Origin of the sequence: Dokdonella immobilis, assembly GCF_900115085.1 — a bacterium.
GTDB classification, from domain to species: domain Bacteria; phylum Pseudomonadota; class Gammaproteobacteria; order Xanthomonadales; family Rhodanobacteraceae; genus Dokdonella; species Dokdonella immobilis.
On record NZ_FOVF01000005.1, the window covers coordinates 1 to 114115 of the forward strand.

The 114115-nt window shown below is 65.2% G+C and carries 111 protein-coding genes and 1 tRNA gene (1 of these 112 cut by a window edge); 62 read left to right on the plus strand and 50 right to left on the minus strand.

The features are described from left to right. Positions 1-105 precede the first annotated feature (105 nt). The 3 genes from BM125_RS05165 to ftsY form a co-directional block, all read right to left on the minus strand. Complete coding sequence (locus BM125_RS05165; protein ID WP_092405612.1) at positions 106-378, minus strand: oxidative damage protection protein; 273 nt, start codon at positions 376-378, stop codon at positions 106-108. Beyond that, positions 357-1430 carry an A/G-specific adenine glycosylase gene (gene mutY, locus BM125_RS05170; RefSeq protein ID WP_092405614.1) on the minus strand — a complete coding sequence of 358 codons (1074 nt, stop codon included), beginning with the start codon at positions 1428-1430 and terminating at the stop codon, positions 357-359. Before mutY ends, BM125_RS05165 begins: the two co-directional genes overlap by 22 nt. Before the next feature lie 400 nt (positions 1431-1830). Continuing rightward, the gene (gene ftsY / locus BM125_RS05175) at positions 1831-3024 is read right to left on the minus strand and encodes a signal recognition particle-docking protein FtsY (RefSeq protein ID WP_092405616.1); all 1194 of its coding nucleotides are present in this window, start codon (positions 3022-3024) and stop codon (positions 1831-1833) included. Between the two features lie 151 nt (positions 3025-3175). Between ftsY and rsmD the strand changes: the two genes are divergently transcribed. From rsmD to BM125_RS05220, 9 genes are all read left to right on the plus strand, one after another. Next, entirely contained in the window at positions 3176-3745 is a 570-nt protein-coding gene (gene rsmD / locus BM125_RS05180) for a 16S rRNA (guanine(966)-N(2))-methyltransferase RsmD (protein ID WP_092405618.1), read from the plus strand. Positions 3746-4143: 398 nt separating this feature from the next. Beyond that, positions 4144-4641 (plus strand): pantetheine-phosphate adenylyltransferase, encoded by a 498-nt coding sequence (coaD, locus tag BM125_RS05185; protein WP_092405620.1) that lies wholly within the window; start codon positions 4144-4146, stop codon positions 4639-4641. Positions 4642-4747: 106 nt separating this feature from the next. Then, positions 4748-5257, plus strand: a complete 510-nt coding sequence (locus BM125_RS05190; RefSeq protein ID WP_245778801.1) for a lipoprotein — start codon at positions 4748-4750, stop codon at positions 5255-5257. A gap of 56 nt (positions 5258-5313) precedes the next feature. Further along, on the plus strand, positions 5314-5571 hold the full coding sequence (locus BM125_RS05195) for a YfhL family 4Fe-4S dicluster ferredoxin (RefSeq protein ID WP_092405622.1): 258 nt from the start codon (positions 5314-5316) through the stop codon (positions 5569-5571). Further along, on the plus strand, positions 5568-7286 hold the full coding sequence (gene ggt / locus BM125_RS05200; protein WP_092405624.1) for a gamma-glutamyltransferase: 1719 nt from the start codon (positions 5568-5570) through the stop codon (positions 7284-7286). The genes BM125_RS05195 and ggt overlap by 4 nt, the downstream gene beginning before the upstream one ends. A gap of 4 nt (positions 7287-7290) precedes the next feature. Beyond that, on the plus strand, positions 7291-8160 hold the full coding sequence (locus BM125_RS05205; protein WP_092405626.1) for an MBL fold metallo-hydrolase: 870 nt from the start codon (positions 7291-7293) through the stop codon (positions 8158-8160). A 31-nt stretch (positions 8161-8191) separates the two neighbouring features. Further along, on the plus strand, positions 8192-8680 hold the full coding sequence (locus tag BM125_RS05210; protein WP_092405628.1) for a DUF4920 domain-containing protein: 489 nt from the start codon (positions 8192-8194) through the stop codon (positions 8678-8680). Positions 8681-8721: 41 nt separating this feature from the next. Further along, the gene (locus tag BM125_RS05215; protein WP_092405630.1) at positions 8722-9426 is read left to right on the plus strand and encodes a TMEM43 family protein; all 705 of its coding nucleotides are present in this window, start codon (positions 8722-8724) and stop codon (positions 9424-9426) included. A 9-nt stretch (positions 9427-9435) separates the two neighbouring features. After that, positions 9436-9831 carry an MAPEG family protein gene (locus tag BM125_RS05220; RefSeq protein ID WP_092405632.1) on the plus strand — a complete coding sequence of 132 codons (396 nt, stop codon included), beginning with the start codon at positions 9436-9438 and terminating at the stop codon, positions 9829-9831. 425 nt (positions 9832-10256) lie between these two features. Here the strand turns inward: BM125_RS05220 and BM125_RS05225 are convergent, their stop codons facing one another. After that, entirely contained in the window at positions 10257-10820 is a 564-nt protein-coding gene (locus BM125_RS05225; protein ID WP_092406000.1) for an NUDIX hydrolase, read from the minus strand. A gap of 81 nt (positions 10821-10901) precedes the next feature. Between BM125_RS05225 and BM125_RS05230 the strand changes: the two genes are divergently transcribed. Continuing rightward, a complete protein-coding gene (locus BM125_RS05230; protein ID WP_139224867.1) occupies positions 10902-12401 on the plus strand; it encodes an NHL repeat-containing protein in 1500 nt (499 codons plus the stop codon). 56 nt (positions 12402-12457) lie between these two features. On the opposite strand, the gene BM125_RS05235 is transcribed toward BM125_RS05230, so the two are convergent. Continuing rightward, positions 12458-13120, minus strand: coding sequence for a DsbA family oxidoreductase (locus tag BM125_RS05235; protein ID WP_092405636.1), 663 nt, complete (start codon positions 13118-13120; stop codon positions 12458-12460). Between the two features lie 209 nt (positions 13121-13329). Beyond that, complete coding sequence (locus BM125_RS05240) at positions 13330-14316, minus strand: MBL fold metallo-hydrolase (RefSeq protein WP_175497922.1); 987 nt, start codon at positions 14314-14316, stop codon at positions 13330-13332. Between the two features lie 299 nt (positions 14317-14615). Between BM125_RS05240 and BM125_RS05245 the strand changes: the two genes are divergently transcribed. Next, complete coding sequence (locus BM125_RS05245; protein WP_092405640.1) at positions 14616-16127, plus strand: outer membrane protein assembly factor BamB family protein; 1512 nt, start codon at positions 14616-14618, stop codon at positions 16125-16127. Positions 16128-16212: 85 nt separating this feature from the next. Then, positions 16213-16962 (plus strand): SOS response-associated peptidase, encoded by a 750-nt coding sequence (locus tag BM125_RS05250; RefSeq protein ID WP_175497923.1) that lies wholly within the window; start codon positions 16213-16215, stop codon positions 16960-16962. Positions 16963-17005: 43 nt separating this feature from the next. Here BM125_RS05250 and BM125_RS05255 read toward each other — a convergent pair whose 3' ends face one another. From BM125_RS05255 to BM125_RS05275, 5 genes are all read right to left on the minus strand, one after another. Further along, positions 17006-17335: an antibiotic biosynthesis monooxygenase family protein gene (locus tag BM125_RS05255; RefSeq protein ID WP_175497924.1), complete on the minus strand. Its 330-nt coding sequence runs from the start codon at positions 17333-17335 to the stop codon at positions 17006-17008. 93 nt (positions 17336-17428) lie between these two features. Beyond that, complete coding sequence (locus tag BM125_RS05260; RefSeq protein ID WP_139224868.1) at positions 17429-18724, minus strand: peptidoglycan DD-metalloendopeptidase family protein; 1296 nt, start codon at positions 18722-18724, stop codon at positions 17429-17431. A gap of 195 nt (positions 18725-18919) precedes the next feature. Further along, positions 18920-21190 (minus strand): hypothetical protein, encoded by a 2271-nt coding sequence (locus tag BM125_RS05265; RefSeq protein ID WP_092405648.1) that lies wholly within the window; start codon positions 21188-21190, stop codon positions 18920-18922. Between the two features lie 141 nt (positions 21191-21331). Further along, positions 21332-22009 (minus strand): signal peptidase I, encoded by a 678-nt coding sequence (gene lepB, locus BM125_RS05270; protein ID WP_092405650.1) that lies wholly within the window; start codon positions 22007-22009, stop codon positions 21332-21334. Between the two features lie 75 nt (positions 22010-22084). Next, positions 22085-22435 (minus strand): winged helix-turn-helix transcriptional regulator, encoded by a 351-nt coding sequence (locus BM125_RS05275; protein ID WP_092405652.1) that lies wholly within the window; start codon positions 22433-22435, stop codon positions 22085-22087. A 129-nt stretch (positions 22436-22564) separates the two neighbouring features. Between BM125_RS05275 and BM125_RS05280 the strand changes: the two genes are divergently transcribed. Both BM125_RS05280 and gstA read left to right on the plus strand, forming a co-directional pair. Next, entirely contained in the window at positions 22565-23626 is a 1062-nt protein-coding gene (locus tag BM125_RS05280; RefSeq protein WP_092405654.1) for an NAD(P)H-dependent flavin oxidoreductase, read from the plus strand. Positions 23627-23688: 62 nt separating this feature from the next. Continuing rightward, the gene (gene gstA / locus BM125_RS05285; protein ID WP_092405656.1) at positions 23689-24297 is read left to right on the plus strand and encodes a glutathione transferase GstA; all 609 of its coding nucleotides are present in this window, start codon (positions 23689-23691) and stop codon (positions 24295-24297) included. 84 nt (positions 24298-24381) lie between these two features. Here gstA and BM125_RS05290 read toward each other — a convergent pair whose 3' ends face one another. The 13 genes from BM125_RS05290 to typA all read right to left on the minus strand — a co-directional run bounded on the left by BM125_RS05290 (position 24382) and on the right by typA (position 37155). Beyond that, a complete protein-coding gene (locus BM125_RS05290) occupies positions 24382-25011 on the minus strand; it encodes a glutathione S-transferase family protein (protein WP_092405658.1) in 630 nt (209 codons plus the stop codon). A 129-nt stretch (positions 25012-25140) separates the two neighbouring features. Beyond that, positions 25141-26235: an SAM-dependent methyltransferase gene (locus BM125_RS05295; protein ID WP_092405660.1), complete on the minus strand. Its 1095-nt coding sequence runs from the start codon at positions 26233-26235 to the stop codon at positions 25141-25143. Between the two features lie 136 nt (positions 26236-26371). Next, positions 26372-27169, minus strand: coding sequence for a DUF1295 domain-containing protein (locus BM125_RS05300; RefSeq protein ID WP_092405662.1), 798 nt, complete (start codon positions 27167-27169; stop codon positions 26372-26374). Further along, positions 27166-27720: a DUF2878 domain-containing protein gene (locus tag BM125_RS05305; protein ID WP_092405664.1), complete on the minus strand. Its 555-nt coding sequence runs from the start codon at positions 27718-27720 to the stop codon at positions 27166-27168. Before BM125_RS05305 ends, BM125_RS05300 begins: the two co-directional genes overlap by 4 nt. Before the next feature lie 210 nt (positions 27721-27930). After that, positions 27931-29244: an SAM-dependent methyltransferase gene (locus BM125_RS05310; protein WP_092405666.1), complete on the minus strand. Its 1314-nt coding sequence runs from the start codon at positions 29242-29244 to the stop codon at positions 27931-27933. Continuing rightward, on the minus strand, positions 29241-30119 hold the full coding sequence (locus BM125_RS05315) for a DUF1365 domain-containing protein (protein ID WP_092406002.1): 879 nt from the start codon (positions 30117-30119) through the stop codon (positions 29241-29243). Before BM125_RS05315 ends, BM125_RS05310 begins: the two co-directional genes overlap by 4 nt. Beyond that, positions 30116-31360, minus strand: coding sequence for an NAD(P)/FAD-dependent oxidoreductase (locus BM125_RS05320; protein WP_092405668.1), 1245 nt, complete (start codon positions 31358-31360; stop codon positions 30116-30118). The genes BM125_RS05315 and BM125_RS05320 overlap by 4 nt, the downstream gene beginning before the upstream one ends. After that, positions 31360-32325 carry an acyl-CoA desaturase gene (locus BM125_RS05325; protein WP_175497925.1) on the minus strand — a complete coding sequence of 322 codons (966 nt, stop codon included), beginning with the start codon at positions 32323-32325 and terminating at the stop codon, positions 31360-31362. The genes BM125_RS05320 and BM125_RS05325 overlap by 1 nt, the downstream gene beginning before the upstream one ends. A gap of 111 nt (positions 32326-32436) precedes the next feature. After that, positions 32437-33159, minus strand: a complete 723-nt coding sequence (locus tag BM125_RS05330) for an anti-sigma factor (protein WP_092405672.1) — start codon at positions 33157-33159, stop codon at positions 32437-32439. Then, positions 33156-33719 (minus strand): sigma-70 family RNA polymerase sigma factor, encoded by a 564-nt coding sequence (locus BM125_RS05335; RefSeq protein WP_092405674.1) that lies wholly within the window; start codon positions 33717-33719, stop codon positions 33156-33158. Before BM125_RS05335 ends, BM125_RS05330 begins: the two co-directional genes overlap by 4 nt. Positions 33720-33790: 71 nt before the next feature. Beyond that, positions 33791-34168: a DUF4345 domain-containing protein gene (locus BM125_RS05340; RefSeq protein ID WP_092405676.1), complete on the minus strand. Its 378-nt coding sequence runs from the start codon at positions 34166-34168 to the stop codon at positions 33791-33793. 474 nt (positions 34169-34642) lie between these two features. Next, a complete protein-coding gene (locus tag BM125_RS05345; protein WP_281243926.1) occupies positions 34643-35323 on the minus strand; it encodes a Dph6-related ATP pyrophosphatase in 681 nt (226 codons plus the stop codon). Positions 35324-35325: 2 nt separating this feature from the next. After that, positions 35326-37155: a translational GTPase TypA gene (gene typA, locus BM125_RS05350; RefSeq protein WP_092405678.1), complete on the minus strand. Its 1830-nt coding sequence runs from the start codon at positions 37153-37155 to the stop codon at positions 35326-35328. A gap of 322 nt (positions 37156-37477) precedes the next feature. Here typA and BM125_RS05355 point away from each other — a divergent pair, with 322 nt between their 5' ends. Beyond that, positions 37478-37996, plus strand: coding sequence for a peptidylprolyl isomerase (locus BM125_RS05355; protein ID WP_092405680.1), 519 nt, complete (start codon positions 37478-37480; stop codon positions 37994-37996). 153 nt (positions 37997-38149) lie between these two features. Here the strand turns inward: BM125_RS05355 and BM125_RS05360 are convergent, their stop codons facing one another. Beyond that, complete coding sequence (locus BM125_RS05360) at positions 38150-38419, minus strand: GlsB/YeaQ/YmgE family stress response membrane protein (RefSeq protein WP_092405682.1); 270 nt, start codon at positions 38417-38419, stop codon at positions 38150-38152. A gap of 209 nt (positions 38420-38628) precedes the next feature. Between BM125_RS05360 and BM125_RS05365 the strand changes: the two genes are divergently transcribed. From BM125_RS05365 to prpC, 8 genes are all read left to right on the plus strand, one after another. Next, positions 38629-39825 carry a pyridoxal phosphate-dependent aminotransferase gene (locus tag BM125_RS05365; protein ID WP_092405684.1) on the plus strand — a complete coding sequence of 399 codons (1197 nt, stop codon included), beginning with the start codon at positions 38629-38631 and terminating at the stop codon, positions 39823-39825. Beyond that, positions 39822-40184 (plus strand): glutaredoxin family protein, encoded by a 363-nt coding sequence (locus tag BM125_RS05370; protein ID WP_092405686.1) that lies wholly within the window; start codon positions 39822-39824, stop codon positions 40182-40184. The genes BM125_RS05365 and BM125_RS05370 overlap by 4 nt, the downstream gene beginning before the upstream one ends. Positions 40185-40222: 38 nt before the next feature. After that, a complete protein-coding gene (locus BM125_RS05375; protein WP_092405688.1) occupies positions 40223-41209 on the plus strand; it encodes a malate dehydrogenase in 987 nt (328 codons plus the stop codon). A gap of 187 nt (positions 41210-41396) precedes the next feature. Beyond that, positions 41397-42560 carry a Na+/H+ antiporter NhaA gene (nhaA, locus tag BM125_RS05380; RefSeq protein WP_281243929.1) on the plus strand — a complete coding sequence of 388 codons (1164 nt, stop codon included), beginning with the start codon at positions 41397-41399 and terminating at the stop codon, positions 42558-42560. Between the two features lie 62 nt (positions 42561-42622). Then, the gene (locus BM125_RS05385) at positions 42623-44317 is read left to right on the plus strand and encodes a hypothetical protein (RefSeq protein WP_092405692.1); all 1695 of its coding nucleotides are present in this window, start codon (positions 42623-42625) and stop codon (positions 44315-44317) included. A 346-nt stretch (positions 44318-44663) separates the two neighbouring features. After that, positions 44664-45551 (plus strand): methylisocitrate lyase, encoded by an 888-nt coding sequence (prpB, locus tag BM125_RS05390; protein WP_092405694.1) that lies wholly within the window; start codon positions 44664-44666, stop codon positions 45549-45551. 45 nt (positions 45552-45596) lie between these two features. Next, entirely contained in the window at positions 45597-46223 is a 627-nt protein-coding gene (locus tag BM125_RS05395; protein ID WP_092405696.1) for a DUF1003 domain-containing protein, read from the plus strand. Positions 46224-46418: 195 nt separating this feature from the next. Continuing rightward, a complete protein-coding gene (gene prpC / locus BM125_RS05400; RefSeq protein ID WP_092405698.1) occupies positions 46419-47567 on the plus strand; it encodes a bifunctional 2-methylcitrate synthase/citrate synthase in 1149 nt (382 codons plus the stop codon). Between the two features lie 112 nt (positions 47568-47679). Here the strand turns inward: prpC and BM125_RS05405 are convergent, their stop codons facing one another. The 3 genes from BM125_RS05405 to BM125_RS05415 all read right to left on the minus strand — a co-directional run bounded on the left by BM125_RS05405 (position 47680) and on the right by BM125_RS05415 (position 54150). After that, complete coding sequence (locus tag BM125_RS05405; RefSeq protein ID WP_092405700.1) at positions 47680-50607, minus strand: WD40/YVTN/BNR-like repeat-containing protein; 2928 nt, start codon at positions 50605-50607, stop codon at positions 47680-47682. A gap of 128 nt (positions 50608-50735) precedes the next feature. Beyond that, entirely contained in the window at positions 50736-52754 is a 2019-nt protein-coding gene (locus BM125_RS05410; RefSeq protein ID WP_092405702.1) for an NADPH-dependent 2,4-dienoyl-CoA reductase, read from the minus strand. 103 nt (positions 52755-52857) lie between these two features. Continuing rightward, positions 52858-54150: a PP2C family protein-serine/threonine phosphatase gene (locus BM125_RS05415; protein ID WP_092405704.1), complete on the minus strand. Its 1293-nt coding sequence runs from the start codon at positions 54148-54150 to the stop codon at positions 52858-52860. Between the two features lie 468 nt (positions 54151-54618). Here BM125_RS05415 and BM125_RS05420 point away from each other — a divergent pair, with 468 nt between their 5' ends. Both BM125_RS05420 and BM125_RS05425 read left to right on the plus strand, forming a co-directional pair. Further along, the gene (locus BM125_RS05420; RefSeq protein WP_092405706.1) at positions 54619-56070 is read left to right on the plus strand and encodes a bifunctional 2-methylcitrate dehydratase/aconitate hydratase; all 1452 of its coding nucleotides are present in this window, start codon (positions 54619-54621) and stop codon (positions 56068-56070) included. 222 nt (positions 56071-56292) lie between these two features. Beyond that, positions 56293-57366, plus strand: a complete 1074-nt coding sequence (locus BM125_RS05425) for an OmpA family protein (RefSeq protein WP_245778803.1) — start codon at positions 56293-56295, stop codon at positions 57364-57366. Positions 57367-57588: 222 nt separating this feature from the next. Here BM125_RS05425 and BM125_RS05430 read toward each other — a convergent pair whose 3' ends face one another. Then, a complete protein-coding gene (locus tag BM125_RS05430) occupies positions 57589-58389 on the minus strand; it encodes an inositol monophosphatase family protein (protein WP_092405708.1) in 801 nt (266 codons plus the stop codon). A gap of 226 nt (positions 58390-58615) precedes the next feature. On the opposite strand from BM125_RS05430, the gene BM125_RS05435 reads away from it, so the two are divergent. The 3 genes from BM125_RS05435 (at position 58616) to BM125_RS05445 (ending at position 61313) form a co-directional block, all read left to right on the plus strand. Next, positions 58616-59389, plus strand: coding sequence for an RNA methyltransferase (locus BM125_RS05435; RefSeq protein WP_092405710.1), 774 nt, complete (start codon positions 58616-58618; stop codon positions 59387-59389). A gap of 139 nt (positions 59390-59528) precedes the next feature. Then, positions 59529-60158 carry a DUF47 domain-containing protein gene (locus tag BM125_RS05440; RefSeq protein ID WP_092405712.1) on the plus strand — a complete coding sequence of 210 codons (630 nt, stop codon included), beginning with the start codon at positions 59529-59531 and terminating at the stop codon, positions 60156-60158. A gap of 21 nt (positions 60159-60179) precedes the next feature. Further along, positions 60180-61313, plus strand: coding sequence for an inorganic phosphate transporter (locus BM125_RS05445; protein ID WP_092405714.1), 1134 nt, complete (start codon positions 60180-60182; stop codon positions 61311-61313). A gap of 19 nt (positions 61314-61332) precedes the next feature. Here BM125_RS05445 and BM125_RS05450 read toward each other — a convergent pair whose 3' ends face one another. Beyond that, positions 61333-61737, minus strand: coding sequence for a hypothetical protein (locus BM125_RS05450; RefSeq protein ID WP_092406008.1), 405 nt, complete (start codon positions 61735-61737; stop codon positions 61333-61335). A 62-nt stretch (positions 61738-61799) separates the two neighbouring features. Between BM125_RS05450 and BM125_RS05455 the strand changes: the two genes are divergently transcribed. The 9 genes from BM125_RS05455 (at position 61800) to BM125_RS05495 (ending at position 70912) form a co-directional block, all read left to right on the plus strand. Beyond that, the gene (locus BM125_RS05455; RefSeq protein ID WP_092406010.1) at positions 61800-62171 is read left to right on the plus strand and encodes an MGMT family protein; all 372 of its coding nucleotides are present in this window, start codon (positions 61800-61802) and stop codon (positions 62169-62171) included. 78 nt (positions 62172-62249) lie between these two features. Then, entirely contained in the window at positions 62250-62891 is a 642-nt protein-coding gene (locus tag BM125_RS05460; RefSeq protein ID WP_092405716.1) for a rhomboid family intramembrane serine protease, read from the plus strand. 37 nt (positions 62892-62928) lie between these two features. Continuing rightward, on the plus strand, positions 62929-64197 hold the full coding sequence (gene folC / locus BM125_RS05465; RefSeq protein WP_281243927.1) for a bifunctional tetrahydrofolate synthase/dihydrofolate synthase: 1269 nt from the start codon (positions 62929-62931) through the stop codon (positions 64195-64197). 202 nt (positions 64198-64399) lie between these two features. Further along, a complete protein-coding gene (locus BM125_RS05470; RefSeq protein ID WP_175497926.1) occupies positions 64400-65308 on the plus strand; it encodes an SPOR domain-containing protein in 909 nt (302 codons plus the stop codon). Positions 65309-65318: 10 nt separating this feature from the next. After that, the gene (locus tag BM125_RS05475) at positions 65319-65894 is read left to right on the plus strand and encodes a CvpA family protein (RefSeq protein ID WP_092405720.1); all 576 of its coding nucleotides are present in this window, start codon (positions 65319-65321) and stop codon (positions 65892-65894) included. Between the two features lie 8 nt (positions 65895-65902). After that, positions 65903-67381: an amidophosphoribosyltransferase gene (purF, locus tag BM125_RS05480; RefSeq protein WP_092405722.1), complete on the plus strand. Its 1479-nt coding sequence runs from the start codon at positions 65903-65905 to the stop codon at positions 67379-67381. 110 nt (positions 67382-67491) lie between these two features. Then, a complete protein-coding gene (locus BM125_RS05485; RefSeq protein WP_092406015.1) occupies positions 67492-68295 on the plus strand; it encodes a ferritin-like domain-containing protein in 804 nt (267 codons plus the stop codon). Continuing rightward, a complete protein-coding gene (locus tag BM125_RS05490; protein WP_092405724.1) occupies positions 68292-69476 on the plus strand; it encodes a hypothetical protein in 1185 nt (394 codons plus the stop codon). Before BM125_RS05485 ends, BM125_RS05490 begins: the two co-directional genes overlap by 4 nt. Continuing rightward, positions 69473-70912 carry a hypothetical protein gene (locus BM125_RS05495; protein ID WP_092405726.1) on the plus strand — a complete coding sequence of 480 codons (1440 nt, stop codon included), beginning with the start codon at positions 69473-69475 and terminating at the stop codon, positions 70910-70912. Before BM125_RS05490 ends, BM125_RS05495 begins: the two co-directional genes overlap by 4 nt. Here the strand turns inward: BM125_RS05495 and BM125_RS05500 are convergent. From BM125_RS05500 to BM125_RS05510, 3 genes are read right to left on the minus strand one after another with little or no spacing between them, the layout of a single operon-like run. Further along, complete coding sequence (locus BM125_RS05500) at positions 70824-71996, minus strand: glycosyltransferase (RefSeq protein WP_092405728.1); 1173 nt, start codon at positions 71994-71996, stop codon at positions 70824-70826. The two genes, BM125_RS05495 and BM125_RS05500, sit on opposite strands and share 89 nt — an antisense overlap. 6 nt (positions 71997-72002) lie before the next feature. Then, positions 72003-72410, minus strand: coding sequence for a DUF2304 domain-containing protein (locus tag BM125_RS05505; RefSeq protein ID WP_092405730.1), 408 nt, complete (start codon positions 72408-72410; stop codon positions 72003-72005). After that, positions 72410-73105: a glycosyltransferase family 2 protein gene (locus BM125_RS05510; RefSeq protein WP_245778804.1), complete on the minus strand. Its 696-nt coding sequence runs from the start codon at positions 73103-73105 to the stop codon at positions 72410-72412. Before BM125_RS05510 ends, BM125_RS05505 begins: the two co-directional genes overlap by 1 nt. A 490-nt stretch (positions 73106-73595) precedes the next feature. Here BM125_RS05510 and BM125_RS05515 point away from each other — a divergent pair, with 490 nt between their 5' ends. The 3 genes from BM125_RS05515 (at position 73596) to BM125_RS05525 (ending at position 76467) form a co-directional block, all read left to right on the plus strand. Continuing rightward, entirely contained in the window at positions 73596-74348 is a 753-nt protein-coding gene (locus tag BM125_RS05515) for a hypothetical protein (RefSeq protein ID WP_139224869.1), read from the plus strand. A 39-nt stretch (positions 74349-74387) separates the two neighbouring features. Further along, entirely contained in the window at positions 74388-74885 is a 498-nt protein-coding gene (locus BM125_RS05520; RefSeq protein ID WP_139224870.1) for a hypothetical protein, read from the plus strand. 151 nt (positions 74886-75036) lie between these two features. Further along, positions 75037-76467 carry a hypothetical protein gene (locus BM125_RS05525; protein ID WP_175497927.1) on the plus strand — a complete coding sequence of 477 codons (1431 nt, stop codon included), beginning with the start codon at positions 75037-75039 and terminating at the stop codon, positions 76465-76467. 399 nt (positions 76468-76866) lie between these two features. On the opposite strand, the gene BM125_RS05530 is transcribed toward BM125_RS05525, so the two are convergent. The 7 genes from BM125_RS05530 to BM125_RS05560 all read right to left on the minus strand — a co-directional run bounded on the left by BM125_RS05530 (position 76867) and on the right by BM125_RS05560 (position 85938). Then, entirely contained in the window at positions 76867-77568 is a 702-nt protein-coding gene (locus BM125_RS05530) for a UDP-2,3-diacylglucosamine diphosphatase (protein ID WP_092405738.1), read from the minus strand. Positions 77569-77963: 395 nt separating this feature from the next. Then, positions 77964-78617 (minus strand): peptidylprolyl isomerase, encoded by a 654-nt coding sequence (locus tag BM125_RS05535; protein WP_092405740.1) that lies wholly within the window; start codon positions 78615-78617, stop codon positions 77964-77966. Between the two features lie 119 nt (positions 78618-78736). Continuing rightward, positions 78737-80278, minus strand: a complete 1542-nt coding sequence (gene ppx / locus BM125_RS05540) for an exopolyphosphatase (RefSeq protein ID WP_092405742.1) — start codon at positions 80276-80278, stop codon at positions 78737-78739. Then, a complete protein-coding gene (gene ppk1, locus BM125_RS05545) occupies positions 80275-82431 on the minus strand; it encodes a polyphosphate kinase 1 (RefSeq protein WP_092405744.1) in 2157 nt (718 codons plus the stop codon). Before ppk1 ends, ppx begins: the two co-directional genes overlap by 4 nt. Position 82432: 1 nt before the next feature. Continuing rightward, positions 82433-83497: a phosphate regulon sensor histidine kinase PhoR gene (gene phoR / locus BM125_RS05550; protein ID WP_175497928.1), complete on the minus strand. Its 1065-nt coding sequence runs from the start codon at positions 83495-83497 to the stop codon at positions 82433-82435. Beyond that, a complete protein-coding gene (gene phoB / locus BM125_RS05555) occupies positions 83494-84183 on the minus strand; it encodes a phosphate regulon transcriptional regulator PhoB (RefSeq protein WP_092406019.1) in 690 nt (229 codons plus the stop codon). Before phoB ends, phoR begins: the two co-directional genes overlap by 4 nt. Before the next feature lie 45 nt (positions 84184-84228). Beyond that, complete coding sequence (locus tag BM125_RS05560) at positions 84229-85938, minus strand: M48 family metalloprotease (protein ID WP_092405748.1); 1710 nt, start codon at positions 85936-85938, stop codon at positions 84229-84231. 225 nt (positions 85939-86163) lie between these two features. Here BM125_RS05560 and grxC point away from each other — a divergent pair, with 225 nt between their 5' ends. After that, on the plus strand, positions 86164-86430 hold the full coding sequence (gene grxC, locus BM125_RS05565) for a glutaredoxin 3 (RefSeq protein ID WP_092406021.1): 267 nt from the start codon (positions 86164-86166) through the stop codon (positions 86428-86430). Positions 86431-86432: 2 nt separating this feature from the next. Here the strand turns inward: grxC and BM125_RS05570 are convergent, their stop codons facing one another. Beyond that, complete coding sequence (locus BM125_RS05570) at positions 86433-87578, minus strand: hypothetical protein (protein ID WP_139224872.1); 1146 nt, start codon at positions 87576-87578, stop codon at positions 86433-86435. Between the two features lie 67 nt (positions 87579-87645). Between BM125_RS05570 and BM125_RS05575 the strand changes: the two genes are divergently transcribed. Further along, positions 87646-88659 (plus strand): isocitrate dehydrogenase, encoded by a 1014-nt coding sequence (locus BM125_RS05575; protein ID WP_092405752.1) that lies wholly within the window; start codon positions 87646-87648, stop codon positions 88657-88659. Here BM125_RS05575 and thiD read toward each other — a convergent pair. Continuing rightward, the gene (gene thiD / locus BM125_RS05580) at positions 88646-89473 is read right to left on the minus strand and encodes a bifunctional hydroxymethylpyrimidine kinase/phosphomethylpyrimidine kinase (RefSeq protein WP_092405754.1); all 828 of its coding nucleotides are present in this window, start codon (positions 89471-89473) and stop codon (positions 88646-88648) included. The genes BM125_RS05575 and thiD overlap by 14 nt on opposite strands. Before the next feature lie 258 nt (positions 89474-89731). Between thiD and BM125_RS05585 the strand changes: the two genes are divergently transcribed. Continuing rightward, positions 89732-90871, plus strand: a complete 1140-nt coding sequence (locus tag BM125_RS05585) for an outer membrane protein transport protein (protein WP_217647809.1) — start codon at positions 89732-89734, stop codon at positions 90869-90871. Positions 90872-91071: 200 nt separating this feature from the next. On the opposite strand, the gene BM125_RS05590 is transcribed toward BM125_RS05585, so the two are convergent. From BM125_RS05590 to BM125_RS05600, 3 genes are all read right to left on the minus strand, one after another. Then, positions 91072-92466 (minus strand): PhoH family protein, encoded by a 1395-nt coding sequence (locus BM125_RS05590; protein WP_092405758.1) that lies wholly within the window; start codon positions 92464-92466, stop codon positions 91072-91074. 82 nt (positions 92467-92548) lie between these two features. Beyond that, positions 92549-93025 (minus strand): peroxiredoxin, encoded by a 477-nt coding sequence (locus BM125_RS05595; protein ID WP_092405760.1) that lies wholly within the window; start codon positions 93023-93025, stop codon positions 92549-92551. A 20-nt stretch (positions 93026-93045) separates the two neighbouring features. Continuing rightward, positions 93046-93642 carry a glycine cleavage system transcriptional repressor gene (locus BM125_RS05600; protein ID WP_425429598.1) on the minus strand — a complete coding sequence of 199 codons (597 nt, stop codon included), beginning with the start codon at positions 93640-93642 and terminating at the stop codon, positions 93046-93048. A gap of 297 nt (positions 93643-93939) precedes the next feature. On the opposite strand from BM125_RS05600, the gene dapA reads away from it, so the two are divergent. Beyond that, positions 93940-94842: a 4-hydroxy-tetrahydrodipicolinate synthase gene (gene dapA, locus BM125_RS05605; protein WP_092406023.1), complete on the plus strand. Its 903-nt coding sequence runs from the start codon at positions 93940-93942 to the stop codon at positions 94840-94842. Between the two features lie 29 nt (positions 94843-94871). Then, positions 94872-95507: a hypothetical protein gene (locus tag BM125_RS05610; RefSeq protein WP_092405764.1), complete on the plus strand. Its 636-nt coding sequence runs from the start codon at positions 94872-94874 to the stop codon at positions 95505-95507. A 110-nt stretch (positions 95508-95617) separates the two neighbouring features. Here BM125_RS05610 and fdxA read toward each other — a convergent pair whose 3' ends face one another. Both fdxA and BM125_RS05620 read right to left on the minus strand, forming a co-directional pair. Further along, positions 95618-95941 (minus strand): ferredoxin FdxA, encoded by a 324-nt coding sequence (gene fdxA, locus BM125_RS05615; protein WP_092405766.1) that lies wholly within the window; start codon positions 95939-95941, stop codon positions 95618-95620. An 81-nt stretch (positions 95942-96022) separates the two neighbouring features. Further along, positions 96023-96098: transfer RNA gene (locus BM125_RS05620), tRNA-Glu, on the minus strand. A gap of 97 nt (positions 96099-96195) precedes the next feature. Here BM125_RS05620 and pcnB point away from each other — a divergent pair. The 4 genes from pcnB (at position 96196) to panC (ending at position 99907) form a co-directional block, all read left to right on the plus strand. Beyond that, positions 96196-97587, plus strand: coding sequence for a polynucleotide adenylyltransferase PcnB (pcnB, locus tag BM125_RS05625; RefSeq protein ID WP_092405768.1), 1392 nt, complete (start codon positions 96196-96198; stop codon positions 97585-97587). Next, positions 97584-98072: a 2-amino-4-hydroxy-6-hydroxymethyldihydropteridine diphosphokinase gene (gene folK, locus BM125_RS05630; protein ID WP_092405770.1), complete on the plus strand. Its 489-nt coding sequence runs from the start codon at positions 97584-97586 to the stop codon at positions 98070-98072. The genes pcnB and folK overlap by 4 nt, the downstream gene beginning before the upstream one ends. A 151-nt stretch (positions 98073-98223) precedes the next feature. Further along, the gene (panB, locus tag BM125_RS05635; protein ID WP_092405772.1) at positions 98224-99048 is read left to right on the plus strand and encodes a 3-methyl-2-oxobutanoate hydroxymethyltransferase; all 825 of its coding nucleotides are present in this window, start codon (positions 98224-98226) and stop codon (positions 99046-99048) included. A gap of 7 nt (positions 99049-99055) precedes the next feature. Further along, on the plus strand, positions 99056-99907 hold the full coding sequence (gene panC, locus BM125_RS05640) for a pantoate--beta-alanine ligase (protein ID WP_092405774.1): 852 nt from the start codon (positions 99056-99058) through the stop codon (positions 99905-99907). A 521-nt stretch (positions 99908-100428) separates the two neighbouring features. On the opposite strand, the gene queG is transcribed toward panC, so the two are convergent. Beyond that, positions 100429-101511 (minus strand): tRNA epoxyqueuosine(34) reductase QueG, encoded by a 1083-nt coding sequence (gene queG / locus BM125_RS05645; protein WP_092405776.1) that lies wholly within the window; start codon positions 101509-101511, stop codon positions 100429-100431. Positions 101512-101583: 72 nt separating this feature from the next. On the opposite strand from queG, the gene BM125_RS05650 reads away from it, so the two are divergent. The 5 genes from BM125_RS05650 (at position 101584) to BM125_RS05670 (ending at position 107788) form a co-directional block, all read left to right on the plus strand. After that, positions 101584-103074 (plus strand): NAD(P)H-hydrate dehydratase, encoded by a 1491-nt coding sequence (locus BM125_RS05650; RefSeq protein ID WP_092405778.1) that lies wholly within the window; start codon positions 101584-101586, stop codon positions 103072-103074. After that, positions 103071-103562: a tRNA (adenosine(37)-N6)-threonylcarbamoyltransferase complex ATPase subunit type 1 TsaE gene (tsaE, locus tag BM125_RS05655; RefSeq protein ID WP_245778808.1), complete on the plus strand. Its 492-nt coding sequence runs from the start codon at positions 103071-103073 to the stop codon at positions 103560-103562. Before BM125_RS05650 ends, tsaE begins: the two co-directional genes overlap by 4 nt. 100 nt (positions 103563-103662) lie before the next feature. Then, entirely contained in the window at positions 103663-104976 is a 1314-nt protein-coding gene (locus BM125_RS05660) for an N-acetylmuramoyl-L-alanine amidase (protein WP_245778809.1), read from the plus strand. Between the two features lie 74 nt (positions 104977-105050). Next, complete coding sequence (mutL, locus tag BM125_RS05665) at positions 105051-106856, plus strand: DNA mismatch repair endonuclease MutL (protein WP_092406029.1); 1806 nt, start codon at positions 105051-105053, stop codon at positions 106854-106856. Positions 106857-106891: 35 nt separating this feature from the next. Continuing rightward, the gene (locus BM125_RS05670) at positions 106892-107788 is read left to right on the plus strand and encodes a DUF1684 domain-containing protein (protein WP_092405780.1); all 897 of its coding nucleotides are present in this window, start codon (positions 106892-106894) and stop codon (positions 107786-107788) included. Positions 107789-107848: 60 nt separating this feature from the next. Here the strand turns inward: BM125_RS05670 and BM125_RS05675 are convergent, their stop codons facing one another. Then, positions 107849-108631 (minus strand): enoyl-CoA hydratase/isomerase family protein, encoded by a 783-nt coding sequence (locus BM125_RS05675; RefSeq protein ID WP_092405782.1) that lies wholly within the window; start codon positions 108629-108631, stop codon positions 107849-107851. A gap of 226 nt (positions 108632-108857) precedes the next feature. On the opposite strand from BM125_RS05675, the gene bamJ reads away from it, so the two are divergent. After that, complete coding sequence (bamJ, locus tag BM125_RS05680) at positions 108858-109538, plus strand: BamJ family beta-barrel-assembly machinery protein (RefSeq protein WP_092405784.1); 681 nt, start codon at positions 108858-108860, stop codon at positions 109536-109538. A gap of 72 nt (positions 109539-109610) precedes the next feature. Here the strand turns inward: bamJ and BM125_RS05685 are convergent, their stop codons facing one another. Continuing rightward, complete coding sequence (locus BM125_RS05685) at positions 109611-109973, minus strand: hypothetical protein (RefSeq protein ID WP_092405786.1); 363 nt, start codon at positions 109971-109973, stop codon at positions 109611-109613. A gap of 83 nt (positions 109974-110056) precedes the next feature. On the opposite strand from BM125_RS05685, the gene BM125_RS20575 reads away from it, so the two are divergent. The 7 genes from BM125_RS20575 to rng all read left to right on the plus strand — a co-directional run. Further along, positions 110057-110245 carry a DUF1289 domain-containing protein gene (locus BM125_RS20575; protein WP_245778810.1) on the plus strand — a complete coding sequence of 63 codons (189 nt, stop codon included), beginning with the start codon at positions 110057-110059 and terminating at the stop codon, positions 110243-110245. Continuing rightward, complete coding sequence (locus tag BM125_RS05690; RefSeq protein ID WP_245778811.1) at positions 110242-110859, plus strand: CoA pyrophosphatase; 618 nt, start codon at positions 110242-110244, stop codon at positions 110857-110859. Before BM125_RS20575 ends, BM125_RS05690 begins: the two co-directional genes overlap by 4 nt. Then, positions 110856-111737, plus strand: a complete 882-nt coding sequence (locus BM125_RS05695) for a sulfurtransferase (RefSeq protein WP_092405788.1) — start codon at positions 110856-110858, stop codon at positions 111735-111737. The genes BM125_RS05690 and BM125_RS05695 overlap by 4 nt, the downstream gene beginning before the upstream one ends. A gap of 389 nt (positions 111738-112126) precedes the next feature. Then, complete coding sequence (gene rsfS / locus BM125_RS05700) at positions 112127-112465, plus strand: ribosome silencing factor (RefSeq protein ID WP_245778814.1); 339 nt, start codon at positions 112127-112129, stop codon at positions 112463-112465. Between the two features lie 13 nt (positions 112466-112478). Next, positions 112479-112949 carry a 23S rRNA (pseudouridine(1915)-N(3))-methyltransferase RlmH gene (gene rlmH / locus BM125_RS05705; RefSeq protein WP_092405790.1) on the plus strand — a complete coding sequence of 157 codons (471 nt, stop codon included), beginning with the start codon at positions 112479-112481 and terminating at the stop codon, positions 112947-112949. A 122-nt stretch (positions 112950-113071) separates the two neighbouring features. Further along, positions 113072-113668: a Maf family protein gene (locus BM125_RS05710; RefSeq protein WP_092406033.1), complete on the plus strand. Its 597-nt coding sequence runs from the start codon at positions 113072-113074 to the stop codon at positions 113666-113668. Positions 113669-113754: 86 nt separating this feature from the next. Next, positions 113755-114115 carry the 5' end (the start) of a ribonuclease G gene (gene rng, locus BM125_RS05715; protein ID WP_092405792.1) on the plus strand. The gene runs 1118 nt beyond the window's last position, so 361 of the gene's 1479 nt are visible here — the first part of the coding sequence; its start codon is at positions 113755-113757; its stop codon lies beyond the right edge, outside the window.

The following is a 114115-nucleotide window of genomic DNA, read 5'->3' on the forward strand; positions in this document are numbered from 1 at the left end:
ATCGCAGGCTTTTCGTAGGAAGAGCCTTCAGGCTCGACGCTTTGTGCTTCGCCGTGCGCGAAGCATCGCGGCTGAAGCCGCTCCTACGGGGAAGGCGGAGCGGCTTTAGTGGGAAGGGGGTTTGACGAAGCCGGCGGGGGCTTCGGAGCCTTCGCCGAAGAAGTATTTTTCCATCTCGGCGGCGAGGAAGGTTCTCGTGCTTGCGTCGAGGGGATTGAGGCGGTTTTCGTTGATCAGCATGGTCTGGTGGGCCATCCAGTCGGCCCAGGCCTGCTTCGATACGTTTTCGTAGATGCGCTTGCCGAGTTCGCCGGGCCAGGGGGCGAAGTTGAGGCCTTCGGCTTCGAAGCCGAGTTTTACGCAGTGGACGGTTCGCATGGTTCGGTTTCCGGGGGAAGGGATGCGAGCAGTTTACGCACCGGCGCGGGCAGACCCAATTCGGCGAGTTCGTGGGAGGCGAACCAGTCGCGGTCGGGGTTGTCGGCGATCTTCGGTTCCGGCGTTTCGATCTGCAGCAGCATCGGCGTGACCTTGAGCTTGTAGTGGCTGAAGGCGTGGGCGAATTCGGGCAGGACCGAGAGGCGGCCGTTGGCGAACGCGTGCGCGGCGCTAAGCGATTGGCTGGCGCTCTCGAGGCTGTCGCCTTGCGGCAGGCTCCACAGGCGTGCCCAGACGCCGGTCGGCGGTCGGCGTTCGAGCAGGATGCGGCCCTCGTGGTCGCGCACGATCAGCATGGTCAGTTCGCGGGTCGGGATTTTCTTTTGCGGCTTGGGCTGCGGCAATTGCGCGGTCAGGCCTTCGCGGCGGGCGACGCAGTCGCCACTCAGCGGGCATTCGCTGCAGCGCGGCTTGCTGCGGGTGCAGACCAGGGCGCCGAGGTCCATGATCGCCTGGGTGTAGTCGGCCACGCGTCGGGAGGGCGTATGCGATTCGGCGAGGCGCCAGAGTTCGGCCTGCACGGCACTCTGCCCGGGCCAGCCGTGCAGGCCGTGGAAGCGTGCGAGCACGCGGCGCACGTTGCCGTCGAGGATCGCGTGCGACTGGTCGTGGGCCTGGGCGAGGATGGCGGCCGCGGTCGAGCGGCCGATACCGGGCAGGGCGGCTAGTGCCTCCATTGCATCGGGCAGTTCGCCATTGTGTTGTTCGACGCACATTTGGGCGCAGCGGTGCAGGTTGCGCGCGCGGCTGTAGTAGCCGAGGCCGGACCAGAGGCCGAGAACGCGATCCTGCGGCGTGTTGGCGAGATCGATGAGCGTCGGCAGGGCCAGCACGAAGCGTTCGAAATACGGGATTACCGTGCGCACCTGGGTCTGCTGCAGCATCACCTCGCTGAGCCAGACCCGATACGGCGTGCGCGGGTGCTGCCAGGGCAGGTTGCTGCGGCCGTGCACATCGAACCAGGCGAGCAGGTATTTGGCGAAGCTATCCATGGTGATCGCGGGTTCGAACGGAAAACAAAGGCAAAAGCCCACCCTCATCCCCCTGCGGGACCTGAACTCGCGCCATCCCTGGCGCTCGCCCTGCGGGCAGCATTCGCTGCTCAAAACGGCAATCCTGCCGTTTTGTCTCCCGCCAGCGGGAGAAGGAAAATAGTGGCGGTCTGTTGCGTGGGGCAGAAGGGATTCGCGGCGGTGCTGTGGTGTGAAGTGCCTCTCCCGCTGGCGGGAGAGGCTGCCGACAGGCTGGTGAGGGTGGTCGGGCGGAACGTGATGTTGAAATCAAGAGCGCACCCTCATCCCCCTTCGGGACCTTCTCCCGCTCGCGGGAGAAGGAAACATTTGCGTCTGCGGTGGAGTGGCCTCTCCCGTAAGTGGGAGAAGGGAAACGCGGTCAGTTGCTGGTGGTGATTTTCGCGAGCGATGCTGGCAATAGACCGTCGACGAAGGCCTGCGCGTTGAATGCGCGGAGGTCTTCGGCGCCTTCGCCGAGGCCGATGTAACGGATCGGCAAGCCGAATTCGCGGGCCAGGGCGAACACCACGCCGCCCTTGGCAGTGCCGTCGAGCTTGGTCACGACGAGGCCGGTGACGCCGATTGCCTCGCGGAAGTGGCGGACCTGGGCGATGGCGTTCTGGCCGGTGGTGCCGTCGATGACCATCAGCACCTCGTGCGGGGCATTGCCGTCGATCTTGCCAAGCACGCGGCGGATCTTGCCCAGTTCATCCATCAGGCCTGACTGGGTGTGCAGCCGGCCGGCGGTGTCGGCGATCAGCAGGTCGACCTTGCGCGCGCGGGCGGCCTGGTAGGCATCGAAGATGACGCTGGCCGAATCGGCGCCGGAGGCTTGAGAGATCACGTGAACGCCGTTGCGCTGGCCCCAGGTTTGCAGCTGTTCGACGGCGGCGGCGCGGAAGGTGTCGCCGGCGGCCAGCATGAGGCTGCGTTCCTGGTGCAGGAATCGGCGCGCGATCTTGCCGATGGTGGTGGTCTTGCCGACGCCGTTGACGCCGACCATGAGCAGCACGAACGGGGTGTGGGCGCTGATGTCGAGCGGCTTTTCAACCGGCTTGAGCAGGTCGACCAGGCGCGTGCGCAGCGCGCCGAGCAGGGCGTCGGCGTCGGCGAATTCGCGCTTGGCTACGCGCTTGCGCAGTTCCTCGACGATGTCGGTGGAGGCGGTGATGCCGACGTCGGCCGTGATCAGGCAGGTTTCGAGGGCGTCGAGCAGGTCTTCATCGAGCTTGGGGTTGCGTGCAAACAGGCCGCCGAGGCCCTTGGCCAGGCCGCTGCCGGAAAGGCGGTCGCGCCAGCTCTTCTTCATCGGGAGTTCGGCGGTTTCAGGGGCCGGTTCGAGCAGGCGCGGATCGACTTCGCGTTCCTCGGTGATGGCGAGGTCGATCGGCATGTCCGGACCTTGCGCCGGCATTATCGGCAGTTCCGCCGTGACGGCGAGATCGATCGGCGCTTGCGAAGCATCTGGTGCCTCGGTCGGGACTTCCTGGGTGATGTCCTCGGCGCCACCGTCGACGGACTTCTCCGCGGCTTTCGTTTCGTCGACGGGCTTCTTTTTCCAGAACTTGAGCATTGCGGGGATGGTTGAACAGGGGAATGCGCGGCATGCTATCACTGTGTGGGTGAATGCTTGGGCTTGCGGGCCGCTGTGCGGCCATCGAGCGGGTGGGTGGCGGCGATTGACTGCGACGCTGCGCCGGTCGGCGGGGCATGGAGGAGTTCGGATGGCGCGGGATTTGCGGGGCGCGGGCAAGCTTCGGATTGTCGCAGGCAGCTTGCGCGGCAGTCGTATCGACGTGGTCGACCAGGAGGGCTTGCGGCCGACCAGCGATCGGGTGCGCGAGACCCTGTTCAACTGGCTCGCGCCGATGATCGAGGGTGCCCGTTGCCTGGATCTGTTTGCGGGGACCGGGGCGTTGGGCATCGAGGCGCTTTCGCGCGGGGCCGGGGAGTGCGTGTTCGTCGAGCGCGATCGCGGCCTGGCCGGGCGGCTTGAGGCTACGCTGGCGCGTTTGAAGGTGCCGGGTGCGCGCGTGGTCTGCGCGGATGCGCTGGTCTGGCTGGCCCAGCCTGCGGGGCGCTTCGACCTGGTGTTTCTCGATCCTCCCTTTGGGGCGGACCTGTGGGCCGAGGCGGCGCGCCGGCTCGAGGCGAATGGCTGGCTGGCCGAGTCGGCGTGGATTTATGTCGAGGCTCCGATGGGAACCCGGTTGGAACTGCCGCCGACCTGGAATCTGTATCGAGAGGGGAAGGCTGGAGCGGTGTCTTTCGCTCTGTATCGCCGGGCCGGATAGGCCGGTCTTCATGATCCGGCGGGATGAGCCCCGGGTACGATGTTCTTCTGCAAGGTTCGGCAGAGAGCATCGCGGCTGAAGCCGCTCCTACGACGGAGCGGCAACGCGTCACCAGCCATCGACGCCCGCGCCGCCCATCGCGCTTTTCGTAGGAGCGCCTTCAGGCGCGATGCTTCTGGTGGGATGGATAGGAGCGCATCGCGGCTGAAGCCGCTCCTACGACGGAGCGGCAACGCGTCACCAGCCATCGAAGCCCGCGCCTCCCATCGCCCTTTTCGTAGGAAGGGCCTTCAGGCCCGATGCTCCTGGCGCGACGGATGGGGGAGCGCGGCGTGATGGCCAAGGCGGCGGACTCTTCGGCTATGCTAGGGCGATCCAGGCAGTCGTTCAGGTGACTGATGTCGGTTCCCCATTCGCGGACCCGTGTCGCGGTCTATCCGGGCACGTTCGATCCGATCACCAACGGTCATATCGACCTGGTGACGCGGGCTGCGCCGTTGTTCGACCGGCTCGTGGTGGCGATTGCGGATAGCCAGAGCAAGGGCCCCTGTTTCGCCCTCGACGAGCGGCTGGACATGGCCAGTGCAGCGCTGGATGGGATTGCGAATGTCGAGGTGCGCGGGTTTTCGACCCTGCTGGCGAGTTTCGTCAATGAGATCGAGGCCGGGGTAATCCTGCGCGGCCTGCGCGCGGTGTCGGATTTCGAATACGAGTTCCAGCTCGCCAGCATGAACCGGCACCTGATTCCGCTGGCCGAGACGATGTTCCTGACCCCGGCCGAGCAATACAGCTTCATTTCTTCGTCGCTCGTGCGCGAAATCGCGCGACTCGGCGGCGATGTGTCCGGATTCGTCCATCCGGTGGTGCAGCAGGCGCTGTCGCGCCGCTGGGCCTGATCGACCGCTTTCATCCACCCGCGTTCCTTGCCTCGGAACGTCCCGAATTCGGCCCGCCGGCCGGGTTCGCGGTATCCTTAGGCGTATCCCGATAGGAGTTGCAAACATGTTGAGAAAGAATCTGTTCATCCTCGTTGCCGCCGTTGCGATGGCGCTGGGCCTGTCGGCCTGCGGCAACAAGGAAGCCGAGCAGGCGCCCGTCGAGCAGGCCGCCGAGGTGGTGACCGTTCCGGCGCCGGGATCCGACGCCGCGGCCTGGAAGAAGTACCTCGCCCAGGTGGTCATGCAGAACATGCAGGGCGTCAAGACCAACCGCCCGTACATGTACTTCGTGCCGGCCGGAGATGACGGCAAGACCGAGATCGATCGCAGCAACCAGCTCGAGAACGTGCGTAACACGGTCGCGCGCGGCGTGCTGCCGGGCAACATGATGGCCTTTGGCGGGCCCGATTCGGCGACCACGGCCAACCTCGTCGTCGATGCCTTTGCCGATTCGGGCGCCGGCACCTTCCATGACGTGACCGTGCTGTTCGTCGGCGCGCAGGCCGATTCCGACCGGGTCAAGGAAGCGCTGACCACCTCCGGCGCGACCTTCCGCTTCGCCGAAATGAAGTAAGGAACCATTCGGCGCGCCCTTGCCGGTTCGGCCAGGGCGCGCCAGCTAGGCATCCCATGGCGCTCAAGATCACCGATCAATGCATCAATTGCGATGTATGCGAACCGGTTTGTCCGAATACGGCGATCAGCCCGGGTGCCGAGATCTACGAAATCGCGCCGTCCCAGTGCACCGAGTGCGTGGGGCACTTCGATGTTCCGCAATGCGTCGAGGTCTGTCCGGTCGAGTGCATCATCCTCGATCCGCAGCATCCCGAATCGCCTGAACAACTGCTGGCCAAGTACGCGGTGCTGACCGGCGCGGAGAGCACATGAACCGACTCTGGATCCTCCTTGCCGGTCTGGCCCTGCTGGCCGGCTGCAATGTCACCGACGCGCAGGACGCGTCGACCACGCCATCGGCAGCGCCGTCTCTGCCGGCCAGCGGTCCAGGCAAGGCCGCCGTGGCCAGCTCGCACCGGATCGCCACCGATGCCGGCCTCGAAGTGCTGGCCAAGGGCGGCAATGCCTTCGACGCGGCCATTGCGGTCGGCGCCACGCTGGCCGTGATCGAACCCTCGAGTTCGGGCATCGGCGGCGGCGGTTTTTTCCTGCTGCACCGGGCCAGCGACGGCAAGGACACCTTCCTCGATGCGCGCGAGACGGCGCCCGCGGCGAGCAAGGGCGAACTCTGGGCTGACGCCGAGGGCAAGCTCGATCGCGACAAGTCGATCAACGGACCGCTGTCAGCCGGCATTCCGGGCGAGCCGGCGGCCTACGTCTGGCTGGCCGGGAAATACGGCAAGCTGCCCCTCTCGGAATCGCTGGCCCCGGCGATCCGCATCGCCCGCGAGGGCTTTCCGGTCTACGCGCGTTTCCGCGCCTCGATCGAGCGGCGCAAGGAAGTGCTGCAGCGCTGGCCGGCGTCGGTGGCGCTGTACATGGTCGATGGTGAGGCGCCGGCCGAAGGCGCGACCTGGAAAAATCCGGATCTCGCCGACACCCTCGAGCGCATCGCGAGCCAGGGCAACGACGGCTTCTACAAGGGCGAGTTCGCGGCGAAGCTGGTCGATGCGGTACGCGCCGCTGGCGGCATCTGGACCCTCGACGACCTGGCCGCCTACACGGTCAGGGAACGCGAGCCGATCGCGCTCGACTATCGCGGCTGGCGCATCGTCACCTCGCCGCCGCCGTCCTCGGGCGGCATCGCGCTCGGTGAGATGTTCAACATCCTGTCCGGTTACAACCTGGCCAAGCGCGACCGCGTGCATCGCATCCACCTGAACATCGAGGCGATGCGCCGGGCCTATCGCGACCGCGCCGAATACCTCGGCGATCCGGATTACGTGGAGATGCCGGTGGCCGAATTGCTGAGCCCGCTCTACGCGGCCGGACTGCGGGCTTCGATCCATCCGGAAAAGGCGACGCCGAGCGACTTGCTGCCGGGCTACATTCCGCCGAACGAGTCCGAGCACACCACGCACTATTCGATTATCGACGCCGACGGCAACATGGCGGCAGTGACCAAGACCGTGAACCTCACCCTCGGCTCGGGCTTCGTCGTCGCCGGCACCGGTTTCGTACTGAACAACGAAATGGACGATTTCGCCTTGCTGCCGGGCCAGCCGAATGCGTTCGGCCTGGTCGGCGGCGACGCCAATGCGCCGAAGCCCGGGCATCGGCCGCTGTCGTCGATGACGCCGAGCTTCGTTATCGGCAACGACCGCGTCGGCGTGATCGGCACGCCTGGCGGCAGCCGCATCATCACGATGGTGTTCGAGGGCATCCTCGCCTTCATCGACGGCGAGTTGCCGGAGAAGGTCGTGGCCAATCCGCGCTATCACCACCAGTACCTGCCCGATGTCGTCTCGGCCGAACCGAACGCGTTCACGCGCGAGGAGACCCGGGCCTTGCAGGCCATGGGCCATATCGTCAACGACGCCGAACGAACCTGGGGCCTGATGAACATGGTCAGCTGGGACCGCAAGACCAATACGCTCCACGCCGGATCCGATCCGCGCGAGGAAATGAGCAGCGGCAAGGTACAGTGAGCCCATGAAACTCTGGTCGATCATCGGCAATTCGCAGCGCCTCGATGGCGGCGCCATGTTCGGCAATGCGCCGAAGGCGGTCTGGCAGAAATGGATCGCGCCGGATGCGAGCAATGCGATTCCGTTGGCCTGTCGCGCCTTGCTCGCCGAAGGCCTGGCCGGCAAGACCGTGCTGTTCGAGACCGGTATCGGCGCGTTTTTCGAGCCGAAGCTGCGCGAACGCTATGGCGTGGTCGAAGCGAACCATGTGCTGCTCGATTCACTCGCCGCGGCCGGGTTCGCGCATACCGACATCGATGTGGTCGTGCTCTCGCACCTGCACTTCGACCATGCCGGCGGCCTGCTCGCGGCCTGGCAGGAAGGCCAGCCGCCGTCGCTGCTGTTCCCGAATGCGACCTTCGTGGTCGGTGCCGAACACTGGCAGCGCGCGTTGCATCCGCATCCGCGCGATCGCGCCTCGTTCATCGCGGAGTTACCGCAACTGCTGCTCGACAGCGGCCGCCTCGAGATCGTCGACGGTCCATATTCGAAAGTGCTGGGCGAGGCCGTGCGCTTCGAGATTTCCAATGGTCATACGCCGGGCCTGATGCTGGCCGAGATCGTCGCCGAGGACGGTGGCGTGGTGTTCTGCGCCGACCTCATTCCGGGTCGGCCCTGGGTACACCTGCCGATCACGATGGGCTACGACCGCTATCCCGAACTGCTGATCGACGAGAAGCAGGCCTTCCTCGAGGACAAGCGCAAACGCAACGTGCGCCTGTTCTTCACCCACGACAGCGAGTGCGCGATGGCGGCGGTGGAGCGCGACGAGAAGGGACGTTATGGCACCCGCGACGAGATGCCTTCCCTGGTAGCCTGGCCGCTGGCCGCCTGAGCGACCGACGAACCAACGAGAGGAGTTTTCCATGCGTGCAGCGATCCTGATGTTCCTGCTGGTCAGCAGCGGTGCCATCGCCCACGAAGAGGCCGGACACAAGGAAAAGGCGTTCGCCACGGCGCCGGTCGAGCAAACTGCGGCCGGCGCCGTCTACGGTGAACCGCTGCCGACGCCGGTGCCGGCGGCCGTGAGCATCGATGCCGCCGCAGCCAATCTGGCCGAACATGCCGGCAAGCCGACCGCGTTCAGCGGGCGCATCACCGAGGTCTGCCAGAAGCAGGGTTGCTGGGTGGTGCTGAGCGGCGAGAACGACAGTTTCGCGCGCGTAACGATGCACGATCATGCGTTCGGCGTGCCCAAGGACTCGAATGGACCGGCGGTGGTCTATGGCACGCTCACGGTAAAGATGCTTGGTGACAAGGAACTCGAGCACCTGAAGAAGGACGGCGCCAGCGAGGTCCGTTCGACCGAATTGCAGATCGATGCGGTTTCGGTGCTGATCCCGAAATCGGCCTGACAACGGGCGCCGAACCCGATCCGACATCCGAGGCCGCCTGCTTGAAACGAATTCGCCAGAACGCCATCGTCGCCTGCGCCGTGCTGCTACTGCTGCTGGCCGTTTTCGCCATCGACCGTTTTGGAGGCTGGCGCGGTTTCCTGCAGCCGCAGGCGGTTCCCGAAGTGGCCATTTCGGTGGCGGCGGCCTCGATCGATCCGCTCAACGAGGGGCGCCTGGTCAGCGTGCAGGGCAGGCTGGAGGCGGCGCAGGTGCCGAAGGACGCGCAACTCGGTGTCGTAGCGGACGCTGCGGTGGTGCTGATCCGCAACGTCGAGATGTTCCAGTGGCGGGAAGCGTGCGTCGACACCTCGTGCGTGCAGTCGACGGCATGGTCGAACACGCTGATCGATTCGTCGGCCTTCCATGCGCAGGAAGGTCACGAAAATCCGCCGGCGTTTCCGTTTGAATCGACCCGCTTCGATGCCGAAGGCATCCATCTGGGCGCCTTCCGGCCCGATCTCGGATTGGTCCTGGCCCAGGTCGAACCCGTGGCGCGTCCGCTGCGCCTCGAGGAGTTGCCCGCCAACCTTGCCGCCAGCGCCAGCCAGATCGATGGCCGCATTTACATCGGCAACGATCCGCTCAATCCCGCAGTCGGTGACCTGCGCATCGGCTATTCGATCATTCCGTCGGCGACGACGACCCTGAGCGGCATTCAACGCGCCGACCGGCTGGTCGCCGTGGAGCCGAAGAATCCAACCTAGGAACCGATCATGCACATCACGGGAATCTATGCGGCGCTGGCCGCGATCCTCGTCATCATTCTCTCGGCCCGCGTGATCGCGCGGCGTAGGAGCGCGCGCATCGGTATCGGCGACGGCGACGACAAGGTCCTGGCCCGCTGCGTGCGTGCCCACGGCAATGCGATCGAATACCTGTCGATCGGCTTGATCCTGCTGCTCCTCGTCGAGATGAACCAGACCCAGCCGCTGGTCGTGCACATCTTCGGCATAGCATTGCTGTTCGGTCGCCTGATGCATGCGGTCGGTCTGTCACGCAGTTCGGGGCCGAGCTTCGGCCGGGTGGGCGGCATGATCCTGACCCTGGCCGCGATGGGCGGCATGGCGGCCCTGCTGATCTGGCAGTTCGTGCTGCGCCTGACGATCTGACCGCCGGCATCAACAACGAAGCGGCAACGCGCCGCCCGCCATCGAAACCCGCACCACCCATCCGCCAGGTTCTTTCATGCGCAACGCTTTTCGTAGGAAGCGCCTTCAGGCGCGATGCTCTACGCCACATTGCGGGAAAGGCATCGCGGCTGAAGCCGCTTCCTACAGCGAAGCGGGAACGCGCTGCCCGCCAGCGAAGTCCGCGCCGCTTGTTCGCTGCTTTTCGTAGGAGCGCCTTCAGGCGCGATGCTCTCGCGCAGATCCCTCGAAAGGCACCGCGGCTGAAGCCGCTTCCTACAGCGAAGCAGAAACGCGCTGCCCGCCAGCGAGGTCCGCGCCGCTTGTTCGCTGCTTTTCGTAGGAGCGCCTTCAGGCGCGATGCTCTCGCGCGGACCCCTCGAAAGGCATCGCGGCTGAAGCCGCTCCTACGATCCAACGGATTCGCCGTGGCCGTCGCCGCGCATGATGTCCTCGTGTTCAAGGAAATACATGCCGGCGAACATCTTCGGATCGACCGAAAAGCCATCGGCCATCTTCTGCACGAGCCAGCGTGCCGCCTCAGTTCTCGGCACTTCGTGCAGGGTGATGTCCTCGGTTTCGTCACCGCCGCCGGCGTGCACGCGAGTCAGGTTGCGGGCCCGGACGAAGGCGAGGATCTCGTTGCTCATGCCAGCCGAGGTCGGACCGGCCATGATGAACTCGACGTTGGCCGCCTCATAGCCGGTTTCCTCGATCAACTCGCGGCGGGCGGCCTCGACCGCGCCTTCGCTGGCCGATTCGGGGTTGTCGCCGACCAGGCCCGCCGGCATTTCGATCGTCATGCAGTCCAGCGCGGGCCGAAACTGCTCGACAAACAAGACCTTGTCCTCGGCGGTCACGGCGATGATCATGACTCCGCCGCCCGGGTTGGTGCGTTCGGCATATTCCCAACGCCCGCGCCGTTTCAGGCGTAGCCAGGTTCCGTTGCAAAGCGTGACGGTTTCGGTCATCGTTGTCGGCTCCATGAAACTTTCGCGGGCGCGGCGTGGTCTGCACCGCCTCATATCCCGCTAGCATCCAAGGTTGTATCGATGAATATCAAGCGATTGCTGTGTTGCCTCGCATTATTGCTGGCTGCACCGATGGTTCTGGCCGACAAGCCGGCGGCGGACATGCAGGGCAAGCGGGATGCCACCACGTTCACCGAGGCGGAGGTCAGTGCAATCACCTCGCCGGCGGTCCTGCATCGCATGGTGGCCGGTTACGAGCGCCTCGGCGACCAGCAGCGCCTGGCTTGGACCCTGGCCCGCCTCAGCGAACTGAACCCCGATTCGGGTGACCTGCGCATGGCCCTGGCCCTGACCTACGCCAACCTCGGCGACAAGTCCAAGACCTACGATCTTCTGCTGAAGATGAAGGAGCAGGGTTACGGCGTCGATCTGAGCGACGATCCGCGCTTCGAAAAGGTTCGCGGCACCGAAGCCTGGACCTATGTGGTCGACAACCTCAAGGCCAACCTGAAGCCGTTCGGCGAGGGCAAGGTCGCCTTCGAGCTGCCGAAGGGCGACACCCTGTTCGAGTCGATCGCCTGGGATCCCAAGCGCGGCAAGTTCCTCGTGGGCAGCGTGCGCGAAGGCAAGATCTACCTCGCCGACAAGGATGGCAAGCTCAAGGAATTCATCACGCCGGCGGATGGCAGCGGCCTCTGGAGCGTGTATTCGATGGCCGTTGATGCCGAGCGCGACCTGCTCTACGTGAACTCGACCTCGGCGCTCTACTTCAAGGGTTTCCGCCAGGAGGACTTCAACAAGACCGGCATCTTCCAGTTCAAGCTGTCGACCGGGAAGCTGCTGCACAAATACCTGTTGCCGACCGACCAGGGCACGCGCAGCCTGTCCAGCATCACGGTCGGCAAGAACGGCAAGGTGTATGCCGCCGACGGCGTACGCAAGGAGATCTACACGATCGACAACGGCCAGCTCAAGCTGGTCGTGGCGAACCCGAAGCTGACCAGCATTCGCGGCCTTGCGGTCAGCGATGACGGCAACATCCTGTACTTCGCCGACTATGGCCTCGGCATTTTCGGTGCCGACCTCAAGGAAGGCACCGGCTTCACCCTGAAGCATGATCCGGCCCACCTGGTGCTTGGCGGCATCGAGGGTCTGTACAGCTACGACGGCACCCTGGTCGCGATCGAGAACGGCATCTCGCCGAAGCGCGTGATCCGCCTGTCGCTGTCCAAGGACGGCAAGAGCGTGACCCGCATGATGCCGCTGGACGTGGCCAATCCGGCGTTCTTCCTGCCTACCTACGGCACGGTGGCCGGCAACGACCTGTATTTCATCGCCAACAGCCAGAAGGGCATGTACGGGCAGTACGGCGATCTCAAGGACGAAAAGAACCTGCAGCCGGTGCGCATCTTCCGCAGCAACCTGCGCTTCGCGTGGGATGAGAGCGGCATTCCGGCCGGTCAGATCCAGCCGGCGCGCCGGGCGACGCCGGAAGAGGCCGCTGCTGCGCGCGGCACGCCAAAGCTGCTCGAGCGGCCGCCGGAAACCAAGCCTGCAAAATCGGAAGACAAGGGCGGCTGATCCCGACCTTGCCGAAAAAAGCCCGGCCCCGAGCCGGGCTTTTTGATGCGCCGGGATCAGCCCTGCGCCGCGATCCGGCGCAGGGCGTCCTCGAAGATTTCAGGCGGCTGGCCACCCGAGATCAGGTGGCGATCGTTGATGATGACGGCAGGGACGGCATGGATGCCGCTGTCGAGGTAGCGCTGTTCCTGCTTGCGCACCTCGTCGCCGTATTCGCCGCTTTCGAGAATGGCCTGCGCGCGATCGCCGTCGAGTCCGGCCTCGACCGCGATACGGACCAGGTTGGCCTGCGCCGAGACGTCCACGCCATCAGTGAAGTAGGCGCGCAGCAGCGCGTGCTTGAGGGCGAGTTCACGGTCGCGACCTTCGAGCGCCGCCCAGTGCAGCAGGCGATGCGCATCGAAAGTGTTGTAGATGCGGTCGCGCTGGTTGAAGGTGAAGCCGAGGGCGGCACCGCGTGCGCGGATCGCTTCGCGGTTGGCAGCCAGCTGTTCCGGCGTCGAGCCGTATTTCTGCCGCAGGTGCTCGGCGACGTCCTGGCCTTGCGCGGGCATCTGCGGATTGAGCTCGAACGGCTGGAAATGCAGCTCGACCTCGACGCTGTCGCCGACCCGCGCGATCGCCTGCTCAAGCGATTTGAGCCCGATCGCGCACCACGGACACGAGACATCGGAGACGAAATCGATCTTCAGCGCGGTCGGCGCGTTTGAGATGGCCATGGCAGATACTCCAGATCTGGTTCCGTGGAAGATTGGGCACCAGCGGCGACAATCAAGCGGGATGCCGCAGCGACGCCCTCGTGCACGACATGGACGACAGGCGTACCGCATCCGCAGCGCGTCTGGCTCTTGTCCGGTTCCATCATGGAGCGCCGCCGCGATCTTCACTGACGGTTTCGAGGCCAACCGGAAGGCTGGTGCCGGCGGATTCAGTCCGCCTTCGGGCACCAGCGCTTGCGACCCGCTGCGTCGGGCTTGATGAAGCCATCGATGTAATAGGCGAGCAGGGTACGTCCGTAGGATTCGTCAGCCTTCGACACCAGCGGTTTCGCATCGGCGAACCAGCCGTCGATGCAGGTCTTGCTGTCGGCAGAAGCGGCGGAGCATTCGAGCAGGCGGTCAAAGGCCTTGCGATAGGTCGCGAAGGCCGCGGGCGTCATCGGCGCACCGTGGCCCGGCACCAGTCGTTTGAAGCGGACCTCGGACAATTCCCCGAGCGCGCGCTTCCAGCCTTCCGGACAGGCCGAATCGAACATCGGAACGGGCAGGGTGACGAGGTCGCCGGCGACCAGGGTTCGCGTCGATGGATCGAACATCCAGAGATCGCCCTCGGTGACCGAGTGCGCGCTGGCATGCACTTCGAGGATGCGACCGCCGAGGTCCAGGGTCGTCGATTCGCGAACCGGGTCGGTCTCGGCCAACTGGCGGTCGAGCTTGAGCAGATCGAGTTCGGCCTGGTAGCGCTTGCGCTCGGTCGAGCCGGCCTCGAGGGTCGGTACGTAGGATTCGAGCTGCTTGCGGTAGTCGGCGTGGAATCCATCCAGCGCGTTGTCGAGCGATGGATGCGCATAGACGTGGAGACCGGGCCAGCGCGCGCGGAACTGCGCATTGCCGCCGATGTGGTCGAGGTGCCAGTGGCTGTTGACCACGCCGACCAGCGGCACCCCGAGTCCGGCGACGAGGTCGATCAGTTCCTGGGTGTGGGCGTTGCCGCGACCCGTGTCGACAACGACGGCGCCGTCATTCCCGCGAATGATCAGGCTGTTGCCATCGGGGCTGTGGTTTGCCTGCAACTGGCCTGGCAGCAGGGTGATGCCTTCTGCCACTTCGACCGTGACGTCCGCCGCTTCGACAGTTGCGCAGCAAGCGGCCAACAACATCGGTAGCAGGATGCGGGGAAGCATGGAGGTACGCACGGTTTCTTGTCTCCTCGTCGCCGGTTCCTGGAGCGTGCAGGCAGCCGGCAAGGTCGAGTGCTCCCATCGCATCCGCGCTGCGATCATGCCGCCGCCACCTGGTCGCATTAGGCGATTCGCGCAGGCCGCTTGCGCGTGCTGAACGTCATGCCGGCAGGCGCCGCCGGGACGATCGCGTGCGCCGCGCATAGGCCGTCCGACATTCCGACTTCCAGCACGCGCGTCCGCTGCTACGTGGGCACAGTATCGGCACGGTGGAGCACGCAAACGCTGCGGGCCCCGGCGAAGGGGAGACCAACATGTCGAATTGGAGCGTTGCGGAACGACGGATTTTCAGTGCCTGTTCGAGACTGCATGGCCGCATTCTTGTCGGGCCACTGCTTGCCATGTGCCTGTGCATGGTGATGGGTGCAGAGGCTGCGAGTGCGGCGCCGGACCCTCTGCTGGGCAAGTGGTGGGGCACGACCGGTACCGACCGGGAACGTATCGAAGTCGGCTTCGAATTCGTTCGTGACGCGGAAGGCAGGCTGCGCATGCGCTTCACCCAACCGATCACCAACGTATTTGACTATGCGGACAGTTCCGAGATCGTGCGCGAGGGCGAGCGCGTCAGCATCGAATCCTTCGCCCTGTCGCTGACCCTCAAGGGCGATACCCTGACAGGCACGTTTCCGGGGCCGAAGAGCAGGGCGCTGCTCAGGCGCGTCGATGCGATTCCGGCCGAGGCGCCGATTCCCGAGGTGCCGACCGGGCCCGGACCGCTCTGGCAGGCACGTCTCGGCGGACAGGTGTTCGCCACACCGACGGTTCTCGATGGCGTCGCCTATATCGGCGGGACCGGCGGCGTCGTCAATGCCGTGGACCTGTCCAGCGGTGAGCTCAAGTGGGCATTCGCGGCAGGCGGCCCGATTTTCGGCGCCGCCGCGGCGGTGGCCGATGCCGTGTATTTCGCCTGTGACAACGGCTTCCTCTACAAGCTCGATCGCGCGACTGGCAAGCAGGTCTGGCGATACGAACTCGGCGATGCCGATGTGCCGCGAGTTCTCCCGCACCCGTCGGTCTTCGACTGGGATTGGCAGGGTGCGGCTCCGCTGGTCGCCGACGGCATCGTCTACGTCGGTTCGGGTGAGGGCAGCATGCATGCGGTCGATGCCGGCAGAGGCGAACGGCGCTGGCGCTTCGCCACCAGCGGCAAGATCCGCAACGCAGCGGCGCTCGATGGCGAGCGCGTCGTTTTCGGCAGCGCCGATCATTTCGTCTACGCGCTGGACCGCAAGACCGGTGCCGAGCGCTGGCGCCACGATACCCGCGCCGACGTCGACGGGACGCCATTGATCCACGACGGGCGCGTCTATATCGGCAATCGCGGCGCCGGCCTTTATGCGCTCGACGCGGCCACCGGCGCCGAGATCTGGCGGCTCTATTTCTGGGGATCCTGGGTCGAGTCGACGCCGGTGATCGCGGACGGTGTGCTCTATATCGGCTCTTCGGACCTGCGCCGGGTCAGTGCGATCGATCCGGCCGATGGCCATGTGCAATGGCGCAGCGACGTGCGCGGCTGGACCTGGGGCACGCCGCTGATCGTCGGCGACAGGATCTATGCGGCAGCGGCTGGCGGCACGCCCTATTTCGTCAGGCACCTGGCCAGTCTCAGCACGCTCGACCGCAAGACCGGCCGTCTGCTCACACGTTGGCCATTCCCCGATACCGGCGGTCACCAATGGGGCGTCGCCGGATCGCCGGTGCGCGATGGCGACCGCGTCATCGTCGCCACGATCGAGGGTTCGCTGTTCGCCTTTCCACTGCAGTAGTTGTGCCGCCAATCGCGCATCGCGTGGCGGTGGCACTTGACGCGCGCGCGCCGATGGCGTGCCATGGATCCCCGATCATGGAGGCGTGCCGCCAACAGGCATCGCGTCGACGACACGGCCCAAGGAGACCGATGTGTGCGGTCGCTATTCGAGCTACTACACCTGGCGCGAGATCTGGGAGTTTTCCGGTGGTCTGCAGCTGACCGTTCCGGCCGAGGATCCGCAACCCGCCTACAACCTGGCGCCGACCCAGCCCGGCTGGGTCCTGGTCGGCGAAGGCGAGGGCAAGGCACGGGCCACGCAGATGCGCTGGGGTCTCATTCCGGCCTGGGCACGCGATGCAAAGATCGCCTACAGCACGATCAACGCGCGCGTTGAAACGGCGAGCAGCAAACCGGCCTTCCGTTCGGCGTGGAAATCGCGGCGCTGCCTGGTCCCGGCGTCGGGCTACTACGAGTGGCCCGGCGAGGGCAGGCAGAAGCAGCCCTACTACATCCATGCCACCGACTCACCGGTAATCCTGTTTGCAGGACTCTGGGAGCGCTGGAGCCCGAAGGATGGCGAGCCGATCGAAACCTACTCCATCGTGACCATGGACGCGGCCGGCGACCTCGCCCGCCTGCACGATCGCATGCCCCTGATGCTGCCGCCTGACCTGCACCGCGACTGGATCGAGGGCGATGGCGAACAGGCGACTGCGATCGCGCAGGCCGCACCGATTCCCGCCCTGACCTGGCACGCGGTCGGCAAGGCGGTCGGCAACGTGCGCAACCAGGGACCGCAACTGATCGAGCCGGTCGATGCGTTGCTGCCGGAGCTGCTGCCCGAGGAGTGAGCTTCGCGAGGCCGCCTACGGCCGTCGATGGGCATGTCTTCGATCAGCCGCTGGCCGCACATTCGCGAAACGAACCGAGACTGGCCTCGCGCCGCGTGAACGACTCGCAGGCGAGATCCATGGCCTCGTACTCGGCGCGATGATCGGCCATGAACGCCTCGAGGTCCGCACGGCTGCGCCAGCGATCGATGGTCAGGTAGCGCACGGGGTTTGCCTCGTCGCGGAGCAGCAGCGTTTCGAGATAGCCTTGTGCCTGGCGAAACAGGCGCGCCCATTCGCCATCCGGGCCGTAGTAGCGCAGGAAGGCCGCGACGGATTCGGGTTCGACCTCGAACTCCCAGACATACGCGTGGTGTGCGGCGGTTCCGCTCATGGATCGGTCTCCAATCCAGGATTCGGCGCCTGACGGTGCACAGTTCTGGCGCATCCTTGTCTTGCGTTCGAGCCTGGCATGCCGGTCGAGCGATCAGTCGAAGCTGCTGGCGAAGATGACGTCGCCGACGAAGAAATCGTGGTTGTAGGTGGTGCCTTCATAGGTCGCGCGGAAATGCCAGGTGCCGGCCGGCGCGTTCCCTGGCAGGGTCCACGACCAGTACCAGTAGGACGCGCTGTAGTAAGGGTCTGAGGTCGCATCCGACATGCGGAAGTTCCATGACTGGAACGCGCTGTTGTCGGGACGCAGGATCTGGAAGGCGGTCAGTTGCGCGGCGCGCTGGTCGCGGTAGTAGGCGACGAAATACGGCGTGCTGCCGGCCAGGAAGTTGTCCGCAAGGTTCGGCGTTTCATCGATCGGGTTCGGGCAATTGGTGCCGTGATATTCGGGCGGCGCGGAATGGGTCGAGATCTTGTTGATCGCCGAATCGTAGTGGGGCGACTGTTGCGCCCAGAGCGAAGCCGATACCTGACAGGCACCCTGGTAGGGTTCGAGGATGGTATATCCGGTCAGCGCCGAGTGGTTCTCGAAGTGCAGGTGCGGGCCGCTGGAAAAGCCCGAGCTGCCGACCTTGCCGAGAAACTCGCCGGCGGCAACGGTGGCGCCGACCGGTTTGGCCGTCTGCGAGAGCTTTTTCATGTGGCCATACCAGGCGACCGTGCCATCCGCATGCTGGATGTACACGGCGTTCCAGTCGTCGGAATAGTTGTTCGGACAACTGCGATCGTCGAAACCGTCCTGCTTGCCGATGATCGTGCCCGGCGCCGCGGCGACGATGTCGACCTGCTGCTGGTCCATCATGTTCCACGGGAACGGCCAGAGGAAAAAATCGATGCCGGCGTGGTTGTAGCCGTCGGCAAGGTCGTAACTGCGGGCGCCGCAGTTCCAGTCCAGCAGCTGGTTCGGAAACGCAGGGTTGAGGTCGACGAAATTGGAGATGCCGTGGTAACCGGGATCGCCGTAGCCGGAAACGCTGCGCAACGGCCATTGCAGGCCGCCCTGCAGCGGGGCCAGCAGGGCCGGTGTCCTGATGATCTTGCCCTGGCGTTCTAGCTCGGCGACGTTGGCAGCGAGTTCGGCGTCGATGCGGGCGCGCTGTTCGGCGCTGATCTCGTCGGAGGGGAAGAGCGGAGCGCGCCCGCCACCATCGGGGGTCCTCGCCTCGACGGAATGGATGGCAAGACCGAGAACGAGCACACCGATGCCGGCGATTTGCCGCAGCCGGGAACTCCTTGCTTCAGCTTGGCCAGAGCAATGGATGATCGCCCGGTCCACCGTTCCCCTCGCGACGCTCCAAGCGCTGCGTCCGGGCTCGCGTCTTTTCGACATGCCGAGTTCTCCGCTGTTGTCCGCCCCCAAGCGGGCATTCCCATGCTTCCAACCTTGAGGGAAACAGCCAGCGAGTTCAACCTCGGTTGCCCGCTGCCTGAGTGCAGCGGTCTCGAGAGAGTGGTGGCGGGGGCGGGCGAGAATGCAACCGGCAGGACACCGCCTGCCCCGTCAGTCCGGGACTCGCCCACCCCCTCAGTTCTGGATGCGTATCTGGATCGGGTAGTAGGCTCCCGAGAGGTCCGCCGCATCCCACAGGTAGGTTTCGTTGCCATAGCTCGGGTGGCTTTTCAGACCCGAGGGCGTGCTTGCCTGGACGAAGATCTCGTAGTCGCCGTTGGCGAATTCGCGCGTATCGAACGGGCGCGTGTAGCGACCCTGCGGAGCGGGTACGTCACGCGCCGTGTCGATGGCCATGACCGCATTGCCGGGCGGCGTGCCGATACCGGCGGGGCGCAGGAAGACCTCGACCGTGCTGATGCCGGTCGTGCCACCCGTGCTCCAGACCTCGGTGCTGGCGACCGGAAAGACCATCAGCTCCGGCGCCCAGTTCGCGTAGCTGTGGTTGCCGACGACCATGGTCAGCGGCACGACGCCGCTGATGGTGATGCGCGTCGGCGGAACATCATGGATCAGGTGCTCCTCGTCGATCTGGGTACTGCCGATCTGCTCGAAGCGCGCCGGCGGCCCGAGCCTCGGCAGCTCGCTGTGCAAGGGGAACGGATGGATCGCGGCCGGCGGCGTGTAGGCCGGCGCGCTGCCCGGCGGATAGAACACTTCCAGATGTACGTCGATGATGCCGGTGTTGTCGGCGAAGAACCGGAAGCGGTTGTCACCGATCGCCAGCGGCGAACTGCCACCCTGGACGAGGTCGCCAAGCTTGATCCGTACCGTGCTCGGAACCGCCCAGTCGAGCAGCTCGGGGACGTTCGGGACGCTGTTGTTCCCGCGTGGCGGCAACGGGTAGCTGGCGCCGTCGTTGAGCGTGACGTGATCGCCGGGGACGAGGTTGAACGAGGAGTAGTCGCCCATCTGGTAGGTCCACACCAACCAGGCTTCGGCCGTCGCCCCGGCCTGGGTCGGGCGCAGATCGTCGGGGACCTTGATCGTGAAGGTCGGGAATTCGGAATTCCAGCGGCTCGATTTCTGGTAGTCGGTGCCGGCGATGCGGGTCACGTAGTTGTGCACGCTGCGCGGCTCGACCACCGGCCCGTCGAATCCGAAGTTGTCCCAGTGCACGAGGTAGTAGGGATTGGCGTCCTTCGGCGTGTTGTAACCGAAGGCGATCCAGAGTGGCTCGTAGTCACCGGCGGCGAGCGTCCACGGCGCGAACGGCGCATCGATGACGCTGCGTCCGTCGATGCGCACCTCGATGCCGTCGGTGCCGACGCGCACGTCGAAGGCGCGGCGCACGTTGGAGACGGCCTGGCGTCCGGCCGCTTCCATGTCGACCGAGGCAATCTGGTGCGAAGCGCCGTCCATGCCGATCAGGTTGACGCTGAAGGTCTGGAACTGCGCACGCAGGCGCAGCATGCCGGCCGGCAGGCCGGTCGCTCCCTCCATGTCGAAGAAATCGGCATGTCCGGTGACGTCGGTACGGACCGGATTGAGATCGAGATACCAGACCGAACGCGGACTCAGCGGACTGTCCATGTCGAAGACGATGCGACGACGCACGCCGTTCTCGATGCGCAACGGCTTGCGAAAGCGTTGCGAGGTCTGCGACTTGTCGCCGGTATTGTCGACGCGCGTACCGTTCAGCGAATGGGCATGGAACTGGTCGTTGATGAAGAACAGGTTGAAGCGAGGATCGGTCGAGGTGACCGTGGCATTGTTCCACAGGGTTTCGTCGGCCGGTCCGAGCGGCAGGTTGAAATCGTCGAAATAGGTCATCGCGGTGCGCAAGGCATTGACGCGCGTGGCGTCGCCGCCATTGAACAGTTGCTCGTTCGCGTAGCTGGTGATTTCGCCGAGCGAGTTGATGCGTTGCACGCGCACCCGGTACGGCGCGTCATTGAGCAGCGGCTGGACCTGGACGCGACGGTTGCCGGTGACCAGCCAGCGCGTGGCGGAGAGGGTGGCGCTGTCATGGCCATGCTCACTGAGGCAGCCGATCGAGCCGTCCTTTCGTATTGCAGCGGGCAGGGCGCCCGGCGGCGGCCCAGCCTGGCCCTCGGGCCACCAGCTGACCAGGAAGCCGGCGGCATCGTTGCCGTTGCCGTCCATCGTCCACCACTGGCCCCAGGCATTTTCGCCGTCGTAGTCCATCTCGAGCGTGGCGACGCGATCGTCGCGCAGGATATTCACGATCGGGGCGGGTTCGAGCGGCTCGAAACCGGAGCGGAAGACCGACTCGGCCATCGCCATGGGTGCGGCCAGGACCAGCCAGGCGCCGAGCGCAAGGACGGCCGCGCGAGACGGGCGGGCGCGGGCGAAGAAATCGGAACAGCCACGATGCAGGGTCATCGGCGGTATCCGGCAGTTTGGGCGCGCTGAGTCTAGGCCCGCGCTGCCAGCCGAAACGAGCGTCTTGTCACACCTGCGCCGGCCCGGCCCGGAAAGGCTCCGGATCTGCCAGCCGTGGGCCTTCTGCGGATTCCCGGAAGTTCAGCGCACCGGGTCGAGGCGGCTGATGGTGCGATCGAAGCGTGGCTTCCAGTTGGCCTTGATGTCGGCGGAGACGAGGATGCGCCCGGCGCGGCCGATCAGCAGCTTGCGCGGAACGAATCCGATGAAGCGCGAATCCTCGCTGTTGTCACGGTTGTCGCCCATCATAAAGTACTGCCCGGGCGGCACCTCGACCGGGCCGAAGTTGCTGGCCGGGTTGCGCGTCGGCAGGAACTGCACGGCATGCGGATGACCACCCAGGTCTTCGGTCGCACGCGTGGCCTCGACATAGCGGCCGTAGCCGATCGGTTCGCTGACCTGGGTCAGGTCGCTGTAGTCGACCGCGTCGTCGTTGATGAAGAGCCGGTTGTCACGAAGCTCGACGACATCGCCCGGAACCGCAACCAGGCGCTTGATCAGGCGCGTGCCGTCCTTCGGCGAGGAGAACGTGACGATGTCGCCGCGCTGCGGCTCACCGAGACGGAACAGCGACACATCGGTCAGCGGGATCTTCAGGTCGTAAGCGAGCCGGTTGACCAGAACAACGTCGCCTTCGAGGATGGTCGGTCGCATCGAGCCGGTCGGCACCGGGTTCCAGTCGGCGATGGCCGTGCGGAACAGACCGAGGCAGAGAACGAAGACGAGAATGCCGCGATTGTTCCTGATCCAGTTTTTCATCGGAGTTTTCCGCTGGGTTGAATGTCACAGACCGCCGCAATCCGCAGAAAGTTTCGGGGCCGCTCCATAGCCTGCTCAACAAGACACGGCGCGGAGTTTCAGCTTCGTGCCGACCGCAGCGAGCGACTTGATGGCCGGGATCAGCTCGCGTCCGAGCTCGGTCAGATCGTACTCCGCCGATGGCGGCGACGAATCCACCAGGCGACGCACGACGATGCCGCGCGATTCGAGTTCGCGCAAGCGCGCACTGAGGACGCGCGCGGAAATCCGCGGAATGTCGTGGCGCAGTTCGCCGAAGCGGCGCGGGCCGCCGCTCAGATACCAGATTACGTTCGGCGCCCAGGCGCCGCGCAACATCGCCATGCACTCGGTGAGTGGGCAGTTCGGCGGAAATTCGACGCTGGATTTGCGCACCGGCAGCGCCATGGTCGTGATCGGAAAGTTGAGTGGTAACCAACTGGATACCACATTTTTAGGGTTACTGCCAGTTATGTAGTATCCAGTGGATACCGAACCCGGGTACCATCACCCATCGCGGATCATCTGGAGTCGCCCATGAATAACCACCCCGTTTCCGAGGCCGCGGCGCGCCTCGGCATCGAGCACCCGATCGTGCAGGGTCCGTTCGGCGGTGGTCTTTCGACCGTCGAGCTGGCGGCTGCGGTGTCGCGTCTCGGTGGCCTCGGCTCCTACGGAGCGCACGGCCTCGCACCCGAACGCATCGGCGAGGTCACGGCCGCCATCCGCCACCGTACCGATGCGCCATTTGCCATGAACCTGTGGATTTCCGATCACGATCCGGGCGGCCTGGCGCTGAGCCCAGAGGCGTTCGATCGCGTCTACGCCCTGTTCGAGCCGTGGTTCCGCGAGCTCGGTGTCGACAAGCCGGAAATGCCCGAGCGTTACCACGCCGAGTACGCTGCCCAGATCGACGCCTTGCTCGAAGCGCGACCACCGGTCTTCAGTTTCGTCTTCGGCATTCCCGACCGGCGCGTGCTCGAGGAATGCCGTCGTCTCGGCATCGTCACGGTCGGCGCCGCGACCTCGATCGCCGAGGCCGAAGCGCTCGATGCAGCACGGGTCGACCTGATCGTCGCCACCGGTGCCGAGGCCGGCGGGCATCGTCCGTCTTTCCTGCAGCGCGCCGAGGACTCGCTGATCGGCACCTTCGTCCTGGTCCAGCTCGTTGCCGACCGGGTCAGTGTGCCGGTCATCGCCGCCGGCGGTATCGCCGATGCACGTGGCCTGCGCGCGGCGCGCGCGCTCGGCGCCGGCGCGGCGCAGATCGGGACGGCGTTCCTGGCCTGCGAGGAGTCGGGCACGCACGAGGCCCATCGGCAGCGCCTGTTCGGGCCCGACGCGCGACAGACCACGCTCACGCGCAGCTTCACCGGCCGGCTGGCGCGCGGCTTGCGCAACCGCTGGACCGAGCAGATGGGCCAGCAGCCTGAGACGCTGCCACCGTTTCCGGTGCAAGGCTGGTTCGTTTCGAAATTGCGCGCCGCCGCAATCGCCGCCGGGCGCGATGATCTGGTCTCGCTGTGGAGCGGACAGATCGCCCCGAACCTGCGCCATCGCCGTGCCGCCGACCTGATGCAGGCACTGATCACCGACTGAATTCCCGGCCGGGCCTGGTCGGCAGATCGAGCCCGGCATTCCCACCCCAGCAAGGAGTTTCCATGAAGCTGTATTACGCACCGGGCGCATGCTCGCTTTCGCCACATATCGTCGCCAATGAAATCGGCATCACGCTCGAGCTCGAGAAGGTCGACACCAAGACCAAGCAGACCGAGCACGGCAATGACTACCTGGCGATCAATCCAAAGGGCTACGTACCCGCCCTGCGCCTCGACGACGGCGCGCTGCTGACCGAAGGTCCGGCCATCGTCCAGTACCTGGCCGACCAGAAGCCGGACTCCGGCATCGCCCCGGCCAATGGCACGCTGGCGCGCTATCGCCTGCAGGAAATGCTCGGCTACATCAATTCCGAGCTGCACAAGACCTACAGTCCGCTGTTCAATTCGAACACCACCGATGCCGTGCGCGCGGATCGCGAGGCCTACCTGCGCAAGCGCTATGCCCTGGTCGAACAGACGCTTTCTAACCAGCCGTTCCTGCTCGGCGACCAGTTCAGTGCGGCCGACGCCTACCTGTTCACGGTGACCAATTGGGCCAGGGTGCTCAAGCTCGACCTCTCGGAGTTTCCGAACCTGATGGCCTTCCAGAAGCGGGTCGCCGAGCGGCCGGCTGTGCAGAGCGCCATGCGCGAAGAAGGACTGATCAAGTAATCGGATCCCTCCCCGCACCTCGCCGGAACGGTGCGGTGCGGTATTTGCCCTTGCAGCGGCGAACGCTCGATCAAATGCAGACGGTCAGCCGCCGCCATTCTCGGCGGGCCATGGATCGGCCCATGCCGGCAGGCGCTCGAGCGTGTCGAGCCAACGTACGATGTTCGGGAAAGGCACGAGCGGCATGGCCAATTCGCGCCAGTAGCGGGCCATCGAGGCGAGCTGGAAATCGGCGATGGTCAGGCGTCCGCAGCAGACATGTTCGCGATCCTCGAGGTGCGCATCGAGCACCCTTGCGCAGCGACGCAGTCCGGCGACCTTGTCTTCAAGCGCTGCGAGGTCGGGCGGCCCGAGTGCGAACGTCGTCTTGACGATGTATTCGAAATAGAACGGCGCGACGGCCGGTTCCCAGTGGCCGAGATCCCAGCTGATCCAGCGCAGGACTTCGACCTGCTCGTCCGGATTCTGCGCCGGCCACATGTCCGAGCCCTCGCGGATGCACAGGTAGGCCATGATCGCGCTCGATTCCCACAACACCCGGTCGCCATCGACCAGCGTCGGTGCCTTCATGTTCGGGTTCAGGCGTGCATAGTCGGAGAAGCGCAGCTCTCCGGCCTTGGCGTCGAGGTGGATGAATTCGGCATCGATGCCGAGATGCCTGGCCAATGCGAGTACGCGTCGCGGGGCCTGGGCCCTGATCCAGTAGATTTGCACGAAACGGCCTCCTGTAGCGTGGGATTCATCGGTATCGACGAACGGAAAGACGCCGGATCGACATCGCTCGCGAAGCGCTCAGGCAGGATCATCTTCGCGGGACGCGGTCCCATCGCCCGCGGCGATCGATCATCGAGCGCGCACGAAGCGGTAGTGCGCAACCTGCCACTCGCTGCCGCCGGCATAGCCGAACAGTTCGGCACAGGCCATCCAGAACATGCGCCAGCGCTGGTTCCAGAGCCGGGCCTGGTGCGGGCCGTAGGCTTCCTCGAGGACCTGCATCACCGCATCGCGATTGCGGTCCTGGTTGGCGAGCCAGGCGTTGGCGGTCTTCTCATAGTGCGTGCCGGAGAGCAGCCAGCGTTCCTCGATCACAACCTCGCGCTGGAAGTGCAACAGGGTATCGGCGGCCGGCATCAGCCCGCCGGTGAAGAAGTGGCGACCCATCCAGTTGTCCTCGCCCTGCGTCTCGAACGGATAGGCCAGGGTCTTGTGGCAGAAGATGTGGACGAACAGCTTGCCACCGGGCTTGAGCCACGCACCGACGCGCTGCAGCAGGTGTTCGTAGTTGCGCATGTGCTCGAACATCTCGATCGAAACGACGCGATCGAAGCGGCCGCTGTCCAGGCTCAGGACGTTGATGTCGGCGGTGATGACCTCGACATTGGCCAGGCCGCGTTCGCGGCAGCGCGCCTCGATGAATTCGCGCTGCGGCAGCGAATTGGAGACTGCGGTGATGCGCGCATTCGGGAAGCGCGCGGCCATCCATAGGGTCAGCGAGCCCCAGCCACAGCCGAGCTCGAGGATCTGCTGGCCATCGGCGAGTTCGGCGCGCTCGCCATAGAGGCCGAGCATGCGCGCCTCGGCGGCGTCGAGATCGGGCGTCGAATCGTCCCAGTAGCAGGCGCTGTACTTGAGGTGGCGGCCGAGACAGAGTCTGAAGAACGCGGGTGGCAGTTCGTAATGCTGGGTGTTGGCGGCATCGGTCTCGATCGCGATCGGGCTGGCGCGCAGTTCATCGACGCGCGCGCGCTGGCGTTCGGCAGTGGCTTCGACGCCGCCGGCCGACTCTTCTTGCAGGCGCACCGCGCACATGCGCCGGATGCCGAGACGCAGGAGCGCATCAGGAAGCCGGCCGCGCTCGGCCCAGCGGGTCGCCAGGCTCTCGTGTGCCTGCGCGCTTTCGTCGCGACGGTCAGGGTTGGAAAGGGTCTGTGTTGTCATCGGCTTTTCCTGTATCGGTGCATGGCGCGGTCCGGGGCGGACTTGGACCCATCCGAACGGTTCGCGGTGTCCGCCTCGCGTGTCGTGCCCCCGGTCGGGCCAGCGCCGTGGGGGTTCGCTCGGGTTTGGCAGTCAGCTACGGGTTGTTTTGAGGCTCACGCGGAAACCATGGGATCAGCGGGCTGGTCGTGCGCTGGTATTCGCGGTAGTCGTCGCCACGCGAGCGCAGGGCCTGGGCTTCGGTGTAGGGAATGCCGGTCACCCAGTACAGGGTGCAGAGCATCAGGGTCGGGCCGACCAGGCTGGCAAGGACCCAGCCCGCGCCGCTGCCGACGGCCAGGGCGACATAGGCGAACCAGTGCAGCCACTCGAAGAAATAGTTCGGGTGGCGCGAGTAGCGCCACAAACCGCGCCGGCAGGTCTTGCCCCTGTTGGAAGGGTCGGCACGGAATGCAGCGAGCTGGCGGTCGGCGACCGATTCGCCGACCAGGGCGATGGCCCAGATCAGCACGGCGACGATGCTCCAGGGCGTCCATTCCCCGACCGGGTTGTGCGCGGCGATCCAGAACGGCAGCGAGAACAGCGCAGTCAGCAGGCCCTGGGCAAGGAAGAAGACGAGGAACTTGGTCTGGTTGTCGTTCCAGCGCTGGCGCAGGGCGACATAGCGTCCGTCCTCGCTTTCATTCAGGACACGGTGCCAGATGTAGGCGGCCAGACGCGCGCCCCAGAGCGCACCCATGACGCCGACCAGCAGGCGCGGCAGTGCGGCACCCGAACCGGTCCAGGCGTAGAACACGGCACTTGCCGCCATGCCGGTCGACCACAGGGCATCGACGATGCCGGCATTGCGCGTGCGGCGCTGGTACAGCCAGCCGCCGACCATCATCACGCTGGCCGCGGCCCAGACAATCAGGATCGACGCTGCTCCGCTCATGGCGCCCTCATCAGTGGCAGCGGCAAGGAATCATCGGGCCCGCGACCGAAGTGTCGCGCGGCCAGGCTCAGGACCAGCATCGCCACGAACCAGCACAGGCCGAGCACGCCGAGGGCGATCTCGACCGGTGCGATGATGGTAACGGCTCCCCAGGCCCGGGCCGCGACGTAGTACGTGGTCGGTCCGACAATCGCCGCCAGCGGCACGACCAGCAGCGGTCGTTCGGTCAGCCAGCGCATCGAGTGGTTGAGGGTCAGGGCGAAGCCGGCCCACAGCGACAGGATCCAGAGTGGCGCGACCGGCGCTGCCGGAATCGCGGCGGCGTATTGCGAAAGCCCCGCGGCGGCCATCAGCGTGTCGGTGGCAAAACCGAGGGCCAGGGCCAGCCACATCAGGCTGAAGTCACCGCGCAGGCGCACGTCAGGGCGTCGGTGATAGGCCGCAAAGGCCAGGAATGCTGCCGGTCCGGCCCACCAGATGCCATAGGCGGCGCCGCCGACCGCGGCGAACCAGACCAGCTGGAATGCGATGAAGTTGATCCAGGTTTTCATGCTTGCCTGCCGATGGAGCGAAGGTCAATCGGGCGGTCGCCGTTCCGGATGTCCGTGCCGGAGGTCGACCCGACGAACCGCGCGACCGGCAATCCTCCAGCGCTCGAGGATACGCTGGATCCCCGCGTTCGCCGGATCAACGCAAATCGACGGACAGGGTACCTCGCCTGGGGCCGCGGAGATTCGTTGTCGAGGGGGTGACGGTCCATTTCAATCGGCCGCGCTGGCCAGACGAGGCGCGAACTGCGGCGGCCGCGCACCGGGCTTGCACAGCAGCATCTGCACATCGCCGATCGAGCGCTCGAGGAAGCCGCCCTCGCAGTAGCTCAGGTAGAACAACCACATGCGGATGAAGCGATCGGGATAGCCGAGCTGGCGCACCGCGTCGATGCGGGCCACGAAGCGTTGCCGCCAGGCGCGCAGCGTCAGCGCGTAGCTCGGGCCGATATCCTCGAGGTTGAACAGTTTCATGTCGCCGGTGCGGGCGAGCGCGCCGGCCATGACGCCGACCGATGGTATGAAGCTGCCCGGAAAGATGTGGCGCTTGATGAAGTCGACCGCCTTGAGCGCCTTGCGGTAGCGATGGTCCTCGATCGTGATCGCCTGGATCAGGGCCATGCCGTCTTTCTCGAGCAGGCGGTTGACGGTTCGGAAGTAGGTATCGAGGTACTGGTGGCCAATCGCCTCGATCATCTCGATCGAGACGAGGCGATCGAAGCGGCCCTCAAGATCGCGATAGTCCTCGAGCAGCAGGGTGATGCGATCGCCGAGGCCGGCGGCGTCGATGCGCTGGCGGGCCAGGTCGTGCTGCTCGCGCGAGATGGTCGTGGTCGTCACCCGGCAGCCATAGTGGCGGGCCGCGTGCAGGGCGAAGCCGCCCCAGCCGGTACCGATTTCGAGCACGTGGTGTTCGGGGCCGAGCCCGAGTTTGCGGCAGATCCGGTCGAGCTTGCGCGTCGACGCGGATTCCAGCGTGTCGTCCGCGGCCTCGAACAGGGCCGAGGAATACATCATGTTTTCGTCAAGGAACAGCCGGAACAGATCGTTGCCGAGATCGTAATGCGCTGCGATGTTGCGGCGACTGCCGCGCCGCGTGTTGCGCATCAACGCGCTCCAGCCGCGCATGGCCCAGCCACCGAAGCGGGCGAGTCCGGTTTCCATGGCGTCGAGGTGGTCGCGGTTGCGCACGAGGATGCGGGTCAGGGCGACCAGGTCGTCGCAGTCCCAGAGGCCGTCCATGTAGGCCTCGCCGGCGCCGACGCTGCCATTCAGCCCGAGCTGGCGATAGAACGCCGGATCGTGGATGCGCACCTGGACCTGCAGGGTGTCGGCCGGATCGTCGGCAGGCGTTCCGAGCACGGTCTTTTGCCCGGCTTCCTCGATCGAGATGCGGCAGTCGCGCAGAGTTGCCAACGTATCGAGCAGGCGCCGGCGCAGGAGACGGTCGAGCCAGGACGCCGTGCCCTGATCGAAATCCGACGTTTCGATGGAGGCTTCGGTTCGGGTGATTTCCGGGTTGCTCATGGATGCGCAGCCTTCTTGTCGGGGTGGTCGTGGACGGGATTGCCGAGCAGCCAGAGACGCAGCGCCTGCCAGTGGATGGCGGCGACGATGCGCGTGGTCATCAGTGGATAGCGCCAAAGCATGCGGGCCAGGCCGAGCGCGTCGAGCGGTTTGCGGCGCAGGGTCAGGGTGGCATCGAAGGCGCGACTCGAATCGACCCCACGATGCATCACGTCCATGTGGATGAACAATGTTTCCGCCGGTGGCAGCAGGCGCCAGGCGTAGTCGTGCTGCATGGCCATGAACGGCGAGACATGGAAGCGCTTTTCGAAGCGCCAGCTCAGTGCTGCCGCGTGACGCTCGGCCTCGGCGACCGGCAGTACGTAGGCATGGCGTTCCTTCCATGGGGTGTTGGTGATTTCGGCGACGACCACATCGAGGGTGCAACCGTCGGCTTCGTAGCAGTAGTAGAAGCTGACCGGATTGAAGCTGTGGCCGAAGTAGCGCAGATGCGTGAGCAGGCGGATCGGCCCCGCCGGAATCCGCCCGATGGCCTCGGCCACGCGTGCGCGCACGGCGTCCTCGAGCGGCATGGTCGGATCGCCGAGGAAGTCGCTGCGCCGGAATTCGGCCAGGTTGCGACGGCCGATCGACCAGAACCAGCGACCGTTGAAGATGCGATCGAGTTCGCTGAGATCGAGAAACAGCATGGCCATGCGGTAGCGGAAGGCATGCGGGTGCGGCGAATGGCGACGGTGCAGGACCGTGCCTTCGTAAATCGCGCTGTGCAGGGCAGCTGGCGCTGCAACGGCATGCTGCGCCTGCGCCTGGCTCTCGCGCTGCGGGCGTTGGTCGCTGGCAAACGAACGTGCCAATGCGTCATGCGGCCTTTTCATCGCCATTCGGCTCCCAGGGCATTCGCGACTTCGACCGCACTGCGCATGCCGTCCTCGTGGAAGCCGAATCCCCAGTAGGCGCCGGCGAACCAGGTGCCGGACCTGCCCTGGATTTCGGCCTTGCGTTGCCGGGCCGCCGCCGATGCCGGCGTCTGCACGGGATGCCGGTAGTGGCGTCGGCACAGCACCCTGATCGGGTCGATCTCGGTGCTGCGGTTGAGGCTGACGATCAGCGCTTCGCTCGACTCGATCGATTGCAGCGCGTTCATCCAGTAGCTGACCGTGCACGGTGCATCGCGGTCGGCCGGAATGTGCGCATTCCATGCCGCCCAGGCGCGCCGATTGCGCGGCAGCAGGGTCGCATCGGTATGCAGGACGACATCGTTGTCCTGGTAGCCGAGATCGCCGAGGATCGCGCGCTCGTTTTCGCCGGGATCGGCGAGCAGGGCGAGTGCCTCGTCGGCATGACAGGCCAGCACGACCTGGTCGAACGACTCGACCCCGGCCGAGCTGTGCACGCTGACCCGGGGGCCATGCCGGCGCACGCTGCGTACCGGGCAACCGAGGCGTTCATCGACCTGCCAGCCGCGGTGCATCGCCTCGACGTAGCGAGCAGAGCCGCCGCTGACGACTCGCCATGACGGTCTGCCACTGACCTGCAGCATGTGATGGTTGGCCATGAAGCGGACGAGTTCGACGGCAGGGAAGTCGAGGATACGTCGTGCCGGCGACGACCACAGGGCCGATGCCATCGGCACCAGATGGTCGTCACGGAATGCCGGCGAATAGTGGTTTTGCTGCAAGTATTCGCCGAGCGTCGGCCCCGGCGTGTCCTGCGCGAGCAGGGCCGGCGCGTCGCGATAGAAGCGGCGCAGATCGGCCAGCATGCGCCAGAAGCGCGGGCGGAACAGATTTGCCGGCTGGCAGAACAGTCCGCGCAGCGAACCGGCGTTGTATTCGAGGCCGGTCGCTGCGTCCTGCGCCGAGAAGCTCATGGTGGTCGGCTGGGTGGCGACCCCGAGTTCGGCGAACAGGCGTGTCAGCAGCGGGTAGTGCTCGCGGTTGAAAACGATGAAACCGGTGTCGACCATGTGCCGTCGTGCGCCGACTTCGACCTCGTGGGTGTCGGTATGGCCGCCGAGCCGGTCGTTCTTCTCGTACAGCACGACCTCGTGCGCACGCGACAGCAGCCAGGCACTGGCGAGTCCGGCGATGCCCGATCCGACCACGGCAATGCGCATCAGGCCGACCTCGCTGCGTGCGCGGCAAGGATGGCGGCGGGCACCGGCTTGAGGTCGCGCACGAGGCCAACGGCAGCCATGCCGCGCAGCAGGTACCAGGTCAGGTCGAATTCCCACCAACGAAAGCCCTGGCGGGCGGCTCCCGGGAAATGGTGGTGGTTGTTGTGCCAGCCTTCACCGAACGTGAGCAGGGCGAGGATCCAGTTGTTGCGGCTGTCGTCGCGCGTATCGAAGCGCCGCGAACCGAACTGGTGGGCCAGCGAATTGATCGTCACGGTGGCATGGAACAGCACGATCGTCGAAACGAAGAAGCCCCAGACCAGCATCTGCGCGCCGCTGGTGCCGAGTTCCGGGCGGGTCTCGCCGAGCCAGCTGCCGAACCCGTACAGGGAGGCGGCGAGCAGGACCGGCATGAGCAGGTCGAAGCGGTCGATCAGGCGCAGTTCGGGGAAGCGGCGGAAATCCGGAATGGCCTCCCAGTTCGTGCGGAATCCGCGCGGGGTCAGGAACCAGCCCATGTGCGCCCAGAGAAAACCGTGTTGCCGCGGCGAATGCATGTCCTCGGGCGTGTCGGTATGGCGATGATGGTGGCGATGGTGCGCGGCCCACCACAGCGGCCCGCGCTGCACGCACATCGCGCCGATCGCGGCAAAGACGAACTGCACCGCGCGCGAGGTGCGGAAGGCGCGATGCGAGAAGTAGCGGTGGTAGAACCCGGTCAGGGCGAACATGCGCATGGCGTAAAGGAGCGCTGCGACCAGCAGCGCAATCCTTGACACGCCAACCCATATGACGCCGATGCAGGCGATGTGCATGGCGATGAACGGGATCGCCCGCAGCCAGTCGATGCGATCGGCGTCCTCGTCCGGCGACACCGGTTCGGCCGAGTCGATCCAGCGGCGCAAGCTCGAGGCGATCCGCGCGTTGCGGAAGGATCGGGCGGTGCGCCCGCTTCTTGGTGGCATCTGGAAAACGTCCGGTTCCGTGCTTGGTGCCGATATACGCAGGAACGCGCGCCACGGATGCAGGCAGCGTCCACGCCGTCTGCCTGCCGACGCATGGGCGCGTACACCCGATCAGAGCAAGGCGATTCCACCCTTGGCAATGACAGGACCGGATGGCACGGCATGCGGCGCGCCCTCATGCGGTTCGAGCGTGATCGCGAACACCGCGCTGGTGCCGACATCGGCCAGCATCCGGTCGGGAATCCTGATGACCTGGGCACGTTCCGGCTCGACCAGGCCCAGCGAGAGCGGGGCTTGCCCCTGCGGGATCAGCCAGAGTTCCTGTGCGCGACCGTCGGCGGGCGCGCCGACCAGCGGCGTGATGGTCAGGCTGGCCTTGTCGGCCGATACCACGGCGACGAAGCCGGGCGCGCCATTGTCGTCGGCCAGGGTCGAAACGAGGGCATGGGCGGTCGGCGGTGCGATCAGGCGCGGCGTGCTGAACAGCACAAAGGCACAGGCCGCGGCCGCGGCCAGCGCGCCGCCGGCGAGCCAGCGCCAGAACGTGAGGCTTTGCCACAGGCCTGGCCGGGAGACCGCCTTGGGCCGGCTTGCCGGGATCTCGAGGGCGGCGCAGATCCGCTGCCAGACGTAATCCGGGACCGGGACCGCCGCGACCTGGGCCAGCAGGGGCATGAAGCGGGATTCCCAGGCGGCGACCTCGCGAGCGAATCCGGCATCGCCGGCGATGCGCGATTCCGCCTCGCGCCGTTCGCCCGCATCGAGAACGCCAAGCACGTACTCGGCGGCCATGTTGCTTGGGGGCGGTGCGCCCTGGCTGTCGGTCGTATTCATCGTTCGAGACAGGCCTTGAGCTTGAGCAGGCTGCGACGGATCCAGCTCTTCACCGTGCCGAGCGGATTTCCGCTGCGCTCGGCGAGTTCCTCGTAGGTTGCGCCCTCGAAGAAGGCGATGCGCACGAGCTTCCTCCGCGGCGCTTCGAGTTCATCGAGACAGACTTCGATGCGTTCCCGGTCCTGTGCCGATTCGGCGCTGTCGACGGCCGACGCGTCGCTCTCCAGTTCGTCGAGTTCGATGGCCGCCTGCTGGCCGCCGCCGGCGTTCGCACGCAGCCGGTCGATCGCCTTGTTGCGGGTCATCATCGACAACCAGGTCATCGCGCTGGCGCGACTGGCGTCGAACATCTCCGCCTTGCGCCAGATCGCCATGAAGACTTCCTGCAGCACTTCCTCGGCCTCGGCGCGTTGCGGCAGCACCCGCAGGCAGATGCCGAACAATTTCGACGAGGTCGTTCGATAGAGCCTTTCGAAGGCGGCGTTGTCGCCACCGGCAATTGCAAGCAGCAAATGATCCAGGCTGTCGCCATCGCCAGGACGCGGGTTTGCCTCGGCCATTCCAATCCCCGGATACTTTTCGATCTCCCGGGTGGATCGTACAGGGTTCAAAAAACTTTCACCGCATCCGTTCAGTCCAGCGCATCGAGCCGCAGCCAGAGTGCGATGGCGGCCGCCGTCAACAGGACTTCGAGCGCGCCGGTGGCCAGGGTGGTCGCCGAGACCGGCCAGAATCGCAGCACGCTGACGATGCGGAAAAGCAGGATCGGCACATAGATGGCCAGGGAGAAGATCAGCCCAAAGCGGTGGTTGCCGCTCAGGGCCGCCCACGCGAACAGGAAGGCGAAGCCGAACTGCATGCCGCCATAGATCACGGCGTACTCGGAGCGGCCCGAACTCGACAGTTCGATGAATCCGATCGCCTGCGAGGTTCGCGTCGGCAGTACGGTGCACCAGAGCGCCAGCAGGGCATACAGCACGGCATTGATCCAGAGATACACGGCGGCCATGGGCGGTTTCCTTGGGCGAGGGTTGGCGTGCAGTAGACATGATCGGCGGCAGCAGATCAAAACACGCAGGTGCGGCGATGGCGTTCTGCACGGAGGTCCACGGGGTGACCAAGACTGTACAGCGTGTTGCAGGCGCCCGGCGCGGGTCGGCTGAGCGAGCAGGCGAGTCTGCCGCTGCGACCGCAAGGCCCGGGTATCCGGCAATTGCCGGCCAAGTCGCTGTGGCACGCCGGGCGCAAGTGGCGGGGCGCGAACGGGCGCCACGTCTGCCGTTGGGCGTGGCGTCGCCAGTCTGCCCGATTGGAAAATGTCATGGCTTCGCTGAAACAGTGGCGTTCACGGACTCCTATACGAGCAATGCGACGGGCCGGATGCAAGATCCGTCGGAGCCAATCCCGGGGCATCGGGTTCGTCACGTGGAGGCGGGGCATTCGCGCCCGGGATGCTGGCGGCCGTCGAGCCGCGGTCCTGCGTTCAGCCCAACTCGAGGTCGAGGCAGCGGAAGCGCTGCATGCGCGTGGTCATTTGCCCGCGGACCAGGGCCAGCGCAGTAGCGAACAGGGGACCCGCATGACACAGGGTATGGAATTCGCCGTTCTCCCCGCAGGCATCGGCGCCTTGCGGCAGTTCGGCCAGCAGCGATGCGTCGAATTCGCGGCCGCAGAACGCCTCGGGTAGCCGTTCGAGATCGACCGTGGTGACGATGGCGCGGTGTCCGGCATCCACGAACGCCGAAGCCAGCGCGCGCGTCGGTTCATTCCAGAGTGGGAATTCGGCCTTCCAGCCGATGCGTTCGAGGGCGGCCTCGCGCCAGCGCCGCAGGTCGTCCAGGAACAGATCGCCGAAGGCGATGTGGACCAGGCCCGGAGTCGTCCGTTGCGCGCTCGCGAGCGCGGCAGCGAAGGCGGCCAGGTAGACATCGTTCGGGGCCGGCCAGTCGATCGGCATTTCGATCAGGGGCAGTCGCAGGGCCGTCGCCTGGGCGCGCAGCACGCTACCCCGAACATCGTGCATCGCGACCCTGTCGGTGGATCGGTCCAGGGTCGTGAGCAGGCCGACGACATCCCAGCGCGGATCGGCGAGCAGCCGATCCAACGCCATCAGGCAATCCTTGCCGCCGCTCCAGGCCAGCAGGATGGGCTGCCCATCCGCCACGATCAGGCGGCGCGCGAGGCCCGCTTGCGATCGTTTTCGGTCAGGTGCTTCTTGCGCAGGCGGATCTGCTTCGGGGTGACCTCGACCAGTTCGTCGTCCTCGATGAACTCGAGCGCCTGTTCGAGCGACATCTTGACCGGCGGCGTCAGCTGCACGGTCTCGTCCTTGCCGGCGGCGCGGATGTTTGTCATCTGCTTGGCACGCAGGGCGTTGACGGTGAGGTCGTTGTCCTTGGCATGGATGCCGACCAGCTGGCCTTCATAGATCTCGTCGCCTTCACTGATCAGCAGGCGACCGCGTTCCTGCAGGCTGACCAGCGAGTAGGCCGGGGAGGGACCCTGGCCGTTCGAGATCATGACGCCGTTCGGACGCTTGGCGATCGCGCCTTCGGAGCGCGGGCCGTAGTGGTCGAAAACGTGGAAGAGCAGGCCGGTGCCGGCGGTGACGGTGCGGAATTCGGTCTGGAAGCCGATCAGGCCGCGCGCCGGGATCATGTACTCGAGGCGCGCACGACCGCGCCCGTCGAGTTCCATGTTGACCAGCTTGCCGCGGCGCGAGCCAAGGCGTTCCATGACGCCACCCTGGAACTGTTCCTCCATGTCGACGACCAGCTGCTCATAGGGTTCCTGCAGGACGCCGTCGATTTCCTTGACGATCACTTCGGGGCGCGAGACGGCCAGTTCGTAGCCTTCGCGGCGCATCGTCTCGATCAGCACCGAGAGGTGCAACTCGCCGCGGCCGGAGACCTTGAACTTGTCCGGATCCTCGGTTTCCTCGACCTTCATGGCGACGTTGTGCAGGGTTTCGCGCATCAGGCGCTCGCGGATCTGGCGGCTGGTCAGGAACTTGCCGCCACTGTGTTCCTTGACCCCGGCGAACGGCGAGTTGTTGACCTGGAAGGTCATGCTGATGGTCGGTTCGTCGACGTGCAGGACAGGAAGCTGCTCGGGGGCTTCCGGTGCACAGATCGTGTCGGAGATGCTCAGGCCCTCGATGCCGTTGATGGCGATGATGTCGCCGGCCTCGGCTTCGGCGACTTCGCGGCGCTCCAGGCCCATGAAGCCCAGCACCTGGAGGACCTTGGCGTTGCGCTTCTTGCCGTCCTTGTCGACCACGGCGACCTGCATGTTGGTCTTGACCTTGCCGCGCTGGATGCGGCCGATGCCGATCAGGCCGACGTAATTGCTGTAGTCGAGCTGGCTGATGCGCATCTGGAACGGACCGTCCGGATCGACCTGTGGCGGCGAGACGTGCTTCATGATCGCTTCGTAGAGCGGGGTCATGTCGCCCGAGCGCACGTCGGAATCGAGGCCGGCATAGCCGTGCAGGGCCGAGGCGTAGACGACCGGAAAGTCGAGTTGCTCATCGGTGGCGCCGAGGCGATCGAACAGGTCGAAGGTGGCGTTCAGGACCCAGTCCGGGCGCGCGCCGGGGCGGTCGACCTTGTTGATCACGACGATCGGCTTGAAGCCCATTTCGAAGGCTTTCTGGGTGACGAAGCGCGTCTGCGGCATCGGCCCGTCCATCGCGTCGACCAGGATCAGCACGGTATCGACCATCGACAGCACGCGCTCGACCTCACCGCCAAAGTCGGCGTGGCCCGGGGTGTCGACGATGTTGATGCGGTTGTCGCGCCAGGTGATCGCGGTGTTCTTGGACAGGATCGTGATGCCACGCTCCTTTTCCTGGTCATTCGAGTCCATGACCCGTTCGGCGAGCACGGTGCGCTCGCTGAAGGTGCCGGATTGCTTGAGCAGGCAGTCGACGAGGGTTGTCTTGCCATGGTCGACGTGGGCGACGATCGCAATGTTGCGGAGATTTTCGATGGACATACGAAGTACCGAACGACCTCGTGTGGGCCGTCGCAGGGAAGAAGGGGGTGCCGTCAAGGACTTGGCAGCCGCCTATTATGCCCGGATTTCATGTCTGGCGCTTGAATTGCCGAATTTTCGCGGAAGACACCGTTGCGTGCTCCCGGGCACGACGTCGCGGCCGAAATGGCCATGCAATCAATCTGTTGCCGGCGCAAGCGAGGTCAAGGGGCGGCCGCCCGCTGGCATTGCCGAGGCAGGACGGTGCCGCCCTCGCCACGTCTTCGGTTCAGCAAATCCGACAAATGGATTACCCTAGTCCGTTCGCAACGCGGAGCCCGCCATGAATTCCCCCACCCGTCTGACCGCCCTGATCACCACTTCGCGCGGTCCGATCCATATCAACCTGTTCGCCGACAAGACGCCGATCACGGTGGCCAATTTCGTCAATCTGGCCAAGCGCGGCTACTACGACGGCCTGACGTTCCACCGCGTCATTCCCGATTTCATGATCCAGGGCGGCTGCCCGAACGGCAGCGGCACGGGTGGCCCCGGCTATCGTTTCGAGGACGAGATCGTGCCGACCCTCAAGCACAATTCGGGCGGTGTGCTGTCGATGGCGAATGCCGGCCCCGGTACCAACGGCAGCCAGTTCTTCATCACCCACGTGGCCACCCCGTGGCTGGACGGCAAGCACACCGTGTTCGGCATGGTCGACGGCCCCGATGACCAGAAGGTCGTCGATGCGATCCGAGGCGGCGACACGATCGAATCGATCAAGATCGACGGCGACACCAGCGCTCTCTTCGAGACGGCCAAGGCGCATCTCGACAAATGGAACGCGGTGCTCGACGCGGCCTGAGCAACAACGAAGCGGCAACGCGGGTCGGGTCATCGAAGCCCGCGCCGCCCTTTGCGGCTCTCGCTACGGGAAGCAAACAACATAGGCAGCACTGACCCTGTCGAGCCCTACGACGTGGCTCGACAGGTCGTGAAAAGAATCGTGGACCCTGGCTCAGCGCTTGCGCGTCGCCAGCCCGTAGATGACGAGCAGGATGATCGCGCCGATGACCGAGCCGATGAAGCCGGCGGTCTGGCCCGGCTGGTACCAGCCCATGGTCTTGCCGAGGAAGGTGGCGAGGAACGAGCCGGCGATGCCGATCAGGATGGTGATGATGAACCCGCCGGGATCCCTGCCGGGTTTGAGGAACTTGGCCACGAAACCGACGATCAGGCCGATGATGATGGTCATGATGATGCCGTGCGTGCCGCCGAAAATATCCATTTGCCTTTCCCTCGTCAGTGGAGTTGCCGGCGCACTTTAGCCCGGTTGGCTCCTGATTTGCGCGGGAAGGCGAAATTTTCGGCTCGCCTCGATCGCGCGTCGTCGGAGATCCCGGCTGCGGGCGCCACGGCGCGCTGTGCCGGGCCATCGCTGTGCTAAAATTGCGTGCTGATCATCCATCCGTCCCAACACTCCTCCGAGGGATCTCCATGCCGCATCTCGCTGCGCGCATGAGCCGCGCGAAGCCCAGCGCGATCATGCTGATTGCCGAAAAGGCCAAGCAACTCAAGGCCGCCGGAAAGGACATCATCAGCTTCTCGATCGGCGTGCCGAATTTCCTCCCGGGCAAGCATGTCTATGCCGCGGCGCGCGAGGCGCTCGAGCGGGACAGCGGCCAATACGGCTCGAATCGCGGCCCGGACGCGCTGCTCGATGCGTTCCTCAGGCATCTCGAGGAAGGCGGCTTGAGCGGATACGGGCGCAAGAACGTCGCCACCGGCATCGGCGCCAAGCACATGCTCTACAACCTCGGCGAAGCGCTGCTCGACGCCGGCGACGTGATCGTGTTCCCCGTGCCGTACTGGACCACCTACCTCGACCTTGCCGAAATCCTCGATGCGAGGGCGCGCCTGCTGCCGTGCCCATCCGAGCAGAATTACAAGCTGACCCCGACTCAACTCGACGCGGCCCTGCCAGGCGCGAAGGTGTTCCTGTTCAACAACCCTTCGAACCCGACCGGCATGGTCTACACGAAGCACGAGATCGCCGCGCTGGCCGACGTGCTGGTGGGTCATCCCGATGTCTGGATCATCTGCGACGACATCTACAACCGCATGGTCTTCGATGGCGTCGGCTACCACAATTTCGTCAATGCGCGGCCGGAGCTGCGCGATCGGGTGATCCACGTCGACTCGATCTCCAAGACCTATGGCATGCCGGGCTGGCGCGTCGGCTTCATCGCGGGCCCCGAGAGCGTCGCCAATGCCATGGTCACGCTGAATTCCAACCACATCACCAATGTGCCCGAAGTGGTCAATGCCGCGGCCATCGCCGCACTGAGCGGGCCGCAGGACGTCACCATCGCCAAGAACGCCGAGTTCGCCGCGCGTCGCGACCAGGTCTACGATGCCCTGACCGCGATTCCGGGGGTGGTCTGCCCGCGGCCGCAGGGCGCGTTTTACGCGTTCCCGAACATCTCCTGCGCATTCGGCAAGTCGCATGGCGGCAAGGTCATCAACAACGACGTCGATTTCTGCAGCCTGCTGCTCGAAGCCAAGGGCGTGGCCTGCGTTCCGGGCAGCGCCTTCGGCGATCCGCTGGCCCTGCGCATTTCCTACACCTGCCCGGCCGAACAGCTCGCCCCGGGACTGCAGCGCTTCCGGGAATTCTTCGACGAGCTGACATGATGCGACTGGCCCGCGCCCAGCGTTCGATCGGTCTGGTCCTGGCTCTTGCGGGCCTGTCGGCCTGTTCGCAGGAAGTGGACATCGGCGCGCTGCGAAGCGAGATAGGCGATACGCCGGTGGTCATGCTGTCGACCTCGACCTGCGGCTACTGCAAGCGCCTGCGCGCCGACCTGCACCAATGGGGCGTCGCCTTCGATGATCTCGACGTCGAATCGAACGACCGCGGATACGCCGCCTACCGTGAAGTCAATGGACGCGGCGTGCCGATCCTCGTGATCGGCGATACCGTGCTGCATGGCTATTCGCCGGAACGATCGCGCGCACTCCTGGTTGCGGCCAATCTGCTGCCCGATTCCTGAACTCCTTCTCCACCCCAGACTCTTGCGAGGTTGATGCAATGAAAGCTCCCGTCCGTGTTGCCGTGACCGGCGCCGCCGGCCAGATCGGCTACGCCTTGTTGTTCCGTATCGCGGCCGGCGACATGCTCGGTCCCGACCAGCCGGTGATCCTGCATCTGCTCGAAATCACGCCGGCGCTGCCTGCGCTGCAGGGCGTGGTCATGGAACTCAACGACTGCGCCTTCCCGACCCTGCACGGCGTGGTCGCCACCGATGACGTCAATGTGGCATTCAAGGATGTCGACTACGCCTTGTTGGTCGGTGCGCGCCCGCGCGGACCGGGCATGGAGCGCAAGGACCTGCTCGAGGCCAATGGCGCGATCTTCGGCCCGCAGGGCAGGGCGATCAACGACCACGCCAAGCGTGACGTGCGCGTGCTCGTGGTCGGCAATCCGGCCAATACGAACGCGCTGATCGCGCAGCAGAATGCCCCCGATCTCGCCCCAACCTGCTTCACGGCGATGGTACGCCTCGACCACAACCGCGCGATCAGCCAGCTCGCCGAAAAGACCGGTGCGCTGAATACCGACATCGCGAAGGTGACGATCTGGGGCAACCACAGCTCGACCCAGTATCCGGATCTGCACCAGACCACGGTCAAGGGCAAGCCGGCGCTGTCGCTGGTCGACCAGGCCTGGTACGCCGACACCTTCATTCCGCTCGTGCAGCAGCGCGGCGCGGCGATCATCAAGGCGCGCGGCGCGTCTTCCGCCGCCTCGGCCGCCTCGGCGGCGATCGACCACATGCGCGACTGGACCCACGGAACCGCCGAGGGCGACTGGGTCTCGATGGGCATTCCGTCGGATGGCTCCTATGGGGTCAAGCCCGGCGTGATCTTCGGCTATCCGGTCACGGTCAGGAACGGAAAGTATTCGATCGTGCAGGGGCTCGAGATCAACGCGTTCTCGCAGGCCCGGATCGATGCCACCGACCAGGAACTGCGCGAGGAGCGCGCCGCCGTGGAGGCCTTGTTCGCGAAGAAATAGTGCGGCTGCATCAAGACCGATGATTCCCCATTGCCGGGGATCGTCGGTTGCAGGTTCTTGACCCGCGCCGCTGCCACCTGAGCATCAGTCGTCGGCGCCTGGTGACGTCGACCCAGCGAGGAGCTTCCCTATCAGCAAGCGACGTTTTCCGGCGGTCAAGGCGCCGATCATCCGCAAGCCACTGATCATCGTCAGCGACTTCATGCGCGGCGAGGCGGCGGGTGGATTCGTCCTCATGGCCGCGGCCGCACTGGCCCTGATCGTCGCCAACTCGCCGTTATCGGAACTCTACTTCGAATCCCTGCACGCCAAGCTCGGCGGGATGAGCGTGCTGCACTGGATCAATGATGGCCTGATGGTCATCTTCTTCCTGCTGGTCGGGCTCGAGATCAAGCGCGAGATGCTGGTCGGCCAGCTTTCGAGCTGGCCACGGCGCGCCCTGCCGGGCATCGGCGCGCTCGGCGGCATGATCGTGCCGGCGCTGATCTATGTCACCTTCAATCGCAACGACCCCGCGGCGTTGCGCGGCTGGGCCATACCGACCGCGACCGACATCGCCTTCGCGCTCGGTGTGCTGTCCATGCTCGGCAAGCGCGTGCCGATATCGATCAAGGTTTTCCTGACCGCGCTGGCGATCATCGATGACCTCGGCGCGGTGGTCATCATCGCGCTGTTCTACACCAACGAGCTTTCGGTGCTCTACCTTTCACTGGCGGTGGCGGTGATCGCCTTGCTGGTAATCCTCAACCGTAGCGGCGTGCGCAGCCTGTGGCCCTACATGGTGCTCGGTTCGGTGCTCTGGTTCCTGGTCCTGCGCTCCGGCGTGCATGCGACGATCGCCGGCGTGGCCCTGGCCTTGACGGTGCCCTTGCGCATGAAGGGCGATGTCCGCGAGGCGCCCTTGAACGTACTCGAGAATTCGCTGCAGCGCGTCGTCCCGTTCCTGATCATCCCGCTGTTCGGGTTCGCCAACGCCGGGCTCTCGTTCGCGGGCCTGACGGTCGCCCACCTGGTCGAGCCCCTGACCCTTGGCGTGGCCCTCGGCCTGCTATGCGGAAAGATCATCGGCGTGTTCGGGTTTTCCAGTCTCGCCATCCGCTGCGGTATTGCGCGCCTGCCGCAGGACTCGAGCTGGATCCAGCTCGGCGGCGTTTCGCTGTTGTGCGGCATCGGTTTTACCATGAGCCTGTTCATCGGACTGCTCGCATTTGCCCATCACCCGGTCCTGCAGGGCGAGGTCAAGGTCGGCATTCTGGGTGGGTCGTTGCTGGCCGGCATCGGCGGCTATATTGTCCTGAGGCTGGCGCGGTCTACGCCGACCGCCAAAGAGAAGGCCGATCCATCGCCCTGAGCCGGGCTGCTCCGCGCACCGATGTCCGCTGCAATCATTGCCCTGGTCTGGAGACCGTGAACATGAATGCCACGATTCGACGTGCCGCTGGTGTGATCCTGCTGGTCGCACCGCTCCTCCTCTGGCAAGGCTCCGCCGGGGCACATGATCCGACGGGCGGGGATGCGCATACCGGACCCTCGCCCAGCGCTGGCCTCGGCGCGCTGATATTCCCGACCTCGGCCGGCAATGCGAAGGCCCAGGCAGCCTTCGAACGCGGCGCCCTGTTGCTGCATCTGTTCGAATACGACGATGCGGCGGCGGCCTTCCAGCAGGCGCAATCGTTGCAGCCCGACTATGTGATGGCGGTCTGGGGCGAGGCGATGACGCACAACCATCCGCTCTGGAACCAGCTCGATGAGAAGGCCGGGCGCGAAGCGCTGGCCAAGCTCGGCGCGACGTCGGCCGAGCGGGCGGTGAAGGCAACGGATCCGCGCGAGCGGGATTATCTGGCCGCGGTCGAGATCCTCTACTCCGGAGATGCCAGCAAGGTCGAGCGCGACGCGCGCTATGCGGAGGCCATGCAAAAGCTGGCGGCGCGCTACCCCGATGACAACCAGGCACAGCTGTTCCATGCGCTGGCCCTGGAGGGCCGCAGCGAGGGCGTGCGCAACGTCCCGGATTATCTCCGCGCTGCGGAAATCGCAAAGCGCGTGTTCGACCGGAATCCGAAGAATCCCGGGGCCGCGCACTACTGGATCCACGGCATGGACGATCCGGAGCATGCCAGTGGCGCGCTGGAGGCCGCTCGGGCTCTTTCGAAGATCGCGCCCGATGCCGGCCATGCCCAGCACATGACCTCGCACATCTTCATTGCCCTGGGCCTCTGGGACGATCTCGTCAAGGCCAATGAAGAGGCCTCTCGCGTCGTCTACGCGCACGCGCGGGCGGCGGGCAAGCCCGAGGTTCGCTGCTTCCACTACAACGAGTGGCTCGAATACGGATACTTCCAGCAGGGCCGCTCCGACGACGCCCTCAAGCTGCTGCTGGAATGCAAGCGCAGTGGCGATGCCGCACTGCCGAAAATCAGCGACAGCAAGGAGGCAAAAAAGGTCGCCGCGCGTTTCGGCTGGTCGCTGCCGATGATGCGCGCGACCGCTGTTATCGAATCGCGCGACTGGGACGGCGCGGCCGTGCGCCTGGCCATGCCGGAATCCGCCGATGCGCAGGCGCAGGCGTTGAACCGGTTTGTCGTCGGTTATGCGGCTGCGCAACAGGGAGAGCTTGCCGAGGCGGAGCGGTCACTCAAGGCGCTCGACGACCAGCTCGGCACGACCACGCGCAGTGTCGACGATCCGCAGCTTTTCGATTACCTGCACATCATGCGTGACGACCTCGCCGGCCTGATCGCGGCAAGGCGCGGCGACATGGCGTTGGCCGTGGAGCTCGTTCGCGGCGCCGCCATGCGCATGGACGGACTGGCCTTCGATTTCGGTCCGCCGGTTGCGGTGAAACCGCCGCACGAACTGCTCGGTGAACTGCTGCTCGCCGACGACAAGCCGGCAGCGGCGGCCGAGGCCTTCAGCGGCTCGCTCAGGCTGGCGCCGCTGCGCGCGCAGTCGCTGCTCGGCCTCGCTCGTGCGCAGGCGGCGATGGGCCAGTCAAAGGAGGCGAGGGCCACCTACACGAAGTTGCTCGAAATCTGGCATGCGGCGGAGCGCGGCCAGTTCGGTCTCGACGAGGCGCGGAATTACCTCGCGGCCGAGCGCAAAGGATAGACGGAGGGTCGGCGCGAGCGCGGCTGTCGGCTCAGTCGCGCCGCGATCTGCAAGCAGGCCGGGCCAGGGCGGTGGGCGGCCGGTGCGCCCGGTTGTCTGCAGGCATGGCAACGTCAGTATGCCGCAGCCGTGTCTGGAAGAATCAGGATTTCCGACTCGCCGATCGTCCGCGGGCAGGGTGCGCGACGCAGCTACCGAGGCCATTGACCTTTCCCGTTATCCGCAACCTCGTCAGGGGCTCTCGAACGCGCCGGGCCGCCTCGACGGCAAAATCCCGTTTCCGTGGTCATCCAGGCCAACCGGCCCGCCCGGCTGGGTTAAAATGCCGGCTTTTCCGGGAGATTCCATGAGCGAGTCCGGTTCCGCTGGGGCGCGTTTCCGCGCCGCGATTGCCGAAGAGCACCCCTTGCAGGTGATCGGCACGATCAACGCCAATCACGCCTTGCTCGCGCGTCGCGCCGGTTACCGCGCCATCTACCTGTCTGGCGGCGGCGTGGCCGCCGGCTCGCTGGGCATGCCCGATCTGGGCATCAACACACTCGACGACGTGCTCATCGATGTGCGGCGCATCACCGATGTCTGCGACCTGCCCTTGCTGGTCGACATCGATACCGGGTTCGGGCCCAGCGCGTTCAATATCGCACGCACGATCAAGTCGCTGATCAAGGCCGGTGCAGCTGCCTGCCATATCGAGGACCAGATCGGCGCCAAGCGTTGCGGACACCGACCCGGCAAGGAGATCGTCAGCGCCGGCGAGATGGCCGATCGGGTCAAGGCCGCCGCCGATGCGAAGACCGATCCCGGATTCTTCCTGATTGCACGCACCGATGCGATCCAGGTCGAAGGAGTCGATGCCGCGATCGAGCGCGCGATGGCCTGCGTCGAAGCGGGAGCAGACGGCATCTTCGCGGAAGCCGCCTACGACCTGCCGACCTACCAGCGCTTCGTCGATGCGGTGAAGGTGCCGGTGCTGGCCAATATCACCGAGTTCGGCAAGACGCCACTGTTCACGCGCGAGGAACTGGCGTCGGTCGGGGTCGCCATCCAGTTGTTCCCGCTGTCCGCGTTCCGGGCCATGAACAGGGCGGCCGAGAATGTCTACGAATCGATTCGCCGCGACGGCCACCAGAAAAACGTCGTCGGCACGATGCAGACCCGCGAAGAGCTGTACGAGCGCATCGGCTATCACGAGTTCGAGCGGCACCTCGATGAGCTGTTCGCAAAGAAGGGCTGAGTCGATGGCGAGCGCGGGCGTTGCCAGACCTGCGATCCGGTGGCCATGAACAAGCCGCATACCGGCAGGTCGTTCAGCGCCGCGCGCGTTGATCCACGGCAGACGGCGCACAAGCTGCTGCGCGCCGAAATCGAGAGGCTGCCGGCCGACGAACGTGCGGTCATCGAACGATTCATTGCCCGCCGCAGCGTCTCGCGCAACATGGTGCGCGAGTTCGAAGCCAGCCTGAGTTTTGGCGAACGACTCTCCGACCGGGTCGCCGCAGTCGGCGGTACCTGGACCTTCATCATCGTCTTTCTGGTCGTGCTGGTCGCCTGGATGGCGCTGAACAGCTATCTGCTGGTCGGCAAGTCCTTCGACCCATACCCCTACATCCTGCTGAACCTCTGCCTTTCCTGTGTCGCCGCAATCCAGGCGCCGATCATCATGATGAGCCAGAATCGGGCGAGCGCCGCGGACCGCATGCACGCGCAGCACGACTACGAAGTCAACGTGAAGTCCGAACTCGAGATCATGCAGGTGCACGAGAAGCTCGACGAGATGCGCGAGCGCGACTGGGCAGCACTGGTCGACGCGCAGAACCGGCAGATCGAGTTGCTGCAGCAGTTGCTGGAGCGGATCACCGGCATCGGCCCGTCCTCGGCGCACGAATCCGGAGAGGATCCCCCATGACCGCCTGCCTGCCTGGGTACGCATCAGCGTCCCTCCCGTTCGTGCCGGCGAAGCACCACAGGCATGGGGGAAAGCCGGATCTGGCGGCCATCGACCCGATTCCGGTCGAGTCCGATTGAAGAATCCTTTTCGGACTGACCCCGATTCCACTCAAAGAACCGGCGACACAAGTGCCGGAATCCAACGGAGAAACCCATGAGCGAACCTGCGACCCCCTTCAAGCCCAAGAAATCCGTGGCCCTGTCCGGAGTTGCTGCTGGCAATACCGCGCTGTGCACGGTGGGCCGCAGTGGCAACGACCTGCATTATCGCGGCTACGACATCCTCGATGTCGCCACTACCTGCGAGTTCGAGGAGATCGCCCACCTGCTCGTGCACGGCAAGCTACCGACGCGCGCCGAACTGGTCGCCTACAAGAACAAGCTGCGCTCGCTGCGCGGCATCCCGGCGGCCTTGAAGGCGGCACTGGAACAGTTACCGGCGTCGACCCATCCGATGGATGTCATGCGCACCGGCGTTTCGGTGCTCGGCTGCCTGTTGCCCGAGAAGGACGACCACAACCACCCCGGTGCGCGCGACATCGCCGATCGCCTGATGGCCTCGCTCGGCTCGGTGCTGCTGTACTGGCATCACTTCGCGGTCAACGGCAGGCGCATCGATGTCGAGACCGACGACGATTCGATCGGCGGACATTTCCTGCATTTGTTGCACGGGACGCGACCGGGCGAACTGTGGACGCGCGCCATGCATACCTCGCTGATCCTGTATGCCGAGCACGAGTTCAATGCATCGACCTTCGCCGCGCGTGTCATCGCCGGCACCGGCAGCGACATGTATTCGAGCATCGCCGGCGGCATCGGCGCCCTGCGCGGCCCCAAGCACGGCGGCGCCAACGAAGTCGCGTTCGAGATCCAGAAGCGCTATGAGACCCCTGACCAGGCCGAGGCGGACATCCGCGAACGGGTCGAGCGCAAGGAAGTCGTGATCGGCTTCGGTCATCCGGTCTATACCGTGAGCGATCCGCGCAACAAGGTGATCAAGGAGGTCGCCCGCGAACTGTCGGCCGCGCAGGACAACATGAAGATGTTCGACATCGCCGAACGGCTTGAATCGACGATGTGGGAAATCAAGAAGATGTTCCCGAATCTCGACTGGTTCAGTGCGGTGAGCTACCACATGATGGGCGTGCCGACCGCGATGTTCACGCCGCTGTTCGTGATTTCGCGCACGGCCGGCTGGAGCGCGCACGTGATCGAACAGCGCATGGACGGCAAGATCATCCGCCCGAGCGCGAACTACACCGGTCCCGAGGACCTCGAGTTCGTACCGATCGACAAACGCTGATCGTCCCACGCGCTGACTGGAAAGGCCGCGTAGTGCGCGGCCTTTCTGCAGCGGACCGGGTCGAAAATGCTGATGCCCTCGACGGGCAGGATGCGGGGGCGCAGATCCCGCCTCACTCGAATCCGCTGCCGAAGATGACGTCGGGCAGGTTGCCCGGTCCGCCGACGAACAGGATGTCGTTCGAATCGTTGCGGTAGTTGCCCTGGCGCAGGGCGTCCACGGACAGCTCCCAGGTTTCGCCATCGATGCGCTGGGCGCCGGCGAACGTGTACCAGCCGAAGGTCGCGGCATTGCCCGGGATGCGGGGTCCGTAGTTTCGCCAGATCCAGTTCGAGTCGAAGCTGGCGCCATGGAAGGTCACGCGGACCTTGGCGAAGCTGCAGTTCGGCAGCGAGAAGCTGACCAGGCCCCAGGGCGCATGACTGTCCGCGGCCCCGATCGGGTCGGGCGGGTACAGGCTGGCCTGCAGGCTCGTGCTGTCGTTGAGTTGGGTGCAGCCACCGGACTCGGGAACGATCGCGACGGTCACCTGCACGATCGAGCCCTCGGCAGTCGCAGTTCCCGTTTGGACAGAGCTGCCCGGTGCGGAGATCGAAGCCACCGAAGTCTGGCTGGAGTCTTGGGTTCCGTCGCCGTTGCCATCGCCACCGAGTACGCCGTTCTCCACCGTCGATGGAGAGCCATCCGAATCCGGATCGGCGGCAGCCGTGTAGTCCCAGATGCCTGCGTTGGTGCCGACGAGTATGCGCGCCGGTGCGCCCGGACTGCGCGCCGGAAGGGCCAGCGACGTTGCGCTGTCCGCCGGCAGGCCAATGCTGATCGAGTTCCAGCTGGCGCCGCCGTTGGTCGTCACGAATACGCCGCCAGGGTTGGCACCATCACCGCCTGTGCCGGCGTATACGGTATCGCCGGTCGGGTCCATCGGATCGATGAATAGCGCTCGCACATCCTGGCCGGCGATGCCCGTGCTGGATTCGGACCAGTTGGCGCCGCCGTCGACCGTCTTGTAGACCCGGCCGATCGTGGTGGCGGAGTAGAAATTGATGACACCGGCGTAAAGGACCAGCGGGTTGGCCGGATTGATGGCCAGAGCCAGCACGTCGTACTGCGAACTGGACGGCGAGAGGATATGCGGCAGGCCATTGCTGGAGTGGACCCAGGTCGCGCCGCCGTCGGTCGACTTGAACACGCCATTGGCGATGGTCGGTTCGGCGGCTCCCGCCACGCCGGCACTGTAGGCGAGGAAGCTGCCGGCGTAGAGGGTCTGCGTGTTCGAGGGGTCGAATACCAGCGGGACGATTCCGCCCATGTAGGCGTAGTTGAAGGCACCTGTCGGCCCGAGGTCCTGGGGCAGGGGCAGACCGCTTTCCGAAGCGGCCCAGAGTGCGCCGGCGTTGGTGCTCTTGTAGATACGTGCCGAGCGATAAGGCAGCCCGGCTGCGCCGAGATCGGGCCGGCCACTGCCTGCGGCAAACAGGGTCTGCAACGGACCGCTGCCGATCGGACAGGGTCCGCTCGGCGGGGGAACGGCGCAGGATCTCGGGTCCGGTACGATCGTGCGGACCGTGCCCATGTCGCGCACGCCATTGACCACGGCAATACCGTTGTCGATGGTCGTCCAGCTGCTGCCGGCGTTGGTGCTCTTGTAGATGCCGCCATCCTTGCTGGCGAGGGTCGGAATGCGTTCCGAGCGTCCGGCGGCATAGACCGTGAAGTTCTCGGCGGTCAGCAGGTCGTTGTCGACCGTGGTCGGATCGATGGCGATGGTGCGGATCTGCTCGGCGTTCAAGCCGCTCAGGGACGGCGCCCACGAACTGCCGCCATCGGATGACTTGTAGATCGCGTTCGAAGTCGTGAATGAATCGCCGACACCGGCCAGGATGATTGCGCCGGCCGGGTTGGTATCCAGCGGATGGGTCGCCAAGGCGCGGATGTTGACCGATTCGTAGCCGTTGTTGATCGTGCTCCAGGCGGTGCCGCCGTTGGTCGAGCGGAACAGGCCGCCATCAACCGTGCCGGCCCAGAGCGTCGGCGTTGCCGGGAAGGCCGGGTGGATGGCCAGCGCGCCAGCCTGCACGGGGTCGACTCCGTTCACGCTGAGACCATTGCTGGCCGTCCAGGACGTCCAGACCGGGGTGTTGACGTCCGCGGCGAAATGCACGCCATTGTTGCTGCAGGCGACGAACACCGACAGCGGGTTCAGCGGGTCCGGCATGATCGCGCGGAACTGTCCGCATCCCGCGCCCGATGTGGGCAGGGAGACGGGGCTCCAGGTCGTGCCACCGTTGCTGCTTGTGGCGGCGTTGAAACCGTCGCCGACGTACAGGCGCAGCGGATCCGTCGGCGAAGTGACCAGCACGTTGACCCCGTACACATCGGCGGGCTGGGCGGCCAGCGGTGCCCAGGTAGCGCCTCCGTCAGTACTCTTGAGCAACGCAGCGCCCCCGAAAAAAGCGGGATCCGTGTACTGCAGACCCAAATAGAGCGAACCATCGGCAGCGAACACGATCTTGCTGAACTGTGCCGCCGTGCCGCCGGCGCCGGGTCCGGTCCAGGTGCCGCCCCCATTGGTCGATACATAGGCCCCCGAAGACGTCGCCATGGCAATGCTGTTGGTCGTGCCGCGGCGCAGCGACACATCGTAGATGGAACCGCCCGCCGGCAACGGTGTGCTCAGGGGCACCCAGAGATCGCCGCCGTTTCCGGAACGGAACAACTGGTAGAAGCTGGAGAGGTAGAGCACCGGCGCGCTGGTGCCGACGCTCAACGATTGCACGTACAGCGCCTCGGGCAGGCCGACCTCGATGCGCTGCCAGCTGGTGCCCGAGCTCAGGCTGCGGAACAGGCCGCCGCGACCGGCCGCGAACACGGTGCTCGGCGAAGGCTCGTAGACCGACAGCGTGCTATTGGATCCGCCATACGGCCCGGCGGTGGACCAGCTGCCGACAGCGGCGCTGGCGGTTCCGCCGGAGATGGCAAGAAGGCAGACCGTGAAGCCGCCAATCAGGTAAAGGCCCTTGTGCGCAGACGCGATCATCATGACGATCCCCGGGTCGTGGACGCTTCACTCTAGAAGGCGCAGCGAAACCAGATGGAGACACGGTCGACGGTCAAAACGTGACGCAGTCGACACTCCTCATTGGATCACGGCTTCACGTTTCCCGTCTTTCAGAGCGCGACCGCAAGCCGGGTTCCCTGGTCTATGGCACGCTTGGCATCGAGCTCGGCGGCGACATCGGCGCCGCCAATGACATGGGTCGTCACGCCTGCCGCGATCAGCTCGTCGGCCAGCCCTCGGTTGGGTTCCTGGCCTGCGCAGACGACCACGTTGTCGACTTCCAGAAGCTGCGGCTTGCCGCCGATACGGATGTGCAGCCCGGCGTCGTCGACGCGCTCGTAGCTGACGCCGCCGAGCATCTGCACGCGCTTGGCCTTGAGCGTGGCGCGGTGGACCCAGCCGGAGGTCTTGTTCAAGCGCGCACCGAGGCGGCCTTCGGTCCTCTGCAGCAACCAGACTTCGCGCTCGGGCTTTTCGGGACGCGCCTGGACCAGGCCGCCGCGATGCTCAACGTCCAGGTCCACGCCCCATTCCGTCATCCAGCGCTTCACATCGGTCGTTGGCGACGGAGCATCCTCGACCAGGAACTCGCCGACATCGAAGCCGATGCCGCCGGCACCGATGACGGCCACGCGTTTGCCGACCGGCTTGTTGTCGCGCAGCACGTCGAGATAACTCAAGACCTTCGGGTGGTCGCTGCCCGGAATGCGCAGGGCGCGCGGAGTGACTCCAGTGGCGACGATCACGGCATCGAATCCGGCCTCGGCCAGGGCGCCGGCGGTGGCGCGTGTACCAAGCCGCAAATCGACTCCGGTATCGGCGATGCGGTTGCCGAAGTAGCGCAGGGTTTCGTGGAACTCTTCCTTGCCCGGAATGCGCTTGGCCATGTTGAACTGGCCGCCAATCTCGCCGGCTTGGTCGAACAGGGTGACCGTATGGCCGCGCTCGGCCAGGGTCGTGGCGGCGGCCAGCCCGGCCGGTCCGGCGCCGATCACGGCATAACGCCCCGGCTTCGGGCTGGGGCTGATGATCAGCTCGGTCTCGTGGCAGGCGCGCGGATTGACCAGGCAGGTCGCGTGGCGGTTCTCGAATACGTGGTCGAGGCAGGCCTGGTTGCAGGCGATGCAGGTATTGATGCGGTCGGCCTTGCCGTTGCGGGCCTTGTTCACCCAGTCGGGATCTGCGAGCAAAGGGCGCGCCATCGAGACCATGTCGGCATCGCCGCGGGCGAGAACCTGTTCTGCCACCTCCGGCATGTTGATCCGGTTGGTCGTGATCAGGGGCAGCGAAACCTCGCGCTTGAGCTTGGCGGTGACGCTGGTGAACGCGGCCCGCGGCACCGAAGTGACGATGGTCGGAATGCGCGCCTCATGCCAACCGATGCCGGTGTTGATCAGGGTCGCCCCGACTGCCTCGATGGCCTTGGCCAGGGTCACGATCTCTTCCCAGCTCTGCGCGTTGTCGACCAGGTCGAGCATCGAGAGTCGGTAGATGATGATGAAGTCGCGACCGACCGCGGCGCGCGTGCGGCGAACGATCTCGATCGGGAAACGCATGCGCTTTTCCGCGCTGCCGCCCCAGTCGTCGCTGCGCGTGTTGGTGCGCGCCGTCACGAACTGGTTGATCAGGTAACCTTCCGAACCCATGATCTCGACGCCGTCGTAGCCGGCGTCCTGGGCCAGTTTCGCGCAGTTGACGAAATCGCCGATGGTGCGCTCGACGCCGCGTGTCGAAAGCGCGCGCGGCTGGAACGGCGTGATCGGCGACTTGATCCTGGACGCGCCGACCGAAAGCGGATGATACGAGTAGCGGCCACCATGCAGGATCTGCATGCAGATGCGCCCGCCTTCGGCGTGCGTTGCGGCGGTGATCTTGCGATGGCGGCCGACATGCCAGGGCAGGGTCAGGCGGCCATCGAACGGCTTCAGCCAGCCCTCGATGCTCGGCGCGATGCCGCCGGTGACCATCAGGGCGACGCCGCCGCGGGCACGCTCGGCGAAATAGGCCGCGAGCCGGTCGAAGTTGCGCGCACGTTCCTCGAGTCCGGTATGCATCGACCCCATCAGGACGCGATTGGGCAGGGTCGTGAAGCCGAGGTCGAGCGGCGCAAGCAGGTGCGGGTAGTCCATCGGGCGGTCCGGAATTCAAACGAGCGTTCAAGATGCCTGCAAGCGCGCCGGGCGGCAAGCGCGAGATGACGCTCATTGGCACCGGGGAATGCGGACGCTTGGGTCAGGCCGTGACCCGGAGCACGATCAGGGTCTGGTCGTCAACGCCGATCGCACCGCCCTGGTGCTCGAACAAGGCCGAGCGAAGGCTTTCGAGCAGGGCCGCAGAATCTTCCGGACCCGCCGCGACCAGGGACTGCAGGCGCGTTGCCCCGAACGGTTCGCCGCGGCGGTCGCGGGCTTCGATGATGCCGTCCGTGTACAGCACGAAGAGATCGCCGGGGTTGGCCACGAAATGATGGTTGACCCATTCGTGGTCGCGCAGGACGCCGAGCGGGATTTGGGTATCCGCACCGCGCTCGATGACGCGCGAGCCCTGGCGGTGGAGCAGCGGCGGGTGTCCGGCAGACACATACGTCGCGCGACGCAGGTCGGGTCGATAGAGCAGGGCGAGAGCGGTCAGGAAATGGTGGCGTGTCCGGCGGGAAAAGAAATAGCGATTGGCATAGGTCAGGGCGCCTGCCGGCCCGGCCTCCTCGCTGCCCTGGTAGGTGCGCAGGATCGCATCGAACTGGACCGCCTCCATGGCCGCTGCCGCGCCGTGTCCGGAGACGTCGGCGAGTGTCACCACCCAGATGTCGTATCGGTCGCGCTGGAAATCCACGGGTGCATGGCGGGTCAGGCTGACCAGGTCGTAGTAATCGCCCGCTGCCGTTTCGGCCGGCTGCCAATGGATCGCGTAGTCGAGGCCGAGGATCGGCGGATTGTCGGGAAGCAGTTGGCGTTGCACATCGGCGAGGCCCTCGATGGCCTGGCGCTGGCGCGAACTTTGGTCGCGAAGGGCGCGCGTGGACAGCGGGCGCACGATCAGGCTGGCAGCCAGGTTGACCTCGATCAGCAGCGCATCCAGAGCGATGTCGTCGAACGGCGCCGGATCGCCGCTGCCGAATACCAGCCAGTGGGCGACTTCGCCGTTGTTGACGATCGGCACACCAAGCAGGCCATGCGGCGAGAACAGGGCGAGCGCGAATGGCAGCCTCGACTCGGTCCCTGTGGGGCTGATCCGGCGCGGCTCGAGGCCACCGAGCAGCCGGTTGGCCAGGGCATCGTCGAACAGGGGCAGCTCCGAATTCAGCCCGAACGGATCGGTGTTCGGCACATGCTCGCGTCCGTCCGCCGCGATCGATCCGGCCAGTCGGCACTGCCCGGGCGGCAGGCCGCGAACGAGCACCAGGGCCAGCGAGCAGGGGCCGAACTTCAGGGCAAAATGGCGGTGCAGCACGCGCAAGGCCGCGGCCGAGTCCTCGTCGAATCGGCTCAGTTCGAGAACGCTCTCCAGCAAGGTCGGCTTCGGCACGGCTCAGGGCATCCACGAGGTCAAGGCATTCTGCCTGCCCCGCTCCGGAGCGCAAGGGAGGGTCTGATCAAGTAGCAAAGTCGTCATGGCGTTCAGAAGGTTTTCCACATGGGCCGCGTGGCGAAGTGAAGGCTGGTTGCCTTGACGAGGCGCGCGGTGCATGTGGGGAGCGTTCTGGACGCCACCTTTACAGCATCCAATCACTCAGTCAGGCGACCCCTGCCTGCGCGCGGATCCTTGTTGCGTCGACTTGAAGGACGGCCAGCCTGTCTGCGTCGACCCGTCGCGATCTGCACACAGGCCGGCATCCTGACGACTTTGCTACTTGATCAGACCCTCCCAGGGGAAGCGGCATGCAAGGGCACGGGAGCGTTCGGCGATCGGGCCGGGCATCTGGCAGAATAGGCGGCTGCGCAATCCGCTCACTGGCGGACAGCGAACTCCTTCCCACACGAACGGAAATACCCCATGTCCGGACATGACATCCGCTCGGCCGCAAGGCCGGAACCCGACCAGCCCATGGTCGACATCGCCAACTATGTGGCTGACTACGTCATCGATTCGAGCGAAGCCTACGAGACCGCGGGCAACATGCTGCTCGATTCGCTGGCGACGTCGATGCTGGCCATGAAGTTTCCGGATTGCGTCAAGCATCTCGGTCCGGTCGTGCCGGGCGCGGTGTTGCCGGGCGGCGCGCGCGTCCCCGGTACGAGTCACGAGCTCGATCCGGTCCAGGCCGCATTCGCCATCGGCACGCAGATCCGCTGGCTCGACTTCAACGACACCTGGCTGGCCGCCGAATGGGGCCATCCCTCGGACAATCTCGGTGCCATCCTCGCCGTCGCCGACTATCTGTCGAGAAAGGCCGAGCGCGAGGGCGGCAAGCCGCTGACCGTGCGCGATGTCCTGACCTGGGCCATCAAGGCGCACGAGATCCAGGGCTGCTATGCGCTGAAGAACAGTTTCAACCGGGTCGGCCTCGACCACGTCATCCTCGTGCGCCTGGCCTCGACCGCGGTCGTCACCGCCATGCTCGGCGGCACCCGGGAACAGATCGTCACCGCCATCTCGCACAGCTGGATCGACAATGGCGTGTTGCGCACCTACCGGCATGCGCCGAACACCGGACCGCGCAAGAGCTGGGCGGCCGGCGATGCCTGCCGCCGCGCCGTCATCCATGCGCTCAATGCGGTCGAAAAGAATGTCGTCGGCTACCCGTCGGCGCTGACCGCCAAAACCTGGGGTTTCTACGACGTCGCGTTCAAGGGCAAGGCCTTCGAATTCGAGCGGCCGTTCGGCAGCTACGTCATGGAAAACGTGCTGTTCAAGATCAGTTTCCCGGCCGAGTTCCACGCCCAGACCGCGGTCGAGTGCGCGATGCGCCTGCACGATTCGGTGGCGGGCCGGATTGAGGCGATCGAGCGCATCGAGATCGAGACCCAGGAAGCCGGCGTACGCATCATCGACAAGACCGGTCCGCTGGCCAACTACGCCGACCGCGACCACTGCATCCAGTACATGGTCGCGGTGCCGCTCATCTTTGGCCGTCTCGTCGCCGACGACTACAACGACGATGTCGCCGCCGACCCGCGCATCGATGCGCTGCGCGCAAAGATGACGGTCAAGGAAAATCCGCAGTTCACCCGCGACTATTTCGACCCCGACAAGCGCTATATCGGCAATTCGCTGCAGGTCTTCTTCAAGGATGGTTCGAGCACCGACAAGGTTTCGATCGATTACCCGATCGGCCACCGCAAGCGCCGCGCCGAAGGCATTCCGGTGTTGCTGAGGAAGTTCGAATCGGCCATTCGCGCCCAATTGCCCGAGGCGCGCGTGGCCAAGATCCTGGCGGCCAGCAGGGACAGAGGGCAGTTCGAGTCCATGCCAATCCACGAATTGATGGCGCTCTTCGCGATCTGAATTGACCAGGTCTTAACATGCGGTTCATGCGCGGATTGTATAACATATTGATTTTAAAGCGATGTGGTGGCGCGGATCCGTCAAAATTAAACTGGAAGAGATTGTTAATATCCTGTTGTTATGGGGGCGATTCATCGTAAGATAGCGGCCAACATGGTGTTCGCAGTCCGAGACGCACTGTGACGGTTGATTTTGGATCAAACAAATAAAGAGGAATCTGCAATGATCAAACACAAGGCTTTGAGTGCGCTGATCGCCGTCGCAATGTTGGGCGGTGGTGTGTCCGCCGCACATGCGCAAGATGGAAGCTGGTATCTCGCTCCGCGCATCGGTGTCGTCTTTCCGGACAGCAACCGTGGTACCGATTCCTCGCTTTACACCGGTCTCGGTATCGGCTGGTGGGTGTCGCCGAATTTTGCCGTTGACGCCGAGTGGGCGCTCAACGATGCGGATTTCGAGGACAACGGATTCCGTGCGGGCCGCGAGTGGGAGTCGGTCAGCCTCGGCGTGACCGGACGCTGGTTCTTCGGCGATCAGGGTTCGGCATGGCGTCCGTACATCCTGGGCGGTCTCGGCACGGTCCGTCACGCCGCCTACTCCGGCACGGTGCAGGAGAGCGGCTGGGATCCGATGGCCACCGTGGGTGGTGGTGTGCAGTACAACTTCAACGAGCGTGTCGCACTGCGCGCGGAACTTGCGGCGCGTTACGATCACGACAACAACAGCCTGCGCGGACAGGTTGACGACTACGGCATCCAGGCCGAGAACCACAACCATTTCGTCGATGGGATCGCGTCGGTTGGCCTGACCATTGGTTTCGGCGGAAGTGCTCCGGCCGAGCCGGAACCGGCTGTGACCCCGCCGCCGCCGCCGCCGCCGGAAGCCGCTCCGGAAGAGCCGGCCCCGACGCCGGTCGTCATCGACCTGCGTGGCGTCAACTTCAAGTTCGACCGTCCGCGTTCGAACGAGAAGGACATCACCCCGTCGCTGCAGGAGCCGACCGCGGATTCGATCGCGATCCTCGACCAGGCCGTCGACGTGCTGACCCGCAACCCGAACGTCCGCGTTGAACTCGACGGCCACACCGACTCGATCGGCACCGACGCGTACAACCAGGGTCTCTCGGAGCGCCGCGCCCAGATCGTCTATGACTACCTGACCTCGCATGGCGTCAGCGCCAGCCAGATCACGGGAGTCAAGGGCTTCGGCGAAAGCCGTCCGATCGACACCAACGACACCAAGGAAGGCCGTGCGCGCAACCGCCGCACCGAGCTTGCCGTGGAAGGTCAGCAGTAAGATCTGACGCAGCAACCGCGTCATGAAAAAGCCCGGCGCGAGCCGGGCTTTTTCTTTGGTGCACCCGCCAGGAGGCACCTGCCTGCAAGCGTCACTCGAGAACCGCCTTACGCGGAAACGCACGCACGGTGGTTTTGGAGGGGGCGGAGTATTCGGGCTTGCTAAGCGATCCGCAGATTTGCGGTCGCGGCTGGTGCGGGCTTGCCCGGCGCGCCGGGCGAATCAGCGGGCCAGCGCCGGCGTCACATGCGGCGCAATGCTCTTGACCATGGCATCGGCAACCTTGTGGCCTCCGGCGATGATGTTGCCGTTTTCCGGTATGCCATCGCGACCGACGAAATCGCAGTAGCGTCCCCCGGCCTCCCGCACGAGCAGGCAGCCGGCCGCCATGTCCCACGGCTTCAGGCCGATTTCGTAGTAGCCATCCAGGCGTCCGTTGGCCACGTAGGCCAGGTCCAGCGCCGCCGAGCCGGTGCGGCGGATATCTTCTGCGTCGCCAAGCAGGGCGCGGGTCATATCGAGCTGCGCATCGAGATGCGCGCGCTGGCGGAACGGGAAGCCGGTGGCCAACAAGGCGCCGCCAAGGTCGTTGCGCGAACTGGCGCGGATGCGGCGATCGTTGAGATAGGCTCCGTCGCCGCGGCTTGCGGTGAAAAGCTCGTCGCGAAGCGGGTCGTAGACGACGGCATGCATCGGCTCGCCATTCTCCAGCATGCCGATGGATACGCAGAAATGGGGGAAGCCGCGCAGGTAGTTGTGGGTGCCGTCGAGCGGATCGATGACCCAGACATGCTTGCCCTTGCCTTGCGCACCGGATTCCTCGGCGAGGATCGCGTGGCCGGGAAAGGCTCGCCGGAGCTCGCGTATGATCTCGGCCTCGGCCGCGCGATCCACCTCCGAGGCAAAATCCATGCGCTGCTTCTCGACGATGGCCAAACCGTCGATGCGGTTCATGTAGCGCAGGATGATCTGGCCTGCGGCACGCGCGGCGCGCACCGCCACGTTCACTGCGGGTCTGGGCATGGGTTGTCCATCGGAAGTCGGATGAGAAAGAACATGGCGACACGATCGAAGCGCGCGCGGCGCGGAAGGGTACCAAATCCGCCGACATGCCGCCAAACTTGAGAGGGACAGGGTCGCCCGGATCGTGCCATTCGGCCGCTGCGGCCCGCATCCCATTGGCCTGGCAGGCCTTCAAACATGGAATTTCCGGCGGAAAACGGCCGGGACTCGATCTAGGGCGTTATCGATGACTGAACTGGCGAAATCCGATCCGGGCCTGCAGCGCGTGCGCTTCGTGCTCTGCAACACCTCGCATCCGGGAAACATCGGCAGTGCGGCGAGAGCAATACGGACCATGGGGTTCAGGCGCTTGTCGCTGGTTGCCCCGGCCCAGTTCCCGCACATCGATGCCCACGTCCTCGCCGCCGGAGCCGATGATGTGCTCGAGGCTGCCGGGCAATTCGACACCCTGCAGGGTGCCATCGCCGATTGCAGTCTGGTGCTCGGCGCCACGGCGCGCCAGCGCGGCGTGGCCTTGCCCGAGTATTCCCCGCGCGAGAGCGCCACCCGGGTGCTGGAAGCCGCCGCCGAAGGCCGCGAAGTCGCCGTGGTCTTCGGCAACGAGCGTTCCGGCCTGAGCAATGACGAAATCAAGCTCTGCCATGCTGCCGTGCATATTCCGGCTGACCCTTCGTATTCCTCGCTGAATCTGTCGCAAGCCGTGCAGGTACTGGCCTATGAACTGCGCATGGCGACCCTGGCCGGAACACCGTCGCGCACGGGCAACAGCGATCCGCCGGCGACGACCGCCGAGCTCGAGGGCTTCTTCGACCACCTGGCCACGGCCCTGCGCGAGATCGATTTCCACAAGGGCCGATCGGAACGCACGATCATGCAGCGCCTGCGCAGGCTGTTCCTGCGTGCCAGCCCCGACCAGCGCGAACTGCGGGTACTGCGCGGCATACTTGCCGACGTGCAGCGCATGGCGCGACTGGCATCGGACAAACGGCCGGCGGAATGAAGCGAACGACCCGCGCAAGGGGCGGCCATGGCTGTCTCGAATCCGTAACAATGCTGTAACATCCCTCGCGCGCCGGTCCCGTTGGGGTGCGATCGGCGTTTGCGCTGACGTATTCGTCCATCCGGACCCGGAGTGGCCCATGTTTTCGTTGCAAACGATCTTTGGCAAGGGCGACAGGTTCTACGGCCTGCTCGAGGCGAGCGCCGATGCCGCGCGCCTGAGCGCGCGGGCCTTGCGCAGCATGTTGGCCGAGGAAGCGCAGGTGCCGGCCCTCGACCAGTTCCGCGTGGCGCGCAAGCGCGAGAAGGACCTGTTCGCGCAGATCAACCTGGAACTGGTCAACACGTTCGTGACCGCGCTGGAGCGCGAGGACATCGAGGCCCTGGCCGGCGCCCTTTACAAGATTCCGAAGACGGTCGAGAAATTCGCCGAGCGCCACGCGTTGTTCGCGGAGCGCCTGGTCGACATCGACTACAGCCCGCAGGCGGCCATGCTCGAGCGTGCCTGCGATGTCATCGTCAGCATGGTCGGCGAGCTGCGCGGCGGCATCAAGCTCGATGTCATGCATGCGCTCAACGAGCGCATGCAGTCGATCGAGTCCGAAGCCGATCGCCTGCTCCTCGAGCTTTACCACCACGTGTTCACGGATGAAACAGACGCGGCGCGCCTGATGGTGCGCAAGGACCTGTTCGAACTGCTCGAGAAGGCGATCGATCGCTGCCGTGATGCCGGCAACGTGATCTACCACATCGCCCTGAAGAATTCCTGAGCGGACTGGCGAGGATATCCCGTGAGCCTTGGCCTGGTCCTGCTGGTGATCACCGTCGCGCTGGTATTCGAGTACATCAACGGATTCCACGACACCGCCAACTCGATCGCCACGGTCGTCGCGACCAAGGTGCTGAGTCCCGGGCAGGCGGTCCTGCTGGCTGCCACGACCAACCTGATCGGCGCGCTCTGGGGCACCGCGGTGGCCAAGACCATCGCTTCGGGCCTGGTCGATGCGGGCGTCGTCGCGGTGACTCCTCAGGTCCTGATCTGTGCCCTGCTTGGTGCGATCATCTGGGACCTGATCACCTGGTGGTGGGGATTGCCTTCGAGTTCTTCGCACGCCCTGGTCGGTGGCCTTTGTGGCGCCGCGCTGGCGGCATCGAACGACAACTGGTCCTCGATCATCTGGTGGCAGGGAGGCGAGCATTGGTGGCAAGGCAAGGGCCTGCTGCCCAAGGTCGTGATGCCGATGTTCAGTTCGCCGCTGCTCGGGTTCGTGCTCGGCTTTGCCATCATGGGCCTCATTTTCGCCGGGGTCAGCTTCCTCGGTTCCCGCAATGGGCCGGTCCAGAAGCTGGGCAGGCCGCGGTTTCTGAATGGTTTCTTCGGCAAGGCGCAAATCGTGTCGGCCAGCGCGATGGGCCTTTCCCATGGCATGAACGACGCCCAGAAAACCATGGGCATCATCGCCTTGGCCCTGGTCGGGGCGACTTCGGCCGGCAGCCTGGACGACATTCCCGGCTGGCTTTCATTCCTGCGCATCGAGGAAAGTGCCGACAGCCAGTTTGCGATCGCGACCTGGATCAAGGTGCTTTGCGCGCTCACGATGGCCGCCGGCACGGCCGCTGGCGGCTGGCGCATCATCCGCACCCTCGGTCACAAGCTGGTCAAGCTGCATCCGGTGAACGGTTTCGCCGCCGAGACCGCGTCGGCCAGCGTCATCCTGGCCGCCTCGCATTTCGGCATTCCGGTGTCGACCACGCACAACATTTCGTCGGCCATCATGGGTGTCGGCGCGGCCAAGCGCTTTTCGGCGATCAAGTGGACCGTCGTCGAGCGCATGGTCTGGGCGTGGATCCTGACCATACCGATTGCCGCGCTGCTGGCCTGGTTGCTGGTGCGCCTGCTGCAGGCATTGAATCTGGCCGCCTGAGCCCGGCGTCCGGCCCTGCCTAGAACGTATCGCCGCCGGAAGAAATGGCCTGCTCGAGGCGATCGCCGAGCTGGCCGAGCTCGCGTATGACACGGTTGAGTTCGTCGCCATGTAGCAGCGGGTAGGGCCGATTCTCGACCAGATGCAAGTAGGGCGAGCCGTCGAGGTCGCTGACCGCCAGATAGCCGGTTCGCTGTTCCCAGTTGAAGCGCATGCAGCGCGTGGCATCGATGCCCGTGGCCGGGCCGATCGGCGTGGAAATGCGCAGGTGCTTGAGGCCGTCGTCGCCTTCCATCTCGGCCAGGTAGATGCCCTGATGCCGGCCATCGGCGAGGGTAAGGTCGAAGCTGATCAGGTAGGGATCGTTGGTGCGCAGATTGTGCAGGTTGCCCACATGCGATCGGATTTGTTCGAAGCTCTGCACGTTGGACTCCACGAATTGTCTGATGCCTATGCTAGCGTGCGCCGGTCATGAAGTCAGCGCCAATGCCGATACGACCGGACCATCAGGCGATTCGCGAGGCGATCTCCGGGATTCCGCCAGGGCGAGTCGCCAGTTACGGAGAGATTGCCGCGCGCGCAGGCCTGCCCGGGCGTGCGCGCCTGGTCGGCCGGGTCCTGCGCGATGCGGGTGATGCCGCGGCATTACCCTGGCACCGGGTGCTCAGGGCAGATGGTCGGCTGGCCTTCGCGCCACGCAGCCGGGACTTCCTCGAACAAAAGCGCCGGCTTGCTGCGGAAGGCGTTTCGTTGAAGGGTGGCCGGGTCGATTTGCGGGGCTTCGGCTGGCAGCGCGATCTGGATGCGGAACTGTGGGCGCCAGCCCCGGCGTCGCCGGTCCGACGGCGACGCGGTTGAAAGCGGGCGCCTGCGCCTCGATTTCCGAATCTCACGCAGCGTCCGCAAACGGTCGCCGCAAGCTCGCAAGGAACCCCTATGCCGTTTGACATGCCGCCGGTGACGCGCACCCTGCTGATTGCCAACGTCGGCATCTACCTGCTGCAGATGCTGGTCGGCGATCCGCTGATCATCCATTTCGCGCTGTGGCCGCTGGGTACGCAAGTGCTGACCGAGGATGGCACCTCGATCGGTTTCGAGGTCTGGCAGCTGGTCACCTACGGATTTCTGCATGCCGACCTGGCTCATCTGTTCTTCAACATGTTCGCCCTGTGGATGTTCGGCGGGGCGATCGAAAGGCTGTTTGGATCGCGGCCCTTTGCCGTCTACTACCTGGCCTGCGTCATCGGCGCCGGTATCGCCCAGTTGCTGGTGATCGCCTGGTTCACCGGCGGCATCTATCCGACCCTCGGCGCGTCTGGCGGCGTGTTCGGGCTATTGCTCGCCTTCGGCATGATGTTTCCGCATCAGCGCATCATGCTGCTTTTTCCGCCGATCCCGATGCCCGCCTGGGTGTTCGTGACCGGCTATGGCGCGATCGAACTTATTCTTGGCATCACCGGCAGCCAGGCCGGCGTCGCCCACTTCGCCCATCTCGGCGGCATGGTCGCCGGCTTCGTGCTGATCCAGTACTGGCGCGGACGCCTGCCGATCAAGCCGCGGCGGATCCTGATGCGCTGATGGGCGGGCGCGGACGAGAGCAACGAGTGCAAGCGCCTTGAAGACCCTGCAAGAGTGGCTCGACTGGCAATTGCGCATGCACCCGCGCGAGATCGAGCTCGGGCTCGATCGCGTTCGCGACGTCTGGGTGCGGTTGGGGGCGCCCGCGCCGGCGGCGACGGTCATCACCGTCGGTGGCACCAATGGCAAGGGCTCGACCGTGGGTTTCCTCGAGGCCATGCTGGCCGCCGGTGGTCATCGGGTCGGCGCATTCACCTCGCCACATCTGATCCGTTACAACGAACGCGTGCGCGTTGCGGGTCACGAGGCCGATGACGAGGCGCTGGTCGCGGCGTTCGAACGGATCGAAGCAGCGCGAGGCGAGATTCCGCTGACCTATTTCGAATTCGGCACGCTGGCGGCCTTGCTGATCTTCGCCACAAGCCACCTCGATGTGGCGATACTCGAAGTCGGCCTTGGTGGCAGGCTCGATGCGGTCAACATCGTCGATGCCGACGTCGCCATCGTGACCACGATCGACCTCGATCACCAGGACTGGCTCGGCAACGATCGCGAACTGATTGCGCGAGAGAAAGCCGGGATTTTCCGCGCGGAACGACCGGCAATCATCGGTGAGATCGATCCGCCGCGGACGCTGCTGGCCGAGGCCTCGCGGATCGGCGCCAGGGTCATCGCGGCCGGTGTCGACTACCGGTACGAGGTGGCAAACCGGGGCTGGCTCTGGCAGAGCGGTTCGCTGAGCCTGCAGCTTCCGCGGCCGGGGCTGGCGGCGCCCTGCCAGTATGCCAACGCCGCCGCCGCGATCGCCGCCCTGTTCGTGTTGCGCGAGCGCATCGGCTGGCAGGCGGAAGCCATCGTCCACGGCGTTGCCCACGCGCAGGTTGCCGCGCGCATCCAGCGTTTCCCGGGTCCGCCCGAGCTGATCGTCGACGTCGCCCACAACCCCCAGGCGGCCCGCGTGCTGGCTGAGTGGCTGTCACGCAATCCGATATCGGGGCGCACGATCGCCGTCTACGGCGCGCTCGCCGACAAGGACGTCGGCGGCATCGTCGCCCCCCTGCAGGACCTGATCAGCCACTGGCACCTGGCCGGTCTGGATACCGATAGCGCGCGTGGACTCGACGCCCGCACGCTCGGCGCGCGCCTGACTCCCGAGGCCTCGGCGCGAATCGCCGGGCACCATGCCGAGGTGCGCTCGGCGCTGCGTGCGGCCCGCGACGAGGCGGGTGAGGACGATCGCATCATCGCTTTCGGCTCGTTCTTCGTCGCCGCCGCGGCATTGGCCAGCGTTCGGCGGGACGATTAGGGAGGGGCTGATCAAGTAGCAAAGTCGTCATGGCGCGTGCCTGCGCGGCGTTTTCTGAACCCGCCGGCACGTCTGTTGAGGTCGCGAACCCACCATGGGCCGCGCGTGCGGCGTATGCATCATCGACAATGAACGACGGCGCGCCGGATCGGTTGGTATAATCGGGGCGACCTTTCAGCGTGCCCCAACCATGGATCCCGCCTTGAAACAACGTCTGCTCGGCGCCGTCGTCCTGATAGCGCTTGCCATCATCTTCGTCCCGATGCTGTTCAGCGGCAGCGGTCCGAAGCAGGATTCGGCGACCGTCGACCTTGAGCTTCCACCACCGCCGAGCCGCGAGTTCGAGACGCGGGTTCTTTCGGTCGACGCCGCGAACCAGGACCCTTCACGGATGCCGGCGCAGTCCGCGGCCCCGTCCGAGCCTGTGGCGACCGTCGACACGCAGGCGCCGGCAAGGCCCGATGCGCGACCGGAAGATGCGGCACCGGCCGTCACGGAGCCCGCGGTTGCTCCGGCTCCGGCCGAGAGCAAGCCGGTAGAGGCGCCCAAGCCGGCAACGCCGGCCCAGATCGAGGCGGGCAAGGGGGCGGGCGCCCGCTATCTCGTCCATCTCGGCGTTTATTCGGCGTCAAAGAATGCCGATGACCTGGTCGCTGCACTCAAGCGCAGCGGATTCCCGGCGTATTCCGAAAGTACTGATTTCAAGGGCAAGCAGGCCCAGCGGGTCCGGGTCGGCCCGTTCGCCGATCGCGCCGAGGCCGAAGCGGCGCGGATCCGCATCAAGCAGGTTCGCAGCGACGTGCCGGGCAGCGTCATCGCCGTGGCCGAGGATGCCAAGGCCGATGCGCCGCCGACCGCGGTGGCATCGAATCGTGCCGGCAGCTGGGCCGTCCAGCTCGGCGCCTTCTCGACTGCCGAAGATGCCAACAAGCTGCGCGGTCGACTGCAGGCGGCCGGATTCGTCGGCTTTGTCGACAAGCTGGCGGCGGAAGGACAGACCCTCTGGCGCGTCCGCGCCGGACCCGAAACCGATCGCGCCAATGCCGACAAGCTGCGCGATCGCATCAAGGAAAAACTGGGAGTCGACGGCATCGTCGTGACCCAGCCATGAAAGCGGAACAATGAACTGGTTCGACGTCGCGATCATTGCCACGCTGGCCCTTTCCGTCCTGGTCGGGCTTTGGCGTGGCTTTATCGGCGAAGTCATGGCACTGGCCTGTTGGGCTCTGGCCTTCTGGATCGCCTGGATGTTCGGGCCGAGCCTTGCGGATCGTTTTTCCGGCAGCATATCGGTGCCGTCCGTGCGCGTCCTGCTGGCTTATGCGCTGTGTTTCATCGCCGTGCTGATTGCCGGGGCCATCGTCGCGTTCCTGTTGCGCAAGCTGGTCAGCGGCAGCGGGTTGTCCGGCACCGATCGCCTGCTCGGCATGGTCTTCGGCCTGGTCCGGGGCGCGGCGCTGGTGGTGCTGGTCGTGCTGCTGATGAAGTTTACCCCCGTCGTTCGCGACGACTGGTGGCAACAGTCGCGCATGCTGCCGACCTTCGACCGCGGCGCACGCTGGGTCACCACGATGTTGCCGGAGCGCGTGGCGCGCTATCTCGAACCGGCGAGCGCGGCCTTGCCGGCAGCGGCCGGAAACCTGATCGGACCGATGGCACCGTCCGTGCAGGAACCCCAACCAACCTCAGCGCAGTGAACTGAACCATGTGTGGAATCATTGGAGTCGTCGGCAAATCCGAAGTCGCATCGGCTCTCTACGATGCCCTGACCGTGCTCCAGCATCGCGGCCAGGACGCGGCCGGCATCGCCACCATCGACGGTTCGCGCCTGCGCCTGCACAAGGGCAACGGGCTCGTCCAGGACGTGTTCCAGCGCGAGCACATGCTGGCTCTTCGCGGCACGGTCGGCATCGGCCATTGCCGCTATCCGACCGCCGGCTCCGAGGGCAGCAACGAAGCGCAGCCGTTGTATGTCAATTCGCCCTATGGCATCGCGCTCGGGCACAACGGCAACCTCGTCAATACCGATACCTTGCGTCGCGAGATGTTCGAGGACGACCGTCGCCATATCAACACGGATTCGGACTCCGAATTCCTGCTCAACGTGCTCGCCCATGAAATGCAGATCCAGGAACGCATGGCGCTGTCGAGCGACCACATCTTCAAGGCCGTCGCGGGCGTCCATCATCGCTGCATCGGCGGTTACGCGGTGGTTTCGCTGGTGCTCGGCTACGGCTTGCTGGCCTTCCGCGACCCGCACGGGATCCGGCCGCTGGTGCTCGGCGAACGCGATACACCGGACGGCAAGGAATACGCGGTCGCTTCCGAGTCGGTGGCCTTCGACATCCTCGGTTTCCGCCTGCTCCGCGACGTCAGGCCGGGCGAGGGCATCCTGATCACGCTGGATGGCGAGCTGCACACGCGCCAATGTGCGGAGCCGGTCAGCCATGCGCCGTGCATCTTCGAGTACGTCTACCTGGCGCGGCCCGATTCGATGATCGAGGACGTCTCGGTCTACAAGGCGCGCCTGCGCATGGGCGAGCGCCTGGCGGCCAAGATCGAGCGCCTCAAGCCCGGTCACGGCATCGATTCGGTCATTCCGATTCCCGACACCGCGCGGACCGCGGCGTCCTCCCTGGCCCAGGCGCTGGGCGTGCCGATGCGTGAAGGTTTCGTCAAGAACCGCTACATCGGTCGCACCTTCATCATGCCGGGGCAGAGCGAAAGGGTGAAATCCGTGCGTCGCAAGCTCAACGCGATCGATCTCGAATTCCGCAACAAGAACGTGCTGCTGGTCGACGATTCGATCGTGCGGGGCACGACCTCGCGGCAGATCATCCAGATGGCGCGCGAAGCGGGGGCCAGCAGGGTCTACTTCGCATCTGCGGCGCCGCCCGTACGCTACCCGAATATCTACGGCATCGACATGCCGACTGCGGCCGAACTCGTGGCCCATGGACGCAGCGAAGAGGAGATCGAGAAGCTGCTCGGAGCGGATTGGCTGGTCTACCAGGACCTGGCCGATCTGATCGCCTCGATCGCGGAGGGCAACGACAATCTGGACGCCTTCGATACCTCGTGCTTCTCGGGCGAATACGTCACCGGCGTCGAACCCACCTATCTCGACGAGCTCGAATTCTCGCGTTCCGATGAAGCCAAGGACCGCCGTCGACAGGCGAGCTGAGCGGAATTTCGTGACGCGATGGGTTTGACGCGAGCCGGGAAAGCGGCAGAATCGCAAACGGCCGAACTCGATCGGCCGTTTTTTTTCGGGAAACGTTCCGGTCGATGAACATGAATGCCTTGTTTGGCGCCGCCCGGCGCTGCTTGCTCGAATGCGATCCGCAGCGCAAGGTGGCGCTGACCCGGACGTGTGCCGGGGAATTCCTCGAAGGACGCCTGGCCGACGCGGCCCCATCGACCGACCTCGGGCCCATCCACGCGCCCGGCAGGCCGCAGCGCCCATACCTGATCGAACCGAGGAAACTGCCACAGCGCGGTCTCGGGAGTGCCGAAGGCAGGGCAGCACTCGTGCACGCCATTGCCCACATCGAGTTCAATGCGATCAATCTGGCCTGGGATGCCGTGCACCGGTTTCGCGACATGCCGCCGGCGTTCTATCGCGACTGGGTCGCGGTCGCTGCCGACGAAGCGCGCCATTTCGCATTGCTGAGCACCAGGCTGGCGGAGCTCGGCCATGCCTACGGTGATTTCGATGCGCACAACGGATTGTGGGACATGGCCCTGCAGACCGCGGATTCGTGCCTGCGCCGCATGGCCCTGGTGCCGCGGGTGCTCGAGGCGCGCGGGCTCGACGTGACCCCGGGCATGATCGCGCGATTGCGCGCCGTGGGCGATTTCGCCACGGTCGAGATCCTCGAACTGATCCTGCGCGAGGAAGTCGCTCACGTCGCCGCCGGGTCGCGCTGGTTTGCCTACTGTTGCGGCGAAGCCGGACTTGAGCCGGAAGCGACCTTCGCCGCATTGCTGGAGGAATGCATGCGCGGCAGCCTGCGTGGGCCGTTCAATACCGAGGCCCGCTTGAGCGCCGGCTTCAGCGAAGCGGAACTGATCCATCTGGATACCCTGGCCGCATGAGGAAGCTGCTTTTCAGCGCTGCCGTGCTGCTCAGCCTGTTCGTGCTGCTGATCTGGGCTGCCGGCGTCCACTGGCGATCACCGCTGTCGCCGGATACGGTCCGCAACTGGTTGGGTTCCGAGTTCCGCGTGGTCATGGGTGGTGCGGCGCAGGACGAGACGCGCTTGCGCATCGGCGCCGTCGGGGAGAATCGTACCGCCCTGCAGTCGGTGGTCCTCAACGGCATCGAGGCGGCCGAAAATCCCATCCTGCGCTACCGCTTCGAACAGTTTCCGCACACTCTCGAATTGTCGCTGGTGTTCCGTCGCGCCGGCGACGACGACGTCAGCGTGGTCTCGCTGCCTTGGCCTGGGGAAGGCGATGCCTGGTTCGACCTCGGTACCGTTCCGGAATGGCGCGGTCGCATCATCGAACTGGCCTTCGCCGAATATCCGACCCCGCAGATCGTGCCGCCGATGCAAGGGTTCCAGCCGTTCACCCTGGTCGATGCCAGCCTGGCCTCGCGGTCCTGGCGTGGCGACCTTGCCGCGTTGATGACCGACTGGCTCGGCCAATGGCCGTGGAGCCAGCGTTCGGTGCATGCACTGGGGCGCGACACCGATACACCACGCGCCGAGTCGCTGGTGCTCTGCCTGGCCTTGGCGATTGCCGCGTGCATGTTCTGGGCGTTCCTGCTGCTGCGTCTGCGCGGAGCGGCGTTGCTGCGTGTAGCCATCGTTGCCGGGGTCGTCGGCTGGCTTCTGCTCGACCTGCAGTGGCAGTCGGGTTTGCGCTGGCGGCACGTGGCCACGCAGCGACTCTATGCCGAATTCGATTGGCCCGAGCGCGAACTGCATTCCGCCGACAGCGATATCGTCGAAGCGGCGCGCCAGCTGAAGTCGGCGATCCGGGACATGCCCGAGAATTCGCGGGTCCTGGTCCACTCCGATTCCTCGTTCAACGTGTTGCGATTGATCTACCACCTGTTGCCGATGAATGTCGGCGTGCTTTCCCAGGCCTATGCCCTGGACCCCAAGCTTGCCTTGCCCGACAACTGCCTGATCGTGCTGTTTGATGCGAGCAACTGGCGCTACGACAAGAAGACCAGGATGCTGCGTGGCGACGGGCTGGGCATCCAGGGTGACATCATCTATTTTCAAGGCAATCGGCTGATCGTGCTGCGGCATCGGAGCACTCCATGAGTACGAGCTACCTGCTCGCCTGGTTGCTGCCCTGGGCTGCGGGCAGCGGGATCTGCCTGGCCTTGAACCGTGGTTTGCGCCGACCCGGCGATCTGGCCGCGGCGCTCGGTAGCGGATTCGTGCTCGGACTTTTCGTCGCTGCCGGCCTGGCCAGCGTCGTTGCCGCGGAAAGGACCGCGGAAGCTTTCGCCCGCACCGCCCCGTGGCTGGCCGCAGTCGGCCTGATCGCCTGGGTCGCCGCCTTCGTGTTCCGTGACAGAGAAAAGGCGTTCGTTCCCGCCGGCGCAATCGGCGTCGGCTGGCGCATCGCATGGTTTCTCGTGCTCGCCGCGATTCTGCTGCGTCTCGGCCTGCTTGCCAGCGAGGCGCTGTTGCGGCCGACGTTTCCCTGGGATGCCTGGTCCGCATGGGCAGTCAAGCCAAAGGCCTGGTTCCTGCTCGGCCACCATGTCCCCTATGTGCCGATCCAGCAATGGCTGGCCGAGCCGGGTGTGGCCGAGCGTACATCTGCCATCTGGGACTATCCCGAATTGCTGGCGTGGATCGAGATCTGGTTCGCCAGCGCGATTGGCAGCTGGAACGAGCCGCTGATCAACGTCGTCTGGACCGGCGTGCTCGGTGCCATCGGCCTGGCCAGCTATGGCCAGTGGCGAGCCAGTGGCATCCGCCCCGGCCTGGCGATGTTGTTGACCTACGCCCTGCTTTCGCTGCCCTTGATCGATGCCCATGCCGCCCTTGCCGGCTACGCCGACCTTTGGCTGGCCGCGGCCTTCGGTCTGGCCGTGCTGGGATGGCTGCGCTGGATGCGGCACCGTGAGGGAGGGCAGCTCGCGCTGGCCTGGATATTTGCCCTGGCCATGCCGCAGATCAAGCTTGAGGGTTCCGTCTGGCTGATCGCTTTTTCCCTGGTCATGCTGCTCGGCGTGTTGCCGAAGCGGCAGCGCTGGTGGCTCGTCGTGGCGGGTGGCGCAGCCATCGCCTTGCTCATCGCCATGGGTGGTTTCAAGGTTCCGGTGCTCGGTCTGGGCTGGGTCCACGTGACCTGGGGCGAGCTCGTCATTCCGGCCCTCGGCACGCTCGACCTGCATTGGCGGTCCGTGGGCGCGGCGATCGTCGCTGGGCTACTGACCCTTCCGAACTGGCACCTGCTCTGGTACCTCGTGCCGGTCATCCTGGTCCTGCGCTGGCCGGTCCTGGCCAGGGACGGGACCACACGCTCCGTGGCGTCCTTGCTCGGACTGTGTGCAGCTTTTCTGTTCGTGCTCTTCTTCTTCACCGATGCATCGGCATGGGCCGAAAACTACACGAGCACGAATCGCCTGATCCTGCATGTCGTGCCGGCGCTGTTCACCTTGCTTGCCCTGCTGCTCGCGGATCTCGATCCGAGACCGCGCGATAGAGTTCGAGAATCGCCCGGGCGGATTTCTCCAGCGTAAAGCGCGCCTGCCATCGGGCCCGGCCGGCCTCGCCGAGTCGTTTGCGCAGGCTGGCGTCGCTGGCCCGTTGCAGGGCAAGGGCCAGGGCCTGCGAGTCCCGCGGTGGAACCAGGATGCCGCTTTCCCCGTCCTCGATGACCTGACCAACTCCGGATCCGGGAATATCGCTGGCGACGATTGCCAGGCCCGCACGCATGGCCTCGAGCAGGACCAGGCCGAAGGCTTCGCTGCGATCGAGCGACGGCAGCACGAACAGATCGGCGGCCGTATAAAGGGCCTGCAGGGCGGAGTCGTCGACCGCGCCGACGAAGCGGATGCGGTCTTCGATCTGCAGCCTGGCCGCAAGCGCACGAAGTCGGGCGGATTCTTCACCTTCCCCGACCAGGACCAGGCTGCTGCCTGGGGTGCGAGCCATCGCCTCGAGCAGGACCGCGTGGCCCTTGTAGTGGCTGAGTCGACCGACACCGAGCAGTTTCAGCGGGGCGGGGGATGGCCAGTCGGGACAGCCCGGGCTGGATGCAGGTCCCGAGTCCGCTGCATCGATGCCAAGAGGAACCACATGCAGCTTCGCCTTCCACGGAGCCAAGGCCATGCTGGCCTCGGCGTAGGCCGCGGACGTGACGACAATGGCACTGGCGCGGGCGAGGACGGCACGCTCGAACGGACGGTACATGCGATAGGCGGCGCGCACGCGCCAGTCCGGCATGTCCGGCGACACATCCGCATGCCAATGGACGAGCCAGGGCAGGGCGCGTGCGCGCGGACTGGCCAGAGCGGCGAAGCAGGACGGATTTGGCATGTGCAGATGCAGAAGGTCTGGCTGCTGTGTCACGAGCGCCTGCCTCAATTGCCATGGAAAGGCCGGACTGATCGGGGTATAGAGCGGTGCGGCAATGCAGCCGACGCGACGCAGGTCCACACCGTTGCGCGTTTCATGGCGGGTCCGCCATTGTCCGCCAGGTTGATGCACCAGGGCGCTGATGCCATGCCCGTGGGCGACGAACCATTCGGCCAGATCCTGCAGGTGCCGCTCGATCCCTCCACGCTGCGGGGCGTAGTACTTGCCGATGTGGAGAACGCGCATCGGCGATCAGGAGGGGGTATTGCTGGCGGACGGTGGGCGGACAGAATCGGTCGGGCGGACCGGCGCCGAGGCCTTGCGCAACTGCTCCAGCTCCTGTTCCAGGATCGCGAGCTTCTGGGTCAGCCGGCGCATCTGCCGCTCCTGGCGCGAGCGGTCGATATCGAGCTTGAGCAGGCGCAGCAGGACCATGGACAGGCCGATGATGATCGGCAGGACCGGCGCGTAGTTGATTCCCGTAAGCTTGCCGAGCCAGATCACCAGGGCCGGGAACATGCCGAGAACGAGGGTCGAGGCAGCTACCATCAGCCACCATGCTGCGAACGGGCCATGCAGGTGGTCGCGACGCACGAGGTAGAAGATGGCTCCGGCCAAGCCAACGCCAAGAATGGCGGCCGTGATTTGCGCGTCGAGCATCAGCGTTCAGTTCCGTGGGTGGCCACAGCGGGCCGTCGACTGCCGAGATCGAGACGCGAGATGCACAGGATCGTCGTATTGAACATGTAACGGGCGACTACGGCCCATGAAGCGAACACACGGGAATGCCCGTCGGTCCTCTCGCGCATCGGTGTCGGCGTTTCGACGATCCGAATTCCCTTTCCGGCGAGCAGCATCAATACGCCGACGTCCTGGTAGTCGAGCAGGCTGGCTTCCGGCGCGGCCAGCGTCTTCATGGCTGTTTCGTCGTAGAGGCGCAGGCCGGACGTGAAGTCGCGCAGCCGCAGCCCGGTCAGCAGGCGCAGGTATTGCCAGGCCAGCCGCTTTGGCAGGCTCAATCGTTCAATGCAGGTGCCAATCACGACATTGGCTCCCGAGCGTGCCAACTCGTCGAACAGCAGCGGCAGGGACTCGGCCGGATGCTGGCCGTCCGCATCGAGGCTGAGCACTGCCTTGAACCCGTTCCTGGCCGCAAACCGGATGCCGGCCTGACTGGCGCCCCAGGCCCCCAGGCCGATCGGCAACATCAGGACTTCCGCACCGGCTGCGCGGGCGGCCACGGAAGTACCGTCGGTACTGGCGTCATCGACGACCAGCACACGGCAACCCAGGGTCCGGCTGACCCCGGCCACGACGCTGCCGACCGTGGCGACTTCGTCACGGGCGGGAATCACGGCCAGGCAGTCTGCGGTCGAAAGCGAGGTCAAGAGAAGCCTGGAGATGCGCAGGGGGACCGCGATTCTCGGTAGATGCTGGCGCCCCTGTCAATCAATGTTGGTGCCGATGGCATCCACCTACTTGGCCAACTCCTCAAATGCCCGCCTGGTCGCGGGTATCGAGGCAGATTCAGTGGAAAGCGGGTGCCTGTCACGCTTTTGCCTCTATTTTCCGCCAGCCTCGTGTCCGCATTCGGCATTCCGCTGCGTCTCATGAAGGGTGGACGTGGTTGGCTTCGGGTCGATCAGGCCGGTTTCGGCCTTCGGATCCGGCTTACATGGCCACCACTGGTTCTGACAAGTCGGTCAAGCAAGTGTGCGGAAGCTGTTGACGGGGAAAGGGGATACTCCTTATGCTCCCGGCGGTTAAGGCACCGGCAAGACCTTTTGCAATGTGCGTTAAGGGGACGGGGACCCACCCCACCCAGACAATCCTGGAGAGATACCTATGAACACGAAGATGAAAACACTGGCAATGGCAGTTGTTGGTCTGGTGGGTTTCGGTGCCGCTGGCGCAGCGATGGCGCAGTGCCCGGCTAGCCTTTCTCCGCCTTGGACGGCCACGAACGTGGGTGGCGGCGCTTCGGCCGCTGCCAGCGTTACCGGCGGATACGACAGCTCGGCTTGCCGCCTGTCGTCGATTCTCGGCAACAGCGGCGCAGCGCGCGCCCAGGTTCGTGACGATACGCCGGCCAGCGAAACCCGATATCGCGCGCAGTTTATTTTCGACCCGAGCGGCCTCAGCGGCGCTGGTGGTACGAATCAGACCGACATTTTCCTGGCCAATGCTCCGGCAGCCTTCAATGGTCTGCTGCGTCTCGTCCAGATCAAGTACGCAGGTTCGGGTGCCGGCACCAAGCGCGTGTCGTTCACAGCCGCTTGCAACAACGGCACGACCAACACCTGTCTCGGTCAGGTCGACCTGCCGGATCAGGCTGGCGCAAATCGTATCGAGATTGACCTGACGGTCGGTGCTAGCGGATCGCTGCGTTACTGGGTCACGCCGCTGGCCGCGAGCACGACCGACGGCTCGCCAACTGGCACGGTCACGCTTACCGGTGGCAACGCCGGATGGGTTGGCGTCGATCAGGTCTATCTGGGCATGGCGTCTCCCTCGTCCCAGTTCCGTGCGGTCAATGTCGGCAATCCGGGCTTTTTCGATCAGTTCGATTCGCGTCGCCAGACGTTCATCGGACACTAAGTACCACCCATACTAATTACCTGCATTGAGGAGATTTCGGTGAAAAAAATAATTTCTGGCATAGCGGCGGCGGCAGCAGTTCTGGCTGCTCCGATGGCCTTCGCGCAGACGTGTTCCGCGCCGGGTGGTCCGGTAACGACGTCACCTTCTTCATTTAACTCGACCTGCACGGCGACCGACGAGTTCAACTCGATCTGTGCGGGCAGTGTCACGGCGATTGGCACCAGCGCCGTCTATGCTGTTCAGGTTGGCGCGGTGAACAATTTCCAGATCACCGTCACCCCGAGCGTGAATACGTACGACCATGCAATCTTCCTGATTGGCCCCGGTAGCTGCGCGCAGACGACTCCGTGCGTGGCCGACGCAGACAATGCGGGTCCGGGTGCCGCCGAGGTTCTGTCGCCTGCGGCGAACATTCCGACTGGTACTTACTACCTCGTGATCGATTCGACCGCGGCCGCAACGGGTTGTGTGCCGTCGTCGGTGAACTTCACGGGCACGTTGCCGGTCTCGTTGCAGAACTTCAGCGTCGAGTAATTTGGTACTTACGATGTTCTTGAGAAGGCCTGCCTGGTGCAGGCCTTCTTTTTTGTTGATGTGTGTACGATCCGTGAGTTTGAGTGAACCGAATTTTGACAACTCCGGAAGATCTGTACTCGCTCTTGGTCAAATTCCTATCGAGTTCGACATGAAAAGACTCTCGGCGGCCGGTCGGCCGATTTGGATTTCGACGACTCTATTGTCTGCGTTGTCCATCGTTTTCCTATCATTTTCAATCGCCTGGGCAGCCAGTTCCAAACCTAATGAACCGGAACTCGCTGCAAGAGTGTCAGCCACCGATATCGATGTCGGCGTCGTCTACCCATTCGCCGAAATCGACGGTGTCAGCGTTCTGGTCAATGAAGGCGAGGGTCCCATCGCCATCGAGCGAGTCGAGAGCCGATGGAAGGGACTCGACGTAAACGTCGATTTCAAGCCTCGTACTTTGAAGGCTGGAGAATCGGTTCGGATTCCGATCTCGATCAAGAAAGATGGGAGGGTCGGACGTTTTTCTGACGTCTTGCTTGTATACGCGAAGGGGCACCCCGAGCCGGTCACAAAGATCGTAGCGCGAGGGTTTGTCGACTGGATCATCGATCCAGCCTCGATGACGAAGGATGCCGGTATTGTTGACGCGGCGCACCCTCTTTCGGCCACGCTCACTGTGAAGGGGCGGCCAGGCGTCGACGTTCGGTTGACGGAAGTCATGCAAGAAAGTAAGTGGATCGATGCCGAAATTGCCGACGGTGGCAAATCACTGAAATTGCAGGCCAAGCCACAGATGCCGTGGGGTGCGTTCGATGAGTTCCTGGTATTGGAGACGGACAATCCCCAGCAGCGGCGCGTTGGTGTGCAGGTCAAGGGAGAAATGCGAGGTGCCGTCGTTCCAAGTACCAGCTTGATCGATTTTGGGCTTGTCCGCGTTGGCATACCGGCAGAGCAACTAGTGCGGCTCGTGGACGAGTCCGGACGCAAGCTAAACGTTGGTGATGTCAGAGTAACCGGATCTCCCGCCAATGCGGCCATCCAGGAATGCGTGCCGGCGAACAGCTCCTGCAAAATGCTGAAGCTTTCCTTGAAGGAAGACAGTATCGGAGCGGCGCCGCATGGCATGGTCGTGATCGAGTTTCCCGACTACTCAGCTGAACTTCCCATTCCGTTCGGAGGAGCGGCTATCGGGAAAGACACAGTAATCCATGACCTGGCCAAGGAGGTCGAAGCAGCAAAATCGAAGTCGCCGTCGATCAGTGCTGCCCTGCACGAAACCGTAACGACATCGGCGCCGATCGAGATGCCGGTTCCGGATGGACGAGGCCCATTGCTGAAATGGGAAATGGCCAACGAGTCGCCGATCTACGGATACGAGGTCTATCGAGCAGCTGCCGAAGCGGGGCCGTTCGAGCGCGTGAATGAGAAAATGATTCCTCGATTGTCTAGCGATACACGCATCAGATCCATCTATCGTTGGCGCGACACGCAGGCCAAGTCCGGGCAAGTCTATTGGTACTATATCGGCGTCGTATATCTCGACGGGCACAAGGAAGCACTGAACACTGCCCAGAGGGTGACAGCGAAATAGGCGCCTCTTTGGAAATCTGTGTCGGTCACGCTAGGTGCAATGACCTAGCAGTTTTGTATGGATCAGGCCCGTAAAGCATACGCTTGAGCGGGTCATGGGAGCGCCTCGTAATCACTCCAAGAAATAGTTGACTCCAGAGGTGGAATTTTCTCGTAACATTTCAAGAGGAGATTTCATGAAGAAAACCGGATTCAGCGACATCCAGATCATCGCGGCGCTCAAGCACGCCGAGGCCGTTACCGCGGTTCCAGTGCTATGCCGGGCGCACAACTTCAGTTAGTTCACCTCCTACAAGTGGCGCAGCAGGTTCGGCGGCATGGATGCGTCGATGTTCTCGAAGATGAACGAGTGGGCGCCGGCGAATCGTGAACTGCAGGGAACGCTGGGATCATGGGAGAGCTATTTGCTTGCCCATATTGGATGCGAGCTCGTTTGTTCATACCAGTCGCCGAGCACGACTCGCTCGGCGGGGTGATTGTCGAAATCGAAAGGGTGGATGGCAGGGCGGTGGGTATGTCCGTGGATCAGGCGGAGGACGCCGGCGTTTCGCATGCCTGCTTCGACGGCCAGCTGATTGACGTCCATGATGCTGGCGTTGGCCTCGCTGCCCGTGTAGCGCTTGCTTTCCTCGCGGGCCTTGCGGGCAAAGGCATCGCGCTGTTGCACGGTCTGTGAGAGGAATTGGCGCTGCCATTCGGCTGATCGCGATTGCTTGCGGAAAGCCTGATAGGGCGCGTCGTCGGTGCACAGGCTGTCGCCGTGCATAAGCAGGGTCGGCGTGCCGTAGAGATTGATGACAGACGGGTCGGGCAGCAGGGTCATGCCGGCTTCGCGGGCGAAGCGTTCGCCGAGCAGGAAGTCACGGTTGCCGTGCATGAAGAAGCAGGGACGTCGCGCTTCGCGCATCGGTTTCATCGCTGCGACGAAGCGTTGGCCGACCGGGTCGTCGGCGTCATCGCCGATCCACGCCTCGAAGAGGTCGCCGAGGATATAGAGGGCGTCGGCGTGGATGGCCTCATCACGGATGAAGGTTTCGAACTGGTCAAGGATGGCCGGTCGTGCCAGGTCGAGGTGCAGGTCTGAGATGAAGAGTGTGGTCATCGGGCTTGACGGGCGGCTTGGTGAGACGGGATCAAGAGTCAAAGCCCTCATCCCCCTTCGGGACCTTCTCCCGCTAGGCGGGAGAAGGAAAGGTTTTCGAAGCGATGCTCGTTCCCTTCCGGGGTCGTCCCTCATTGGGCGCCAGAAGCCAGCATTTTCCAAGCGGCCCTCATTTGTCTTCGGGAACATCCCTCGTTGAGTACGAGAAGGATGCAAATCAGTCCGGATTTCAAACGATGTGCCACAGCGTGGAAGAAGCGGACCTTCCAGCGATCCCGGTTTGAAGTTCTCGCCAGGGGGACAATCGACTCCAAACACCGGACCACTATCGGCTTGTCATTGCGGGGCGCACCGCAACGCGGATGACGTTCGCGCGCCCCTGATTTCGGGTCCGGTCAGGGCAGGAGTTCGACTTTTTCGATGACTACGTCGCTAGTCGGAACGTCGCTGCGGAACGGGCCTTTCGGGCCGGTCGGGACGGCCTTGATCTTGTCGACCACGTCCATGCCGGAAACGACCTGGCCAAACACTGCGTAGCCCCAGGTCTCGGCGCGCTCGTCGCTGACGTAGTCGAGGTTGCGGTTGTCGACCAGGTTGATGAAGAACTGCGCCGTTGCCGAATTCGGATCAGGCGTACGGGCCATGGCGATGGTGCCGCGCTTGTTCGACAGGCCGTTCTTGGCCTCGTTCGGAATCGATGGACGCGTCGGCTTCTGGCGCAGGTCGGGCGTGAACCCACCGCCCTGGATCATGAAGTTGTCGATGACGCGATGGAAGATCGTGCCGTTGTAGAAGCCGTCCTTCACGTACTGGAGGAAGTTCTCGACGCTCTTCGGCGCCTTTTCGGCATTCAGTTCCACCGTGATGTCGCCCATGTTCGTCTTGATCAGAACCTTCGGGTTCACTGTAGGCGCGGTCGTCGCCGCGACGGGCGGCTTGGTCGTCGGTTTCGCGGCGTCGGATTGGGCCGATGCGCCAAGCGGCAACAACAGGGCCAGGGCAAACGGCAACAGGGCGCGGAGGGTGCAGGATCTGAAGATGCGCAGCATGGACGTAGGGTCTCGCTCGGAAAAGAGTCGCTACATGATAAGGGTTCACCCCTCCGGCGAACACTACAGGCCGCGTGCTGCGGTTGACAGGGAAAACAACGGCGGCCGGGTCGCCCCGATCAGGCGGCAACGTCGCGACTGGTCGACTTGCTGACCTGCAGCTTGATGTCGATCTGTTTGAGGTAGTCGCGTTCCTGCTCGAGATCGATGCGGGTCAGCGGATGGTTGTCGAGCCAAGCCGCCGGCAGCTCGAGGGTCAGCTGATTGCCCTCGGCGGCCAGGTTGATCCGCGGTAGTGTGTCATCGCTGCGCGCGCGATGCAGCAGGACGGAGAGGCGCAGCAACGCGGTAAGCCGCTGGGTCACCGGCTGCATGCGCGGCGGCAGGTTGCGCATGCCTTCGCCATCCGGCCGTCGCCGGTGAGAGCGCAGGATCGCGGCGAGTTGCTGTTGCTCCTGCCGACTGAACCCGGCCAGGTCCGAATTGGCCATGATGTAGGCGCCGTGCGCATGGTGCTGGCTGTGCGCGATGGCCAGGCCGATCTCATGGATATGGCTGCACCAGTTGAGAATTTCCTGTGCCGGAACATCGAGTTGCCAGGGTTTCTTCACCTGATCGAAGAGCATGGCCGCGGTTTCGCTGACTCGGGCAGCTTGCGCGGTATCGACGCCATAGCGCTCGGCCAGCGCACCGATGCTGGTGCTGCGCGAGTCGGTGTGCAGGGCGCGGCCGAGCATGTCGTAGAGCAGGCCCTCGCGCATGGCCGTCTCGCAGACGTTCATCTGCCCGAGGCGGAATGTCTTGAAGATCGCGTCGAGAATGGCCACGCCGCCGGCGATGACCTGCACGCGGTCGCTGGACAGGCCCGGCAGATCGAGCAGGTTGCTGTTTCCGACCTTGAGCAGGGTTTCTCGGAGTATCTCGAGCGAGGTCGCGCTGATGCCCTGCTCGGACCAGCCGTTGGCCTGCACGATGCTGCCGATGGCCTTCATGGTTCCGGATGAGCCGATAGCCTCGCTCCAGCCGCGTTCCCGGTAGTGCGCGCCGAACTGCTGCAGTTCGACGGCGATCTCGGCCTGTGCCTGCTTCCAGCGGCGCGCGGTGATCTTCCCGTCCTCGAAGAAGCGCAGGGTGCTGGCGATGCAGCCGACCTGCAGGCTCTCGCGCTCGAGCGCCTCGTAGCCGCGGCCGATGATGAACTCGGTGCTGCCGCCGCCGATGTCGATGACCAGGCGCTTCTCGTCGGTCAATGGCAGGCCGTGGGCCACGCCTTGGTAGATCAGGCGCGCCTCTTCACGTCCCGAGACCACTTCGATAGGGTGGCCGAGAGCGGTTTCGGCGGGCAGCAGAAACGACTGCGGATTGCTCAGCTGGCGCACCGTGTTGGTGGCCACGGCACGCACGCGACCGGCCTTGAATCCGGACAGACGCTGGCCGAAGCGTGCCAGGCATTTGAATGCGGACTCGCGCCGTTCGGGCGTCAGCGAGCCATCCTTCCGCAATCCCGCCGCAAGGCGCACGCTTTCGCGCAGTCGGTCGATTACGCGCAGTTCGCCATGGGTGTAGCGGGCAACGACGAGATGGAAGCTGTTCGAACCGATGTCGGCGGCGGCGATCAGGTCGCCGTCGCGGATTTCATCGGGGAACTTCGCGCGCCTCACGAACAGAGTTTTTCCAGCAGGGTGAGCTGGGCCGAATGTGGTTTGTCCTTGCCGGGCTGCGTACGCGTATAGCTGCCATCGGACTCCAGGATCCAGGCCTGGGTATTGTCGGCGAGGTAGTTCTGCAGCGACTCCTTGTACACGCGCATGGCCAGTTTCGGATCGCGGATCGGAAAGCAGGTCTCGACCCGACGCAGCAGGTTGCGATCCAGCCAGTCGGCGCTGGAACAGTAGATTTCGGGCTGGTCGTGGTTCTGGAACCAGTACACGCGGCTGTGCTCGAGGAATCTCCCGACGATGGAGCGTACCCGAATATTCTCGGAAACGCCGGGTATCCCCGGGCGCAGGGTGCAGGCGCCGCGAATGATCAGGTCGATCTGCACGCCGGCGCACGATGCGGTGTAGAGCATTTCGATGACGGCCGGTTCGTTGAGGGCGTTGATCTTGGCGATGATTCGCGCAGGCTTGCCGGCTCTTGCGTGGTCCGTTTCGCGTTCGATCTTGGCCATCAATCCCTTGTGCAGGGTGAATGGCGAGTGCAGCAGGTGCTTGAGCTTGATGATCGGCCCAAGCCCGGACAGTTGCAGGAAAAGCAGGTGCGCGTCCTCGCCGATTTCCGGATCGGCGGTCATCAGGCCGAAGTCGGTGTAGATGCGCGATGTGATCTGGTGGTAGTTGCCGGTCGACAGGTGCACGTAGCGGCGCAATCCGCCGGCCTCGCGGCGCACAATCAACAGCATCTTGGCGTGGGTCTTGTAGCCGACCACGCCATAGACCACCTGCACGCCGGCCTCCTGCAGGCGATTGGCCAGGCGCAGGTTGGCTTCTTCGTCGAAGCGCGCGCGCAGCTCGACGACCACGGTCACGTCCTTGCCGACCCGGGCCGCCTCGATCAGATGATCGACCAGTTGCGAGTCGGTGCCGGCGCGATACAGGGTCTGCTTGATCGCGAGCACGTCGGGATCGAGACTGGCCTGCTTGACCAGTTCGCTGACCGTCGCGAATGACTCGAACGGGTGATGCAGGAGGATATCGCGCTCCCTCAGCGCCGCGAACAGGCTGTCGCCTTCGACGACGACCGGGTGCACGCGCGGCACGAAGGTCGGGAACTTGAGGTCGGGGCGATCGATTTGGTCGTAGATGGCGACGCTGCGGCTGACGTTGACCGGGCCTTCGCAGAGATAGACGTCGTGGTCGGTCAGCTCGAAGTTCTGTTCGAGCATGCTGGTGATGGCGCGCGGGCAATTCGAGCCCACCTCGAGCCGAACAGCCTTCGCGTAGCCGCGTCCGCGCAGCTCGTCGCGCAGGGCCAGGGCGAGGTTCTCGACTTCTTCCTCGTCCACGAACAGCTCGCTGTTGCGGGTCACCCGGAACTGGTATGAGCCCTTGACGTGCATGCCGGGAAACAGCTCGTCCATGAACTCGTGCAGGAGGTCGGAGAGAAACACGAACGAGGTGCTGCCTGCGGCGATCTCCTCAGGCAGGCGGATGATGCGCGGCAGCGAGCGCGGCGCGCGCAACAGGGCCATGTGCCCCTCGCGGCCGAAGGCGTCCCGACCTTCGAGGACGACCGCGAGGGTCAGGCTCTTGTTCAGGATGCGCGGAAACGGATGGGCCGGATCGAGGCCCAGCGGAGACAGGACCGGCAGCGTTTCGTTGCGGAAATAACCCTGCAGCCAACGCTTCTGCTTGAGCGTCCAGGCATCCCGGGTCAGGAAGCGGATGCCTTCCTTCTCGAGCTCGGGGAGCAGGGTCTGGTTCCAGAAGGCGTACTGCTTTTCGACCAGCAGCAGCGCGCGCTCGCGGATCAGGCCGAGCACCTCGGTGATGGCCATCGCATCGGCGCGTGGCTGGCCTTCGCCGAACGCATGGTGGTGCTTGAGGACGGCGACGCGAACCTCGAAGAACTCGTCGAGGTTGGTGCAGGAAATGCACATGAAGCGCAGGCGTTCGAGCAGGGGATTGCGCGGATCCTCGGCCTGCGCCATGACCCGGAAGTTGAACTCGATCTGGGCCAGTTCGCGGTTCAGATAGAGGGACGGATCGCTGAAGTCGCGAGCGGCCGATGCTGGACCTGCTCCGTCGGCCGAAGCACCGGCGGTGCCGCCCGTTGCGGTCGCGTAGACGCCGGGTTCGACCAACGACGAATTCATGTCACGACTCCTCCGATACCAACTCCGGCAACAATAGCTGCTCTGGATTGAAAACACATGAAAAAGTGCTGCCCTTGCCGGGCTCACTTTCGATTTCCAGATGCGCATCGTGCAATTGCAGCACGTGCTTGACGATCGAGAGGCCGAGGCCGGTGCCGCCGGTCTCGCGCGAGCGGCTGGTCGAGACGCGATAGAAGCGCTCGGTCAGTCGCGGCAGGTGCTGCGGCGAGATGCCATGTCCGGTGTCGATCACGCTGAGCCGGCCGCCCTGGGCATTGCTGGTCCAGACGATGCGGATGTGGCCGCCGACCGGCGTGTAGCGCACGGCATTGCTGACCAGGTTGGAAAAGGCGCTGTACAGGTCGCGCGAGGAGCCCTGCAGGTCGTGCGGGCCTTCGATGCTCGCCGATATCGTATGGCGACCGCGACTCAGACCTTCGGCATCGCGGTGCAGGGTCGTGACCAGCGGCCGGATCGCCACGCGCGACATCGGCAGGGTTTCCTCGGCGTCGAGGCGCGAAAGCGTCAGCAGGTCCTCGACGATCTGGGTCATGCGTCGCGACTGGCTGCGCAACTCGCGGATGATCGATTCGAACTCCGGAATCTGCTCGGGCTCGATGAGGTCGAGGTAGCCGTGCACGACGGTCAATGGTGTGCGCAATTCATGCGAGACGTTGGCGACGAAATCGCGGCGCATCTTTTCCACCCGCAGCAACTGGCTGACATCGCGTACGAGGAGCAGGGCATGGCCTTCCGCGTACGGGATCAGGCGCAGGCTCAGGTGCAGTTCGGGGTCCCGGGGCGAGGTGACGTCGGAAAGCGGATCGATGCCGCCACCATCGATCCATTCCTTGAGGCCCGGAATGGCCACGGCATCGACCAGGCGCCGGTCGAGGTCGCGCGGGTAGTCGATGCCGAGCATGCTGCCGGCCGCGGTGTTGAACCAGCGGATGCGGTAGTCCGCGTCGACTGCAACGAGGGCGTCCGGCAATGCCACCGCGGCATCCCGGAACGCGCGCAGGAGTCCGAAGAGCTTGGTCCGGCGACGTGCTGCGCTTCGTTTCACGCGTTCGACGAGAATCGGTAGCCAGCTCCGCGCACGGTCTGGACGTAGCCGTCCATCCCGTGGGGGGCCAGGGTCATGCGCAAGCGGCGGATGTGCACGTCGACGGTCCGTTCCTCGACGTAGACGCCACCGCCCCAGACATGATCGAGCAACTGGCTGCGCGAATAGACGCGTTCGGGATGGGTCATGAAGAAATGCAGTAGGCGATATTCGGTCGGGCCGATCGGCACGACCTGGTCGCCCGCGTGGACGCGGTGCGCGGCGCTATCAATGCGCAGGCCGGCGATCTCGATCACGCCCTCGGTGTCCTCGCCATGGGCGCGGCGCATGACCGCGCGGATGCGCGCGACGAGTTCACGTGCCGAAAAGGGTTTGACCACGTAGTCGTCGACACCGGCGTCGAGGCCGTTGACGCGATCGGTCTCCTCGCCACGTGCGGTCAGCATGATGATTGGGATGTCGCGCGTCAGGTCCTCGCGGCGCAGGCGCCGGGCCAGTTCGATTCCGGTCATGCCCGGCAGCATCCAGTCGAGCAGGATCAGGTCCGGGATCTGGTCCCCGATCGATGACTGCGCGCTGCGGGCATCGGCCGCATGGATGGCCTCCATTCCGGCCTTGCGCAAGGCGAATGCCACCATGTCCCGGATGGACGGTTCGTCTTCGACGATCAGCACGCGTTTTTGCACGAACACCCCGCAAACGGATCCCGCCATGGGTTCCTTGTGACAGGTTTATTGCAACCGAGGAATGTTACGTCGCAATGACATGCGGGGACATTCCTGGTTGGGGCAACGCAACGACGTCGACAGGCCCACGCGATTTCCGCTGTTGTCGTCGGGCTCCGATTCGCGGCGCTCGCGCTTGCGGATATCGAGCACGACTGGCGTCATCGCGGTGATCCGTGCGTCCACGCGCGCGCGCTGGTAGTAGGTCAGGTTTTCCTTGCTGGCCAATGCCTTGAGCTGGTTCAGTGCATCCTCGGCCCGGCCATTGAGGAAGGTCCATTCGGCGTAGGCTTCGGCGGCGCGGATCTTGTCCCCGCCCAGTTCGCTGGCGCGCGCGAAGCTGCGTTGCAGGTCGGGGTCATCGGGATACCGGCCGAGCAGCGGCCGCACCAGATCCTGGGCGCGCTGGGCGGATTTCGCGTCCGCGCGGGAAAGCAGCGCTTCGGTAAAGGCCAAGGCGATCGCGCGATTGCCCGGGAAGTCGGTGCTGAGCCGCTCAAAGCGCTTGAAGGCGGCGTCCTTGTTGCCGGCCTGGTCCTCGGCTTCAGCCATTCCCAACTGGAAGGTCGCGGTGTGCGGATAGTCCGCGACCAGCCCGCCGAACTCCTCGACGGCCGCCTGCGGCTGCCGGGCCCGGATCAGGGCCAGAGCGTGGCCGTAGCGATTGGCCGAGGTATTCGCCGCCGGTCCGCGCTTTCGCTCGTCCGCGTAATAGCGAAGGATGCCGTTGACCGAGTCTGCGTTGAGGGTGCGTGCCCGCTCGCGCATCAGTTCGAACTGGCTGCTTTGCAGCGGGCGTGCAGGCGAGGTGCTGGTCGACCTTGGGGATGGCGGCAGGGCAAGATTGAGCGGCATCGTTGCATCCATTGCGGGCACGACAGCCACCGTCTGGCCGAGGCCGGCCGCTGCCGCTTCCGCGATTGGATAGGTCCGCTCCAGTTGTACCGCGCGTGCCTTGGCATCGGCGATCCGGTTGACGTCGACCGGATGGGTGCGCAGGAATTCCGGCACGTCGATACCGTTCACGCGCATCACGCGCTGCATGGTGGCGAAGGTTTCGGCCATCGCCAGCGGCTCGAACCCGGCCCGGGCGAGGCTCTGGATGCCGACCCGATCCGCCTCGATCTCGTCGTAACGCGTGAAATTGATGGCCCTCTGCTGGATCAGCGAGATTCCGCTCATCAGGGCCGCCTGGCTCGCGTCATCGCTCCGGTTGGCGGTGGCGACCAGGGCCCCGAGCATGGCCAGGGCAATCGGCAGGGCGCTCTTGCGCGAATCTTCGAACGCACGCAGCAGGTGCTGCTGGGTCACGTGGGCGATTTCATGCGCGATCACCGCCGCCAGCTCATCTTCGCTGGCCATGGCGTTGATCAAGCCGACATTCACCCCGATATAGCCACCTGGCGCCGCGAATGCGTTGATGTCGTTGCTGCGTACAACGAAAAACGTGAATTCCAGATCAGGTCGGTCGCTGACCGAGACCAGCCGGTAGCCCAGCGCGCTGAGGTAGTCGTTGATCTGTGGATCATCGAGCACGTAGTTGTAAGCGCGCATCTCGTGGAGCATGGAGGCGCCGTAGGCCTTCATTTCCTCGGGGGACATGGCGCTGGCGGCGGAACTGCCGATATCGGGCAGGCGGACACCCGGCTCGCTGGCGCCGGCCAGTCCAACGCAGGCGGCGACGAGCAGCGCTGGCAGCCATTTCAGCTTGTGCATGGATTCATGGCTCCTCTCGGGTCAGAGCACGCCCTAGTGTAACGCCGGCTTCCTTAAGCCGACGTGATATGGGTGCCTCGGGCATACTCCCGGCATGCCCGTTCACGGACGATTGCGGCCCAAATGCGCAGCATGCAGGTCCCCGGGGCAATCCCGCCGGCCATTGGCGACGGGAGTTTCGTCGCTTTCCAAGCAAGTCCAGTGTTCAGGATGCGGAGTAATTGCATGGCTACTGTTGAAATGTTCACGACCGCCGTCTGCCCCTACTGCGTGGCGGCCAAGAATCTGCTCAAGCAGAAGGGATTCGACTACACCGAGATCCGGATTGACACGGATCCCCTTCGTCGTGATGAGATGTTGTCGAGAACCGGAGGCCGGCGCTCGGTTCCGCAGATCTTCGTCAATGGCATACACGTCGGCGGTTTCGAGGACTTGGTGGCTGCGGATCGCAGCGGCAAGCTTGCAGAAATAGCGGCCAGTGTCGGTGACTGACCTCAGTCCGGCAGTCTGACCAGGCGAACCGGATTGCCATCGGGATCGAGGCCAGACAGCCGATCCAGTCCGACATGATCGAAATCCGCGAGGACGCGCTCGCCGTCAGCCAGTGAGCAGAAGGCCGGGGTCGGGTGGCCGCCGATGTCTTCGAGGCGGCACTGCAGGGTCGAGCCGTCAGCGCGGTCGCTGAGACCGAAACTCTCCGCATCGGCCGTGACCAGGTCCGCGAGGTCGAGGATCCGGGCTTGGCGCGCCTCGCCGACAACCAGGACCCACTCGCCCCGCCAGGCGGCACCATTGCGTTCGGTCTCGAACGGCAGCCTGAGCAGGTTGAGGGCCTGGATGTCGAGTCCCCGGTCGGCGCCGGGCCGGGCCCTGACCAGCCAGGCCTGGGCGTGCGCCGGGCCGAGGAACTGCAGATTCAGCGACAGGCCCGGTTCGGCACGCGGACCGCCGTTCGGGGTGGCAAACGGCTCGTCGCCGCCGACCATGCGCAGCAGCGGGACATGCGCGATGTTGCCAGGCATCTGGGCGCTGCCGAAGTACCAGACCGGGGCGCCCGCCTCGTAGCTGAGCAGGGTCACTGCCAGATTCTTGCCCTGCTGCTCGATGGACAGGCCGCTGCCGGCCAGCAAGGCCTCGGGGGCGGTGCTTGATACGGACCACCAGAATCCGCTTTCCGGTCGCGACAGCGTGTCGTCCCAGCCCGACTGCAGGAGTCTGAACCCGATCGGCAGACTGCTGCCATCGGCCTGCAGCAGGTGCAGTCGGACCTGGAAGGTGCCGAGGGCAAATTGCCGCATGCCCGATTCGCGCGCCGGATTGACCTTCAGGCGCAAGGGGGTGGCGACATCGCTGCAGGAGCGGCTGGATCCGCGCAGCAGGATGTCGATGTTGGATCCTTCCAGCGAGGTGCGAACGACCTCGGGAAGGCAGGAGTTCGGCCATACGCCCTCGACCACGAGGTCCGGCGGCCACTGCGGCGCCATCGCCGAACTGCTGACCAGGCGGACATTGAGGTCTTCGTCGACCCGTTCACGCGCCGGAATCGACGAGCACCACGATGCGATCGCGAGCACCAGCGCGAGAGGCAGCCAGAATGGCCTTCCATGGGCTTCACCGGCGGCGTTGGTTGTGCGATGCACGATCATTTTCGGATAATGCGCGCCCTTTGCCGACTTCGGCAAGCCAGAAACATGGAGTGCAGCGCCGATGAGTCAGACAATTGCCGTCATTCGGGGCGACGGAATCGGCCCGGAAATCGTCGACTCGGTCCTGCGCGTGCTCGAGGCGCTGCAGGTTGGTTTCGACTACGACTTCGTCGAGGCCGGAGTCTCGGCCCAGCAGAAATCCGGCGAGCTGCTCCCGCAGGCGACTGTGGACGCGATCGCGCGCCATCGGGTGGCGCTCAAGGGTCCCCTGATGACCCCGATCGGCGGTGGATTCAGCTCGCTCAATGTCGAATTGCGCAAGCGCTTCGATCTCTATGCCAACGTGCGCCCGGCGATCACCTTTCCCGGAACCCGCTCGCGTTATGAAGACATCGACATCATCACGGTCCGTGAAAACACCGAGGGCGCCTACGGTTCCGAAGGCCAGACCCTGTCCGAGGATGGCGAGGTCGCGCAGTCGCTGATCCGCAATACGCGGCATGGCTGCGAGCGCATCGTTCGCTACGCCTTCGACCTGGCGATGCGCCAGCGGCGGCGCAAGGTCACCGCGGTGCACAAGGCCAACATCATGAAAACGACTTCGGGCCTGTTCCTGAAGGTCGCCCGCGACGTGGCCCGGGAATACCCGGACATCGCCTTCAATGAGATGATCGTCGACAACACGTGCATGCAACTGGTCATGAATCCGCAGCAGTTCGACGTGATCGTGACGACCAACCTGTTCGGCGACATCATTTCGGATCTGTGTGCCGGACTGGTCGGCGGACTGGGCCTGGCCCCGGGCGCCAACATCGGCGCCGATGCCGCGATCTTCGAGGCCGTGCATGGTTCGGCGCCGGACATCGCCGGCAAGGGCATCGCCAATCCCTGCGCGCTGCTCCTCGGGGCCGCGCAGATGCTCAGCCATCTCAATCTTGAAAGCGAGGCGACTCGCGTGCGCGATTCGATTCGTTCGACCCTGCAGGCCCGCGACCGCTTGACGCCCGACCTCGGTGGCAGCGGTACGACCACCACCTTCACCGACGCATTGATCGAGCGGGTCAGGGGCGCCTGATCTCGGGGACCTGCCGGGCACCGAGATGGTCGAGCACGACCACGCGGCCCTGGCCGGGCCGGTAGGCGAGCGCCAGGGCGCGCGCGACAAAGGCGATGGCCGCTTCGGTGGCCACTTCGAGCTCCGATCCGCAGGCCATTCCGGCGGCAATGGCCGCAGCCAGTGTGCAGCCGGTACCGTGGCCCTCGACATCGACGCGGGGATGCGTGAACCAGCGTGCTCCTGCCTTGCTGGCGAGCAGGTCGTGGACTTGCGTGCCAGGCAGATGCCCACCTTTCAGCAGCACGGCGCGAGCACCGAGGGCACGTAGCGCAGCAGCTGCCTCGAGCATGTCCGACTGGCTCCTGATGCGCCGGTTGAGCAATTCCTCCGCCTCGGGAACATTCGGTGTGAGCAGGTCGGCGCGTGCCAGCAGATGGCGGCACAGGGCGGCTGATAGTCGACCGCGTGACAGTGCAGCGCCGGTGGTGGCCACGAGCACCGGATCGACGATCAAGGCAATGTGCGGGCGCGTGGCGAGGGCGTTGCCGACCGTCCTCGCCAGATTTGCAGTGCCGAGCATGCCGGTCTTGATGGCGGCAACCGGGAAATCCTCGAGCACGGCCTTGATCTGGGCCCGCACCGCGGCGGCCGGCAGCAGTTCGATGGCCTCGACGCCCCGTGTATTCTGGGCCGTGACTGCAGTTATGGCGCTGAGTCCGTGCACGCCGAAGGCCGCGAAGGTGCGCAGGTCGGCCTGGATGCCGGCGCCTCCCCCCGAGTCGGAACCGGCGATGGTCAGGGCAATGGGCGGGGCAGTGCGCGGCAAGGACATGGTCGGTTGTGTTGGTTTCGTGCAACAAGCGCGGGTCGGCAGGGGCTCGCCGAATGGGCTGGAGATGACCTGCGCGATCCGGTGGAGAACGTGAAAATCATCGGTTTGGACATGGCTGTTGCGCGCTTGACCCGCTGTTGCTTTTCCGCCAATATCCGCTACGGATTAGAACACACCCCTTTCCCCAACCGCAGCAACAGGGCAATGCAGCGGGCAACAACAGCGACAGCAGCAGGTTTGATGGGAGCGCTCGGCGTGATGCTGACGCTCCCTATTTCCTTTTCAGCCATTGCGGCACCCCCTCCGGGCGTGTCGCCGCGCGTCGCCATTGCCCCGTCGACAGAAGCTGGTGTCCCCCAGCGCTGGCGAAATTATGCCCTTGCCAGCATCACGCCTGCGTTTACGTGGGCTCCAGCCGTAAAGACCGCGCCGCCGCAGGTCACCGATGACCCTGCCGGTGATACGGCGTCCGTCTCGACCCTTTATTCCTTTGGCGGATCATCCGCAGGCACGCTCAACCTGAGCGTGGCGCATTCGCTTGTCGATGGCCGCGCGCCGGCCCTGGCGAGCCCGAGGCTCGATGTCCGATCCGAATTGCCCGGCAGCGGACTGCGCAGAACCGTGATCGCGCCGTCCTATGTCAGTCGATGGGGCGACAGTGGCATGTTCGGCGTGACTGCCGTGCTTGCCTATCAGCGATTCGTCAGTCTCGGCATGGGTGAAAGTGCGTTGCGCGATGGCATTCCTCTTTGGCCTGTCGTGCCAGGCGAGTCGTCGTACGGTGCGGGCGTTCGCCTGGATGTCGGCGATCAGCTGACCAGCCGCCTCAGCTGGGGCGCCGCGTATCAGTCGCGGGTCAACATGGATGCGCTCAATTCGTTGCGTGGCGTCTATTCCGACCCCGGGCAATTCGACATTCCCTCCAGCGCCAGCGTTGGCGTGAGCTATGCCCTGACACCGGCCTTGAGTTTCGACATCGGCGTACAGCGCGTGATGTACAGCGAAGTGACGCCGTTCACCAGTCCCGCCCTGCCGAGACGCTTCCTGGCCCTGCTCGGGAGCGGCGCCAGTCCGGTGTTCGCCTGGCAGGACCTGAATGTGTATTCCGCCGGCTGGACATGGCGAAACGACAGCTTCGGCAATCTCGAATTGCGCTATACCACGCGCCAACAGCCGTCTCCGACATCGAGTCTGCTGCGCACGGCGCTGGAGTCGACGCCGGCAGATCGCACGATGGCCTTCGGCTACTCGCGCGACACGGGTCCCCAGTCGACCCTGAGTCTGCAGGCCGTCTATTCGAGTGCGCCGTATTTCCTCGGCCTGCCGAACTACCGCTCGGCTGACCGCGTGACCGGCAACCGGGTCGAATACGAAGCAGCCTGGGCCTGGCGCTTCTAGGCGTTGCCTTGAGGGCGGGTCGCAGGGGCGGGTCTGAGCCCCGCCTCTACGGAACCAGGAATACGATATTCCCGATCATCCCATCGCGATTCCGATCGAATCCCGAATTCCGAATCCCGAATCCCGAATCCCGAATCCCGAATCCCGAATCCCGAATCCCGAATCCCGAATCCCGAATCCCGAATCCCGAATCCCGGCCGTCAAAGCACTTCCGAGGCGATGTCCGCCAGCCTCGAGCGTTCGCCGCGGCGCAGGGTCAGATGCGCGGAGTGTTCCCAGTTCTTGAACCGATCGACGGCATAGGTCAGGCCGGAGGTCGTTTCGGTCAAGTAGGGCGTATCGATCTGTTCGACGTTGCCGAGGCAGATGATCTTCGTGCCCGGGCCGGCGCGCGTAATCAGGGTCTTCATCTGCTTGGGCGTCAGGTTCTGCGCCTCGTCGACGATCACGTAGCGATTGAGGAATGTGCGGCCACGCATGAAGTTCATGGCGCGGATCTTGATCCGTGAAGCGAGCAGGTCGTTTGTTGCGGCGCGGCCCCAGGCGCCGCCTTCCTGCGGCGAGGTCAATACTTCGAGGTTGTCGGTCAACGCGCCCATCCACGGCGTCATCTTTTCTTCCTCGGTTCCGGGCAGAAAGCCGATGTCCTCGCCGACCGACACGGTGGCCCGGGTCATGATGATTTCGCGATAGCGCTGCTGGTCCATGACCTGTGCCAGGCCGGCGGCGAGGGCGAGCAGGGTCTTGCCGGTGCCAGCGGTGCCCAGCAGGCTGACGAAATCGATCTCCGGGTCCATCAGTGCATTGAGGGCGAAGTTCTGTTCGCGATTGCGTGCCTGGATACCCCAGACCGTGTGCGAACCGCTGAAGTAGTCATCGACGATCTGCAGGATGGCCTTCTTGCCATCGAGGCTCATGACGCGCAGTTCGACCTCGTTGTCACCTGGCAGGTAGAGGAACTGGTGCGGGTGCCAATCCTCGTCGTCCGCCATGGTGACTTCGTAGTAGGTGTGTCCGCGCTCGGACCATGAGCGAAGGTCGGAGTGGCGCTCCCAGAAATCGGCGCGAAGTTCGTTGTGTCCGGCGTACAGCAGGCTGAAATCATCGAGCGCGCGATCGTTTTCGTAATCCTCGGCGGTGATTCCCGCGATTGAGGCCTTGATGCGCAGGTTGATGTCCTTGGTCACCAGCACCACCGGAGTCTCCGGGTGCGATTCGCAGAGGGAGACGATCGAGGCCAGGATCAGGTTGTCCGGGAGATTGCGCTTCTTGCCGTTTCCGTTTTCGTTGGCCTGGGTCTGGAAGCGCAGCCGGCCGATCTTCGGATTCTGGTCCAGACGCAGGCCCTGCGGCAGGCGCAGGTCGAGGCCGTCGGGAATCTTGCGGGCGGTGTCGTTCTCGATCAGCTCGTTGATGAACCGGCTGACCTGGCGGGCATTGCGCGAGACTTCCGACTGTCCCTTCTTGGCGGCGTCGAGTTCCTCCAGCACCGTCATCGGAATGAAGACGTCGTGTTCCTCGAAGCGGAACAACGATGTCGGGTCATGCATCAACACGTTGGTGTCGAGCACGTAGATGCGTTTGCCTCGGGTCATGCACGGGCCTCGATGGGAATGGGGATGCGGCCGCAGCGCGCCAGCCTGCGGGAACTTTGGATGGAACGGGGCACGAGAGCGGTCACGCGCCTGCGAGTTGCTCCAGCACGGCTTCGGCGTGACCCGGGACCTTCAGTCCGCGCCACTCGGCGCGCAAGACGCCCTCGGGATCGACCAGGAAGGTGCTACGCACGACACCGAGATGGCGCTTGCCGTAAAGCACCTTTTCGTGGATCACGTCGAATGCCTTGCACCAGGTCTCGTCGACATCCGCGAGCAGCGGGAACGGCAGCCCCTGCTTCTCGCGGAAGCGGGCGTGCGAGGCGACGGAATCGCGTGAGACGCCGATGACCTCGCAGTCGAGTTTGCGGAATTTTCCGTGCAGCCTCTTGATATCGAGGGCTTCGTTGGTGCAGCCGGGCGTGGCATCCTTCGGGTAGAAGTAGATGACTACCCATTTCCCGCGCAGCGACTTCAGTTCCAGCCTGCTGCCGTCATCCAGTGTTCCGTTCAGGGCGGGCAGTCGCTTTCCGACGCGGATCGTTGTCTTGTCGCTCATCTGGTGCTGGCTTGCTCCATTCAGAACTTCATGGGATCCATGATGGCATCGAGATTCAGACCATCGCAAAACTCGAGAAAATCGTCGCGCAATGCGGCAAGGTGCATCGTGTTCGGTATGCCGATCGTGATTTGCGCAGAAAACATGTCGGCGCCGGTCTGCATCGCCCGGTAACGGGTCGAGTGCAACTGTTCGATGTTGATATTGTGCCCGGCGAAGAACTCGGCCAGTTGGCTGAGGATGCCGGGCTTGTCCGCGGCTATCACTTCGACCACGTAGGGAAGGGCCGAATTCTGCTGCTGCTTGGCCGCGGTGCGGAAATGGGTCAGGCGCAACTCGCCATCCCGATCGAGCTTGGCCAGCGCGTTTTCGAGCTTGGCGATCGCATCCCAGGATCCCTGGGCGAGCACCTGCACGCTGAGTTCGGATCCGAGGGCCGCGACCCTGGCCTCGGCGACGTTGCAACCGCAGTCGGTCACGCGTTTGCTGACGGCGAACAGGGGCGAATGTTCGGGCGCGGCAAAGACGCTGATCAGCAGGTGATTGTCATTTGCGGCAGGGCGTGGCGAGCGCTCGCTCAAGGGCTGTTTTCCTGCCTGCTTCACGGCTGCAAGGATCGCGTGTAGAGGCGATTCGGGCGCGCGCTGCCGCGCCATTGATCGATGGAAATGACCCGCTTCGACTGCCTCACCCATTCCATCCTGCAATCCTCGTGGTCATCCTGCCGCCTCGGAGATCGAGGCCTGCGCGGGAGCTGGCGCATATCCGGGCGACCTTCGATTGCAGGATACTGGTCGTCCATGGGGGTCGCAAGGGAATGCCGCTGGGCGCTTGCGGCTGCCAGGACCGTCGATGGACTTCCTTCGGTCTTCACCCTAACATTCTGCGTTCCGCACGTGCGCGCCCAATCCATCTTGAACCTATCCGGAAGCATATGCGCCGTGGCGACGCCGTTTGGGGTCGCCGAAGACGCGCTTGACCTCGAAGCCATGGGTCGATTGATCGAGCACCAGCTGCAGGCTGGTACGCGCGGTCTCGTCATTGCTGGCTCGACCGGCGAAGGCGCGGCGCTCGAGGGCGAGGAATTTTCCGAACTGGTCGGGTTCGCGGTGCGCAAGGTTGCCGGTCGCGTGCCGGTGCTGGCCGGTACCGGGATGCAATCGACGCGAAAGACCATCGCCCAGACCCGTCTCGCCGCTGCTGCTGGCGCCGACGCGGCCCTGGTCGTAACGCCGGCCTATGTTCGACCGACCCAGGATGGCCTCTATCGCCACTATGTCGAAGTGGCCGAGAAGGGTGGCCTGCCGGTGATGCTCTACAATGTGCCGTCGCGCTCCGCTTGCGACCTGTTGCCGGTTACGGTGGCTCGCCTGTGCACCCATCCGGGCGTCATCGGCATCAAGGAAGCGCGTCCCGAGGCCGAGCGCATGAACGATCTGCTGGCCCTGAAGTCCGCGGATTTCTGTATTTTTTCGGGCGACGACCCGACCTGCGCACGCGCCATTGCCGCTGGCGCGGACGGCGTCATCTCGGTGGCTGCCAATGTCGCGCCGGCGGCCATGCAGGGCTTGTGCCTCGCTGCTGCCGACGGGCGGGGCGAGGACGCAGCGAATGCCGATCGCGCCTTGCAGGGCTTGTACGACCTGCTCGGCGTGGAGCCGAATCCGATTCCGGTCAAGTGGTGTCTCGAGCAACTGGGATTCTGCGCCAATCACCTGCGACTTCCGCTGGTCCCGCTGAGCGCGGCGTATCATGCGCAAGGCAAACGCGTGCTTTTCGAGCTCGGCTTGATCCAATCGGCGCAGGCGCATGCCTGATCCGATTCCATGACTACGGAACCAAGAAAGTGAACAGAACGATTTCCATAGCTTTCGGCGCCATTGCCGCGCTGACCCTGCTGGGCGGCTGCAGTTACATCCGCTCCAAGTTCGGCGCCGGCAAGGACGATGTCTACCGGAACAGCACGCAAGCCCGGCCGCTCGAAGTGCCACCGGACCTCGATGCGCCGAACCGGAGCGGTACCCTGGTCATTCCCGAACCGAGTGCGGCGAACGTCGCCGGGCCTGTCGATGCCAGCGCGCCTGATGCGGTCATCACGCCCAACGCGGCACCGCCGCTGGCGGCCGCCGCCACTGCCGGCGGCGACGGGCTGCAGGTCGCGGATACGCTTGCAAACACCTGGCGACGGGTCGGCCTGGCCCTCGAGCGGTCGGGGGTGGCCACGGTCCAGTCCAGCGACGAAGCCACGCGCAGCTACGACATTCGCACCACGGGCGTGACCACGCAGTCTCCGGGCTGGTTCAAGCGCGCCGTGACGCTCGGCATGGCGCGCGACAAGAAGGTCTCGACGCCGGTCAACCTGCGCGTGCGCGTCGGCGGCACCGATGGTGCGAGTTCGGTCATCATCGAAGGTGCGTCGACCGCTTCGGATATCAACGCCGCGCGGCAGGTGCTGGACACCTTGCGCCAGCGCATGAACTGAATCAGCGGGGTGATCGATCGTGCCCTGCTTGCAGTCACGCCCTTGCAGTCACGCCGCCCGCTGCCGGGCCAATCTGTCCGGCCACGGCCTGGCGCCGTGGGTAGCGGGGATCAGCGTTCCAGAAGCTTGAGCTTGTCCGGCTTGCCTTCCCATTCCTTGGCATCTTCCGGTGCATCCTTGCGCTCGGTCAGCACCGGCCAGAGCTGCGAGAGATCGGCGTTGAGCTGGATGAAGGCTTCCTGTCCGGCGGGCACGTCATCCTCGGGATAGATCGCGGAGATCGGACACTCCGGTTCGCAAAGGGTGCAGTCGATGCACTCTTCCGGATCGATGACGAGGAAGTTCGGCCCTTCGTGAAAGCAGTCGACCGGGCAGACCTCGACGCAGTCGGTGTATTTGCACTTGATGCAGTTTTCGGTGACGACGAAGGGCATGGGTCGGGCCGTTTTTCTGGAATGCGCGGCCCGTTGCCGGGGCCGCCGGACTCCCGTATTTCGGGGCGTTCGCGCCCGGTTTGGCGCTCCCTACGAGGTTCGAACTCGTGTTCCCGCCTTGAGAGGGCGGTGTCCTGGACCACTAGACGAAGGGAGCGGTGTTTGGGACAAACCGCACGGGGCGCGTAGTATAACGAATTCCTAACTGGCTACAATTGCCGAGCGATGCCTTTGAACCCTATTGTGATCACTGAATGAACCGGACCGCATCGTCTGCACTGGAAGCCGATTCCGACCCCTCGAAACTCGTTCCGCGCATCATTCCCCGCGCCGAACATGGTATTTCGCGCAAGAACATTTCCAATGGCGCGCTGCGCGTCCTGTACCGGTTGCACGAAGCCGGATACAAGGCGTTCCTCGTCGGCGGAGCGGTGCGCGACCTGCTCCTCGGCGGCCACCCGAAGGACTTCGACATCGCCACCGATGCGACGCCGGAACAGACCCGGGCGCTGTTTCGCAACTGCCGGCTGATCGGCCGTCGTTTTCGCCTCGCCCATGTCGTATTCGGCCGTGAAATCGTCGAGGTGGCGACCTTCCGCGGCATCGGGGAAGTCGGCGACAGCGACCGCCACGTGGTCGACGGACGTATCGTTCGCGATAACGTCTACGGCAGCATCGAGGAGGATGCGATTCGCCGCGATTTCACGATCAACGCGCTCTACTACGACATCGCCGACTTCAGCGTGCGCGACTACGTCGGCGGTATCGCCGATCTGCAGCAGCGCACGATGCGCCTGATCGGTGACCCGGAACAGCGTTATCGCGAAGATCCGGTGCGCATGCTCAGGGCGGCGCGTCTCGCGGCCAAGCTCGATTTCACGCTTGCCGCGGAAACCGAGGCGCCGATCGCCGAACTGGCGCCGCTGCTGGCCGACGTCGCGCCGGCGCGGCTGTTCGACGAGTCGCTCAAGCTGTTTCTCTCCGGGCACGGCCTCGAGAGCCTGCGCCGCCTGCACAACCTCGGCCTGCTCGGGCAGATCTTTCCGGCCACGGCGGGCGCACTGGCCGGTCCCGAAAGCGCGCGCTTCGGACGCCTGCTCGGCTACACCTTCACCAGTACCGACGAACGCATCCGCAGCGACAAGCCGGTGACTCCGGCCTTCCTGTTCGCGGCGATGCTATGGGAGCCCGTGCGCAGCCTGGCCGATCGCCTGATTGCCGATGGCACCGATGCATCAGTGGCCTGGACCGCAGCGGTCGACCGGGTCATGCACCAGCAGGCGGCACGGATCGCGATTCCGAAGCGGTTCGCGATCGCCATGGAGGAGATCTGGTCGTTGCAGCCACGCTTCGAGCAGCGCCAGAAGAAGCGCGTGATGCGCCTGCTCGCGCATCCGAAGTTCCGCGCCGCCTACGATTTCCTCGTGATCCGTTCCCACGATGAGCCCGAGCTCAAGGCGCAGGTCGAGTGGTGGACCGAAGCCCAGGCGCTGGATTCGCAGCACCTGACCGAACGGCTCGCGACGGCCCCGGTCGCGCACGCCGATTCCGAGCCCGGAACGAAGCGCAAGCGGCCGCGCCGGCGCCGGCGCAAGCGTGGAGGAGCGGATTCATCGGACGCTTCCGCGGAGTCCGCATCGGAGTGAGTGCGGTCATCGCCTACATCGGGCTTGGCAGCAACCAGGAAGACCCCGCGCGGCAATTGCAATCCGCATTCCATGGCCTTTCGGCCTTGCGCGACACGCGACTGCTGCGACGCTCTGGCGTCTATCGGACCCCACCCTGGGGCCTGGCCGAGCAGCCCGATTTTCTCAATGCCGTCGCCGAACTCGAAACGCGGCTGTCGGCGCGCGAACTGCTCGGCGGCTTGCTCGATATCGAAAGTCGGGCAGGGCGGAGGCGCGCCGGACCGCGCTGGGGACCGCGTTCGATCGATCTCGACCTGCTGCTCTACGGAGACCGCCGCATCGACGAGGACGGCTTGGTCATACCGCATCCGCGCATGGCCGAACGCGCCTTCGTGCTGCTGCCCCTGGCCGAGTTGGCCCCGGCGCTGGATATTCCGGGGATTGGCACGCCGGCCCGGCTGCTCGAGCGGATCGATGCGACGGGCTGCACGCGGCTCGATTGACTGGCCGGCGTGGCAAACCGCACTTCGTCGACGCGCTCGGGCCCAATGCAGGCCAGCGATGCTGATCGGTCCGCCCGAGCCGGGTTAGGATAGCGCCTGGACCTCGACCACCCGCCGGGCCTTGCGCGCCGGCCCAGACATTCCCGATCCGATGTATTCGAATTCGACCAGCGCCCCCGATCGCGCGCCGATCACCGTTCCCGCCTTGCAGCAGCGCAAGCCCGGCGGCGACAAGATCGTCGCCCTGACCTGTTACGACGCGAGTTTCGCCGCGCATCTCGATGCGGCCGGTGTCGACGTCGTCCTGGTCGGCGATTCGCTCGGCATGGTGATCCAGGGGCTGGCCAGCACCTTGCCGGTGTCCGTCGACGACATGGTCTATCACACCGCCGCCGTGGCCCGCGGCATGCGCGCGCCCCTGCTGGTCGCCGACATGCCATTCATGAGTTACCGCGATGTGGCGACCGCCATGGCCTCGGCCACGCGCCTGATTGCCGAGGGTGGCGCTTCGATGGTCAAGCTCGAAGGCGGCGCATGGACGCTCGAAGTCATCGAGGCCCTCGTGGTCCGCGACATTCCGGTTTGCGCGCATCTGGGCCTGACCCCGCAGTCGGTGCACAGGCTCGGCGGCTACAAGGTCCAGGGCAAGCTGCCGGCGGACGCTGCGCGACTGCTTGCCGACGCCCACGCCGTGGCCGGCGCCGGCGCGCAGATGCTGGTCCTCGAGTGCGTGCCGACGGCCCTGGCCGAACAGATCACGCGCGAGATCGCGATCCCGACCATCGGTATCGGTGCAGGTCCGGGGTGCGACGGCCAGGTTCTCGTGCTCTATGACCTGCTCGGCATCACGCCGGGTCGACGACCCCGCTTCAGCAAGGATTTCCTGCGCGGCCACGATTCGATCGATGCGGCGCTGGTCGCCTATGTTCAGGCCGTGCGCCAGTCGACCTTCCCCGGGCCCGAACATTCCTACTGAGGCGCCCATGCAACTCTTCCGCAAACCGGACGACCTTCGCGCCTGGATAGCCGGGCAGCGCCAGAGCAACCAGCGCATCGGCTTCGTGCCGACCATGGGCAACCTGCACGCCGGGCACCATTCGCTGATCGACCTCGCGCGGAAACGCTGCGATGTCGTCGTCGCAAGCGTGTTCGTGAATCCGACCCAATTCGGCGTCGGTGAGGACTTCGCGCGCTATCCGCGCACACCGGAGGCGGATGCGGCCGGTCTCCAAGCGCACGGCTGCGATGCGCTGTTCCTGCCCGATGTCGATGCGATCTATCCGTTCGGTGCCGAGCAGGGCGTCCGGGTCCGCGTGGCGCAGCTGGGAGACATCCTCGAGGGGGCCAGTCGACCGGGCCATTTTGATGGCGTGGCGACCGTGGTGGCCAAGCTGTTCAACCTTGTCCAGCCGGATCTTGCGGTGTTCGGCAGCAAGGATTTCCAGCAACTGCTGGTCGTGCGCAGGATGACGGCCGACCTCGCGTTCCCGATCGAGATCCTCGGCGCGCCGATCGTTCGCGAGCCCAATGGCCTGGCCATGAGTTCGCGCAACCAGTTCCTCGACGCGCGACAACGCGAGCAGGCCTCGGTCATCCACCAGACCCTGCTGTGGATGCGCGATCGTTGGCGGGGCGATGGACAAACGCGGGCGGAGACCGAAGGCGCGGCCCGCGACCGGCTCGCCGAGTCCGGCCTGCAGCCGGACTATGCCGTGGTTCGGCGCAGCGAGGATCTCGGCGCCCCTGCGCCGGGACAGGTCTCGGGCCTGGTGGCGCTGATCGCTGCGCGTCTCGGCAGCGTGCGCCTGATCGACAACCTGCAGTTCGACGACTGAGCAGCCGCGAAGTCCGGGGCTGCGATCCGGGTTACGCCGCCCCAGTCTGCGCGGGTGGGCAGGTCCAAGCCACTCCGGCAAGTGGTTTTCGTCCCGAGGCGACTTCTTGTGTGACCTGTATGGCACTTCGCAACGAGTTGTGGTACCGTTACAACCGTCCTCGGGGTTTTCGCAACGCGTTCAGTTGCAACCTCGTGGCCACCAGGGCGCATTGCAGGTAGTCGTCACTCCAATTGAACCCTCGCGCGGACAACGCTGCGAGGGTTTTTTTTGCCCTCTGATCGCAGTCGATCTCGCACGATTTCCCGGAAAGACATTCATTAACAAAAGGTTATGAGTCGTGCTCGCTGAGCCTGCTCACCTGCCGCGAGGGCCGGTGCGGGCCGGTCGCCGGTCGCATCCGCGCAGCGGGATGTCGGCCCGGCTTGCTTTTCTGCTGTTGTGTTTGTGCAACAAAGCCCGGTGTTGCCCGAGCGGAGCGCCAAATCGGCTTCGGTGTCAGTACCGAAGTCGCCTTGCCGTCAGCCAGGCCGGGACGCCGCAGCACGCTTGTCCGCCTGTTCGGCCAAGGCCCAGGCCACGTGTTCACGAACGATCTCCGCGGGATGCTGCTGTCGTCGCTCGAGGGCGTTCACGGTCGCTGCCGAGTAGGGCGCGTTGCCGAGCGCCACGGCGATATTTCGCAGCCAGCCGACATGACCGGTGCGCCGGATCGGCGAGCCCTCGGTGCGCTGGAGGAACTCCGCTTCGTCCCATTCGAACAAGCCGATCAGGGCGGCATCGTCGAGGCCGTGCCGGGGCCTGAAATCGGCCTCGGGACTCGGCGTGGCGAACTTGTTCCATGGGCAGACCAACTGGCAGTCGTCGCAACCGAACACGCGGTTGCCCATGGCCCTTCGCAGTTCGAGCGGAATCGGCCCGCGCAATTCGATGGTCAGGTAGGCAATGCAGCGCCTCGCATCGACCTCGTAGGGAGCGACGATGGCCTGGGTCGGGCAGATGTCGAGGCAGCGCCGGCAGGTCCCGCAATGGGCGCTGGCCGGTGTATCAAGCGGCAACGGCAGGTCGGTGTAGAGCTCGCCGAGAAAGAACCACGAGCCGGCATCACGGTTGATCAGGCAACTGTGCTTGCCGATCCAGCCGAGGCCCGCATCGCGGGCAAGCGCCCGTTCCAGCACTGGCGCCGAGTCGACGAAGGCGCGGTAACCGAACGGTCCGACGCGCTCGCCGATGCGGTTGGCAAGCTTCTGCAGGCGCGTGCGCATGAGCTTGTGATAGTCGCGGCCGAGCGCGTAGCGGGCCACGTAGGCGCGCTGCGGGTCCGCGAGGACGTCGAAACCGGGCCTGGCCTGGCTGGGAAGATAATCCATGCGCACGGAAATCACGCGCAGCGTGCCGGGTACGAGTTCTTGCGGACGGCTGCGCTTGCTGCCATGACTCGCCATGTAGTCCATCTCGCCGTGCCGCCCCTGCCGCAGCCAGTTCAGCAAATGCGTTTCATCCTCACCGAGTTCGACCCCGGCGACTCCAAGCTGCTGGAAGCCGAGGGCGGCGGCCCACTCGTGCAGCTCGGGCAGAAGATTGTAGAAGTCGACGGCGGACATGGGCCGGGATGCACCTGCCAAGGGCGTTGAACGGGCCGACAAGCATAGAGCCTCCCCCGATATAATCGGAACATGCCCACGTCCTCGCGCAGCACGAATCTGTATACGGTCGAACAGGTGCGGCGCATCGACCAAGCCGCCATCCGCGAAGGCGGCCTGCCGGGAACCGAGCTCATGCAACGCGCCGCGACCGCGGCGTTTGCTGCACTGCGCCGGATCTGGCCGCAGGCGCGCACTCTGACGGTGATCGCCGGCAGCGGCAACAATGGCGGTGATGCCTTCCTGCTTGCGCGACTGGCGCGCGAAGCGCAGTGGCAGGTGCAGCTGGTCGCGCTCGGCGAGCGATCGGGTGGTGATGCCGCGGCGGCGCGTGACGCCTGGATCCGTGAGGGTGGTCGCATCACGGTCGCCGACATGCAGACCCGGCTGCCCGACGCCGACGTGCTCGTCGATGGACTGTTCGGTACCGGCATCGCGCGCGCGCCCGAGGGCGTCGCGGCGCACCTGATCGAGGCCATGAACGCGTTCCGCGGTGGACGCCTCGCGCTCGACGTGCCGTCCGGTCTCGACGCGGACAACGGAACCGCGCCGGGGCCGGTGCTGCGCGCCGATGCCACGGTGAGTTTCGTCGGCTGGAAGCGCGGCTTGTTCACGGCGGATGGCGTTGATTGCTGCGGACAGCTCGAACTCGATTTGCTCGGCATCCCGGATCCGGTCTGCGCCGGCATCGGGCCCGATTGCGAACTGCTCGAAGCGGGATTCGCAAACGTACTTCCTCCACGAATACGCAATGTCAACAAAGGGCGTTTCGGCCACGTCCTGATCATCGGTGGCGATATCGGCATGCCGGGCTCGGTCCGCCTTGCCGGTGAGGCTGCGCTGCGTGTCGGCGCCGGCCTGGTCAGCATCGCCACGCGGGCGCAACACATCGGCGCAGTCGTCGGCGATCGCCCCGAGCTGATGGCGATGGCGGCCGACGGGCCGCAATCGACCGAGGCCATGCTCGCTCGTGCCAGCGTGCTCGCCGTCGGACCGGGCCTCGGCCAGGGAGCCTGGGGTCACGCGCTCTGGGACAAGGCCTTGCGCGCCGGTTTGCCGCTCGTGCTCGATGCCGATGGGCTCAATCTGCTGGCCCGGCAACCGCTGCCGCTTCCCGCCACGACGGTGCTGACGCCGCATCCGGGCGAAGCCGCCCGCCTGCTCGGTTGCGACACGGCGGCGATCCAGGCCGATCGCTTCGCCGCCGCCCGTGCGCTCGCTTCGCGCTACGCCTGCGTGGTCGTGCTGAAGGGGGCCGGCAGCCTGGTTGCCGCTGCCGATGGGCGAATCGCCTTGTGCCCGTTCGGCAATCCGGGCATGGCCAGTGCCGGCATGGGGGACGTGTTGACCGGCGTTGTCGCCGGCTTGCTCGCGCAGGGGCTCGGGGCCTGGGATGCGGCCTGTCTCGGCACCCTGGTGCACGCCCGCGCGGGCGATCGGGCGGCCGGCCCGAGACCGCGCGGAATGATCGCCAGCGACCTGTTCGAGGCCTTGCGTGATGTCGTCAATGGCAGTCCCTCGTGAGCGCGGTTTTCGAAGCGAACGGGATCGACGAGCGGGAATTGACCGGCATGGCTCGCCGCATCGCTGCGCCGCTGGCCGGTGGCGGCGTGGTCTACCTGCGTGGTGATCTGGGCGCCGGCAAGACCACCTTGGCGCGCGCGCTGCTGCAGGCGCTCGACGTCGGTGAGCGGGTCAAGAGCCCGACGTACAGCCTGATCGAGTCGTATCGAAGCGGCGATCTGCGCGTGCACCATCTGGATCTCTACCGGATCGCCGGGGCCGATGAACTGGAGTGGCTCGGCCTGGCGGATCTGGTCTATGGCCCGAGCCTGGTCGTCGTCGAATGGCCTGATCGTGGTTTGTCCGGATTGCCGCCTGCCGACCTCGAAATCGAACTGCGACATGCCGGCGAGAAGCGCGACTTGCGGGTCGCCGCACACGGCAGCATCGGACAGCGGGCCCTTCGCGCATTGCAAACCGACCCGGCCGGCGACGGCGGCATTTCTTGATCGATCGCTTAGGAATGTCACGCATATTGCGGATTTGAAAAGGAAAAGACTTGAACTTCATGGCGGTTTTGCGCTTGAATGCGCTTCCATGGAGAGGCCCTTGCCCAATCTGACCCGGTTTGCCCTCGTGCTGGCATGGGCCATTGCCCTCGTTTCGCCGGTGCGGGCCGCTGAAATCAAGGCCCTGCGCATCTGGGCCGGCGCCGAATACACGCGCGCCGTGTTCGATGTTTCGGGGCCGCTCGACTACCGCCTGTTCGACCTGGCCGATCCGGAACGTCTGGTTCTCGATATCAAGTCGAGCACCTTTTCCGGCGACTACAGCGCCGCCGAGGCCAATGGCCTGCTCAAGGCGGTACGCAGCGGCCGCCAGGGCAAGGAGGACCTGCGCGTGGTCTTCGACCTCGGCGAAGGCGTACGTCCAAAGAGCTTCCTGTTGCCGCCCGCCGAAAAATTCGGCTATCGGCTCGTCCTCGATCTGTATCCGAAGACGCGCGCCGAACCGGTCAAGACCGTGGCCAAGCTGCTTCCGCCCGGAACGTCGCGCAATGTCATCGTCACCGTCGACGCCGGCCACGGCGGCGAGGATCCCGGTTCGATCGGCGCCACCGGCTCCCACGAGAAGGTGATCACGCTGGCCGTCGCACGCGAACTCAAGCGCGTGATCGACAAGGAGCCGGGCATGAGCGCGATTCTGACCCGGGACAGCGACTTCTTCATCCCGCTCGAGCAGCGCTACCAGAAAGCGCGTGACGCCAAGGCCGACCTGTTCGTCTCGATCCATGCCGATGCGTTCACCAAGAGCGAGGCGCGCGGTAGTTCGGTCTGGGTGCTGTCGCCGCGCGGCGCGACCAGTGAAGCGGCACGCTGGCTGGCCGACAGCGAGAATCGCGCGGATCTGGTCGGCGGCGTTTCCCTCGACACGCGCGACGATACCCTGGCCGCCGTGCTGCTCGACCTCTCGCAGGGGGCGACCATGCAGGCGAGCAATGCCGTCGCTTCCCAGGTCCACGCGGCTATGCGCCGGGTCGGTCCGACCCACAAGAATCATGTCGAGCGCGCCAACTTCATCGTCCTGCGTTCGCCCGACGTGCCGTCGATCCTGGTCGAGACCGCCTTCATCTCGAATCCGGCCGAGGAGCGACGCCTGAACAGCGCATCCGAGCGGACCAAGCTCGCCGAAGCGATCCTCGACGGCATCCGCAACTATTTCCGCTCGACCCCGCCGCCGGGCACCTGGTTCGCGCTCGAAAGCAATCGGGCCAGGGCCAGTCGGCACGTGGTCACGCGCGGGGAGTCGCTCAGCGCGATTGCGGCGCGCCACGGTACCTCGGTGGCGGCCTTGCGCAGTGCCAACAAGCTGATCCAGGACAGCGTCAACGTCGGCGACGTGCTCGAGATTCCGCAGGGCTGATCCAATTCAACCCGCGTGCGGACGCGGCGAAGCGATCCGCTATCATGCGCGATTCCGTTCCGATCGCCATCGGCATGTCGCGCATTCATTCACTACCTCCCGAACTGGTCAACCAGATCGCCGCCGGCGAGGTCATCGAGCGCCCGGCGTCGGTGGTCAAGGAACTGGTCGAGAACAGCCTCGATGCCGGCGCCCGACGCATCGACATCGACATCGAGGCGGGCGGATCGCGCCTGATCCGCATCCGCGACGATGGCGGCGGCATCGACGCCGAGGATCTTGCGCTCGCGGTCTCCGCACATGCGACCAGCAAGATAGCCAGCTTCGAGGATCTCGAGCGGGTCGGCACCCTCGGTTTCCGCGGCGAGGCCCTGCCATCGATCGCATCGGTCTCGCGCTTCGCGTTGACCTCGAGGACCGCAGCCGCCGACAGCGCCTTTCGCATCGAAGTCGATGGCGGCAAGCCGCATGTCCAGCGCCCGGCCCAGCACGGCATCGGGACCAGTGTCGAAGTGCGCGATCTTTTCTACAACTTGCCGGCACGGCGCAAGTTCCTGCGTGCCGAGCGCACCGAGTTCAACCACATCGACGACCTGGTCAAGTCGATTGCGCTGGCCCGGCCCGGCGTGGAATTCCGGCTCGGCCACAACGGCAAGGTGGTTCGCCTGTTCAAGCCTTCCGCCACGGAGGACGAAGCCGCGCGCCGGGTCAGCGAAGTGCTTGGCGAGGAATTCCTGCGCAACAGCCTGCGCGTCGGCCACGATGGGGCCGGCATGGTCCTCTCCGGCTGGGTCGGACTGCCGACCGCTTCGCGCTCGCAGGCCGATCAGCAGTATTTCCACGTCAATGGCCGGCTGGTCCGCGATCGCGTGGTGGCCCATGCGGTTCGCCAGGCCTATGCCGACGTGCTCTATCACGGCCGCCATCCGGCTTTCGTGCTGTTCCTCGAGCTCGATCCGCAGGGCGTCGACGTCAATGTGCATCCGGCCAAGAGCGAGGTGCGCTTCCGCGAATCGCGGTTGGTCCACGACTTCCTCTATCGCAGCCTGCACGAGGCGCTTGCCGAAGCCCGGGCCGGTGCCGGGCCGATGCCGGATGCGGGTATCGCCGCGGGTGGCGCGGATGCGGCTCGAATATCGCTGCCGATGGCGAGGAACCAGTCAGGCATCCGCTTCGGCATCGGCGAACCGCTGGCGGACTACGCGGCCCTGCTCGGTCGCAATATGGAATCCGCCGCAAACGCGACTCCGCCCGGCGCGCCTGCGGTCGCCCACCCGCAGCGCGACGATGGCCAGATTCCGCCGCTCGGTTTCGCCATTGCCCAGTTGCACGGCATCTTCGTGCTCGCCCAGAATGCGCACGGTTTGATCCTCGTCGACATGCACGCCGCCCATGAACGGATCACCTACGAGCGCCTCAAGCGTGACCAGCAGGGCGAGGGCATCCGTTCGCAGATGCTGCTGGTGCCGATGGCGATCGCGATCAGCGAGCGCGAAGCCGCGATCGTCGAGGAGCAGGCCGAGCGCTTCGCCGAACTGGGTTTCGACATCGTCCGCAGCGGTCCGCAGGGCATCACCGTGCGGCGCGTGCCGAGTCTGCTCGCCGGCGGCGATGTGGCCCAACTCGTGCGCGACGTGGTCGCCGATCTGGCCGCCCATGGCTCGACCACACGGGTCGAGGAGGCCGGCAACGAACTGCTCTCGACGATGGCCTGCCACGGCTCGATCCGGGCCAACCGTCGCTTGAGTTTGCCCGAGATGGACGCACTCTTGCGCGAGATGGAAACCACCGAACGTTCCGGCCAGTGCAATCATGGCCGACCCACCTGGGTGCAGTTGTCCCTGCAGGAACTCGATCGCCTGTTCCTGCGCGGACGTTGAGTGCGCCCGCCCAACCCCGAAAAAGGAAACCCCCGATGCTGATGACGAGTTTGCTGATGGCCGCGAGCCTTTCGGGCGCGCAGGTGATTGCCGCCGACAGCGGTGACGATTACGCGCGGGAAATCGAATCCTGGCGGGCAGGGCGGCTCGAGCGCCTGCAGTCTCCGACCGGATGGCTTTCCCTGGTCGGCCTCGAATGGCTCAAGCCAGGCCGCAACACGGTGGGCGCTGCCAGCGACAACGACATCGTGATTGCCGGGGTACCGGACCATCTCGGCAGGGTCGACTGGGATGGCGACAAGGTCAACATCACCCTCAAGGCCGATTCGGGCGCCCTCATCGACGGCCAGCTCGTCGAGAGCGCCGAGATGCTCGACGACTCGCACGAAAAGCCAACCACGGTTTCCTTCGACAGCGTGCGCTTCTACCTGGTCGAGCGCGCCGGTGGCAAGAAGGGGCTGAGGATCAAGGACAGCAAGGCCGAGACGCGCACGCATTTCCTCGGGCTCGACCATTACCCGGTCGATCCGTCGTGGCGCATCGAAGCGCGCTGGGTCGCCTTCGATCCGCCACACACGCTCGAAATCCCCAACGTGCTCGGCACGATCGACAAGATGACGGTGCCGGGCAAGGCCGTGTTCGTACATGACGGCAAGAGCTTCGAACTGCTGCCGGTCCTCGAGACCGACGATGCGGACGAGCTGTTCTACATCTTCGCCGACAAGACCAGCGGCAAGGAAACCTACGGTGCCGGGCGCTTCTTCTATTCCGCCATGCCGAAGGACGGCAAGGTCGTGCTCGATTTCAACAAGGCCTACAACCCGCCCTGCGCCTTCACGCCCTATGCGACCTGTCCGCTGGCGCCGCCGGAAAACCGGATGCCCGTAGCGGTCCATGCCGGCGAGAAGAAATACCGCGGCAGCAAGCACTGAGGCCTTCGGCCGGGATGCCGGCGCGCGCGTCGACGTACGCGACGCGCCTCGCCGCGCGGTCTATTTCCCGGTGAACTGGGGTTTGCGGCGTTCGAGGAATGCGCGGGTTCCCTCGCGCATGTCCGCGGTCGTGCAGCAGAGCGCGAATGCCTTGCTCTCGTAGTCCATGCCTTCCTCGGCACCGCATTCGCCGCCGATCAGGACCGCATCGAGAATGCCGGCGAGGGCATGCGGTGCGGAAGCGGCCAGCTGGTCGGCGATCGCGTCGATCTCCTGGTCCAGCCGCTCGCCTTCCACGACCTTGCCGAGCAGGCCGAGCTGCAGCGCGCGCTGTGCGTCGACCGGTTTGCCGAGCAGGCACATTTCCAGGGTGGCGGCGCGACCGGCCAGACGCAGCAGGCGTTGGGTTCCGCCAAAACCCGGCAACAGGCCCAGGGTGATCTCGGGCAGGCCCAGGCGCGCCTTGTCGCTGCCGATGCGCAGGTGGCAGCACATGGCCAGTTCGAGTCCGCCGCCGAGGGCAAATCCCTGGATCCGGGCGATCACCGGCTTACCGAGCAGTTCGATGCCGCGCATCATGCGTTGGCCGGCCCGCGAGAACCGCTGCGCCTCGACCGGGCTGAACGCTTCCAGTTCGGCGATGTCGGCGCCGGCGACGAAGGCCTTCTCGCCGGCACCGGCCAGAACGACGACACGGACATGATCCTCGTGGCGGGCCTGCTCGAACGCAACGGAGAGTTCGTTGATGGTCTCGCGATCGAGGGCATTGAGCTTGTCGGGGCGATTGATGGTGAGCGTGCGGATGGCGCCACGATCGCCGATGAGCAGGTTGCGGAAGGCCATGGAAAGTGTCCCGGTACGGATTCATTCAGAAAGTTGGCGGATGATAGCAACACCCCGGGGGGCGAACTTTCGCCGCCTGGCGGACTCTGTCTGGACTGCCCCGCGCGATCCGATTGGAGCTCCGACAGAGCTCAGGTACACTGATCGGCCTTTTTTGGGTCGGTTTGCGCACCGAGCCGGGCCCGCGAAGTTCACTCATCCGTTTCAGATTCCTTCTGGAGGCAGCATGAAATTTGGTTTGTCACTCGCCATGGTGGCGTTGTTTGCAACAGGGGCCGCCCTGGCTCAGGACACGACGTCCCAGAAGGGCAAGCTTTCCTATTCGATCGGCTACCAGATCGGCAAGGACTTCACCGATCGCAAGATGGACGTCGACATCAATACCGTCATCAAGGCCATGCAGGATGCCTACGCCAAGCGCAATCCGACCGTCCCCGAGGACCAGATGCGCGAAACGCTGACCGCGTTCCAGACCAAGATGATGACCGAGGCCAAGGCCGAGTTCGACAAGGTCGCCAACGCGAACAAGGCCAAGAGCGCCCAGTTCATGGCCGAGAACAAGACCAAGAAGGGCATCGTCTCGCTGCCGTCCGGCCTGCAGTACCGCGTCATCGAGGATGGCACCGGCAAGAAGGTCGGGCCGACCAGCGAAGTCACCGTGCACTACCGCGGCTCGCTCTCCGATGGTCTCGAGTTCGACAGTTCCTTCGCCCGTGGCGAGCCGGTCAAGTTCAAAGTCAACGAAGTGATCAAGGGCTGGCAGGAATCGCTGTCGCGCATGAAGGTCGGCGACCACTGGCAGATCTTCGTTCCACCGGATATGGCCTATGGCGAGCGTGGCCAGCCACCGCGGATCGGCCCGAACCAGGCCCTGGTCTTCGACATCAAGGTCATCGATTCGAACTGATCGGTCGCCCGAGCCTGAAGCGAACGCCGCGGCTTGCCGCGGCGTTTGCATTTGCATCGTGCGCCGCGCGGATCAGAGGAAGTCGCGCATTTCCTCGAGGGCGCGCTCCATGTCGAGCTTGATGCGATTGATGATGCGCATGGCCGGCTCGGCACTGGCCTGATCGGGGTCCGGCGAGCTCGCGGCAAAATTGGCCTGGCCGCGAGTGACCGTGTCGGCGTCCTCGTCGGCGACGAACTGGGCCAGGTAGACGTAGCCCTGGCGCAGGCCCTCCTTGACTTCCGGGTGCTCGGGACCGAGTTCCCTGAGCAGGGTCAGGATCGCGAAGCGGATCGATTCGCGCGTGTGCGGCAGCAGGCTTTCGGGCAAACCGTATACCCCGGGTTCGACCTGGGACAGGACCTTGCCATAATCGCTGACTACCTTTGTCGCCATTCCCAGCATGCCCGCCACCAGCCACCCGAATCACCGCTAATGTAACAGCAGCCCGCTGCCACCCGACAGGATCGAACCCGCGCATGCAGATCAGTTTTCCCCAACCGGTTCTCAGTCCCTGCATCGGCATCTGCCAACTCGGCGACGATGGATACTGCGTCGGCTGCCTGCGCAGCACTGCCGAGATCGGTCGCTGGCTCGCGATGAGCGCTGCCGAGCGCGAACATGTGATGAACGTGGTCCTGCCCGAACGCGAAGCGGAAAAGGCATGAGTGAGCACGCCGACCTGGCCCGCCTGCGACGCGCCGTGCGCACGCTCGCCGATCCGCCGCAGCCGCCGGGCTGGAACGCCCATGAATTTCCCGAATTGTGGTCCGAGCATCCGCCGCTGCGGCCGGCCGCCGTGTTGCTGCCCGTGGTCTGTCGCGGCGCTGCGCTGAGCATGCTGTTCACGCGGCGCAACGAGTCGATGCGCCACCACGCCGGCCAGATCAGCTTTCCGGGCGGCGCGATCGAGGCCGGCGACAGCGATGCCATTGCCGCTGCCGTGCGCGAGACCCATGAGGAAACCGGAATACGGTCACACTTCATCGATGCGTTCGGCTACCTGGACTGCCTGGATACGGTTTCCGGATTCTCGGTCACGCCGGTGGTAGCCGCCGTTCGCGACGGATTCGAACTGGCACCCGACCCCGGCGAAGTGGCCGAAGTGTTCGAGGTGCCGCTGGATTTCATCCTCGAACCCGGTCGCATGCGCCGCTCGGAAATCCTCTGGCACGGACGTGGTCGCGAGATCTTCGAGTTCGAGTTCGCCGGCAAGCGGATCTGGGGAGCGACCGCCGCTATCCTGCAGAACCTGCTGCGCCGGATGGATGTCGCCGAATGAACACCGGAACCCTGATCGGGCCCGAAGAACTGGCCACATTGCTGGTCGAGGCGGATCCACTGGTCATCGACTGCCGCAAGGCGCTCGATGCGCCACAGAGCGGTCGCGTGGCTTATGCGGCGGCGCACATACCTGGGGCGTTGTACGCCGACCTCGACACCGATCTCTCGGACCTGTCGAAAAGCGGTCTCGGCCGCCATCCGCTGCCTGATGAGTCGGCGTTTTCCGCCGTGCTCTCCGCCTGGGGCTGGCATCCGCAGAGGGTCGTCGTCTGCTATGACGATGCTGGAGGTGCCCTGGCGGCGGCCCGCCTGTGGTGGATGCTGCGCCTGGTCGGCGCGCGCAGCGTGCGCGTCCTCGATGGCGGCTACCAGGCCTGGTGTGAGGCCGGCCAGGCGACCACGTCGGTGGCACCTACATCCGGGTTCGGTGAGGTCTCGGTGCGCTTCGACGCCAGCCAGTTGGTCGGTTTCGAGGCATTGCAGGCCGGCCTTTCCGAGGCCTCGCTGCGCCTGCTCGACGCGCGCGGTGCGCCGCGCTATCGCGGCGAGGTCGAGCCGCTGGATCGCGTCGCCGGCCATGTGCCCGGGGCATTGAATCGCCCGTTTGCCGACAACCTCGATGCAGGAGGCCGGTTCAAGCCACCGGCTCAGCTGGCGGCGGAGTTTGCCCCGCTGATCGCACCGTATCCACCGGCGGCGGTCGTCCACATGTGCGGTTCCGGGGTTACCGCCTGCCATAACCTGCTGGCCATGGAACACGCCGGAATGCCGGGTTCCCGGCTGTTCGCACCGTCCTGGAGCGGTTGGCTCGCCGATCCGGCGCGCCCGGTCGAGACCGGAGCGGGGCCGGAAGCTCAAAACGCTGCTGCGAGTTGAGCAGGGCTGCGGCGACCGAAAGCGCCCACTGCCGCACAAGGATCTGTCATCGGTTTGGCCCTATACTGCGGCTGCGTCGTTCCCGGCGCGCCGCCTGAGACGAGGTTGACTTCACCTTGAGTACGTCCGAAACACGCGTCCGGCCGCGCCGGGCAGGAAACACCACCGCCGCGAAGAAGGCGACGGCCAGCCGCAAGAACGCCACCGGCAGCAAGAAGGATCCTGCCCGGTTGCCGGCCAAGTCCCCGGCCCGGGCCATGCCGGCGGCGAGCAAGCGGACCCCCAAGGCTGCCAGCAAAACCACCTCCAGGGCAGCGCCGAAGAAGGCGCCTGCGAAGACGCCGCGAAAGCGCGTCAAGCCCGACCTCGGGCAGGATGTCTACGCGCGCCTGCATGGCGCGGTGACGACCGCGCTGGAGGACCTGAAAGCGCGTGATACCCGCGAAATCGACGTCCGCGGCAAGACCTCGGTGACCGATCTCATCGTCGTGACCAGCGGCACCTCGACCCGGCACGTCAAGTCGATCGCCGACGAAGTCGTGCGTTCGGCCAAGAAGATCGGCCTGCCGCCGATCGGCGTCGAAGGACAGCGCGAAGCGGAATGGGTGCTGGTCGATCTTGGCGACATCGTCGTCCACGTCATGTTGCCGCGCACGCGCGAGTTCTACGGACTCGAGCGCCTATGGACGGTCGGCGACGAGGATCACCCGGAAATGCTCGCGGGCTGAAACAGGAGCGGCCATGCGCACGCGGCTGATATCGGTCGGCGAGCGCATGCCGTCATGGGTCGCCGAGGGATTCGCCGAATACCGCAAGCGGCTCTCGCGCGAGCTGCCGATCGAACTCGTCGAGATTCCGCTCGGCAATCGTGGCAAGGGCCGGGACCCGCTGCGTGCCGTGACCGACGAAGGCACCGCCGTACTCGCGGCGCTGACCGGCGATACCCATGTGGTTGCCCTCGATGGCGCCGGCAAGACCTGGAGCAGCGAACAACTGGCGACCCAGCTCGCCGGCTGGCGCATGCAGGGGCGGGACCTGGCGATCCTGATCGGTGGTCCGGATGGCCACGCCCCGGCGGCGCTGGAGCGCAGCCAGCAACGCTGGTCGCTCGGGCCGCTGACCCTGCCGCACATGCTGGTGCGCCTGATCGTCGTCGAGCAGCTTTACCGGGCGGCGACGATCCTCGCCGGACATCCCTACCATCGGGCCTGAACGAGGCCGGCGGTCCGTCGTGCCGGCATCGATTCCGGTTCGGTCCACGCTGCCGCACGATGGCGAAGTGGCCGGGGGGCGGAAAGGGCAGAATCGACACGCTGGTCCACGCAATTGAATTCATGATCTATCTTGCCTCGCAATCGCCGCGTCGCCGCCAGTTGCTCGAACAACTCGGTATCGTCTTCGATGTGCTCGACGTCGACATCGACGAAGTCCGAGCCGAGGGTGAGCCCGAACTCGAGTACGTCAATCGTGTAGCCCGCGAGAAGGCCGGGGCCGGGTTCATCCAGGTGGCTGCGGTCGCCGGCGCCCTGGTCATCGCTGCCGATACCGAAGTCGTGCTCGATGGCGAGGTCTTCGGCAAGCCGCGCGACGCGGCCGATGCCGCGGCCATGCTGGCCCGTCTTGGTGGCCGCACGCATCGCGTCGTCAGCGTGGTCTGGTGTGTCGGCGCGGCTGCCGAAGAGCGCGCCGTTTCGATTTCCGAGGTCAGCTTCGCGCCGTTCGGGCCGGGCCAGATCGAGGCCTATGTCGCGACCGGCGAGCCGTTCGGCAAGGCCGGTGCCTATGCGATCCAGGGACGGGCCGCGGCCTTCGTCAGCCACCTCAGTGGCAGCTATTCCGGGGTCATGGGCCTGCCGTTGCACGAAACTTCACAATTGCTGCACCGATTTCAGCGAAAATGGACGTCCAACGCGGGTTCTTCTCCGCCCTGAACCCGCCACCGCCGCGCTTTCGGCATTCGACAGGCGCGGTCCCGCCAGCTATAAATCGCTTCAACTCCTGCCCACAAGTTCTTGTCGTGACCGAAGAAATCCTGATAAACGTGACTCCGCGCGAAACCCGCGTCGCGCTGGTCGAGAACGGCATGCTGCAGGAAATGCATATCGAGCGGGCGAGCCGTCGCGGCTATGTCGGCAACGTCTACAAGGGCAAGGTCAGCCGGGTCATGCCCGGCATGCAGGCCGCGTTCGTCGAGATCGGACTGGACCGCGCTGCGTTCCTGCATGCCTCGGACATCATCCGCCCGCACTCGACCCTGCTCGGTGAGAACGGCGAGTCCGCGCCATCGCCGACGCCGCCGATCAACGAATTGCTGCGCGATGGCCAGGAGATCGTGGTCCAGGTCGTCAAGGATCCGATCGGCACCAAGGGCGCGCGAC

Coding starts and splice junctions, on each gene's coding strand:
- BM125_RS05165 (WP_092405612.1), bottom strand. CDS start 378: ATGCGAACCGTCCACTGCGTAAAACTCGGCTTCGAAGCCGAAGGCCTC.
- mutY (WP_092405614.1), bottom strand. CDS start 1,430: ATGGATAGCTTCGCCAAATACCTGCTCGCCTGGTTCGATGTGCACGGC.
- ftsY (WP_092405616.1), bottom strand. CDS start 3,024: ATGCTCAAGTTCTGGAAAAAGAAGCCCGTCGACGAAACGAAAGCCGCG.
- rsmD (WP_092405618.1), top strand. CDS start 3,176: ATGGCGCGGGATTTGCGGGGCGCGGGCAAGCTTCGGATTGTCGCAGGC.
- coaD (WP_092405620.1), top strand. CDS start 4,144: ATGTCGGTTCCCCATTCGCGGACCCGTGTCGCGGTCTATCCGGGCACG.
- BM125_RS05190 (WP_245778801.1), top strand. CDS start 4,748: ATGTTGAGAAAGAATCTGTTCATCCTCGTTGCCGCCGTTGCGATGGCG.
- BM125_RS05195 (WP_092405622.1), top strand. CDS start 5,314: ATGGCGCTCAAGATCACCGATCAATGCATCAATTGCGATGTATGCGAA.
- ggt (WP_092405624.1), top strand. CDS start 5,568: ATGAACCGACTCTGGATCCTCCTTGCCGGTCTGGCCCTGCTGGCCGGC.
- BM125_RS05205 (WP_092405626.1), top strand. CDS start 7,291: ATGAAACTCTGGTCGATCATCGGCAATTCGCAGCGCCTCGATGGCGGC.
- BM125_RS05210 (WP_092405628.1), top strand. CDS start 8,192: ATGCGTGCAGCGATCCTGATGTTCCTGCTGGTCAGCAGCGGTGCCATC.
- BM125_RS05220 (WP_092405632.1), top strand. CDS start 9,436: ATGCACATCACGGGAATCTATGCGGCGCTGGCCGCGATCCTCGTCATC.
- BM125_RS05225 (WP_092406000.1), bottom strand. CDS start 10,820: ATGACCGAAACCGTCACGCTTTGCAACGGAACCTGGCTACGCCTGAAA.
- BM125_RS05230 (WP_139224867.1), top strand. CDS start 10,902: ATGAATATCAAGCGATTGCTGTGTTGCCTCGCATTATTGCTGGCTGCA.
- BM125_RS05235 (WP_092405636.1), bottom strand. CDS start 13,120: ATGGCCATCTCAAACGCGCCGACCGCGCTGAAGATCGATTTCGTCTCC.
- BM125_RS05245 (WP_092405640.1), top strand. CDS start 14,616: ATGTCGAATTGGAGCGTTGCGGAACGACGGATTTTCAGTGCCTGTTCG.
- BM125_RS05255 (WP_175497924.1), bottom strand. CDS start 17,335: ATGAGCGGAACCGCCGCACACCACGCGTATGTCTGGGAGTTCGAGGTC.
- BM125_RS05260 (WP_139224868.1), bottom strand. CDS start 18,724: ATGTCGAAAAGACGCGAGCCCGGACGCAGCGCTTGGAGCGTCGCGAGG.
- BM125_RS05265 (WP_092405648.1), bottom strand. CDS start 21,190: ATGACCCTGCATCGTGGCTGTTCCGATTTCTTCGCCCGCGCCCGCCCG.
- lepB (WP_092405650.1), bottom strand. CDS start 22,009: ATGAAAAACTGGATCAGGAACAATCGCGGCATTCTCGTCTTCGTTCTC.
- BM125_RS05275 (WP_092405652.1), bottom strand. CDS start 22,435: ATGGCGCTGCCGGTGCGCAAATCCAGCGTCGAATTTCCGCCGAACTGC.
- BM125_RS05280 (WP_092405654.1), top strand. CDS start 22,565: ATGAATAACCACCCCGTTTCCGAGGCCGCGGCGCGCCTCGGCATCGAG.
- gstA (WP_092405656.1), top strand. CDS start 23,689: ATGAAGCTGTATTACGCACCGGGCGCATGCTCGCTTTCGCCACATATC.
- BM125_RS05295 (WP_092405660.1), bottom strand. CDS start 26,235: ATGACAACACAGACCCTTTCCAACCCTGACCGTCGCGACGAAAGCGCG.
- BM125_RS05300 (WP_092405662.1), bottom strand. CDS start 27,169: ATGAGCGGAGCAGCGTCGATCCTGATTGTCTGGGCCGCGGCCAGCGTG.
- BM125_RS05305 (WP_092405664.1), bottom strand. CDS start 27,720: ATGAAAACCTGGATCAACTTCATCGCATTCCAGCTGGTCTGGTTCGCC.
- BM125_RS05310 (WP_092405666.1), bottom strand. CDS start 29,244: ATGAGCAACCCGGAAATCACCCGAACCGAAGCCTCCATCGAAACGTCG.
- BM125_RS05315 (WP_092406002.1), bottom strand. CDS start 30,119: ATGAAAAGGCCGCATGACGCATTGGCACGTTCGTTTGCCAGCGACCAA.
- BM125_RS05320 (WP_092405668.1), bottom strand. CDS start 31,360: ATGCGCATTGCCGTGGTCGGATCGGGCATCGCCGGACTCGCCAGTGCC.
- BM125_RS05325 (WP_175497925.1), bottom strand. CDS start 32,325: ATGCCACCAAGAAGCGGGCGCACCGCCCGATCCTTCCGCAACGCGCGG.
- BM125_RS05330 (WP_092405672.1), bottom strand. CDS start 33,159: ATGAATACGACCGACAGCCAGGGCGCACCGCCCCCAAGCAACATGGCC.
- BM125_RS05335 (WP_092405674.1), bottom strand. CDS start 33,719: ATGGCCGAGGCAAACCCGCGTCCTGGCGATGGCGACAGCCTGGATCAT.
- BM125_RS05340 (WP_092405676.1), bottom strand. CDS start 34,168: ATGGCCGCCGTGTATCTCTGGATCAATGCCGTGCTGTATGCCCTGCTG.
- typA (WP_092405678.1), bottom strand. CDS start 37,155: ATGTCCATCGAAAATCTCCGCAACATTGCGATCGTCGCCCACGTCGAC.
- BM125_RS05355 (WP_092405680.1), top strand. CDS start 37,478: ATGAATTCCCCCACCCGTCTGACCGCCCTGATCACCACTTCGCGCGGT.
- BM125_RS05360 (WP_092405682.1), bottom strand. CDS start 38,419: ATGGATATTTTCGGCGGCACGCACGGCATCATCATGACCATCATCATC.
- BM125_RS05365 (WP_092405684.1), top strand. CDS start 38,629: ATGCCGCATCTCGCTGCGCGCATGAGCCGCGCGAAGCCCAGCGCGATC.
- BM125_RS05370 (WP_092405686.1), top strand. CDS start 39,822: ATGATGCGACTGGCCCGCGCCCAGCGTTCGATCGGTCTGGTCCTGGCT.
- BM125_RS05375 (WP_092405688.1), top strand. CDS start 40,223: ATGAAAGCTCCCGTCCGTGTTGCCGTGACCGGCGCCGCCGGCCAGATC.
- BM125_RS05385 (WP_092405692.1), top strand. CDS start 42,623: ATGAATGCCACGATTCGACGTGCCGCTGGTGTGATCCTGCTGGTCGCA.
- prpB (WP_092405694.1), top strand. CDS start 44,664: ATGAGCGAGTCCGGTTCCGCTGGGGCGCGTTTCCGCGCCGCGATTGCC.
- BM125_RS05395 (WP_092405696.1), top strand. CDS start 45,597: ATGAACAAGCCGCATACCGGCAGGTCGTTCAGCGCCGCGCGCGTTGAT.
- prpC (WP_092405698.1), top strand. CDS start 46,419: ATGAGCGAACCTGCGACCCCCTTCAAGCCCAAGAAATCCGTGGCCCTG.
- BM125_RS05405 (WP_092405700.1), bottom strand. CDS start 50,607: ATGATGATCGCGTCTGCGCACAAGGGCCTTTACCTGATTGGCGGCTTC.
- BM125_RS05410 (WP_092405702.1), bottom strand. CDS start 52,754: ATGGACTACCCGCACCTGCTTGCGCCGCTCGACCTCGGCTTCACGACC.
- BM125_RS05420 (WP_092405706.1), top strand. CDS start 54,619: ATGTCCGGACATGACATCCGCTCGGCCGCAAGGCCGGAACCCGACCAG.
- BM125_RS05425 (WP_245778803.1), top strand. CDS start 56,293: ATGATCAAACACAAGGCTTTGAGTGCGCTGATCGCCGTCGCAATGTTG.
- BM125_RS05430 (WP_092405708.1), bottom strand. CDS start 58,389: ATGCCCAGACCCGCAGTGAACGTGGCGGTGCGCGCCGCGCGTGCCGCA.
- BM125_RS05435 (WP_092405710.1), top strand. CDS start 58,616: ATGACTGAACTGGCGAAATCCGATCCGGGCCTGCAGCGCGTGCGCTTC.
- BM125_RS05440 (WP_092405712.1), top strand. CDS start 59,529: ATGTTTTCGTTGCAAACGATCTTTGGCAAGGGCGACAGGTTCTACGGC.
- BM125_RS05455 (WP_092406010.1), top strand. CDS start 61,800: ATGCCGATACGACCGGACCATCAGGCGATTCGCGAGGCGATCTCCGGG.
- BM125_RS05460 (WP_092405716.1), top strand. CDS start 62,250: ATGCCGTTTGACATGCCGCCGGTGACGCGCACCCTGCTGATTGCCAAC.
- BM125_RS05475 (WP_092405720.1), top strand. CDS start 65,319: ATGAACTGGTTCGACGTCGCGATCATTGCCACGCTGGCCCTTTCCGTC.
- purF (WP_092405722.1), top strand. CDS start 65,903: ATGTGTGGAATCATTGGAGTCGTCGGCAAATCCGAAGTCGCATCGGCT.
- BM125_RS05485 (WP_092406015.1), top strand. CDS start 67,492: ATGAATGCCTTGTTTGGCGCCGCCCGGCGCTGCTTGCTCGAATGCGAT.
- BM125_RS05490 (WP_092405724.1), top strand. CDS start 68,292: ATGAGGAAGCTGCTTTTCAGCGCTGCCGTGCTGCTCAGCCTGTTCGTG.
- BM125_RS05495 (WP_092405726.1), top strand. CDS start 69,473: ATGAGTACGAGCTACCTGCTCGCCTGGTTGCTGCCCTGGGCTGCGGGC.
- BM125_RS05500 (WP_092405728.1), bottom strand. CDS start 71,996: ATGCGCGTTCTCCACATCGGCAAGTACTACGCCCCGCAGCGTGGAGGG.
- BM125_RS05505 (WP_092405730.1), bottom strand. CDS start 72,410: ATGCTCGACGCGCAAATCACGGCCGCCATTCTTGGCGTTGGCTTGGCC.
- BM125_RS05515 (WP_139224869.1), top strand. CDS start 73,596: ATGAACACGAAGATGAAAACACTGGCAATGGCAGTTGTTGGTCTGGTG.
- BM125_RS05525 (WP_175497927.1), top strand. CDS start 75,037: ATGAAAAGACTCTCGGCGGCCGGTCGGCCGATTTGGATTTCGACGACT.
- BM125_RS05530 (WP_092405738.1), bottom strand. CDS start 77,568: ATGACCACACTCTTCATCTCAGACCTGCACCTCGACCTGGCACGACCG.
- BM125_RS05535 (WP_092405740.1), bottom strand. CDS start 78,617: ATGCTGCGCATCTTCAGATCCTGCACCCTCCGCGCCCTGTTGCCGTTT.
- ppk1 (WP_092405744.1), bottom strand. CDS start 82,431: ATGAATTCGTCGTTGGTCGAACCCGGCGTCTACGCGACCGCAACGGGC.
- BM125_RS05560 (WP_092405748.1), bottom strand. CDS start 85,938: ATGCACAAGCTGAAATGGCTGCCAGCGCTGCTCGTCGCCGCCTGCGTT.
- grxC (WP_092406021.1), top strand. CDS start 86,164: ATGGCTACTGTTGAAATGTTCACGACCGCCGTCTGCCCCTACTGCGTG.
- BM125_RS05575 (WP_092405752.1), top strand. CDS start 87,646: ATGAGTCAGACAATTGCCGTCATTCGGGGCGACGGAATCGGCCCGGAA.
- thiD (WP_092405754.1), bottom strand. CDS start 89,473: ATGTCCTTGCCGCGCACTGCCCCGCCCATTGCCCTGACCATCGCCGGT.
- BM125_RS05585 (WP_217647809.1), top strand. CDS start 89,732: ATGCTGACGCTCCCTATTTCCTTTTCAGCCATTGCGGCACCCCCTCCG.
- BM125_RS05590 (WP_092405758.1), bottom strand. CDS start 92,466: ATGACCCGAGGCAAACGCATCTACGTGCTCGACACCAACGTGTTGATG.
- BM125_RS05595 (WP_092405760.1), bottom strand. CDS start 93,025: ATGAGCGACAAGACAACGATCCGCGTCGGAAAGCGACTGCCCGCCCTG.
- fdxA (WP_092405766.1), bottom strand. CDS start 95,941: ATGCCCTTCGTCGTCACCGAAAACTGCATCAAGTGCAAATACACCGAC.
- pcnB (WP_092405768.1), top strand. CDS start 96,196: ATGAACCGGACCGCATCGTCTGCACTGGAAGCCGATTCCGACCCCTCG.
- panB (WP_092405772.1), top strand. CDS start 98,224: ATGTATTCGAATTCGACCAGCGCCCCCGATCGCGCGCCGATCACCGTT.
- panC (WP_092405774.1), top strand. CDS start 99,056: ATGCAACTCTTCCGCAAACCGGACGACCTTCGCGCCTGGATAGCCGGG.
- queG (WP_092405776.1), bottom strand. CDS start 101,511: ATGTCCGCCGTCGACTTCTACAATCTTCTGCCCGAGCTGCACGAGTGG.
- BM125_RS05650 (WP_092405778.1), top strand. CDS start 101,584: ATGCCCACGTCCTCGCGCAGCACGAATCTGTATACGGTCGAACAGGTG.
- mutL (WP_092406029.1), top strand. CDS start 105,051: ATGTCGCGCATTCATTCACTACCTCCCGAACTGGTCAACCAGATCGCC.
- BM125_RS05670 (WP_092405780.1), top strand. CDS start 106,892: ATGCTGATGACGAGTTTGCTGATGGCCGCGAGCCTTTCGGGCGCGCAG.
- BM125_RS05675 (WP_092405782.1), bottom strand. CDS start 108,631: ATGGCCTTCCGCAACCTGCTCATCGGCGATCGTGGCGCCATCCGCACG.
- bamJ (WP_092405784.1), top strand. CDS start 108,858: ATGAAATTTGGTTTGTCACTCGCCATGGTGGCGTTGTTTGCAACAGGG.
- BM125_RS05685 (WP_092405786.1), bottom strand. CDS start 109,973: ATGGCGACAAAGGTAGTCAGCGATTATGGCAAGGTCCTGTCCCAGGTC.
- BM125_RS20575 (WP_245778810.1), top strand. CDS start 110,057: ATGCAGATCAGTTTTCCCCAACCGGTTCTCAGTCCCTGCATCGGCATC.
- BM125_RS05690 (WP_245778811.1), top strand. CDS start 110,242: ATGAGTGAGCACGCCGACCTGGCCCGCCTGCGACGCGCCGTGCGCACG.
- BM125_RS05695 (WP_092405788.1), top strand. CDS start 110,856: ATGAACACCGGAACCCTGATCGGGCCCGAAGAACTGGCCACATTGCTG.
- rlmH (WP_092405790.1), top strand. CDS start 112,479: ATGCGCACGCGGCTGATATCGGTCGGCGAGCGCATGCCGTCATGGGTC.
- BM125_RS05710 (WP_092406033.1), top strand. CDS start 113,072: ATGATCTATCTTGCCTCGCAATCGCCGCGTCGCCGCCAGTTGCTCGAA.